Genomic DNA, 115,343 nt, shown 5'->3' with positions numbered 1-115,343 from the left:
AGTCGAGGGTTAAAACTGAGGTAGGGTAATACCAATCGGACTAATTTATTGATCACTTAGCGAGCATTAAAAGGCTTAGAAGCAAGGCATTGATTGAAGAGAATGGTTATTCCCTTGTCAAAATCAATAACGCCGCATGTAAGCCTTTTAAACTCGTCCTTCGGAAGCCCATTAGCAAACTGATAACATCACAAAATTAGTGAAATATAGAGTGACTATGTTTAACTCATTTTGCTTGTTTTAAGCTCGCTAGTGTAGCTCTAAGCTGACTAATACATTAATCCGTTTGGTATAAATCTGATAGAGAAGTGAGGAATGCTCATATGCAAAAAAAGCATTCCTAGCGTATCAATAAGTATGGCGCTTTTAGGTGAGATTAAATTTTCTCAAACAACATAACAAAGCGATCAGTTTTGCGGCGTAGTTCAGGAACAAAAACTAATTTAGAGTGATCATCTGCATTGTTTTCTAATATTTTGGAGGTTTTAACTAATTTAAAACCACGTTTTTCCAAATCAGCTTTAACGAAGGCGCTATCAATTCTATGCAGTGACTTAACATCACGAATACCACTATTTTCTGTTGCATCATGGTCGATAACTAATAATTTTCCGCCTGACTTTAATGATGTAAGTACTTGTGGCATCACTTCATCTGCCGTGAAGTTCCAACTATCTTCTTTGAAAAACATGTCATGGAAACCCAACACTAAAAAAGCACTATCATAAGTATTTTCACTCAGTTTTAAGTCATCGGCTTCACTGAGTAAATAAGTAACATTTTTTAATCTGTCATTGGCAAGCCTAACTTTTATCGATTTTTCGGCATACTTAAGGTATGCCTTAGGTATTTGTAAGGTAACTTCGCCTTTCTCACCAACAACTCGGGAGAGTAGTTCAGAATAATAGCCTCCTCCAGCTAACAGATCGAGTACCTTGTCACCCTTTTCAACACCGACAAAATCGATGATTTGTGCAGGTTTTCTGCCAGTATCTTGCTGGGTATCATCATCACTTCGACCTGATAAGTCGAGTGAACCGGCTAAAAGTGATGCACTAAAAGCGAATAAACTCATTGCAGAAAGTACCGCTAATGTAGTGGTAACTTTCCCTTTAAATGTCTTCATACTCATTGTTATGTCCTTTGCAGTTATTAAAGCACTTACTTTGCTTTTATTATTAGTATTAAGTTTAATACGTTACGAAAATTTCACCATTAAATGCATCGACAACGCCTGAAATAAGCTAACAGTCTATAACAGAGTTTTCTTTGAGCAATAAGTAACTTGTTTCAAAATATGTAACAACTCGGTAGCGCATGTTGATTTAGTGCAGATTAGGTGCAGGGAGTACTTCAATTCGATTTCGACCATTTTCCTTCGCTAGATACATAGCTTTATCAGCATCATTAATTAGTTGATCTAAGTTTTTATGTCGTTCACTGAGCATGGAAATACCAATACTTAAGGTCACGCAAACTTCTTTATCTTCTATCGCCACGCAATGCCTAGCAAGTGAATTCTGTATGCGGTTAGCTGTTTCAATACCACCAGCTATATCGCAATTTGGTAATACAATAATAAATTCTTCACCACCATATCGCGCTAGAAAGTCAATATCTCGTATTTCTTGACCACAAATATTACAAATATGAATTAACAACTCATCACCAAATAAATGACCAAATTCGTCATTCACATTCTTAAAGAAGTCACAATCTAATAGTAATAACGTCAAGTTATTTTTACTTCTCATTGCCCGTGAGAATTCCATATTTGCACGCTCAAAAAGGGCGCGACGATTGGCCACTTTAGTGAGAGGATCAGTCCTTGATAACTGCTCTAAGACATGTGTTCTTTCCTCCACTATTTTTTTCATTTCTGTTAGAGAAATAGTAGATTCACTTAATTTTTCATTCATGGTATTAAACGCATCAGCGATACTATCAAATTCTTGTGAATGATGAGAAAGCTGTATATTTTGATAGTCACCACTGTGGTTTTTTTCAAAAGCACATTTCACTTCAGTCAATGATTTTCTGACGATAGAGGTCAAGGTAAAAGCGCCAAATAGCAAAGCGAGTATGCTGACAGCAGAAATTGTAATAATAAAAACAGCTTGGTTTTGGATGGTGTTGTAAATATCTTTTTGTGCAATTTCTGACAAGTGTAAGGCCTCTGATCGAATAGCTTCTAGCTGTGTCATCAACTTTGCTTTCAAATGCGTTTTTATCACTTCGCTGGCATTTTTTAGTTTGTTTTTATTGATCAGAGTAAAAAGGTTTTTCAAACTTTCATTTTGACTTTGAAGACTGTTTTGGATGGTTAGCTGTTGCTCTGTTAATTTGGGTGATGATTTGAGTAGTGCTGTTAGTTTTACCTCTAACGATTGCCAATCATTAATACTGTAATTACTGTCATAAATATTATCATTGGCGACCAACTGCTTTAATGTATTTGTCTGGTTAGTGAGTTGTTTCGCATAATGATTTCGACTGAAAGCCAGCTCTATCGCCTGTGATGACCAGATGACACTACCAAGTAACAAGACAAATAATAAACAACAACTTAGGGTGAAAAAAAAGATACGTTGCAGCAAACTGATATTCATCGGAACCTTCCTTTATTGGGGGATATTTACCGCATTAGGCATAACTTGTAACATAGCTCTACTGTCAATAAAGTGCTCGATATTAGGGACTTCATTAAATTGAGTCATCTGGGTCGCAACAGCCCAAATGGCTTGTGATTCAACACTTAACATTAAAGACTGATTGAGCCCTAGTTTGAAAATATAATCGGACCATACCCAATCAATAAATTCAGCTGAAAGTTTAAGTTCATTCATCACTATTTGCTTAGACTCAGAAGGGTGAGAGGCTATGTAATCAATGGCAATACTCAGCCCTTGGACAACACATTTTGCCTTTTCCACCAGTAAATTATCTGCAGTGACAGAAATCAAATTAAAACTTAAGGAATTTAAACTTTTAGTGTTATGTATATTAATTTGGCCATTAAGCAATTGAGCGCTTTGAAACCCAAAAGGTTCCCAAGGCACGAAGGCATCAATATCATTATTTATAAAGCCATTCATTAACTGTTCTGGTTTATAATGATGAAGCTCTACATCTTCTATGGTTAAGCCTTCAAGCGCTAATAATGTACTCAAGAAATATTCACTTGCAGTACCTTGAGTTACGCCAATTCTCTTCCCTTTAAGATCCATAGTTGAGTTTATTTTCACAGAGGCTCTAGTGATAAGTTTGACATCATTATCAGATTGAACAAACATTGCATGGGTGACAAAGGCTTTGTTCGCCAAGCTTTGAAAAGCGATAACTGAGTCTGAACTCGTACCGAAATCAACATCACCATTCATAACTTTAGCAAATGCCCTTTGTCCACCAACAACTTCATCAAATTTGACGCTAACACAAGTTTCGTCAAAGGCTCCTATTGCCTTAGCAACATAGAAAGGCGTTGATAACGGTGTTTTAGAAACCGCAATAATTAGCGGATATTTTGGCTGCTGCCAATGAGATTCAAAATTGGAATAAAGCCAGACAGCACTGATAAATACAAGCAGCGTAATCAAAGACAAAATAAGGTTTTTATTAATCAAAATAATCAATACAAAATAAAGGTTTTTTTAAGTATAGAAAGAATTCGTGAAATAGGATCATTGTACTGCTATTTACTTGTAGATCAGTAACATCTTAATGAATGCTACGCATAACACTTAAAAAGACCTAAATCCTCGTTCGTGCCTACCTAATAATATGACATGTAAGTCATCGGTCTTTTTACACCTACTTCACTTCGATATTGATCACATGCACATCGTATAAATTACACTTTCTAACAGTTTTTCGACACTTAGATTACTGATTTACACAGTAGCATAGGTCAGAATTAATCCATACCTCATGCATCTTACACCGAGAAAAAGACAGGGAAGCTAGAAATGAAAGCAACATCCACCACTAATATGGCAAGTTCACTTTTAATGCTAATAGCGGCAATGCCTGTCACGACATTGGCAGCATCAGAAGAAAGTTCAGAAAAAAATGCCAGTAAAAACATGGTTAAAGCAACAGATAAAAAAGCAAAAGCTCAAGATATTGAAGTTATCGAAGTCACCTCAAGACGTAATCAAGCCAACAGTGAGATGACTGAACAAACTGAGCAGTTAATGAGTGTTGCCGGTATTGGCAATGACCCATTAAGCGCCGTTTATAGTTTACCCGGTATTGTTTATGCTGGTGGTGATACTGGTTCACCTGCAGTGCGCGGATCTTCACCTGAAGATAATGCCTTTTACATTGATGACATGCCCGCAGGTTACATATTCCATTTATTTGGCGACAGTATTTTTAATGAAAACCTTATTCAAGATTTCACCTTACATCCAGCGGCATTTGGCAGTGAATATGGCAATGCCACTGGCGGTGTTTTTGATGTGCAATTACGCGATCCTCGACAAAAGGATATCACCACTACCGTTGATTTAAGCATGCTCAAAAGTGGCGTTATGGTCGAAGGTGAAACCTTTGAAGACCAAGCTTTCTACGTGTCTTATCGTCGTAGTCAAATCCATTTATTTTTACCTGAAGGTGAAGAAGACGAAGGATATACGGTATTTAAAGCCCCGATAAGTGAAGATTACCAGGGTAAATATCAGTGGCTCATTGGTGATGCTCACAAACTTACCTTAAGTGCTTCAGGTGCTAGTGATACTGGTGGCATTAATATTTCTGAAAATTCAGAAGAAGGTCGAATTGACCCTGATAGTGTCGGTGATTTTAAAATAACAACCAAATTTGATAGCCAAAGTCTTTCATGGCAATACTATGGCGATGAAGAAAAAATAATGCAGTTAGTCGCAGGTCATACGGTCAATACAACTGACCAGATTTTTGGTAAAGGGCAGTTTATCAAAGTTGATGAAGAATCCTATAATGTGCGTTTTTCATCACAAATCACCTGGCTTGATAATCATAAGTTAGGTTTTGGCTTTGACTACAGTAAATCAGATGTTGATTACAGTTTCGATATGATCCCTTATTACTGTACGGAAAATGATGCCGACTGTAATGAAAACAAAGGTGATCGCATTCAAGATGTTGCCACCCTCACCGATGAAGATATAGCAGTTTATGTTCATGATATTTGGCAGTTAAGTGATGCTTGGCAGCTGACTGTTGGCCTAAGAGCTGAACGTAACGATTACACTGGCCAAAATTTTGTTCATCCTAGGTTAGCCTTAGATTGGTTCGCTACTGATGACTTAACCTTTAAGGCAAAGGCAGGTACTTATAGCCGTTTTCCTGATGTTGATACCGCGTTAAATAAACTAGGCAACCCAAAGATAAAATCACCACAAGCAACACATTACTCATTAGGTGTTGATTATGATTTAAATGGCATTTGGTTCACCTCACTTGATATCTACCATAAAGAGTTAACTAAATTGCCCCGCTCTGTTGATGAAAATACCGCTGTAGAGGATGCTGAAGTGCACTATACCAATGATACCTCAGGCGATGCACAAGGGGTTGAATGGTTAGTTAGGCACGAACGACATAATGGCTGGTTTGGCTGGGCATCATTAAGTTGGTCTCAAAGTCAACGTACGGACGACTTGACTAATGTCACTGCTGATTACTACTTAGATACGCCTCTGGTCGCCAATGTTGTTGTCAATTATGAGTTAAATGAACGTTGGGATTTCGGTTTACGTTTCACTCTGCGCAGTGGCGCAAAATACACGCCTATCGTTGGTTTACGTGAAAACCCTGACTATGAGGACCATTTTTTACCAACATATGGTGAGTTAAACGCCAAAACGTTACCGGTATATCATCGCTTAGATTTAGAAGCTAATTACAAGACAAACTATTGGGGCTACGACGCGCAATGGACTTGGGCTATTATCAATGCCATGGCACAGAAAAATGTCTCAGGTTACTACTACGATCCTAGTGATAACGACAGCCTGACTGAATACAATGTCTCAGGTGAAGAAGATATCGGCGTATTTCCCTACATTGGTTTAAAGATGACTTTTTAGTCAGACGTTAACTCACTGCAAAGTTTTTCACAGCACACTTTACAGGGTAACGGGTTTAAGTTTACTTACACTTTTTAAACAATAAAAATGAACAGCTAAGCACAAGTAACATTTACACCGTGGTAACATATGATTACTTTTTGTAAATACGCTTTGTGCTTTGCTATGTCCATTAAAAAAAATAATATCAGACTACTACAGAATCAAAGCTATTCTTGGCTATTTGCCATTAGCTTGTTGGTATTTAGCTCCTTAAGTTACGGGCAAGATACCAGTGTCAGTCAAGAGAACGATGCCAACAAACCCGTTATTAAAGATGATTTTGAATGGCAAATTATCCTAGATCTCTCTTTAATTTATGGTCCTACAATCATAGCAGGCATTGAACAGGAAAAATTATCAGAATATCTTATGCCAGGTTTGTTGGTTGATATTTCTTACAAAGGTTTTTATTTACAAAGCAATCAAAGACGTTCCCATGTACTACTTGGCGGCACTGAGCTAGGTTACCAACTGTTTATTGAGGAAAACTGGCAACTTGACCTAATACTAAAAGCTTACATGCAAGGTTACGATTCTGAATCATTGATTGAGTATGGCGGCGGCGATGCAGAGTTGCTAGCAGGATTAAAAGAGCGAGAAGTAACTATAGGTGCTGCGATACGTTACTCTCAGTATTTTGAAGATGCCTTATTTCGTATTGATTTTGCTTATGGTAGTTCAGGTGAAGATGAAAACGAAAATCATGTCGGTGGTCTCATCATTGACAGCTTCTACAGCTATTTATTACCCTACAAAAACTGGGATATCTATTTAGGCGCGGGGTTAAGTTATTTTAGCCAAGATATTATTAATTATTATATTGGTGTTAGTCCTGATGAAGTATTAGCAACGAGGCCTGAATATGATGCTGAAGCAGGCTTTAGAGCGCAAGCTGAAATTTATGCGCAATATCCTGTATCTGAAAGCTGGTCTTTTCATACCGGCATCACCCACAGCTATTTTTCAAATAATGTGAAAGAAAGTCCTTTGGTTGATACTAACCAAACCACCCAAGTTACGCTTGGAGTGATGTATGTATTTTAATGTTGGCAAAGGAATTGCCATTGTTTTGCCAACACTGCTTTATTGCTTACTGGTGTGTAAGCAAGTTAGTGCAAATGAGCTAACAGTTACGAACGATAACGAAGTAGTTTTTACTGCCCTACCCCAGCAGTGTGTAACCTTAAGGCAAGGTCGTAGTTGTTTTGCCACTGTAGAATTGCAATGGCAATCACCTTCAAAACAAAGTTTTTGTTTATATCAAGAAGGTGAAGAGAAACAATTAGGGTGTTGGAAAAACAGTAACAATGTTCAGATAAAAATAGACTTTGAATCAAACAAAAGTGTTAAGTATCAGTTACGTAAAGAAGTTAACAATAAGATTGTAGCCGAAGCTCAAGTTGAAGTGAGTTGGCAGCATAAAAATACCGCGCGTAAACGTCGCTGGCGACTGTTTTAGTAAGCAGTTGATAACCCAAAAGTATCAATAGAACGCTAGACTATATTAAATATTTATACCCGTTACCATTCAAAATGCAGATTTCAGAGTGCTCGAGCTATTTCAATTCAAAGCGCTGTGATGAAATAATGGTTGTTCAGGAGAATATGCTCCTGCATTCTCTAATAAGCTACTTCCATGTAGCGCCATTATAAGTCACAGCAACGATGTAGTGATGTTGCTCAAGCGCTTCTTTGATGGGTAATGGGTATAGATCCTTTTAAAAATGATCGTGTAGCATCATCCATTTGATGTAACACTGTAGGAATAATCAAAATGTACAATATATTATTGGTTGAAGATGACATTAGCCTTGCCGACTGGGTGTCTGAATATTTAACCGAGCAAGGCTTTAATGTTACCCATGTTGCTCGTGGTGATTTAGTCATTGATGTCATCAAAAAAAACACCACCGATATAGTGTTACTTGACGTTATGTTGCCGGGATTAAATGGTATAGAAGTATGTCGCCTTATCCGCCAGCATGAACAAAGTAAACAAGTGCCGATTATTATGTTGACCGCCCGCGCCGATGAATTTGATGAAGTAATAGGTTTAGAAGCTGGCGCTGATGATTATGTGATAAAACCGGTTCGTCCCCGCGCCTTATTAGCAAGAATAAATCGTCAGTTAAGCCATAATGATAAAGTAGAACCAGATCTCAATGCCCCACTAATTTTTGGCGAACTGACCATTAATCAAGAAGCAAAGCGTGTGCTTTATCAGGGAAAAGAGGTGGAGTTATCCACCAGTCTATTTGCTTTTCTCACTTACCTGGCACAGCATGCGGGTAATGTTGTTGATAGAGACTCTGTTTTTAAAGCCCTTAAAAAGCGTGAATATGATGGCCAAGATAGACGTTTTGATGTGATGTTATCCACCTTACGTAAGCTCTTTAATGACGATCCACAAAAGCCACAAAAATTTAAGACGATTTGGGGTAAAGGCTATTTATTTGTTAGTGATGCTTGGCAAGATAATTCTCAAGATAAGCCAGCGTGCGATATTGAAGAATAACCATGCGTAGTCTCTATATTAGTATCATTTTTACCGTCTTAGGTTCGCTATTTTTTATCGGCTGGGGATTAGATGAACTAGTAGAATACTCAACTGAAAATAAAGTAACTGAAACACAAGGCACTATTGTATACCGTCAACTGCTCGACGGTTTATCAAGTGAACTTAGCTCGCTTAGCCATTCGCAATTAAGCGAAAAAGTTAACCTGTTTCAGCAGCATTATCAATTAAAAGCCAGTCTGGCCTCAAGTAAAAACATAGCCTTACCTAGCTCATTAGTTGCAGAGTTAAACCAGCAAGGCGGGTTACTACTTGCTTCGAGTCACAACCAGTATTTAGTAAAAAACATCGCCAATCACCCTGACTATCTATTACGCTTTGAGCTACCCATTGAAACCGTCGACGATGACAATTTCAATTTTGTTCTAACCTTAATACTCTATGTAAGCATTTGCGGCATATTAATTTTATGGTTGATCCCCTTAACAAGACGCTTATACCTACTAAACAATGCCGCAGCTAAAATTGGCTCAGGACAACTTGATGCACGTATAGCTAAAAGCCGGTTCTCCTATATTAAAATGTTAGAAAAAAGCTTTAATACTATGGCGGGGAAAATAGAAAACCTGGTAGCCGATAATAAGATTCTTGCTCGCAGTTTATCCCATGACATTCGCACACCAATGTCCTGTTTACGTTTTGGTATTGAAGCAGCACTTGATAGCAAATCAATGGATAAAAAAAATAGCTATTTAACCCGTATGGATAATGAATTAACCCGAATGGAAGAGATGACTTCGCTGTTTCTCGATTATGCTTCAATGGAGCGACAAGCATTAAATTTAAAAAAACAACAAACCGATATCCAAGCGTTAATTGCCTCCGCAATCACTGATTGCCAAGTACTTGCCACACAAAAAGGCATCGAGATTAGCACCATTTCCCCAGAGAAAGCACTTAGCTATGGGCTAGATTATCACTGGTGTTATCGCGCCATAGTCAACTTAATCAGTAATGCTATTGGCTATGCTGACAGCAATATAGTCATCTTATTAGAAAGTAGTAACAACGCCATTTCCATTACTGTAGCCGATGATGGTAAAGGCATTAGTGAAGATAAGTTGGAGATTATTTTCAATCCTTTCGTAAAACTTGATGCCGATAGAACGCGAGAACAAGGGCACTTTGGCTTAGGCTTAGCGATTTGTAGTAAAGTGATGGATTGGCATCATGGGAGTATTAGCGCCGCTAACGGCACACAACTTTGTGGTGCTAACTTTACCTTATCATTCCCTGTTCATTAGCTAATTAATACAATTGTTAGCCGATTTATTGCTTTAAATATTGGCCTTTTAAACAAAGACATAAACCGATAATTGATAAGATATCCTTTAATAAATTTCTTGTTAGCGTTAACCTTGAAGCTACATTGAGCCACTAGCTAGTGAGAAAGACTCTATTGAATGCCGATATAAAAATAAGTTTTATTGATAATATTGATAAAATAAGTGCTAGTGATTGGCAGAATTTAAATAATTCACCCTGCCCTTTTCTTCGTTATAATTTTTTTAATGCCCTTGAAAAAAGCGAATCAGCAAGTGCTAAACAAGGCTGGCAAGCCCATCATTTAGTCGCCACCAATAACAATGATGTGACGGCTGTTATGCCGATGTATTTGAAAAGTCACTCTTGGGGTGAGTATGTGTTTGATTGGGATTGGGCTGATGCTTTCAAACGTAATGACATAGATTATTACCCTAAATTAGTCGCCACCATCCCTTTTACGCCCGTTAGTAGTGATAAATTACTTACTTCACAAGGTCATGTGAATGAATTATTTGAACCGTTAATTGAGCATTGCCAACAAGAAAACATTAATAGCTGGCATATTTTGTATTGCAATGAAATTAGGACAGCTTTACCTGAAGATGTTTATCAGCGTAATACCGTACAATTTCATTGGTTTAATCGTGATTATGAAACCTTCGATGATTTTTTAAATACCTTCACTTCGCGTAAAAGAAAAAATACCCGTAAGGAGAGACTGTCAATCATTGAGCAAGAGATTGACATCCGTCAGCTGAAAAATAACGAAATCAGCCAACAAGATCTCGAGTTTTTTTACTTAACCTATCAACTTACGTATTTGAAACGAGGTCATCAACCACACTTAAGTTATGAGTTTTTTAAGCAAATAGTCGCTGACATGGCAGATAATATCTTATTAATCATTGCTAGCCATGAACAAGAAGATATTGCTTGTGCGCTATTTTTTTATGATGATTCTCAGCTATATGGCCGGTATTGGGGCTGCACCAAGCACTATAATAATTTGCACTTTGAACTCTGTTATTATCGCGGTATCGAATTTTGCATTCAAAATAAATTGCAAAGTTTTAATCCTGGCACCCAAGGTGAACACAAAATTCAAAGAGGATTCGAGCCAGTATTAACCTACTCTTACCACTGGGTAAAACATGTACCTTTTAGAATGGCAATTAAAAACTTTTGTCAACAAGAGCAGCAGCATATGCTAACGTATCAAGAACAATGTCAGCAGGTATTACCCTTTAGAAAGATATGATGAATAAACCCTTTTCTCAAGCATGTGAAAATAATAAACGGCCAATTTTAAACATACTGTCAGAAGTATTTTCAGAAAATGAGCATATTTTAGAAATTGGCTCGGGAACGGGACAACATGCCGTTTTCTTTGGCCAGCACCTACCCCACTTAACTTGGCAAACCAGTGATTTACCAATCAATCATCAAGGTATTAATTTGTGGCTAGATGAAACAGCTTTATCTAACGTGCAAAAACCTATCGGGATAGATCTGAATAAAGCGTGGCCTATGCCTAAGAATAATCCGCAAGTTGATGGGCTATATACAGCCAATACATTGCATATAATAAGTTGGCCATTAGTGGTGAAATTTTTTGAGGGTATCGCGCAAAACATAGCAGCCAAAGCCATCGTTTGCATATACGGCCCCTTTAAATATAAAGAAAAATACACCAGCGAAAGTAACGCTAATTTTGATCTATGGTTAAAAGACAGAGATATCGATAGCGGCATTCGTGATATAGAAGCAATCTTGTTATTAGCAACTTCTGCGGGGCTTACGTTACTAGACGATCATGTTATGCCCGCTAATAATCAGCTATTGGTGTTTTCAAAAAGATAGTATTCAATCTACATATAGATTAAAAGTATCACACAGCTTCACATAAATAATAGATGCCAGTAAGTTTTCTAATCATCAGTTCGAAATAGGCTCCAGCTGGTAAGGCTTCCTATCTTTTGTTGCGCTTTTACTTGGTAACCTAAGTGCTGATAAAAGTTAATATTGTTATCAGACTCGGTATTGAGACCAACACCTGTTGAATGTACATCTGACTTTGATAGCTCTTGGAACTTAAGGATTAGGGCTTTTGCATAGCCCTTACCTTGATGATCGGGGTGGGTGCCAATGGAGTCGATGAAGAAGTGTGCCTTACTGGGGTGTGCAGCATCAGCCTGCTGATCGTATTGTTCAATGCGACAGCAAGCTTGAGGGCTTATTTTTTTGTAAAATTCAGTTAAGGCGTCATCGCTGCCTTTAATTATCTCTTGTTCACTGGAGTTGCAGCCAAGAGCAACAGCTACCCATTGTTCATTAACTCTCACGCCATAACAGGGCCAATTATTGGCTAAACCGAATTGATAGAATGCTAAGAAAAATTCAGTAATGTGTGCTTCATGGTCATTGCCAGAATCATTGAATAGATAACGCATTACTTCGTAGTTTTTAAAGGAAGCACTAATAATTTCAGCTGCCTCTACAAGGTCAGCTTCTTTAATTAAAAAAATGTTCATAATCAAGATAAACTTCAGAGGTTATTTGTATCGATGATAAGTTTAAATTAACTTGTTGGCAAGCGTGCTGCCCCCCTTGCCTCACTTAAGCCATTGTAATTTAAATTAATAAAAACCATCAACATCTGCTTGAGCATCCAACGGTTACCTCGCATAGTTTTCATGTGTTATTGATTAGTGAGAGATAAAAACTATACTCTTCGATATCAATAAAAGGAACGTACTACATGGAATATTTAACCCCTTTACAGAATCTGAAAAATAATATCAGCCGTCATCCTAATAAAATTTTTCTTCACCAACCAGTCAATCGACAATGGCAAGAATTCAGTTGGGCTGATGTTGATCATCAAGCTCGTTGCATTGCTGCAGCCCTGAAAAGTCAAGGTTTTGAGAGTGGTGCTAAGATCGGTATTCTTTCTAAAAACTGTGCTCAATGGGTTATTACTGACTTAGCCATCATGATGGCAGGCATGATCAGCGTGCCAATTTATCCGACTGCAGAACAAACAAACATCAGCCACATTATTAAGCATGCTGACTTAAGCGCTATTTTTATCGGCAAATTAGATAATCCAGAAGAAGTACAGAGTGCTATTAACGATGATCTATTAAGTATCGCTTTTCCCTATCCTACGCCAGCCACAACAGTACAATTCTCCGACTGGTTAACCGAGTTTGAACCTTTACTGAATGTTCACCAAAACACTATTAATGAAATAGCGACCATTGTTTATACCTCAGGTTCGACCGGTCGCCCCAAAGGCGTAGTATTAAGCTACAAAAACATGGCATCCGTCGCCCAAAACCTCGTTGAACTTTTTAAGCTCTCTAACAATTTTCGCTCAATATCTTATTTGCCATTAGCGCACATAGTAGAGCGCAGTAATGGATATGTAGCTCTTTATGCTGGATTTGAAGTGTTTTTTGTCGAATCACTCGATACTTTTATAGATGATTTGCAATACGCACAACCAACAGGGTTTATCTCCGTACCACGCTTATGGACCATTTTCCAAGGCAATGTCCTGAATAAAATATCACAAAATACAATAGCAGTATTATTAAATATTCCTTTATTAAAGCACTTATTCGCCAAAAAAATCCGCAATGCATTAGGACTAAATAATGCACAGTGGTTTGTCTCAGGTACGGCGCCAATCGCCCTGTCTTTACTCCACTGGTATGAAAAATTAAACATGCCTATTAGCGAGGGTTGGGGAATGACCGAAACATCTGGTGCTTCTTGCCTAAACTATCCCTTCACTAAACGAGGTTTAGGTACCATTGGTAAACCTTTACCTTGTGTAGAAATGACGTTGTCCGCAGAAGGTGAAATCCTCATTCGTGGCGATGCAGTCTTCACTGAATATTATTTAGCCCCTCAAGCCACCGAAGCGTCATTTTCTAATGGTTGGTTCCACACGGGCGATTGTGCAGTGGTAAATGGGCAAGGGGAATATACTATTATTGGTCGTATCAAAGACAAATTTAAAACCAGTAAAGGAAAATACGTCGCGCCGGTTCCCATTGAAAGTTTACTCTGTACTAACCTCGATATTGAGCAAGTCTGCTTGATAGGCTCTGGTATGAAACAACCTGTCGCATTAATTGTATTAACTGCCATGAAAAATAAACGTGATATTGAGCTCGTCAATCGTTTAAAAAACACATTAAGCAACGTTAATGCCGAACTAGAAAGCCATCAAAAAATTGACTATTTACTTGTCTGCGACGAAGCTTGGAGTGTAGAAAATCATTTACTGACGCCCAGCATGAAAATTAAAAGAAATATTATCGAAAAAAAATACGATGCACTTACGACTAAAGAATTTTCTGATCTTGTTATATACGAAGAAGATATGTTCTAAATAGACACCGTTATATGCGATTGTAAACAAGGTAATATTTAGTTAATTAAAATATAATAGTCTCTATGTAAAATCACCTAGCATCAGAACTCATATACAGTTATTGTCGCTTTGCTGATAAAATACTTACTAACTTTCGAAGGCATTTGTTCTCGTATATGGATACTAGCAGTTTTATTGCCCTACTCTACAATGCAGCACTCCTAATTTCTTTAGGCGTCATTTATGATGCGCTGAAGCTTGAATCAATCAAGAATAAAAAGCTACGCGACCTAATCTCTGGATTATTGGTCGGTATGCTCGGCCTTGCAGTGATGAACACTTCATGGGAAATGGCCCCTGGCATGTTCTTTGACACGCGATGGGTGCTGATCAGTCTTTGTGGTTTGTTTTTTGGCCTGGTACCAACCCTAATTGCCGGAGCTATGATGGTTAGCTTAAGGCTTCATATAGGCGGGGCAGGAATTCTAGTCGGCTCATTATGTGTCATCATCCCTGGCAGTATTGGTTGTTTATTTGCCATTATATTAAAACGAAAAAACCTGAAGCTTGATTGGTTCAAGCTATATTCTTTTGGCATGCTGATTCAAATCACGGTGTTGGGTTGTATGTTACTAATGCCCGAACATTTACGTTACAAAGTTATAGGCGCAGTTATACAGCCAGTAATCGTCGTTTTCCCTGTATGTACCATGCTAGTGGGTTTGATACTAAGGCGTCAACGTGATCGCAGAAAATCTGAATATGACTTAACTGAAAGCCAAAAATTGTTAAACAGAGAGCAAAGCTTGATGAGAGGTTTGATTGGCTCATTACCTGATTTAATATCTTTTAAAGATGTGCAAGGACGCTATCTTGGCTGCAATCATGCTTTTGAACAATTCGTTGGCCTGACAGAGCAAGAACTGAAAGGAAAAATGGATCAAGAGCTAAAGGGGAATTTTAAACCTTCTGATATCGCAGGGCTTGATGAGCAAGAAATTATTGCCAGTGGTAAAGTGTACAGTCAAGATGAATGGGTAGTTTACCCTGACGGTAGCAAAGTATTACATGAAACCATTAAGAAAACTTTTGATGGTTTTGATGGCACTCGTTATGGTTTAATGAGCGTTAGCAGAGACATCACTGAACGCAAAAATCATGAAGATCAAATTCAACGACTCGCCTTTTATGACTCATTAACACAATTACCTAATCGCAGGATGTTGCAAGACAGATTGCAACTTCTAGTGACCACTAGTGCTCGTGACGAACGATTCAACGCACTTTTTTTCATCGACCTTGATCACTTTAAAACCCTTAACGACACCCAAGGGCACAATATGGGTGATCAATTATTAATAGCGGTTGCCGCCAGAATACAAGACAGTGTTCGAGATGAAGATATTGTCGCTCGATTAGGGGGTGATGAGTTTGTTGCCTTAATTTCTAATCTTGGTGAAGATGAAGCAACTGCTGGTCATGTTGCCGAAAAAGTCGCTGAAAAAATACGTCTCTCCATTTGCCAACCTTACAAATTATCTATCAAAGAAAATGTAGATGCTAACAACGAAATGATTTTTCACTGCACGCCAAGTATTGGCATCAGTTTATTCAAATCAAACTTAACCAGCCCCGATGAAATTCTAAAACAAGCTGACGTTGCAATGTACCAAGCAAAAGCGGCGGGCAGAAATGCTATTCGTTTCTTTGATCCAGCTATGCAGATTGCGTTAGAAGAAAATGCGGCTATGTTAGCTGAACTGCACCAAGCAATTGATAATGGTGAGCTTGAATTATTTTACCAAATACAAATAGATGAAACTAAGGGCATTCAAGGTGCCGAAGTCTTATTACGATGGTTTCATCCGATACGAGGAATGGTTTCGCCACTTGATTTTATTCCTATGGCGGAAGAAAGCGGTTTAATCATACCCATAGGACGTTGGGTATTAGAGTCAGCTTGTCATCAACTTAAAGTGTGGGAAAACATCCCCAACCGAGAAAACTGGCAAATATCCGTTAATGTGAGTGCCTTACAATTTCAACAAGAAAATTTTGTTGAAATTGTGCAAGAAATCATCCTTTCAAATAATATAAATCCCCACGGTTTAAAACTGGAATTAACCGAAAGCATGGTGCTAGATAATGTAGATATTATCATTGAGAAAATGCACCAGTTAAATCAACTCGGTATTGACTTCTCGATGGATGATTTCGGTACTGGATACTCTTCTCTTTCGTGTTTGAAACGATTACCACTGAAGCAGTTAAAAATAGATCAATCATTTGTACGTGATATCACCACAGATCCCGATGATGCCGCAATCGTACAAACCATTATCAACTTATCTAACAGTCTAAAATATGACGTCATTGCAGAAGGTGTTGAAACCCAGGAGCAGCGTCAATTTTTATTTAATAATGGCTGTAGTCAATATCAAGGTTATTTGTTTAGCCGTCCTGTGCCTATTGCAGAGTTCGAGGAATTAGTAAGCTCCATGTCAGTTAACTTTGCTGCGGCGCTAGACTAAAAGGCATAAAGCTGTAGTGGCCTTTAGACCTTGAGTTAAACACCACTACTTAATTAATTTACTATTTTTCACACTTGATAAATTCTCTTAATATCTGACTGATTAAGAAAATTTAGTTAACATTGACTGACAATATTCAGTTTTCAACAATCGTGTCACTTCACTTTTTTCACTATTGATAACATCTAACATCAATTTATCTGTCGATTGGCGCATTAATCGTCTGCTTGTTTGTACTGAGTCTGCTGGTAATTTGGCAATGGTTTGTGCAACATTCAGTGCCTTTGCTATCACCTCATTAGGTTGGCAAACCTGATTAACTATGCCGTATTGATAGGCTTGTTCTGCGGTGAAAGGTGCCCCTAATACAGCCAACTCGAATGCTCTATTTAGACCAACTTTTAGTGGCAGCAATAAACTTGCTCCGGCTTCCAAACAAATGCCTAGGTGTGCAAAAGGTAGGATAAACTTACTATTATTAGCCGCAATAATCATATCGCATTGCAACAATAATGTAGTGCCAATGCCAACGGCTGGCCCAGCAACCGCAGCAACAATAGGTTTAGAGAATGTTGCCAATTGCTCTATAAATACAAACGCAGAAAGCTCTTCTTCATTGCCTGATTCTGCAAAATCATTACCAGCAGTAAAACAATTTTCATCTCCTTGAATGAGCAGACAATGTATATGTGCTGATTCATTGGCATAGGTTAAATGCTCACACAAAGATTTATACATGGCAGCATTAATCGCATTTTTTTTCATTGATCGGTTTAGCGTTATAGTCAAAACGCCTTGATGTTCTTCTGTTAAAACTAAATTGTTCATTGTTGGTTCACTTAATAAGAGAGACATTTTTATGCCAAAATAAATTGGCTTTTAAAACCTATACCCAAAGCACTTGAAGATGAATATTCATCTAGTTTGGATATATAAGAGTCAATTAACGTTAACAAAACCAGTAAAACACTCTTACTTTAATTGGGTTGTTTATCGGTTTAATGCATCAACGAAGTCATTAAATACTTGGAAATCTTTGTAAGACTATTTCACCTTCCACTTCCAATACCGTCTTTCCTTTGGCATTTTTCACATCAAACGTTAATTCTGCATTTCCTCTGTCACTACGAGTATCTACGCTTAATTTGGCAATGGTCATGTTAACCGTTAGGCAATCATCAACAAAAACAGGTAGTCGAAATTGACATTTTCTAAGCTCTCGTCCTGCTACAATATGCCAATTGGTATAGATGTTATCAAAGGTTAAACGCTGCATTATGCCTAAAGTATGGATGCCACTGGCACACAGTGCACCTATAGGTGATAACTTCGCTTTTTCTGGGTCGACATGAAACTCCATAGGATCGTAACGTTTGGCAAAATCAATGTTCTCATGCTCTGAGACTTGATAATGGCCATAAGAAAATTGCTCTCCTTCTTTAAGTTCATCCCAGTAGATCTTTTGATTTTTTTCTGTTTTGGCTGACTTTAATGCAGACTCACTGATAACGTCACTCATTGTGAATCCTCATAATCAGCCAGAATCATATCGGCAGCTTTTTCACCAATCATGATGGTAGGTGCGTTGGTATTACCACTGACCAATTTAGGCATAATAGATGCATCTACAACTCTAATTCCATTTAAACCATGTACTTTAAGCTGTTCATCAACAACAGCCATAGCATCATACTCAGTGCCCATTTTACAAGTACAAGCGGGATGATACTGAGTGTCTGAGCGATTACGAATGTCTTGCTCTAGGGCATGCTCATTGCCTTTTTCAAGGGGAAATAACAGCTTTTGACGAATACCATCGAAAGGACTACTTTCAAGAATAGCGCGCATTTTTTTCGCACCACGTTTGATCAAATCTAAATCTTTGTCATTATCAAAAAACTTAGGATCTATTGCTAACGAATCTTCTGGATTACTACTATTGAGTTTCACTTCACCTGTGCTATCAGGACGAAGCACCGTAATATGGCAACTATAACCATGACCAAAATTCACTTTACGGGCATGATCATCGACAATACCGGGTACAAAGACTAACTGTGCATCTGGCGCGACTACATTGTCCTGCGTACTAAAAAATGCCCCTGATTCTGCCAGCGTACTGGTGATTTTTCCAGAACGTTTATTCTTCCATTCAAACATCCATTTGAGCATGCTGGTACCACCTTGTAGTGATAGACCAAAAGTCTCATCACTACTGGCAACTCGATAAGTTTGTATATAATCAATGTGATCTTGTAAGTTTTGACCTACACCTGGGAGATGGTGAACAAGTGAGATGTTTTTATCTGAAAGGTGCTCTTTTGGACCAACCCCTGAGAGCATTAAGACTTGTGGTGAACCAAAAGCACCACCGCTAAGAATGACTTCTTTATCACAATGAATATCGACTGATTTTTTGTCTTTTTTATAGCGTATGCCGACTGCTTTTTTTCCCTCAAATAATACTTTTTCCGTTAATGCATGAGTTATTACCGTTAAATTTGGACGATTCAAGTGCGGTGTTAAAAAGGCTTTAGCTGCGCTACAACGTTCACCGTTTTTTACCGTGCGCTGATACATAAAACAACCTTCTTGCTCAGCACCATTGTAATCATCATTCTGTTTCAGCCCTTGTTCCTGACAAGATGCAATAAACATTTCATTGGTATTACTGGCAGCCGTTGCATTGGAGACACCTAGCGGACCATCTTGGTTGTGATATTGGTCAGAAAAATACTCATTACCTTCAGACTTTTTAAAATAAGGCAGCACTTCTTCATAGCTCCAGCCTTTGTTGCCTAGCGCTGACCAATTATCGTAATCCCATTTATTGCCTCTTACGTACAGCATGGCATTGGTAGATGAACAGCCCCCAAGGGTTTTCCCCCTAGGTTGATAACCTTTACGACCGTTTAGTCCTTTTTGAGGAATAGTTTCAAATGCCCAGTTATTTATCTTCGTAGGCAACATTGCTGCTACGCCTGCGGGAGCATGAATAAAGACACTTTTATCGGGTCCGCCCGCTTCTAATAAACAAACAGTAATATTAGGATTTTCGGTTAAACGCGCAGCTAAAACACAACCAGCGGAGCCAGCACCAACAATAATATAGTTGTACATTTTATCTTCCCCATCATCTATTACAACTCATATCGGTTGCTATTTATTAATACCAATCTCATCAAGTTTTTACCCACTTGTGTTGATTAAAATATCCCAAGGCGGCGTTGCTCTCAATCCCAATAGCCAGCTATTGGTCAATCAAGCGCCTACCCTTGAATTATTTTTCCTGCGCACAACAAGATCACAAATTTAATGACATTGGTATAAAACTCGAATGACCGAAGTCACTCGAGTCATCTTTTTTATTTTCCGTAAAGCGTTACAACTACTGCCCCACCAAGACCAACATTATGCTGTAAAGCCAGTCTAGCACCTTCAACTTGCCGTGCGCCTGCTTGACCACGTAGATGCCAAGTTAACTCAGTACATTGTGCTAGCCCTGTTGCGCCAATAGGATGACCTTTGGACATCAAGCCCCCAGATGGACCAATAACAAATTTCCCGCCATAAGTATTATCGCCCTTGTCGATAAATTCAGCCGCGCCACCTTCTGGACAAAGCCCTAAACCTTCATAGCTGATTACTTCATTCGTGGTAAAACAGTCATGTAATTCAATCACATCAATGTCTTCTGGGCTAATGCCGGCCATGTTATATACTTTTTGGGCTGCTATTTCGGTCATGCCCTTACCCGCCGCATAAATAGGATCTTGCCACGACTTCTCTGTATCTGTTGCCATGGCTTGCGCTAGAATTTTCACCCCATTAGTGATGCCATTTCTTGCGGCGAAAGCTTCACTACAGACAATAGTCGCCGCCGCGCCACAAGTAGGAGGACAGGCCATTAGACGTGTCATATAACCGTCATAGATCACTTTGTCATTGAGCACATCTTGATAGGTCAGCGGTTTAGTAAACATAGAATAAGGGTTATGCACCGCATGACTGCGAGATTTTGCAGAGACTTTGGCAAAAATGTCAGCTTCAGCACCATATAAATCCATATAATGACGCCCTGCAGCACCAAAGGCTTGCAATGCCAGAGGTCCATCGGGTGCATTAAACTTTTCTAACACTGGTTTTGCTCGATCAAAAGGACTTTCTCTATCGTCCCAACCTGAGCCCAATGCGCCTGGTTGCATTTCTTCGAAACCAAAAGCCAACGCACATTCAATTTCGCCCGAGAGCACCGCTTGTCTCGCTAAAAACAGCGCAGTGGAACCACTAGAGCAATTATTGTTGACGTTTACCACAGGAATACCACTTTGAATAACATCATAAAAGGCATGTTGGGCACAGGTACTATCACCATAAATATAAGCACCAAAGGCTTGTTGAATTTTTGTTGCATCAATGCCTGCATCAGCCAATGCGATCTTTATCGCTGTAGCAGCCATCACACGATAAGGTTCTTGTTGGCCCGGTTTACAAAACTTTGTCATACCGACGCCGGCTACGATTACTTGACTCATTTCTTTATCTCCTAAAATTATTTTCCAAAAATACCATCAGCTTTAAGCTGATTAATTTGTTGTTCACTAAAGCCAAACTCTTGTTGCAAGATTTGGTTGTGTTCACCTAAGCTACAGCCTTTGAATTGATACTTGGCAGGGCTAGCTGACATTTTGATTGCACAGCCTACTTGTTTAATACCATCAACCTCGACAATCATTTCTCGACTATTAATTTGTTCATGCTGACACGCTTCGTCCATGGTTAACACGGGTTCAACACAGGCATCGATTGAACGAAATAATGTTTTCCAATAGGCAAAATCCTGCGATTTAAAAATGTCTGTTAATTGCGCCTTAAAGGCTTGTTGATGCGCTAACTTAGGCGAAAGAGCTAACTCGACTAATGCTGGCTGCCCTATTGCTTCGCACAAGGTTTTCTTAAATTGAGGTTCTAAACCACCCACGGATAAATATCGATCATCTTTGGTTTGGTAGTAATCATAAAACTGTTGACCATTAAGTAATTCTTGCTCGGGTCCTGTTGCTACTGCTGCGCCTAGATAATTTGAGGCAGCAAAAACATTTAGACTAAAAGCGGCATCAGTAATACTGATATCGATCTGTTGTCCAATACCCGTTTCTAAGCGTTGTATAACTGCCGCCAGCAAACCTGCGACAAGGTGCATAGAGCCGCCTGCCACATCAGCTATTTGAATACCCGCAGGCACAGGCGCGGTATTTATTCTGCGGCTATAGTCTTGCGTGCCTGCGATAGCCAAGTAGTTATTATCATGACCACCTCTATCCTTATAAGGCCCTGTTTGTCCGTACCCCGTTAAAGAGCAATAAATAAGTTTAGGGTTGATCGCTGTTAACGCTTGGTAACCTAAGCCCAACTTATCCATCACGCCAGGTCTAAATTGCTCAACCACCACGTCATATTCAGCAATCAGTTGTTTGACAATCTCAATAGCCTCTGGCTTTTTAAGATCTAAACCTATGGATTTTTTCGAGCGATTTAAATAACGATGTGCATACGAGGCATCACCATCAAGCTCGCCAATGATACGTGCTAAATCAGTACGACCCGGCGCTTCAACACGTAAAATTTGGGCGCCTAAATCTGCTAAGACTAAGGTGCCAAAAGGACCCGGTAACAAGGTTGAAAAATCTAATATTTTTACATTAGCAAGTGCTGACATAACTAACCTTATAAAAATAAGGAGGGAGTTTTCTCCCTCCTTGCTCTGTTAAAAACTTAGTAAGGAATTATTCAAATAAGTAACTAAATTGCAGTGTTACCGTGCTAGGTTGACTGAAGGAAGCAAATTGCGAACCTGCAAATAGCGGTACATCATTGGCGTAATAAAAATAGCTTTCATCGGTTATATTTTTAAAGATAAGATCTGTTTTCCAAAGACCATCAGACGAAGCGATACTTACTGCGGCATTCCAAACAATATAAGCTTCTTGCACCGTAATAGGGTCTAAATCTGCAGTAGCAAAGAAATCATCAACATAGTTGCTATCAATACGGCTAGTGACCACATATTCGTTTATGGCAAACTCATGTTGTAAACTTAGCGATAACGTTATTTCAGGCACATCTTGATTGGTTTTACCTGAAAGATCATTCAGCCCCGCAGCGGCACAAGCTGAGCCCGTCAAACCTGAGTCAATCACTTGCTGTGCTGTACAACCTGCATTCTTATAATCGTCGAATTCAAAATCAATGTAACCAAGGTTAGCATCTAAGGTAAATTCGTCGTTTATTAACCATCGTAATTCAGCCTCAAGACCACGAGAGGTAGCTTTTGCTGCATTTTCAACAACAAACGTTGTTCCGCCAGTAAATAATGTGGTCTGCATATTGTCATAAGCAACATTAAATATAGCGGTATTTAACAGCACAGTACCATCGAAAAATTCAAATTTACCGCCAATTTCAGAAGAAATAGCCTCTTCATTTTCGTATTCAATTTCATCTAAATCAGGCGACATAGCAATAGCATTAAAACCGCCGCCTTTAAAACCTTTACTCACTGAGACATAAAAACTGGCCGAGTCAGAGGCAAGCCAAGTTAAACTAGCAGAAGGTGAAAATAGGTTTTCTTCTCGACTCACCGGTACTGAATGCGGGAACGCTTCCATAATGGCCTGACTCCAAATGAAAAGCTCAGTCGGGTTAGTTAATGGTAAACCGCTCTTACTGCCATCACCCGTACCGCCGTATACTTCTACTGTTTGACGACCTGTTTTTTCTTCTTTTGAATAACGCCCTGACAGTTCAAGTTTCAGCGACTCTGTTAAGCCAAAAGTAACTTGGCCAAATAATGCTAACGAATCGGTTTCTTGTTCAAGTTCATTAAAACGACTGGTTACCGCGTGCTCAATAGGAATAGGAAAGGCGCCCGCAACAGGAGTACCCGGAGCTGTGGCAAAGTCAGCAACCGCATCAACTAATAAGTCACTGTTTTGCCAAAAGACACCAAATAAATATTCAAAGTCATCGTTATCTTCTGAAACAAATCTTAACTCTACGCTGTTCTGTTGGTAGTCTTCTGATTCACTAAACTGTATGACGGGTAAAGGACCAAAATCAGCATCTTGAGAGCGAACAAAATCTAAATTAGATTGTGCTATGGTGGCGCTAATGGTGCCTTGATCTATTTTATAGTAACTTTTTAGCGCATATTCACTAAAATTAGCATCCATGAAATAAGGTGTTTCTTCGCCATTAAAGCCTAAGCCAGGGTAATTACCATTTGAAATATTGGTTTTACCATCAATATTGGCTTCTGCGCCAAACATTCTAGCGAGCCCTGTTATGGGTTGGCTGTCTTCCAAGTAGAGGATTTCATAAGGGGCTCCTTTTGTCTCAAATGTGCCATTTTCTGCACGTAAGTTAACTTTAAAGTCATCGTTTACCTGCCAATTTAAAATACCGCGTAAAGCGCTATCTTCCTTGGTCGGCATGGTTTCGCCATTGGCTTCATTTTCAACCCAACCTTCCTCGCTATTTGATCCCTTAAAAGCAAAACGCCCCGTTAAAGATCCACTCTCGTTAAGTGCCCCGGTTACATAGCCTGAATAGTCGACTTTTTCATATTCAAATTCATAAGCTGCAGTTAGTTTTGCTTCAAAATAATCTTTCGGTTGTGCTGGCAAAATGCTGATAACACCACCCACGGTATTTTTACCAAATAAACTTCCTTGAGGGCCACGTAATACTTCAATAGCATCAACATCCATAAACGAAAAACGTGATTGCACACCTCTCCCATGATAAACACCATCTAAAAATATGCCGACCGATTGCTCACCGCCCGCTTGAAGATCTGAATTAACCCCACGAATAGAAATAGTATCTTGTACCGCATTTTCAGAAATACTAACGTTAGGTAAAGACTGAGATAAGTCGTCTAACTTATTAATTTTCATTTGGCTTAATGATTCACCACTAATGACACTGACAGAAGCCGGCACTTCTCGCAGGGTTTTAACCCGTTGACCGCCTCTAACTTCAATCACCTCAACATCTTTGGTATCAACTGTTGATTCATTCAGCTCTTCTGCTGCCACGTTATTAACTAATAACGCTGAGGCAACCGACATTGCGATAATGCTTTTTGCTATAGGTAGGATATTCATAATATCTCCAATTATTCCACTTAAGTGAACAAGGCTTTTTATTATATTTTTTAGCCCAATTATTGTAATAACTTGTCATATGTTCTTATTATTATTCTTATTCTAATTAGTCTTTAATCAGCTCTCTGCCGATGATTTCTTTCATTATTTCTGAGGTACCACCGTAAATTCGTTGCACCCGTGCATCAACAAATTCTCGCGCGATTCTGTATTCGGTCATGTAGCCGTAGCCACCAAAAAATTGTAAACACTCATCTGCTACTTTCCCTTGCAACTCAGTAACATGCAATTTAGCCATTGAAGCGGTAACCGCATCGAGTTTGTTTTCAGCCAGTAGCATCACACACTGATCAACAAAGGCTTTTTGCACACGAACGCCAGTCGCAAGCTCTGCCAATTTAAAACGCGTATTTTGAAAATCAGCTATACGCTTACCAAAAGCATTGCGCTCTTTCACATAATCAATAGTGATTTCTAACATACCCTCGGCTGCGGCTTGACCTCCGACTGCTAACAATAAACGTTCGCGAGGCAATTCCTTCATCATGGCGATAAAACCAGTATTAAGTGGCCCCAACAACGCATCATCAGGTACAAACATGTCATCAAAAAACAGCTCTGAAGTATCTTGGCAATGAATACCAAGTTTTTTTAGTTTTTGTCCTTTGACAAAACCTTTGGTGTCCGCATCAACAATAAATAATGAAACACCTTTTGCGCCCGCATTGGGATCGGTTTTACAGGCGAGTACTACAATATCGCAATGTTGACCGTTGGAGATGAAAGTTTTACTACCATTAATCACATAACCGCCATCAACCTTCTTCGCCGATGTTTTCAATGCTTTCAAATCACTACCCGCACCTGGCTCGGTCATGCCAATAGCACCAACACATTCACCACAGGCCATTTTAGGTAAGTACTTTTGTTTCTGTGCTTCAGTACCCATATTTAAAATATAGTGACCAACGATGCCCGCATGAACGGCAATACCACCACCCGCTATAGCGCCAACACCGCGACGATAAAAAATATCATTTATCAGTGCTGCGAATTTAAAGTCGACACCAAAACCGCCGTATTCTTCTGGCATGTCCACACATAACAAACCGGCTTGACCTAACTTGTTCCATATCTCTCTTGGCATCCAAGCGTCGTCTTCCCATTTTTCATAATAGGGAGCAATTTCTTTATCAATAAACTTATTCACCGATTCAGAGAAAATCCGTAAATCTTCATCAATCCAAGTACAATAAAAAGGTACCATTGTTGTTCTCCTACATTCTTAAACCACCACCAACGACCACGGTTTGGCCACTGATGTAATTTGATTCTGGCGTACAAAATAAATAAATTCCGTTAGCCGCTTCTTCAGCAGTACCACTGCGACCAAGAGGTATCATTCGGGCAAAACCTGCACTCACTTTTTCAGGAATACCCACGCCAACTTCGTTGCCATCAACTACAATCGTTTTCTTTACATCGGTTATTTGTGTTAGACGAGTTTCAACCACACCAAAAGCGACACAATTAACATTTATTTTAAGGCGACCTAATTCTTTAGAAAGGGTCTTAGTCATGCCATTCAATGCCGACTTCATCGAGGAGTAATTTACCTGTCCGATATTGCCGTATTCACCGGCGATAGATGAGATGTTAATTATTTTACGGAACACTTCTATACCGGCCTCAGCTTCATTTTTTGCCGCTGGAGTTACCGCTTTAGTAAATGCTCGGTTGAGTTGAAAAGGTGCTTTAAGGTGAATATCATACATAGCATCAAATTGTTCATCTTCAGCCTTGTGAAGCAGTGAGTCCCAGGTGTATCCCGCGTTATTAACTAAAATATCTGGCGTGCCAAATGCTTCTATCGCGGCGGCAATATAGTTTTCAGCAAAACCTTTCGCCGTAACACTACCGACAAAAGAAATGGCCTCTCCACCAGCGGCTTTAATTTCAGAAACTGTTTCTTGGGCTGGTGCCTCATCTAAATCATTGATAACAATCTTTGCACCTTCACTTGCGAGTTTTAATGCCAATGCCTTACCAATGCCGCGGCCAGAGCCAGTAATTAATGCCACTTTATTTTGTAAATTCTTACTCATCATATTCTCTTTATTTCTGTCGTTAATTAAATTGCTTGGGGTAATTGGCTAAAGATCAGTTAAGCGCTATTTCAGCACTGCCAGAAATTTTAATGTCACCGTTTTGATCTTTCGCATCAATAAGTAGCAGCACTAACTTACTACCATCACGTTCAAATTTTTCTTTCACGATGGCGCTACAGGTAATTTCAGCAAACAGTTGCGTGATGGCCGTGAAACGAACATCTATTTTTTTAATCGCGGTTTGCGCAACCCAGCCAGTTAACAGTCGTCCCAAGTAGGCTGCGGATAACATGCCATGAGCAAAAACATCATTCATGCCCGCTTTTTTTGCGAAGTCGATATCGATATGCATTGGGTTGTGATCTCCCGAAGCGCCAGCAAATAACGCTAATGTCGTGCGTGAAATCACTTTGGTTTGTAATACGGGTAACTCATCACCCACTTGAACTTCATCAAATCCAATCATGTTAATAACTCTCTTTTATTAAACCTTGTGCATGGTATTAGTTACGAACAACGAGTGTCGTTGTCATATCGGCAACGTGTTGTCCTCGTTGATTAGAGACTTTCGTTTTTTCTACCAAAAACTCTAGCGCGCCAGCTTTTTTGTCATAAATGTCTGCAATATGGCTTTCAAACGTTAACGAGTCCCCGGCTACAACCGATTGATGATAAACAAAGGCTTGATTCGCATGGAGTATTTTTGCCAGTGACGCCCCTACTTTTTCATAGTTTTCAAACGGATTAGGAACGTCCATCTTTAAACTAAAAAAGAAGGTTGGTGGCATAGGTAAAGACTCATACCCTGCATCTTTTGCTGCAGCCTCATCAGTATAAATAGGATTGTTCTCACCAATCGCTTTGGCAAAAAAGCGTAAACGACCTTTTTCTACTACGGCGGTTACCGATGGAAAGACCTTACCTATGTCGCTTGTGTTTAACATGCTGTTCTCTCTTAATATTTATCGGGTCATGCATCGAAGTTACGATGTTGCAAGACCCTGAGTAGTAAATATTTTTGTTTTATGTTGTGCTAGCTGTTTTGTTATTTACTTAGTTAGCGCCTTATTAAAACTAGCAAGTTAACGCATTGTTCTTATATGACAATAAACGTCAAAATTGAAATCAATTGACGTATAAAAACAAAACGAACATGATGTCAGGCCATTTATAATTATATTGATAGACTAAATAAAGGAGAAAAAATTGAACCAAAATGATATCTCTGCCGCAACAGGTGAGTTATTTGCTACCAATATCTTTGTTAGGGATTTTTGCTTTCTTGGTGAATCAATAGGCCTTGCAAGAGAAGAGTTCGCTAAAAGAATAGGGCTATCATTAAAGTCAATTGAAGATCCCCAGGTGGTTATCTCAAAGCATTATATTATCAAGGGGTATACCATTATCCTCGAATACTCAGATGATGAGTTTCTAGGCGCAGGAACCGCAAAGCTGCCACGCGGCTCAGTAGATCTTATGGTTAAATCAGCATGTACCGAGCAAACCTTAGCTCAAGCGTTAAAAGCAATAGAGCAAGTGATAAGAATATCTCAAAGTCCGGTGAACTCCAGCACGATTATTGAGGGTTCACTTGTACGTTGGCGTTTTATCCCCAAAGTTAAAGACCCCCGATTTTCACTACTCATCAGTGCTTTATGTACATGTATGGGGCACAAAGTATTATCAACGTTGATCAAAAAAGAAATACCGTTGAAATACAGCCACTTTATGGAAGATAAACCAAAGAATATTAGTGATTATCAATTTCTTTTTGCTTGCCCAATAAAGTTTAATCAGCAACATTGTGAATTAGCTTTTGATATAAAGTGGCTCAAACAGCCAGTAAAATGTAATTATCAGGAAGTTAAATCTTACCTCGATATTCCTCTCTCATTGATCACATATTCTTTTCAAACCTTAGGTTTTATTCGACAAATTAAAGATTTGTTGTCTGCATGTCCCTATGCCAGATTTCCTAACCAACTCGAACTTGCCGAACAATTGGGGGTATCGGTGAGAACCATGCAACGTAAGCTTGATGCAGAAAATTCAAATTACATGCAAATTAAAGATGATATTCGCCAAAGAAAAGCGATTTTTTACCTGGAACATACCGACAAACGCCTTGATGAAATTGCCGAGCGTTGCGGTTTTAGTGAAATGGCCTCTTTTACGCGCGCCTTCATTCGTTGGACCGGTTGCAGCCCTTCAAAATATAAAAACTAGCCTTTATACCAAACAGGTAAATAAATCCCTCTTGTCTTTATGCGTCAATTGATTTCAATTTTGGCGCTTATTATCATGTTTCTTTAATCGCCAAACCGATAGTTTGAATAGCAAGATTGAAGCAGATTTAACGGTAACTATAATAATATCAGTTGCACTGAGCGTTCATTTTATTTTGTTCATAAAATAAAACTGCGCTTTTTCAGTTGAAAAAAGAGGTTTTTATGTACTTTTATCAGGCACTACAACGCAATGCGACAATATTTAGTAATAATATTGGCACATCTTTCGGTGATAGAGAGCGAACATGGAAGGAAGTGGAACAACGGGTTGCCAAGCTTGCCGGAGCATTAGTTGAACACGGGGTAGGACAAGAAAATCACGTGGCTATTCTCGCCATGAATTCAGATCAATATTTCGAATATTACAATGCTATTCCTTGGATCGGAGGCGTTGTTGTACCACTAAACATTCGCTGGTCCATTAAAGAAAATATCTACTCATTAGAAAATTCACAAAGTAGCGTGCTTTTTGTCGATGATGCCTTTCTAGAAATGGGTAAGGAACTAGCAAAGCAATGTGAAAAGATTCAAGTAATCATTTATATGGGCGACGGTGAAACCCCAGCAGGCATGCTTAATTATGAACAATTAATTGAGCATGCTGATGCCATTGCCCCCGTTGAAAATGACTATAGTAAACTTGCCGGCATATTTTATACCGGTGGTACCACCGGGTTCCCTAAAGGTGTGATGCTATCTCATACTAATTTATGGTCAAGCTCCATAGTGGTCACGGCAGAGATGGGCTTAAATGTCGCAGGTGAGCGTTACCTTCATGCGGCGCCTATGTTTCATCTTGCCGATGTTGGCGTAAGTTATGCCATGGTTATTGGCGGTTTATCTCAGGTCTTTGTACCTTATTTTGAAGCAACGTCTGTTATTGAAGCTATCGAACATAAACAAGTAAACCATGTTTTATTGGTGCCTACTATGGTGACTATGATGCTTGCAACACCGGCATTAGATAACGCCAATTTTAGTAGTCTCAAGCATATTATATACGGCGCGTCTCCCATGCCAGAAGGCACCTTAATTGCTGCCATGGAAAAGATGTCCTCGGTAAAGTTTATTCAAGCCTATGGGCAATCTGAATTATCTCCTGTTATATCGATTCTTCCTGCCGAGTACCACGTTTTAGAAGGTCCTAACGCGGGAAAACTTCGTTCAGCTGGTCGCCCTGCCTATTGCGTTAGTGTTGAGATGAGAGATGAAAACGGCAAGGTATTACCCACAGGTAAAGTAGGAGAAATAGCGGCATCAGGCCCAAACAGTATGTTGGGTTATTGGAATAATACCGAACAAACCGCCGCCACCCTCATTGATGGCTGGGTATTGACAGGCGATGCGGGTTACATGGACGAAGATGGTTTTATTTTCTTGGTCGACAGGCTTAAAGATATGATTGTTACCGGTGGAGAAAATGTTTTTTCTGCTGAAGTTGAAAACGCGCTGTCTCATCATCCCGCTATTCAAGAGTCCGTTGTTTTAGGTATTCCAAGTGAGCAATGGGGTGAGTCAGTGCATGCCATTCTTCGACTTAATGAAGGCCAAGAAATCACGGATGAAGAAATATTTAGTCACTGCCGTGAATATATTGCTGGTTATAAAGTACCTCAGAGCATCGAAATTAGAGTAGAAGCTTTTCCGATAACCGGTGCGGGTAAAATCATGAAAAATGAATTACGTGAACCCTATTGGATCAATGAAACCAGAGCAATCAACTAATGGATAAATTTTTACCTATGAAAAGTTACTTAACAATGAATTTCACCAAAATCATAACAACCTGTTTATTAGTCACTTCTGGAATGGCCTCAGGGACTACTGATACAGAGCGTCCAAACATACTAGCTATCTGGGGAGATGATATTGGCCAAAGTAATATTAGCGCTTATACCCACGGCATGATGGGCTATAAAACCACTAACATTGACCGTATAGCAAAAGAAGGTGTGTTATTTACTGATTATTACGGTGAAAACTCTTGTACCGCTGGTCGTGCAGCCTTTATTACTGGTCAATATCCGGTACGAACGGGATTAACCAAGGTTGGCTTACCTGGCTCTGATAAAGGTTTACGCGCAGAGGATGTCACCATTGCCGAACTATTAAAAGATAGAGGTTATGTTACTGGCCAGTTTGGTAAGAATCACTTAGGGGATAAAGATGAATTTTTACCAACCAATCACGGTTTTGATGAGTTTTTGGGAAATTTGTATCACTTAAATGCAGAAGAAGAACCAGAACATCCCGACTACCCAAAAGATCAAGCTTATAAAAAACGTTTTGGCCCAAGAGGTGTTATTCATTCCTTTGCTGATGGAAAAATAGAGGATTCGGGACCATTAACTAAAAAACGCATGGAAACAATCGATGATGAGTTTTTAGCGGCAACGACTAAATTTATCGATAAAGCGCATAAAAACAACAAACCATTTTTTGTCTGGTTTAATGCGACTCGCATGCACATCTGGACACATTTAAAAGAAGAGTCTAAAGGTTTATCAAAGCGTGGCGGCATATACGGTGATGGCATGATGGAACATGATTATCAGGTCGGCGTATTACTTGATCAATTAGACCGTTTAGCTATTGCTGACAACACCATTGTTTTATACACAACCGATAATGGTGCTGAAGTCTTTTCTTGGCCTGATGGTGGCACCATTCCGTTTAAAGGTGAAAAAAATACGACTTGGGAAGGCGGATTCCGTGTACCGGCTATGGTGAGATGGCCAGGTAAAATAACAGCTGGCGACGCTAAAATAGAAATGGTGTCACATATGGATTGGGCACCAACATTGTTGGCTGCTGCAGGTGTCACTGATATTAAAGAAAAGCTAAAACAAGGGACTACCGTTAATGGCAAAAAGTATAAAGTACATTTAGATGGTTATAACCTGTTGCCTTATCTTACGGGAGCAACCGATGAAGCGCCAAGACCGAGTTACCTGTATTTTACCGATGGTGGTGATTTATCAGCGGTTCGTTTTGGCGATATGAAACTGCAATACAGTATTCAAGAATGTGAAGGATTAAATGTTTGGATATGTCCATTAACCCCGTTAAGAGCACCGCTGTTAACCAATTTACGTCAAGACCCTTATGAACGTGCTCGAGACGAATCAGGTAGTTATGAAAGGTGGTATGTGGATCATATTTTTGAATTTTCTCGCGGCATTACCATGACAGCACAGCAAATGAAGACCTTTGTTGAATTCCCTCCTCGCCAAAAGCCGGCCAGTTGGAGCGTGGATGCCATGGTTAAAAAAATAATGGGGATGTCAGTACCACAATACTAGTGCATCCTTTTCCATCAATAAATTTCAATTAGAATGAAGCAGCAGGGTAATATATTCCTGCTGCTTTTATTTTAAACGGTATTCACATTCAATCGTTATTTTCTTTCCTGCTCCTATTCTTCATACTCTTGAACTCCCTGTCCTAACTTTTGAAACATCTACAGTTTAGCCTTTCGATAAATAGCGGGTGCCATTCCTATATTCTTTTTAAACAAGCGCGAGAAGTAATAGGTATCGTGGTAACCCAACTCTGATGCAACATGCTTAACAGAGCGTGGCGTGCTATCCAACAAATAACAAGCGCGTTGCATTTTCATATTAATAAAGTAACTAATAGGCGACTCGCCAGTGACTTGTTTAAATTTCTTTGAAAAATGGTATTTAGATAACTTAGCGGCTTCTGCTAATGAATCAAGATCCAGTTTGCTATGAATATGCTCTTGCATCATGGCACGTAAATTCTCTGTATCAAAAGTATTGATTGCGCTGGGTTTTCGCTGCTGCACTAATAAGGCAATATAACTTAACAACGCTTGAACCTGATGACCACCTTGAATAAACTCAGCCAGATTATGACTACTGTGGCGAAGGTGTGAGATGCCATCAAACACTCGAATGACTCTGGGCTGTACGCCAATAGTAAACTTACGTTCAACAATATTTATGTGTTGGCAAAAATCATTTGCTAACGTGCCATCAAAATGAAGCCAATATAATGTCCAAGGCAACTCTTTACTCGCTTGATAGCTATGCTGTGAACCTGCTGGTAAATAAAAAATATCACCACTGTTAATCTCAGTTGTTTTACCTGCCATAGTTAGAAAGCCGCTACCTGCAGTACAGTAAATAAGAATATGGTCAGGATGACCTTTGCGTTCCATAGCATGACCACTTGCTGTTGGGTAATAGCCCATTGCAGTAACAAAAAGCCCTTTAGCTAAGGCATGGTTTTGCAAACGCTTAACCAGTACATGTGGCGTAATAAAACGAATACCGTCTGCGGTAAGTGGCCAACGTGAAGGTTTACTCATCTATCAGTTCTCATTTTCCACTCCTCCACTAAAAATATGCATTGGCCACACCATTAACAGCAATATAGTCCATCAAAAGAATAATATAGTTAATTCACGCCCCTATTTCAATGTGTTTATATAGTCACAGTAGTTTTATCAAAGCAATAAAGTTCATGTTATTGTTTCATTAGAATATAAAAATAATACAATCAGGCCATACCAGTTATCTTGGTAATGACTCGAATTAAGGGCATTTATGAATTTTTTACTGAACGAAGATCAATTAGCCTTTCAAGATGCGGCACGAAGCTTTGCAGCCGGAGAAATGAAGCCGTTTGCCAGTGAATGGGATGAGAAGAAAATTTTTCCCAAAGCCATGTTTAAAAAAGCTGGTGAATTAGGATTTATGGGTATGTACTGCCCAGAAGACGTAGGTGGTATGAATTTGCCGCGTTTAGATACCTCCATCATTCTTGAAGAATTAGCCGTAGGTTGTACCTCAACGGCAGCCTTTATTTCAATTCATAACATGGCCAGTTGGATGATATCCACTTGGGGTACTGAATCAACCAAACAGCAATGGTGTGATGATTTGGTCATGGGTCAAAAACTCGCCTCATATTGTTTAACCGAACCTGGCGCCGGCAGTGACGCTGGATCTTTGCGTACCACAGCTAAAAAAGACGGTGATTATTACCTGCTTAACGGCAGTAAAATGTTTATCAGTGGTGCAGGTGAAACCGATGTATTAGTTGTAATGGCACGTACAGGGTCACAAGAAGAAGGCGCAAAAGGTATTTCAGCCTTTGCAGTTCCTGCAGATCTTGCTGGCGTTAGTTATGGCAAAAATGAAGACAAGATGGGTTGGAATTCTCAACCAACACGCGCCATTAGTTTTGAGAACGCTAAACTACCTGCCGATTGTCTATTAGGCGCTGAAGGTGAAGGTTTTAAAATTGCCATGAAAGGCTTAGACGGTGGTCGCATTAACATCGCTAGTTGTTCAATTGGTGCTGCGCAAGCCTGTATTGATTTGTCACAAGCTTATATGCAAGAGCGTAAACAATTTGGTAAACCACTGGCAGCTTTTCAAGCCTTGCAATTTAAATTGGCTGACATGGTGACAGAATTAGTGGCAGCACGACAAATGATTCGATTAGCGGCGAGTAAAATAGATATAAACGACCCTGATAAATCAACTTATTGTGCCATGGCAAAACGTTTTGCAACCGATGTTGGTTTTAATGTTTGTAACGATGCCCTGCAATTACACGGTGGTTACGGATATATCAAAGAATATCCTATCGAGCGATATATGCGCGATGCACGCGTTCATCAAATTCTTGAAGGGACTAATGAAATTATGCGGGTAATAACCGCACGACGTATCTTAGAAGAAGGTGCCACTAACATTATTCGTTAGTGCAGCATGAGAATTTTTTTAAACCCTATTTTTAAACAATGTTTTGGAGTTATCGATGAGTGATTTATTAAAGGTAGAAAAACGCGGCCATGTCGCTATTGTGACTTTTAACAACCCTCCGGCAAATACTTGGACACCTGAGAGCTTAAATTATTTAAAACAGTTAATTGGTGTACTTAATGAAGACAAAGATAACTACTCACTTATTTTAACGAGTGACAGTGAAAAATTCTTTAGTGCAGGAGCAGACCTAAATCAATTCAATCATGATGACAAAGGTTTGTCCTTTGACTTTTCAGCCGCTTTTGGCGGTGCGTTTGAAGCACTATCAAACTATCAAGGGGTTTCCATCGCTGCTATCACTGGTTTTGCTATGGGAGGCGGGTTAGAAGTCGCTTTATCTTGCGATGTCAGAATATGTGAAGAACAAGCACAAATGGCACTACCTGAAGCTGCTGTTGGCTTATTGCCTTGTGGTTTAGGCTCACAACAATTGTCATGGTTAATCGGTGAAGGTTGGGCTAAACGCATGATTTTATTAGGTGAGCGTATTAAAGCGCCACAAGCTGAAAAAATAGGCTTAGTCTCTGAAGTAGTCCCTACTGGCACCTCATTATCGCGAGCTTTAGCACTCGCTGAGAAAGCTGAAAGTCAATCACCAACCTCTGTAGCTTATTGTAAGTCGTTAATTATGGAAGCCCGTAATGGTGATATTAATTCTGCTTACACTAAAGAACGAGAACTTTTTGTAAAATTATGGGATACCGAAGATCAAAAAGAAGGTGTTAGTGCTTTTATTGAAAAACGTAAACCTCAGTGGAAGAATAACTAATGACCAGTCCCGTAACAGTTGAAGAATTAGCGATTAAAAATGGCCAATGTATCGGTGTTTTAACACTAAACAGTGAAAAAACGTTAAACGCATTAACACTGGAAATGATTGATCTGATGTCAGCTCAATTACAGCAATGGCAAACAAATGATAAAATTGCCGCCGTTTTTATTCAAGGTGCAGGTGAAAAAGCATTCTGTGCGGGGGGGGATGTACAAGCCTTGTACAAGTCATCAATTGAACAGCCGGGAGGCCCATGTGAGTATGCAGAAACATTTTTTGAGCGTGAATATCGCCTAGATTATTTACTGCATAATTACCCTAAACCGACCATCGCTTGGGGCCATGGTATTGTGATGGGTGGTGGCTTGGGTGTTTTTGCTGGCTGCTCTTATCGTATTGCCACAGAAAGAACACGTATAGCGATGCCAGAAGTAACCATTGCCTTATTTCCCGATGTCGGTGGTAGTTACTTTTTAAATACTATGCCAGGTTATTGTGGTCGATTTTTAGCCTTAACAAGTTCCTCCATCAATGCTGCTGACGGTCTTTATGCTGGTATTGCTAATTACGCAATTACTCATACAAGCAAGCAAGCCGTTATCGATGAATTGACCTCTTTAGAATGTCCTGCGTTTGAAATCAACAACAACTTAGATAACATTTTTAACCATTATCAAAGTCAGTGTATTGCCGATATTCCAGCAGGAAATTTAGCAACTAATCAAACATTAATTAACGATTTGTGTCGCAGTGATAATGTAGAAAAAATAGCGGCTAATTTCTCATCACTCAAGACTGATGACAAGTGGCTTCAACGAGCAAAAAATGGTTTAGCCAGTGGTTCACCTTTGGCAATTAAGTGGATATTCCATCAACTCGAACTTTGTAAAGGGTTAGGTTTAAAAACTGTTTTTGAAAAAGAAGTATTACTTGCCACAACCATTATTCGTCACACTGAATTTGCTGAAGGCGTGCGGGCTTTATTAATTGATAAAGACCAAAGCCCTGACTGGCAATATAAACAGTTGAGCGAAGTAACAAACGAGGTGATAGCACCATTTTTCGAGGCTCCTTGGCAACAAAATCCGTTGGCCGATTTATAGATTAACGATACGCCCGTTACCAATCAAGATGCACATTTCAGCATGTACTTTGAACGGTAATGGGCTCATACCCATCACTAATGTCTATTTGGCATTCAGCTTTAAAAAGGTAAAAGTTACTAATACTTAAGATAATTACCTTAATTAATCCCCTATGATCACCACCAAGTCAATGAGAAAGTTACTGCACTATTTGACAAAAAAGAGTAACATCTTGCGCTAATTTGTTAACAATTGAATTGTTACAGATTAATGTATTAGCATAGGCTCGCTGGTAAGTACTTACTAGAATAATCACATTGCTAACAAGATAATCACTAAAACATAAGTATTAAAAGCAATGGATAACAGATCAGCTTCGCTCCACTCAGATATAGATACCGTTCTAAATAACTATGATTATGACTTTGCTGAAGTTGAAATAGCTGTTTTAGGTAATGGTCATATCAATAATACTTATAAATTGACTACCCCTGAAGTTGAGTTTGTCTTGCAGCAAATCAACCATGATGTTTTTCCCAAAACCGCAGAGTTAAGTAGTAACGCACAAAAAATAAACCTACATTTGCAACGACAAAAAAATATCGGCAACTACCCACTATCAATTCCCCAACAAATATTGAGCAAAACAGGCGAGACTTATAGCAAAGTTGGTACTAATTATTGGCGTTTGATGGAATTTATCAGCAACTCTTACACACTAGAGGAAGTTGAGTCACCTGAACAAGCCGCGCTTGTTGCCAATGCGTTTGCAGAATTTAGCTGTACGCTAAGTGACTTTCCCGTTGAAGAACTCGCTGTTATCATTGAAGACTTTCATGATATAAGTTTTCGCATGAGACAACTTAACGAAGCCGTTGAAAATGATCTTCAAGATCGTTTGTCGAGCTGCCAAACGTTAGTCAACTTTTGCTTAGACCAACAAGATTTTATCAATCATGTTATCGATATTAGCAAAAAGTTACCCCTGCATGTTACGCACAACGATACCAAGATAAACAATTTATTATTTACTGAAGGTGACACTCCTTGTGCAGTAATTGATCTTGATACCTGTATGCCTGGTTTACTAATGCATGACTTTGGTGACATGGTAAGAACATGTTGCAGTAATCTCGCAGAAGATGACACCAATATTGATGCAATGATAATTAAATTAGATATTTTTTCAGCACTTATTCAAAGTTATCAAAATGCTTTTGGCACTAAGATGTCTGCTCTTGAAAAAGACAGCTTAATTGTTGGTACTAAATCAGTACCTTTTAGTCTTGGTACGCGTTTTTTAACAGACTACTTAAATGGTGATAGCTATTTCCAAGTAAGCCGTGAAAAACATAATTTAGATCGCGCTTTCAACCAAATTCAGTTATTTATTTTACTTTGTGAAGCTGAGCCTGAGTTAATAAAACTGGCTATGCAAGCATAGTTAATAGCAAATCCTCTAGTGTAAAAATATCTACCATCAAAGCGATTAACAGGTCTCCCCTAGATGCACGAGGCCTACAACTGAGTTACGTTGTATAACAATCATTCTACTGTTACCATAATATAGTTCATTAATTTAAAAGGATTTTTCATGAAATTTTGGTGTTTTTTTGTATTCGTTTTTATGCTCTCTGCATGCGGTGAAGGAGGGGGTTCATCTGATAATAAAATATCGTCCCAGCATTCAGAAATAATTTACCTTAAGAGTCACTCTATAAACGACTTAATAAAGTTAGCAGATGGCACGCTATGGAGTATTGTCGGTCTATCACTCGGTGATGGAACGCATAGTGCTGGAGAAGTAGACGTCATCATTTATGATAACCCAAATGATTTTGGTGAGCCTAACCAAGGTGTTAAAGGGCAATATTACGTATTTATTAACAATAGCGCAGCTAGCTTTTACATTGACCCGATCCAAACCCCTACTATTTTACAACAAGGAAATATAGAGTTAGCGCCATTATCCGTCGGTAGCGTAATGTTATTAGATGATAACTCAATATGGAGAGTTAACGGTATTGACTATTCAGACATTAACACTGGGGGTATTTTTGATTACACACTCTATAATGTAAGAAGTAATTTTCCTGATCTAACATCCCAAACAGCTGAAAAACTGGGTGAATTTAGTGCGTGGTATTTATATAATGAATACGCACCTTTTGGCTATTATCTTAAGCCTTTAACGAAAGCAAAAATCATATGGCAAGGCCTTCACACTTTTTACTCTGAAGGTGAAAATGATTCAATACTGTTAAGTGATGGTTCTTTATGGGTGATTACTGGTGCATTAGCGCCAGCAACCACTGCATCAGGAGAATATTCAATAACATTGATTCACAATGTAAGTTCGCTAGATGAGCCTATATTTGGGGAAAAATCAGAAACAGTTATGTACATACAGGGGCATGAAACGGCTTTTTACGTTAAAAAAATATAATCGAAATCCCCCTATAATTAGAGGTGTTTGACAATACCTCTAATTATATAATGCCACTGAAATCCTACAGCCATTGCATAAAACGCCCTTCTCTCTATCACCTTACTTGTGAATTTGTAGACTCTTAAAGCCTTTCAATACGATTTAAAACACTACACATTCAACACGATTTTATTGTCTTTTTGTTTACAGAATAATTACCCCTTCCTTGCTGTGATACTTCTGTGATTAATTCTCCAACAAAAAGTGATAAATGCGTGATCTCCAAGCGATAACTCCCCCCCATACTTTACTACAACAAAACCATACCAAACAGATTGGTATAATCTAACTGCAAAGGAAAGTATCATGAAAGTAATCAAGAAATCGCCAATCACATCAACATTAAGTGTTTTAGCACTCGCACTTGCGAGCTCAACCACTATGGCACAAGAATTATCCATTACTGTCACAAACTTAACGCAAGGTTTGTATTTCACTCCTGTTATTACAGCTGCACACACCAGTGAAAACCACATTTTTATGTCGGGTACAATGGCTAGCGATGAGCTTCAAGCAATGGCTGAGGGTGGTAGCATCTCAGGTTTATCAAGTATCTTAACCAACGCCGATGCTAATCTTAATGAAAACCCTGCTGGTGGATTATTAGCACCTGCAATGTCAGCAAGCTTTGATTTATCGAATGACAGCGCCAATACTCATTTATCACTTGCTGCGATGGTTTTGCCTTCTAATGATGGTTTTGTTGGTTTAGATAGTTGGAAAATACCCGAAGAAGCAGGTACTTATACCGTATTTTTAAATGCCTATGATGCGGGTACTGAAGCCAATGATGAACTTCGCGGCAGTGGTGCACCTGGAGAAGCTGGCATGCCGGTGCCACCACCTCTTGACCCTCTATTAGGTATGAACGGTACTGGTGTAACAGATATGGAGTCTAACGATAAAGTACATATTCACCGTGGTAGCTTAGGCGATAGTGATATGTCTGCGGGCATGAGTGATATTAATAATAGCGTGCAACGTTGGTTAAACCCTGTCGCTAAACTTACCATTACCGTGAAATAAGGGGGCAACATGTTAACCTTTAACACTCAAAAAAAGAGTACAAACAAACTAGCTAAGCCATTACTTATTGCGAGCTTACTCACTTTAGGTCTATCTGCTTGTAATGATAATGACAACGACGCGCCTCCTCCAGTCGAAACGCCTATGGAATATAGCTATTCATTAACGCTTACTAATCTAACCTACGCTCAGCCTTTATCACCTGTTGCGGTTTCACTTCACGGCGATGCTAAAATGTGGCAAGTTGGTCAAGCAGCTTCTGTTGCTTTGGAGAAACTTGCCGAAGGTGGAGATAATGCTGACTTTATTGCACTAGAGAATAATCTAGCCACGGCAACGGCTGAAGGCCCTACTTTACCGGGCACTAGCGTTACTGTGAACATCAGTACAATGGATCGTGCAGCAACTTATTTGACTGTTGCCACTATGTTGGTGAATACAAATGATGCTTTCTCGGGTCTTACTGGTGTAGATATATCAACATTGACCTTAAACCAAGAAAAATCATGGCGATTAAATGTCTATGATTCAGGCACCGAGCAAAACAACGAAGCCGCAGGTACTATTCCAGGCCCAGCTGATGGTGGGGTTGGCTATGATTCAACGCGTGATGATATCGATTTAGTCGGTTATCATTCTGGTGTGGTTAGTAAAGATGATGGTTTACCAAGCTCAGTACTAACTCAGGCTCATCGTTTTGATAATCCTGCAGTTAAATTAACTATAACTCGAACTAAGTAGTGTTCTTGGCCAATGAGCGGCTCAGTTCACTCATTGGCCAAAATATGAAAGATAATATTCTAATAATTGAAGACGAAATTGATATTGCCAAACTTATTAAGGTGCATTTATCTGAATTAGATTTGAATTGCGATATTTGTACACAAGGAAACGAAGCATTACAACAAGCGTTAACAAAAGACTATCAGCTTATTTTGCTTGATGTGATGTTGCCTGGTATTAGCGGCTTAGATATTTGTCGACAAGTTAGACAAGAAAAGCCGTTACAGTCCATTATTATGCTTACTTCTAAAACATCAGAAATAGACCGTATATTGGGCCTTGAGTTGGGGGCTGATGACTATATGACTAAACCTTTCAGTGTTCGTGAATTACAAGCCCGCGTTAGAAGCCAATTACGCAGAGTCCATGCAATTACCGCTAAAAACGCCTCTGAAATTAATAGCTTGGTACATGAAGAAAAACCAGTTCAAGAATCGGCTCAGTTAGATAAGACAAGTACATCGATAGGACAACTATTGGTTGATCATAGATTTCATCAAGTCACTTATAAAAATAAAGCAATTAACTTAACGGTTACAGAATTTGAATTGATTGATTTTTTCTGTCAACACCCTGATCAGGTATTCTCACGCGCTCAATTACTCGATGGTGTTTGGGGTTACCATCATAATGGTTATGAACACACGGTTAACTCTCATATTAATCGCCTTAGAAGTAAGCTTGAGGAAGACTGTACTGAACCAAAAATAATTCAGACCGTCTGGGGAGTTGGTTATAAACTTAATTCAGCGGGCGTAATGCCATCAACGGTATGTAAGGACTGATCTTCGATGAAAACATCACTTTATCAACGCTTAGCATTAACACTCTGCGCTACCTTCATGGTCATGGCCTCACTACTCGTTGCTTGGAGTAACTCTCTGGTACAGCAATCAAAGTACCAGGCAGAGCAAAAGTTGCACGTAAATCTCGCGGAACATCTAGCCCACGATAATCCGTTATTACAAGATGGTGTTTACGATAAAGCGGCTCTAGAAAATCTTTTTCATACACTAATGCTTTTAGGTCCTTCCTTTGAATTTTACTTTTTAGATACCCAAGGTAATATTTTAACGTATTCCGCTGATCCCGCTAAAATAAAACGAAAATCTGTTTCACTAATACCGTTAAAAAAGCTTATTGATAAACCACAGCAAGTGCCTGTTTTTGGAGATGATCCTCGCGATATAAATAATAAAAAAATATTTTCAGCTTCTCCGGTTTATCAAGGTGAGCTGCTGCAGGGTTATTTATATATTATTATTGGCGGCGAAATTTATGATTCAATTTTTAGCCAAGTACAATCAGATAAAGACTTACAGAAATATGGCGCATTTGTTGTCGCCGGTTTGTTCCTATTTTTACTTGTTTTATTAGCCGTATTTCGCTATTTCACTCGTCCTGTAAGAGAGCTAGCAACACAAATGCAGGCGCTTAAAGCCGTGAAATTTGATCAAACAAAGGTTGAATTAAAGCAATGGGGCTCTGAGTCAAGCCAGAACATTGATAGTAATGAAGTGCATTTCCTTGGTGCTACCTTTAACGATATGGTTGTGCAAATCAATCAGCAGTTTTCTTTATTGACTGAAAACGATCGTATACGTCGAGAGTTATTAGCTCATTTATCTCATGATCTGCGAACACCACTAGCGACAATGCAAGGGTATATTGAAATCTTAGCGATCAAAGGAGACAATTTATCCAGCATTGAAAAACAAGATTATTTAGCGACTGTTCAGCGCAACGTTAGTCAACTTAAGCGTCTTATTGACCAAATTTTTGAGCTCGCGCATCTAGAAAATGGTCAAGTGACTGTCAATCTAGAAACCTTCCCTATTGGTGAGTTGTTACACGACATTCTGGCTAAGTTTACCTTAAAAGCTGCCGAGAAAAATATTGCTCTAACCTTGCAACCTCAGCCTTGCCAATTCATTGTTTACTCTGATATTGCTAAGTTAGAGCGAATAATGACAAATTTATTAGAAAATGCCATTAGACATACCGACAACGGTGGTGACATTGTCATGACGGTTACTCAACTATCCACACAAGTAAAAGTTAGCGTAACGGATAATGGTAGTGGTATAAGTAAAGAAGATATCGCCTATATATTTGATGCAAGATATAGAGCGAGTAATGCCATAGAAGATAGTACTCAACATGCCGGATTAGGATTGGCGATTAGCCAAAAATTATCGCAAGTGATAAATTCTGAACTCATGGTTAAGAGCGAACTAGGTAATGGCAGCAGCTTTTCATTATCTCTACCCATGTTGCCTTGATAATGAATCACCTCTTTGAAGTAGAAACGCTTTTTAAGCAAGGGGTTGATTAAAGGCAATTATTAGCCTTATTTTCACCTCGTTATTAACACTGGGTTTGCGCTGTTAACGCCAAGATATTTTGTTGTGCATCAATGAGCTGTTTGCTTACTACTTTTTTGTGCTTAATTGCCTCATCCAGCGTAATAAAATTCATCGCATTATTTTGCTCTGCCACCATAATATTGGATTCACCGTCTATAAGTGCTTGCACAGCAGCTACGCCCATTTTTGTCGCGAGTATTCTATCTTTAGCAATGGGTGAGCCACCTCGCTGTATATGGCCTAATATACAGGGCGTGCACTCAATATCAGCTTGTAGGTGCAATTGTCTCGCTAATTCTACAGCGCCACCTGGCCACAGGTTTTCTGCGATAACAATAATATAACTTGAATGACGATTTTTCTTTGCTGTGGTAATTTCTGTCGCAAGTTGCTGTAATTTTGACGACTGCTCATTCGCGTTAAAATTTTCAAAAGATAATACCTGCTCTGCCGCACAAGCAATACCAACATTGAACGTTATATGGCCACAATGTCGCCCCATCAACTCAACAATAAATATCCGTTCAAAAGCATCTGCGGTATCACGAATTTTGTCAATTGCTTCTATGCCAGTGTTTACTGCTGTGGCAAAGCCAATAGTGTAATCAGTCCCATCAAGATCATTATCTATCGTTCCCGGAATTCCAATCATCTGACCTGACCAATACGCTTGAAGCGCCAGCAATCCAGAAAAAGATCCATCACCACCTATAACAACAAGTGCATCGATATTTTTATCATTTAAGGTATCCGCGGCTAACTGTAAGCCTTTTGCTTCATGCATTAACTGACAACGAGCACTCTTCAATATCGTACCACCGAGGTGAATAATGCTATTTACTTTTAACAAGGTTAACGGTTCAGCCATGGCGATATGCTCTTCACATACCAAGCCGTTATAACCATGATAAAAACCAATGACTTCAATATGATAATGATGAGCTGCTAATACAACTGAACGTATCGCTGCATTCATCCCTGGAGCATCACCGCCACTGGTTAATAGTGCAATGCGCTTAATTGACGTTGTTTTTTTATTATTCATATTTTCACTCTATTACCCGATAGAAATCACACTGGGGTATATACCCGTTACTATTCAAAGTACAAGGTTTCAGTGAGAATTAATACCCATCGCATTAATTTATTGGTCAGCTTAGAGCTACATTAGCGAGCTTAAAACAAGTAAAATAATTTAACCATAGTTAGTCTATATTTCATTTATTTTGTGATGTTATCAGTTTGCTAATGAGCTCCCAAAGGGCGAGTCTAAAAGGCTTACATCCGGCGTTATTGATTTTGACAAGGACGCTACAGGGATGAAGCTTCTTAGAGAATGCAGGAGCATATTCTCCTGAATAACCATTCTCTTCAATCAATGCCTTGCCTCTAAACCTTTTAATTCTCGCTAAGTGATTAATCAATTATTACGATTGGTATAATATGACTTTGGTTAAGGAAAACGATTTGAATAGTGGCGTTTGGGATATTGTGAGAGTAACAATGAAGGTAGTAATTAAGGTGACATAGCTAACAACAACGAGGATTGTTAGCTATGACGAATGAGGTAAATTGAAATGGGACTTGTTGGGCAAACTATTCAGATAGAGTTAAACCCATATTAAGCGAAATTACATAGTTATTAGCTGTAACTGACCCTTACAGGAATAGTTAATACCTTTTTACCTTTATGTTTAAGCCAAAAGTAAATCAAAACAAAGGTTAATAAAGCGAGAGCAATAGTAATACTAGAACTTAATGGTGATGCCAAGAAATTACCAATTTGATAACATAACGTTGATACCAAATAAGCAAAAACAAAGCTCCATATCCCAGCAAATCCAGCCCAACGACTACCTACTTCATTTTTAATTGCTCCCATAGCAGCAACGCAAGGGGTATAAAGTAAGATAAATAATAAATAGCTAAAAGCGCCTAACTGGCTAACAAAAGCTAACTGCATTCGTTGGTAAGTAGTTAATTCAACACCTTGCTCTTGTGCAGCAATATTCAAATCACTGATATCACCGACACTAATACCCAAAGGGTCATCAGGAGAAATACCAAATAAATTTTCTTTAATGCTATCAGTCGCGTCCTGCCAACTTTGCACCAATGATGGTGCGCCCTCACCCTCTGAGGCATGTGGTGAATATAAATTATTAAACGTGGCAACCAATACTTCTTTGGCAAATATTCCGGTAATTATTCCTACGCCGGCTTGCCAATTGTCTTCTTGAACACCCATAGGTGCCAATAGCGGCATAACCACTTTTGCCCCTTGGCTCAATACCGAGTTCTCACTGTCTTGACTGCCAAACTTACCGTCAATGCCAATAGAGTTAAAAAAGTTAAGTAAACACACCACGATCACAATGGTTTTACCTGCACCTGTGACAAAACTACTGGTACGCTGCCATACTCGCTTACTAAGAGCACCAATTCTCGGCATCTCATACTGCGGTAATTCCATAATGTTTAATGAAGTCGTGCCTGATAAAACGGTTTTCTTTAATAAGAATCCGGTAAATATAGCAGCGGCAATACCGACTAAATACAATAAAAACACTAAGTTTTGACCGTTATCAGGGAAAAATGCGGCGGCAAATAGTGCATAAACAGGTAACCTTGCCCCACATGACATAAAGGGTGACATCATTACTGTGGTAATACGTTCTCGTTCACTATCAAGTATTCTTGCTGACATTACCGCAGGTACCGTACAGCCAAAGCCAACAATCAAAGGAACAAAAGCTTTACCGGGCAAGCCAATTTTTTGCATCAAACTGTCTACAACAAAAGCAGCGCGAGCTAAGTAGCCTGAACTCTCAAGCAGTGATAAGCCAATAAATAAACAGGCTATAATAGGAATAAAAGTCGCGACCGTTTGCATACCACTGCCCAAGCCTTCCACAATAGTAAGTATCCACTGTGGTAAATCTAAAGGTGCAAGGAAGTGCAGAGGATATTCAACGAATAAGGTACCACTAATAATATCGAAAAAATCGATAAAGGCACTACCGACATTAATGGCAAACATAAAGAGCAAGTACATCACACCAAGAAAAACGGGTATGCCCGTTATAGGGTGTAAGACTAGGCTATCAATTTTTTCTGAAAAGGGCTTGTTGCTAGATGTTGGATTAGCAAAAGCAGCGTTTGTTGCTTCAACACTGCTTACACGCGCCAGCATATCCGTAATGTAGTCATAACGAGCGTGCATTACTTTGACGTTTGGCTCTGGCTTATCTTTTGACTCGGTGTGAGCATTATCAATAATTTTTTGGTGAACGGCAGATAGGTCACCGTTTAATTGACCAAGTGCTTGTTGCACCTTTTTTAGGGCATCATCACGTTGTGCGCTAATCGCAACAATAGGACAACCTAATTCGGCTGCTAATTGCGAAATATCAATGTCTAAATGTTTTTGTCGATCGATTTTATTAAGCACCACGATCATTGGTACTCCAAGCTCTAATAACTGGCTAGTTAAATAAAGTTGACGACTAAGCTGATTAATATCAACAACATTGACTAAAAAATCAATATCATTTCCTTGCAAAAATGATTGAGAAATAGTGAGATCTTTACCCTGTTCGGCATGACGTTCTAATGAACTTAAACCAGGAAGATCAGATAAATAGGCAGCGTTATTATTTAGGGTAATGCTTGTTTTTTTAGCTGCAACTGTCACACCTGACCAATTGCCTACATTTTGTTTACTCTGCTTTTTATTACTTTCGCTATCAGATAATAACAGGTTAAATAAAGTGCTTTTGCCCGAGTTGGCAAAACCAACCAGTGCGAAATGTTTTGATTGTTTCACGGAAAGATTCTTTTTGGTTGCTTGTTATGAATGAATAGCTCATTCATTGATTAAAAATTAACGCCAATTTGCTTTGCGATATCTCGCTGAATGCTAATTTTAGTATTGTGTAAGCGAAAAGCCATTGGGCCATTAAAAGGAGCCTTATGCGCTAATGATACATGTGACCTAAGCGTGAAGCCCTGTTCAATCAATTGAGCAGCGATAGCTTCATCTTTCGGTAGCGCGCTAATTTTGGCTGGTTTATTAAGGGGAAGTTCAGCTAGAGTCATAATATAAATCCAAAAAACAAATTCATCTTACTCAAAAGGGTAACCTAAGAGCTAATGATAATTACTATTATTTAGATAATAGCATTTAGTCTGTCAATACAACAGTAAAAGCTGCTCTTCTGGCTTGATTTTGATCAAGTTAGCGTTGATAAAAAACCTAAGTGACACTAAAGGTAAATAATAGTGAACACACTCGCCCAACCATCAATGGTTAATTTGAGAGTTAAGTCAACGCAAACTCACTAGCAGCTATTTAACCGTTAGTGCTTTATCAAATTACTGAAGCTAACCTCTTTAACTAAATGTTTTTTAGCGCCATAAGCAATACGGTGTGTGCCATGACAACGAGCACATGCTAATACGGCTAACGTACCAAGATCGCGTCCTTGTTGTTTAGCGGTACCTGATTCTATGGATGTCTTTAAACTACTGAGTGTTTTTTTCATCATTTCACTTGGGTAAGGCTTACGATCTTTTTTATGACAATCTACGCAGGTTTCTCCCAACGTTGCCATTTCATCATTAAGGTCTGCTAAAGATGATAGCGCTAAAGACTTATTACCATCCTGTGCTGAAATTTTTATCTGGTTCACTTGCCTTGTTAACATATCCATATGTTCAACAAAACTGAGCTCAGGGGTTATTTGAATGTTTGAGAAGTCTGGCGTTCTATAGGTCAGAGCCGTAATGGCTTGATAATCGTCATGACAAGAGTCACAACTTTTTTGCAACGTTTTATGCTGAACTAATACCGAAGTAAAATCCTGTTGCTCACTAGCGAACTTCAATTCTTCCATCGTGTTTATCGATAATTTTTTTTGCCAAGCGGGTACCATGTCGGCAATTTTAAGGTAGTGTTCAGTCAGCTGCTCTGTCCACACTTGCAAATGTTCAGCATCTTGCTGTTGCGCATAAAATTCTACCGCCTGCATTTCACGGCGAAGTTTAAACATATTATGTAGCCAAACTTGACGCTTATTGTCAGGTTTGTACCACTTTGCCAATTCAATAGGCGGAGTTTTAATTAACTTAGCTTTATCTTGATGTTTATAAACGAGCCCTGCTGCAATCAGCAAGATAATAGCTTGTAAAATAATAAAATAACGCCAACGCATAATTAAGTACTCTGTTCAATTTATTGGCTCAGTGTAAACAAATTGAGAATTATGGTTATTGATCTATACCCATGTTATCTCTAAATGCAGGATTCAGCAGGAATTAAAAGCGCCTTGAGGCGCTTTTTTTATGGTAGATTATTCACTTATGTAATTATCCGCTAAAATGAAAAACGTACACCAACAGCACCATCAACGCTAAACTTAAAGCCATCATCAAAATTTGCTACTGGCTGCACCTGTCCATATAAGTCCCAACCCTTAGCAAAGTACCAAGAAATACCTACGGGAGCACGAACACCAAAGCCATCATCCCACTCAGTCCAACCACCACCTGCAAAATACCAAGACAATGGCGTTTTATTATCAAATTGACCTGTTTTAATTAAGTAATCGACCGCAAAGCCTCTATCACCCAGTACGATATTATAACGATCTATTTGCGCGACAAGGCTTAAATCCATATCGAGCGCGACACCCAACTTCATGTCGGCTTGAGCAAAGCTAGACAAAGACGAAAGCAGCATAAAAATACTCACCAACAATAGTTTTCTCACATTTTTTCCTTAAACTTATAAGCGTATTTACAACGCGGTTGGCGCTATTCTAATGTCTTTCGATACCAAAGCAAGCGAACTCTCAAAGCACTAATTAAGCTGGTGACCATAGCAGGCTTACTGCGAAGTATTTCTTATAAATAATCAAGGTATTACCAGCCTAATTTCCCTAAAAAAAGTAACCTTAATATTTAAAGCTAAGTTACTAAAGTGTAACGGCTACTTGTTAACACCAATCACAGTCTTTACTATGAGCTACAAATTCGAACCATTAACTGCAAACTTAGGTTGTCCATGTTTACACAAATAACAAAGAAAAATACCAGAAAGATATTCGCCCTTGTCGGCATAGCCACTGCGACTTTAGGTATTGCAAACACAGCTACTGCCACCATAGTTGCAATTAAAACATCATTAAGCCCTGACAGTATTGAAATCAACTTATTTGATAAAACAACACCTGAAACAGTAAAGAACTTTCTTAACTATATTGATAATGGGCATTACACCAACTCGGTTGTTCATAGAGTTTCTCCTGGTTTTGTTGTGCAAGCGGGCGGTTTTGAATTTAGCGGTACTTGGCCATTAACACCTCTAGAGCCTAACGCTCCCGTAGTAAACGAACCGGTTTATTCTAATGTCAAAGGCACCATTGCCATGGCTAAAAAAGGCAATGATGTTAATAGTGCTACGAACCAATGGTTTTTTAATTTAAAAGATAACAATGACACCTCGGACGCTAATAACTTAGACCGACAAAACGGTGGTTTCACCGTTTTTGGTCAAGTTATTAAAGGCTTTGATATCATAGAAAAAATATCCCTGATTCAAAATCTTTGTACGAATGGCGCTTTACAGGGCATTCCTATGATAATTGAAAGTAATAAAACATGTACTGATATGGTCGTGCCAGGTCCGGAAAACTTTGTTGTGATTGAACAAGTAACAATCATCGATAGTTCAGGAGTTACTGATGACGGTTTGAATCCTCTACTATCAAAATACCCTGATAGTGATGGTGATGGCGTAAAGGATATCGATGATGCTTTCCCAAGTGATCCAAATAAAAGTGTGCCTGACGTGGAAGACAGTGGCGGCTCAATGACTTGGTTTACCATTGCAATGTTAGGATTATTAGCAACCAGAAAACGTTTTATCGAAAGTTAAACCCTTGTTCTCTAGTAAACTACTATCTATTAGCTATCAGTTGATTTAGTAAAACAGAAGAGAGTCAATAAAAAAGCAGCGTATCATCTAGTGATGTCGCTGCTTTTTTGTTTGACTCTTAGTATTCTAGACTTGAATATTACTAACTTCTGGAGCTCTAACCTCTAGTGAACTCAGGGTAAGCTTCCATACCACAGTCAGAGATATCAACACCTTCGTATTCTTCTTCAGCACTTACACGAATACCAATAACTTTTTTCAGAGCAAACCACACAATGAAACTAGTAACAAATACCCAAACAAAGATAGTTGCTGCACCAATAAGCTGACCACTGAAGCTAGACGACGAGTTAGTGATTGGAACAATCATTAAACCAAAGAAACCAACAACACCGTGAACTGAGATAGCACCTACTGGGTCATCAATCTTCACTTTATCTAAAGCTAAAATTGACATCACCACAATAACGCCCGCAATTGCACCAAAGATTGTTGCTTGCAATGGTGAAGGTGTTGAAGGTTCAGCCGTAATAGCCACTAAGCCTGCTAATGCACCGTTTAATGTCATGGTTAAATCCGCTTTTTTAAACAATATTTTAGCAAAGATAAGCGCTGATATTGCACCCGCAGCAGCGGCAGCATTGGTATTTAAAAACACCATAGCTACTGAGTTAGCACTATTAATGTCAGCTAGTTTTAATACTGAGCCACCATTAAAACCAAACCAACCCATCCATAAAATAAAGGTACCTAATGTCGCCATGGGTAAGTTAGCACCAGGAATGGCGTTAACTTTACCGTCTTTACTGTATTTTCCTTTACGAGCACCAAGTAATAACACACCAGCTAATGCTGCAGAAGCACCTGCCATGTGAACAATACCTGAACCAGCAAAATCAGAGAAACCTAAGTCACCTAAGGTATATAAGCCAAAGACAGCATCACCGTTCCAAGTCCAGCTACCTTCCATAGGATAGATAAAGCCAGTTAATACAACGGTAAATGCTAAGAAAGCCCATAACTTCATACGCTCAGCAACAGCACCTGATACAATCGACATTGCCGTAGCAACAAACACTACTTGAAAGAAGAAATCAGAAGCGTTTGAGTAAACCGCGCCACCATCAAAACCAGCTTCAGCCGATTCAGCAAGTACAGCACCAACAAGTGCTTCTGCATCGCTAGCACCGTCAAGCGCAATACCATTTAAGAAAACACCACCGCCATACATAATATCGTAACCTACAACAAGGTACATAATACAAGCAATTGCATATAGCGCGACGTTTTTAGTCAAAATTTCGGTAGTGTTTTTAGCACGTACTAAGCCAGCTTCAAGCATTGAAAAACCAGCGGCCATCCACATTACTAAGGCACCACAAATAAGAAAATAAAAGGTGTCTAAGGCGTATTGTAATTGAAATATATTTTGTTCCATTATTATTCTCCTTTAAAGTGCTTCAGAATCTTGCTCGCCCGTACGGATACGGATAGCTTGTTCTAAGTTATAAACAAAAATCTTACCGTCACCAATTTTTCCGGTGTAAGCAGATTTAGTGATGGCTTCAACTAAACGTTCAACAAGTTCTTCATTCACCGCAATTTCTATTTTTACTTTTGGCAAGAAATCAACTTGGTATTCAGCGCCTCGGTATAGTTCGGTATGCCCTTTTTGACGACCAAAGCCTTTGACTTCACTTACCGTGATACCTTCGACGCCTACTTCAGAAATAGCCTCTCTAACATCATCTAATTTAAATGGCTTTATGATTGCGCTAATTATTTTCATGGTTAACCTCTAGTTATCGTTTTTATATCGCTAACAACTGATAATACAATTCATGTGCCAACATAAATTAATATTAAAAATCAATTGGTTATTTGATAATTGAGTTTTAAAAAGGTTCTATTCGCACCAAGAGCGTGCAGAAAACAACTCCACTGAGATCATCTGGTGCAATGTGTGTGGGGGAATTAAAATAATGTAGAAGAAAGCAGTATAAGGGGTCTTTAATTTTGTATTTTCAAACAAGGTAGTCAAGGAAAACACTAACGGAGAATAAATTAATCTACTGAGTATTATGTAAACTTAGTTTTTATACAGTTCAGTAAACGCTTGAACTGAAAAACCGTTAAGTAGCTGGTCACCTACCTTCAGCACAGGTACCCCCCTAAAGCCGGTGGCTGAAAACTCTTTCTGTCCTTTTGCCGTTTTAATATTACATAACCTAAAAGCAATACCTTGCTGTTCAAGGTAACGTTTTGCCGTTTGGCAATGAGGACACTTTTCCATGGTATATAAGACAACTCTTTTCATTTTTTTACCTTAGTTAGGTCGACCTAGCTATATTAAAAATTTGGGCTACTCTGTTAACGTGATAAGCCAGGGCATGATGTTTGCCATTTTATCCTAAGCAGCGCTTAACTGGGTAACACTTTCTTGAGTACAATTGTGCTTGTATCAAATCTTTAAGCCAGAAGAGTACCAACAATAGGAATCTACATTTAAGTTGAAGCTAACCTTGATTTAAATCAAGTTAGTAAACCTATTAAAATACATATATTAACAACTTGATTTAAATCAAACTATTCAATCTGATGCAGTGCAAAACTCCCCCCATCAGTTACTTAGAACAATAATAATAACAAAGTTAACGACCCCTCTTAAAAACATGAAATTAGGATATTATTATGAAAACAGTAGTAAATAAGTTTACCTTAACATTAATCAGTGCAGCAATTTTAGCAGCTCCTACCGCCTTTGCTGGTGAAACAGAACACGGCAACAGCATTACTGAAGCGTTAAGTGAGAGCACAGTTAAAGTTAATTTACGCGCTCGTTACGAAGGCGTAGATCAAGACGGTATAGACAAAAAGGCTGCAGCGTTAACGCTAAAAAGTCGTATCACAATTGACACAGGCAGTTACAGTAACTTCTCGCTTGGTTTAGAAGTTGATAAAGTAGATGCTCTAGTAGATGACTATAATAGTACTCAAAATGGTAACACTGAATATCCAGTAGTTGTTGATCCACAAAGTACTGACGTAAACCAAGCTTTTATCAAGTACGCAAACAATGGCTTTAGTGCCGTAGTTGGTCGCCAACGTGTTTTACACAACAATCAGCGTTTTGTTGGTGGTGTAGGCTGGCGTCAAAATGAACAAACATATGATGGAGTTCGCGCACAATATAAAGCGGATGCTTTCTTAGCTGACTATAGCTACATCCAGAACATCAATGATATTAAAGGCGGAAACGTTAAAGGTGATTTCCACTTAGTTAATGCGAAGTACAACATTAACAAAAGTCATAAATTAGCGGGTTTTGCTTACCTTCTAGACTATGATGCTGTCGCTAACTATAAAAACTCTAGCAGCACAGTAGGTGCTCTATATAATGGCAAGTTTGGTAAGTTTTTAGTAAATGCTAGCCTCGCGACTCAAAGCGACAATGGTGATAACCCAATGAGCTATTCAGCAATGTATATTAATGCTGAAGCAGGTTATAACTTTGGTCAAGTAACTGTTTTAGGTGGTTATGAATTATTGGGTAGTGATGATGGTAAAGTTGCATTTAACACGCCATTAGCAACTAAGCATAAATTCAACGGTTGGGCTGATAAATTCTTAGGTACTCCAAAAGAAGGTCTACAAGATATTTATTTAACTGCCAAAGGTAAAGTGTCAGGCGTTAAATGGGCAGCAACTTACCATGATTTCTCATCGGATGAAGGTAGCATTGATTTTGGTAACGAGTTAGATTTAGTTGCCACTTACCAAATTAACAAAAACTATGGTGTTTTAGTTAAAGCTGCTAACTATAGCGAAGGTGATTCAGGCATAGCTCCAACTGATACCAATAAACTTTGGGTTCAAATGACAGCTAAGTTCTAAGTAAAACTATAAGCTATACAATAAGAGCTAGCAACTTGCTAGCTTATACCCAAACCACCTGAAGATGCAGGTGGCTTGGGTATATCGTTTTTATCCCTTCATTTCATTGCTCCATTCCAATAAAAGCATTAGAATAGCCGCGAATTTTATTAGCTGCGAGGCGACTTTTTTGTTATTAATGATCGACAATTACGACTCATTTACTTTTAATTTAGTGCATTATTTTCAAGCGCTAGGTCAAGAGGTTGTTGTCTATAGAAATAATGAAATTAGCCTTAAAGAAATTGAGCAATTAACGCCTCAATATATTGTTATATCGCCTGGTCCTTGTGATCCTGATTCGGCTGGCATCTCCCTTGACGTGGTAAAAGAATTCGCCGGTAAAATACCTTTATTAGGTGTCTGTTTAGGCCATCAATGTATTGCACAGCATTTTGGTGCTAGTGTGGTAAAAGCAAAAAAAGTTATGCATGGTAAAACCTCCAAGATTTCACACAATCAACAAGGTTTATTCGCTGAATTAAATCATCCATTACAAGTAACACGTTATCATTCTCTGATAGTTGACAAACAATCATTACCAGCAGAACTCACCATGACGGCATGGAGCCAAAATGAACAAGGTGAGGTAGATGAAATTATGGCGCTAGAACATAAAACGCTTCCGATTAGCAGTGTACAATTCCATCCAGAATCAATACTTACGGAGCAAGGACAATGTTTATTAGCAAATTTTATCAAGCAATTTAAAAATTACCCGATAAGCTAATAACAAGAGCTTTTTAGAGTAAAGCCAGATAAAGTAGTACCCTTAAAGCGATAGATTTCACACATTCGATGCTCAATTTTATATTTTAGGTAAGCAATAAAACCTCTATGCAGATTTTTGAAAACAATCAAACTGTTGCCACAGTTTATCAACGTGCTATTAGCCTCTCTATCTGTAAAGATTTTGCGGAAAAGCAAAGTGGTAAAGTCTCTATGGTTGATCATCAAGGTAGCGAACAAGAAAACCGCCGCCGAGAATTGTTATCTGTTGAAGTGCAAGCTCAACAAGAGAAGATTATTGCCGAGCATGGCGAAGAACATTTTCGAAAACAAACGAAACAAAATTTCTTTAGTCGTCTGCGTACGCAAATTAATAGTGACTTTGATAATAAAGAACACCTCTATCATTATGTATTAGGCATTGAAGATGCCTGTCCTGCTATCCTTGATATTTTATCTGCTCGTGCGGCTTCAGTGAATCAAATCAAAGATCTTGCTGCTTCATTATCTTGGTTAACCATTGATTTAATTAGCTTAGTGAATAAACCACAATATAGAAAACGTGCTGATGTACAAGTTACTGATGCCAAACTAGCGTTAAGTTATATTGGTTTAGATAATTTAAAATTAGTGATGCCAACTTTTACGTTAAAACATTGGTTGCCAACTAGTACAGCTCCTTACGGTTTAATGAAACGTAAACTTTGGAATGATAGTTTATCCATTGCACTGGCTTCACGCGTATTAGCCAAAGAGCAAGGCCTTGATGAATTTACTGCTTTTACCACAGGTATGTTGTCAAACATTGGCAGACTTGCTGTCACTCGCTGCTATTTAACAAAGTTTAGTGAGATGCATAAAAAAGAAGTACGGGAAGCCTTTGAGAAAAAAGACAAACGTTTGCACAATGTTTTATCAAAAATTGAGACTAGTGAAGAGTTGCTCCTTGAGCAGCTAATTATGCGAAGTTCGCAACTTTCTGCTGATTTAATTGAGAAAATGCATTTTAAACGACTTGCTATCACCGAGCCCATCTTTGATTTAGCTTACGCTGATAATATTGAGAAAATGCACCCTATTGCACAACTTGTTGCCAAAGCTAAAGCCTATGTCGCTTTTAGAGCGCTAGCGAAAGAAGAATTAATTGATAGTGATGAAAGTAAAAAGTTACTCAGTACGGTTAATTTAACACCTGCCGAAATAACACTATTGAAAAAAAGCGATATTGATCACATCAAGCTTAACTTCAATTAAGCACTGTAAAACCGTCGTAAAAAACAAACTTCCTCTATTTTGTTGCTCATTTGCTACAAAATTTAGTTTTTTACGTGATTTTTTTATGATTAATTATTAAAAAATCACGCTGATGGCTTTCATCAAGCAAGCGCCTACTCCCTCCCTTATCTCCTTATTTCCACAAAACAATCCGAATCAATAAATATTCATCTTTTATGAATAAAGTTAGCTAAGCCTTTGTTTCTTCTGGGCTACAGGCTAGCACCGCAAGACAAGCAGACTATTTCCTGTCATACTATTGCTCTATTTTTTAACTCGCTGTTATTATTTTTTACAATAATTAGATATTCATTAAGCTTTATCTAGATTATGCAGTGATACCAAGTGAATTAATTAATTACTCAATTAGCGAGAGTTAAAAGGATTACAGGCAAGGCATTGATTGAAGAGAATGGTTATTCCCTTGTCAAAACCAATAACGATGTATGTAAACCTTTTAAACTAGCCCTTTGGGAAGTCATTAGCGAACTGATAACGTGCAAAATTAATCAAATATAGAATAACTATGTTTAAATAATTTTTGTTTGTTCTAAGCTCGCTAATGAAATTCTAATTTGATTAATAAATTAGCTCAATTGGTATAAGCTATTAAAAAAACTACCCACTTATAAATGAGGATTTTAAAAATGTCAGAACATTTTTCAGTTGAACGCGGCTTATTTGATGATGTAATGGTGCCAAACTATGCACCTTCAGCGGTTATTCCAGTTCGCGGTCAAGGCTCTAGAGTGTGGGATCAACAAGACAAAGAATATATAGATTTCGCCGGCGGTATTGCCGTTAGCGCTTTGGGTCACTGTCACCCAGCTTTAGTAGGTGCTTTAAAAGAGCAAGGCGAGAAAATCTGGCATTTATCTAATGTTCAAACAAATGAGCCAGCATTACGCTTAGCAAAAAAATTAGTTGATAGTACTTTTGCTGAAAAAGTTTATTTTTGTAATTCAGGCGCTGAGTCAAATGAAGCGGCACTTAAATTAGCTCGTCGTTGGGCATTAGACGTACATGGTGCAGATAAATCACAAATCATTGCTTTTAAGCAAGGTTTCCATGGCCGTACTTTCTTTACTGTAACGGTTGGTGGTCAAGCTGCTTATTCTGATGGCTTTGGTCCAAAACCAGGTGATATCGATCATGCAGAATATAATAACCTTGATAGTTTAAAAGCACTAATCTCTGATAAAACGTGTGCCGTAATGATTGAACCATTACAAGGTGAAGGCGGTATTGTTTCACCAACAGATGAATTCATTAAAGGTGTTCGCGCTTTATGTGATCAACACAATGCCTTGTTAATTTTTGATGAAGTACAAACAGGTGTTGGCCGTTTAGGTGAGTTATACGCCTATATGGATCTAGGTGTTACTCCTGATATTTTAACTTCGGCTAAAGGTTTAGGTGGTGGTTTCCCTATCGGCGCTATGCTTACTACTACAGAGATTGCTAAGCACCTTAAAATTGGTACTCATGGCAGTACTTACGGTGGTAACCCATTAGCTTGTGCTGTTTCTGAAGCAGTATTAGATACAGTAAATACAACAGAAGTTTTAGCTGGTATCAAAGCTAAAGCTAAACTTTACGTTGATGGCTTAAACGCAATTAATGCAAAATATAATGTTTTCTCTGAAATTCGTGGTAAAGGTTTATTAATCGGTGCGGTATTAACCGAAAAATACCAAGGCCAAGCTAAAACCTTTTTAAATGCGGCAATGGATGAAGGCGTTATGGTATTAGTTGCTGGCGCAAGTATTATTCGCTTTGCACCATCACTTGTAATTCCTGATGAAGATATTGCTCTTGGTTTAGCACGCTTTGAAAAAGCTATCGTTAGCTTAGTTTAACTTAACCGAAACTAGCCTAGTCAATGCTAATAGTTACCTGTTCTTGCCGCTAGGGTTTGAGCAGGTTACCACTTCTTTTCATCGAGAGCATTTATGATCATTGTACGTCCTATTAAAACAAGTGACTTGAAAGCCTTATACCAAATCGCGATAGATTCTGGCCACGGTTTTACGTCACTACCAGTAAATGAACAATTACTTCAACAACGCATTAGCCTTGCTGAAGAATCCTTTTCAAAAGAAGTGAGCCAAGCGGGAAAAGAAGGTTATCTTTTTGTTATGGAAGATACCGAAACAGGTGACGTTGTTGGTACCAGTGGTATTGAAGCTGCTGTTGGTTTAGATGATGCTTTTTATCATTATCATTTAGGTAAAGTTGTCCATAGCTCACGAGAACTGAATATTTACAATACCGTAGAAACCTTGTCACTATGTAATGATTACACCGGTGCGAGTGAAATTTGTACGTTATTTTTAAGTAATAGTCATCGTAAAAATAACAATGGTCGTTTTTTATCACGTTTCCGCTTTCTTTTTATCGCGGAACATAAAGAACGCTTTTCTGACACCATTATTGCAGAAATGCGTGGTGTTTCAGACAATGAAGGTCGCTCACCATTTTGGAATTGGCTTGAAGAACATTTTTTCTCAATGGACTTCCCTACTGCTGATTACTTAACTGGTATAGGTAAAAAAGAATTTATTGCTGAGTTAATGCCGAAGTATCCAATTTACGTCAATTTGCTAAGTAAAGAAGCACAAGACGTAATTGACAAGGTGCATCCGCAAACAGTACCAGCACTTCGCTTATTAGAAGCGGAAGGTTTTGCAAGACGTGGCTATGTTGATATTTTTGATGCGGGTCCTACGGTGGAATCGAATGTTAACAATATTAGATCGGTTAACCAAAGTAAGCGTTGCCAAGTGATCATTGATGAAGTGCAATCAACTGATAATTACATTATTTGTAATAGTAAAGTTGAAGACTTTAGAGCCACTCAAGCGCCACTTTCATTACGCGACACAGCTAACCAAGTTGTGATTAGTCAAGCCGTTGCCGATGCATTGATGGTCAGTGCTGGTGATTGGGTTCGTATAATATCTAATTAGTCCCTGCCACTTTGTCTTAGCACAACAACTTACAAATTTAGCGTGGCTAATACTAGTCACTCGTCAAATTACTAATGGTGATAGCAGAACGCCTCTATCACCACTATCAATGAGAAGGAAATACCATGTCTCACGCAAATCCAGTTCAATTTATTAATGGTCAATGGCAAGCAGGCTTAGGTCATGATGTTAGCTCATCTAACCCTGCTCGTAATGAAGTCATTTGGCAAGGTAAAACTGCCAGTAAAGATCAAGTAAACGATGCCGTTTTAAGTGCTCGTCAAGCATTTGAAAGCTGGGCAAATATCAGCTTAGAAGCACGTGTTGCCGTGGTAACAAAATTTGCTGAATTATTAGCTGAGAACAAAGATGCATTAGCAACAACTATTGCCTTAGAAACTGGTAAGCCAAAGTGGGAAACTACCGGTGAAGCTGGCGCGATGGTAGCTAAAGTCGCTATTTCACTGAAAGCTTACAACGAGCGTACTGGCACAGTTGAAAACCCTATGCCTGGCGCTAAAGCCTTTATCCGTCATAAGCCTCATGGTGTAGTTGCTATTTTTGGTCCTTATAACTTCCCTGGTCACTTGCCAAATGGCCACATAGTACCAGCATTAATTGCTGGTAATACTATCGTATTTAAGCCAAGTGAATTAACGCCTCGCGTTGCACAAGAAATGTTAAAACTTTGGGAACAGGCTGGTTTACCTAACGGTGTTATCAACCTAGTTCAAGGTGAAGTAGAAACAGGTAAAGCCCTTGCTAGCCATAAACTTATTGATGGTTTATTTTTCACAGGTAGCTCTAATACTGGTCATATATTACATGAACAATTTGCCGGTCAACCGGGTAAGATACTTGCGCTAGAAATGGGTGGTAATAACCCGCTTGTTGTTAAAGATGTTAGCGACATTGATGCGGTTGTACATGACATTGTTCAATCTGCATTCGTTACTACTGGCCAACGTTGTACTTGTGCGCGTCGTTTATTCATTGAAGCCAATGAACAAGGTGATGCTATTTTAGCCCGTCTTATCGAAGTAACCAAAAACTTAACTATTGGTTACTACGATGACGAAGCGCAACCATTCATGGGCTCTATGATTTCAGAAAAAGCGGCTTTAAGCTTAGTAGATGCACAAGCTAAATTACTCGCTTTAGGCGCAAAGTCTGTTTTAGATCTTAAACATCTAGAAGTAGGTACTGGTTTTGTTTCTCCTGGTATTATCGATGTTAGTGACATTATTGCCGACATACCTGATGAAGAATATTTCGGTCCACTAGTTAAGTTATACCGTTACAACGATTTCGATAAAGCGATTGATGAAGCTAATAATACTGGTTTTGGTCTTTCTGCCGGTTTGTTATCTGATAGTGAAGCGTCATACAATCACTTCTTTACTCGCATTCGTGCTGGTATCGTTAACTGGAACAAACCAATTACAGGTGCAAGCAGCGCTGCACCGTTTGGTGGTATTGGTGCTAGTGGTAATCACAGAGCCAGCGCATTTTATGCCGCTGATTATTGTGCCTACCCTATTGCTTCAGTAGAAGCTGAGAAAGTAAGTTTACCTGAAACGTTAACACCTGGTATGAAATTCTAAATGCAAAACAACAATACTCTTACCGCAGCAAACCTTACCGATATTACCAGTGATAACTTTACCCAAGCTTATCGCCACTTTGTTGAGCAAGGTGACTTTATCGCGTTAACACGTCAATTTGAGCAAGGCTTTGTCCAAACTGGCGCAGATAACCAATTAAGTTTTAAGGTCAAGCAAGCAAAAGTTAGCTTACTCGACACCGGTGTACTGTTAATTGAACCGGAAAATGTTGAGCCTGAACTGATTAAAGAAAAGTCGGCAACACCAAGTAAGAGTATTGTTATTTCATCGGGCATTCATGGAAATGAAACTGCCCCGATTGAAATAGTACAACAGTTGATTAGTGACATTATTGCCCAAAAAATTCAAGTAAAGCACCGTACCCTATTAATTATGGGTAACCCTGTTTCAATGAATATCGCAAAACGTTTTCAAACAGAAAATTTAAATCGCTTATTTTGTGGCAAGTACCAAGATATCGATCCTTGTTTTGAAAAGTATCGTGCAGAAAAATTAGAAGGTTACGTTAGTGATTTCTTTAACGCTGGCACTGCTACAAACGCGACTGATAATACCAGCGGCAATACCCGCGAAAGCCAAGTAACTAATTCATCCAAAATGACTAACTATCACTACGATTTGCATACCGCTATTCGAAACTCTAAATATGAAAAGTTTGCAATTTACCCATACCAAGCAGGTAAACCATGGGATAAAGAGCAGTTAAGCTTCATGGCTAGCTGTGGTGTTAACACTATTTTATTCGGTCATGGCCCCAGTGGTACATTCTCCTATTTCAGTAGTGCCAACTTTTCCGCACATGCTTTTACTATTGAGCTGGGTAAAGTAAGACCCTTTGGCGAAAACAATATGGCAAACTTTCAAGCCATGACAAACAACCTAAGCGCTCTTATTAGCGATGAAGCAATACCGCTAAAAAGTTTTGATAACAACGATTTCAATTTATTTGAAGCGCTAGGTGATATCACTAAAGTGAGTGATAAATTTGAACTTTATGTTGCCGATGAAGCGAGTAATTTTACTGATTACCCAGTAGGTACACTTTTGTCTACTGATATGAATCAAGAATACCGTACTACCCTTCTAGGTGAGAGCATTGTATTCCCTAATGCCAATGTAGGTAATGGTCAGCGTGCAGTATTAATGGTTGTCCCTACCACACTGCAGTAAACTAGTAGCCTTATCTTTTAAAGCCCTTTCTCATCAATCTTTTTATAGAAGCTTTTGTACAAAAGCGTCTATAAAAAATAAAGGGCTATTGATTCACACTCATTAAAAACACTAAACTTCCTGCTATACTCAAACAAAAGTACTACTAATTTACACAGGTAAGCCAAAATATTATGGTTACAGACACTGACGGTTACATTCAAATAATTGAATACCTTACCGAACATCTCAGTTTATTTGAAAACTCAACAGCACCAGCACAAGCTAGTGAAACCGTAATGTCAGCTATTGAAGTAGAACTGTGTGACCAAATCATTAGTGTCTGTAGTCAAAACCAAGACCTGACCTTTAATCAACGCAATGCCATTATTCGAGAAGTAGATGCTATCGTTTACGATCTTGAAGAAATCCTATCAGGTGTTATCAATAATCCAGTTAATGCTGCACAACAAGCCTTCATAAAAGAATTTGCAGGTTTAATCAAAAACCTCTTTGATACCGTTATTCATAAAGAATAGCTTCTTATTAAAGCAAGCTAGTATCTCTTATACCCATTCCGCTTGACGCCGTTTCAAACTCCAGCTGAACCCAGCATATTCAAGTAGAATAGGTATAATTAGCATTGTCATTACAGCGCTAACTTCAATAAGAAACTCTATTACACATAACGACTGGTGATGGGGCTTCAACTTCGATAGAATCCCTATATATTAATTGTAAATCGAGTCGATTATGGAAGCACAAGTAAAGTGGTTAGGCGAAGAGTTATTCATGGGCACCTCAGAAAGTGGCCACACCATGGTTTTAGATGCAAATGGTGGTAACTTAGCCCCTAGCCCTATGGAAGCCGTACTCATCTCTCTGGGTGGATGTTCTTCGGTAGATGTAGTTAGCATATTGCAAAAGGCGAGACAGAGCATAATCGGCTGTCATGTCGATATCTCTGGTACTCGTGTCGATAGCGTACCCGCATTGTTTGAAAAAATTCATCTGCATTTTGTAATTACTGGAGCTGATGTTGCAGCTAAGCACGTTGAGCGCGCAGTGAACTTATCAGCAGACAAATATTGTTCTGTCGCCTTAATGTTAAACGCTAAAGTTGACATTACTCACGACTTTGAAATTGTTGCTTCGTAACCCTACTACTTTATGAATACTGATAACAAAATCCCCCTGTATGGCTTTAATAATTTAACAAAAAGTTTAAGCTTTTCGTTATATAGGGTATATTATTTACCTTCAATTCAGTCCGTTGAGAGTTATAACACCTACATCAATCGAACCTATAACAGCGCACTGCTTGAAGTTCTGCTGACTAAAGTTTGTCACGCCATCGGTGGTAATGTATTAAATATAGCGAGCCAAGATTACACCCCACAAGGAGCGAGTGTAACTTTAATGATTTCTGAAGAAGCAAAACCAGAATCTTTAGTGGCTCATCTAGATAAAAGCCATTTATGCATTCATACCTACCCAGAAGAAACTGCACAAAGTGGCATAGCTATTTTTAGAGCTGATATAGAATTATCAACCTGTGGCATTATCTCGCCCTTAAAAGTATTAGATTATGTGATCGAGGCTTTTTCAGCGGATGTTATCGATATAGATTATCGTATTAGAGGTATGACGCGCGATCAATACGGTAAAAAGCACTTCAATGATCATGAGATTAGTCAAATCAGTGAGCATTTAACCACAGATACACTCGCAAAATACCAGGTTAAAGACAGTGTTATGACAACACATAACTTGTTTCACTGTAAGCTAGCAAGACAGTCTATTGAATTGAGACAACATATTTTCAATCTTGACTCTAACCTCGGTGAGCATCAACTATCAGCTCAGGATGAAATACAAATAAAAACACAACTAGCGATAGAATTAGATGAACTTTTTATCGGTAAATAATTTACATACCCCTAAGAGGTCGTAAATAGAATGCCTACATTTAAGCAGAAAGAGCTCTAAGGACTTATTTTCATAATCTCGTCAGTTTTAAGTAATCACACACCACTCGCAATGACACGCTCCATATATGAACCGCATTTCTGAGACCTTACAGGATAAACCGCACAGTTTAACTTCTATGATGGTATAGTGCGTTAATCATTATGCTTCAGGGGTATTTATTGTTCATTAAGCAATGTCTTGTCACTTTTTTAATTATTGCGAGTTACATTAGTAGTATTTTTTTCTGTTTATCGGTTAACGCTAACGAAAATAAACGCGCTGATGTCATAATCGCGTTGTTTAAAACTAATAAACCAGCATCCCCCGAACAAGCAGATAGCTTACTTCAAGAATTGAAAAGTACAATTGCTTCCAATGATTTTCTACGTCAAAAAGAATATATACGGGCAAAGTGTTGGAATCAAAAAGCCGAAACAAATGAACAAATAATATCAGCTATATCATACGCAAATGAACAACTCGATATATTTAGCCAGTATACCCCATCAAAAATCACAATTGATTTAACGTTATGTAAAACCAGCTATCAACGATTACTAGGTCAAGTTGAGACTACACTTAAAGATTTAACTACCGCAATTAACCAAGCATACACCATTGAAGCACAGCTACTGGTTGCCCATGGACATAGTCAACGAGGCACTCTGCACTCTTATCAAGGCAATTACTCCGCATCCCTTGAGGATTTACTTACAGCACAAAATCACTATGAGTCACTTAAATTAACCTATTGGGCCAATATAAATTTAGGCGAACTAGCGACTAGCTATCGACGATTTGGTGATGCAAGAACAGCTTTGAAATATCAATTACAGTTAGAAGAGATTTACATCAAAGAAGGGAAAATATTTGAAGCCAATGGCATAAACATTCAAATAGCCTCTTCTTTGGAGCAATTAAATAAATTAGATGAAGCCAACACCCGTTATCAAGTAAGCCAACAGTTTCTTCTCAACAAACAACCAGTCATTGCAGCTGACATGTCGATAAATATCGCCAACAACCTAATAACATTAGGGCAATACGACAAAGCGCTGACTATATTACAACAAGCAGAAAGTACAATTACACCTGAATTTAATGCTCCGTATAGTTTTTTACAATTATATTTAGCTAATGCTCAGCTGAAACTTAACAATTACCCCGCTAGCTTACACGCTTTACAAAACGCTGAAGCAGCCTTCTTAATCGATAAAAATCAACGTGGACTTAGTAAAGTCCATTTACTCAGAAGCAATATTCACGAGGCTAATAAAAGCTGGAAAAGTGCTTACTTTGCGTTAAGAAATCATCTGCACGTTCATTTAGCACAAGATAAAAGTGTGCTTACAAAGCTAAATGCTGAATTACAAACTCGCTTTGATACTGATAGAATTAAGCATGAAAATACTTTATTAGTTCAGCACGCTAAAGATAAAGAAATACAATTGAACATGTTGCAACGGAATAAATCGATGCAATTCATCATAATTACCTTAGTCGGAATTATATTAATATTGGTGTCAATATTTGCTTATAAACAAATGCATCATAAACACCAATTTAAAAAACTCGCCTTTACTGATGAATTAACAAAGATAGCTAATCGCCGAGAAACCTATTTTCAGGCTGAAAAGTGTCTTACCTACAGTAAGAAAAACCAAACACCGTTCTCGCTAATTTTCTTTGATGCTGACTACTTTAAGTTAGTGAATGATGAATTAGGCCATAATATTGGTGACCAAGTGTTAATTTGCCTTGCCAATATCGCATCTAATGTCATTCGAAAAGGTGATGTTGTAGGTCGTGTTGGAGGCGAGGAATTTATAATTTTACTGCCTGATACCGACATAGATACAGCATTATCTATTGCTAATAGGTTGTTAACTAACATTGAGCAGTATGAGTGGTCAATCATTTCAAACGATTTAACACAAACAGTCAGTGCTGGTGTCGTGAGTTACCAAGGAGAGAACGATTTATCAGAACTATTATTTAAAGCTGATAAAGCGCTTTATGAAGCAAAGGCAGCAGGTCGAAATCATATAAAGACCTTTTGATGTCACTGACTCCAATGAAATAGCAAATAAAGTAATTTTCACTTTTAATAAGAGTCTTTACCCTCACGTGCAATTATAGAGAATTTGTTTACACAAATGATCGTATTATTCCTCTCCAAAACCTTAATACTAATTTTGGTACTGCGAATAACTCTACCACTTTGGCTTTAAGAGTTATTCGCTGAAAAATTAAGACTTCTAATAGACCCAAATATTAAAGTATTCAGAATACCATAAAACACAATAGCAGAAAGCAATGCATATAAAGCCAACAACAGTAATTAGATACTTTAGAGGTGTATTTATATAAATCAATAATTTTTATAAACGATCGTTATAAATCGCTCATCCAGTCTAGTTGTTTGTTTGCTTGGTTTTTACGATCCATTAAATCCCGTATTAGCGGTGTTAAAATTAACTCCATCGCTAGACCCATTTTTCCACCAGGAACGACAAGGGTATTAATTCGCGACATAAATGATCCATCAATCATACGAAGATAATACTGAAAATCTACATTTTTGACTTCACGAAAGCGAATAACCACAAAACTTTCATCTAAGCTAGGGATTGCCTTAGCACTGAATGGATTAGAGGTATCTACCGTAGGTACTCGCTGGAAATTGATATGAGTGCGAGAAAACTGGGGGGTGATGAAAGAGATATAATCTTCCATACTGCGAACGATACTTGCGGTCACCGCTTCTCTAGAATGCCCACGTTTATTAGTATCGCGAATAATCTTTTGAATCCACTCTAAATTAACAATAGGTACCATGCCGATAAGCAAATCGACATGCTTTGCTACATCATTATCCTTAGTTACAACACCGCCATGAAGCCCCTCGTAATATAACAAGTCAGTACCTTCACCAAATTCTTCCCAAGGAGTAAAAGTACCTGGCATTTGATTGTACGGAACGGCCTCATCAAACGTATGTAAATAGCGCCTAATTTGTCCTCTACCTGTTTCGCTATAATCACGAAATTGTTTCTCTAAAGCGCTAAAGTCATTAGCAAGATCACCAAAGTAACTAATGTTTTTCCGTGCTTCTTTCGCTTTACGTTTTTCCATATCCATTTCTTGTCGTGAGAAGCGATGAAAGCTATCACCTTCTACATTGACAGAGGATATACCGAGTGTTCTAAAGATATGCTCAAAGGAAGCAGTCGTTGTTGATGTACCCGCTCCTGATGAGCCAGTGACTGCTATGATTGGATTGCGTGAAGACATAAAGGCTCAAAGGATAAACTAAAGTACGATAGATATTTTATACGGTGAATTTACGTTTAGGTCAAGGAAGAAAGCGACAAGTTTAACGATGAAGGCTACATAGTCACTATATGCATGGTTAATAGTTTTATCAAATTTCAGATAATAAAAAACCGAGCCTAAGCTCGGTTTTTTAATTGAAGTATAAACTTTCGTTTATGCTTCTGCTGATTCTTCAACTACTTCAGGAGCGTCTTCTACTACTGGGCGGTCTACTAATTCAATATATGCCATAGGCGCTTTATCACCAGTACGGAAACCACATTTTAAAATGCGAGTATAACCACCTGGACGTTCTTGGTAACGAGCACCAAGTTCGTTGAATAAAATACCTACTACTTCTTTATCTTGTGTACGAGCAAACGCTAAACGGCGATTTGCAACACTGTCGGTCTTAGCCAATGTAATCAGTGGCTCAAGAACACGACGTAGTTCTTTAGCTTTAGCAACAGTCGTTTTAATAACGCCGTGCTTAACTAAAGAGCTTGCCATATTGCGGAACATCGCTTGACGATGACTGCTATTACGGTTTAACTGGCGACCGCTTTGACGATGACGCATAAGTTAATCCTTCTCTCTAACTATTAAAAAAATGATGATCGAACTAGTCGTTGTCAACAATGCTTTCAGGTGGCCAGTTTTCTAGGCGCATGCCTAGAGACAAACCACGCGACGCTAACACGTCTTTGATTTCAGTTAGAGACTTCTTACCTAAATTAGGCGTTTTAAGAAGCTCCACTTCAGCACGTTGTACTAAATCACCAATGTATTGAATTGCTTCTGCTTTTAGACAGTTAGCTGAACGAACAGTTAATTCTAGATCATCAACAGGACGAAGCAAGATTGGGTCGAACAATGGTTTTTCTTCCACTTGCTCTACTTCTTTGATATCACGAAGTTCAACAAACGCATCAAGCTGTTCAGCAAGAATAGTTGAAGCACGACGGATAGCTTCTTCCGGATCCAATGTACCATTGGTTTCCATATCTAAAACTAATTTGTCTAAATCTGTACGTTGTTCAACACGTGCAGAATCAACATCATAAGCAATTCTAACTACTGGGCTGAATGAGGCGTCAACCAACAAACGACCAATAGCACGATCTTCTTCCTCGGCATCACGGCGCGCAGAAGCGGGAACATAACCACGTCCCATTTCAACTTTAATGCGCATGCTGATAGAACCTTCACCTGTTAAGGTGCAGATAACATGATCAGGATTTGCAATTGTTACATCTCCGTCATGTTGTATATCAGCTGCCGTTACAGGGCCTTCACCAGACTTAGTTACGGTAAGAACGGCTTCATTCTTGCCTTCTAAAATAACTGCAAGCCCTTTAAGGTTTAACAATATTTCGATGATGTCCTCTTGAACACCTTCTTTACTACTGTACTCATGTAAAACACCGTCAATTTCAACTTCAGTTACGGCACAACCCGGCATTGAAGATAAAAGAATACGACGTAACGCATTACCTAAAGTGTGACCAAAACCACGTTCTAGTGGTTCCAAAGTTACCTTAGCACGACGAGGGCTAACGGTTTCAATGCCAACTAAGCGTGGTCTAAGGAATTCGGTTACAGAACCCTGCATATATGTCCTCTCTTAAAGTGCAACTCTACTTAGAGTAAAGTTCAACAATCAACTGTTCATTAATTTCGGCAGATAAGTCAGCACGATCTGGAACACGTTTGAAAACGCCTTCAAGCTTCTTAGTATCTACTTCAACCCAAAGTGGTTTCTCACGTTGATCAGCTAATTCTAAAGCAGCGATAATACGCGCTTGAGTTTTAGACTTCTCACGAACAGAAACAGTATCTTCAGCTTTAACAGTGAAAGATGGAATATTAACTACAACGCCGTTTACCACGATAGCCTTATGGCTAACTAATTGACGGGCTTCAGCACGAGTGCTTGCATAACCCATACGGTAAACTACGTTATCTAAACGAGTCTCTAAAAGCTGTAACAAGTTTTCACCTGTGTTGCCTTTTTGACGTGCCGCTTCTTTGTAGTAATTACTGAATTGTTTTTCTAGCACGCCAAAAATACGACGAACTTTTTGTTTTTCACGAAGTTGAACACCATAGTCTGACAAACGACCGCGACGGGCGCCGTGCTGACCTGGTATTGTTTCGATTTTACATTTAGTGTCAATTGCTCTAACACCGCTTTTAAGGAACAAATCTGTACCTTCGCGGCGACTAAGTTTTAACTTAGGACCTAAATATCTAGCCATTTTCTTTCTCCAACTATCCTAAAAAAAAGCGCTTAAACGCGACGTTTCTTCGGAGGACGACAACCATTATGAGGAATAGGTGTTACGTCAGTAATGTTGGTGATTTTAAAACCAGCAGCATTTAAGGCACGGATAGCAGATTCACGACCTGGACCTGGACCTTTTACGAACACTTCAATATTCTTCAAGCCAAACTCTTTTGCAACAGCGCCTGCGCGGTCTGCAGCTACTTGCGCAGCGAACGGAGTTGATTTACGTGAACCACGGAAACCTGAACCACCGGCAGTCGCCCAAGATAACGCATTACCTTGACGGTCTGTAAGAGTCACGATTGTGTTGTTGAAAGAAGCATGGATATGAGCCATGCCATCAGCAACTTGTTTTTTTACGCGTTTACGCGTACGAACTGGTGTTTTAGCCATTGTCTAGTTCCTCTTACTTCTTAATTGGCTTACGAGGACCTTTACGGGTACGCGCATTTGTTTTAGTGCGTTGACCACGTAGAGGAAGACTGCGACGATGGCGAATGCCACGGTAACAACCTAAATCCATAAGACGTTTAATGTTCATTGAAACTTCACGGCGTAAATCACCTTCAACGGTAAATTTATCCACTTCAGCGCGTAGCAAATCTATTTTTGCTTCGTCTAATTCACTGATCTTCGTTGATTCAGCGATACCAGTAGCTGCACAAATTGCTTTCGCACGTGTAGCTCCGATACCGTAAATCGCAGTAATGGCGATTACTGCATGCTTACGATCAGGGATGTTAATGCCAGCGATACGGGCCACTAATCACATCTCCTATTTATAATTAAAATTACTTTGGTTGGAAAGCCCGTTAGGATACCCAACCATTCTCTTTTTCTGCAAATCGAAGCGGCATTATACAGATAAATCTACATAATGCCACTTCTAAAAGATATTAGGTTAAAAGCTAAGCTTAACCTTGTCTTTGTTTGTGCTTTGGTTCAACACAAAGAACGCGAATTACGCCTTTACGCTTTACCACTTTACAATTACGACAAATCTTTTTTACGGATGCACGTACTTTCATTTTATACTCCGTTAACTAAATCAACTCGGTCTAACGACCATAGCCTTTCAAGTTCGCTTTTTTAAGTACATTGTCATATTGATGAGACATCATATGCGTTTGTACTTGTGCCATAAAGTCCATAATCACTACTACGATAATCAATAAAGATGTCCCGCCGAAATAGAACTGTACGTCCCATGCCATGATCATAAACTGTGGAACCAAACAGACAAAGGTAATATACGCCGCACCACAAAGGGTTAAACGTGTCATGACTTTATCAATATATTTGGATGTTTGTTCACCCGGACGAATCCCTGGAATGAACGCACCAGACTTTTTCAAGTTATCTGCAGTTTCACGCGGATTGAAAACAAGAGCCGTGTAAAAGAAACAGAAAAATATAATTGCTGCTGCTAACATCATTACATACAAAGGTTGTCCTGGAGACATAGCTCCTGAAACACCTTGTAAGAAGTCAGCAACGGGGCCGTCACCTTGACCAAACCAGCTCGCAAGCGTGCCTGGAAACAAGATTAAACTTGAGGCAAAGATTGGCGGTATAACACCAGCCATATTCACTTTCAAAGGTAAATGGGTACTTTGCGCAGCAAACACCTTACGGCCTTGCTGACGTTTAGCGTAGTTAACAACAATACGTCGTTGACCACGTTCCACAAATACTACTAAGAAAGTTACTGCAAATACCACAACGCCTATAAGCAATAATACTAATAAGTGCAATTCACCTTGACGCGCCATTTCAGCTGTTTGACCAACCGCGGATGGCATGCCAGCAACAATACCTGCAAAAATAATAATCGAAATACCATTACCGATACCGCGTTCAGTAATTTGTTCACCTAACCACATTAAAAACATGGTACCAGTGATCAAACTAATTACTGCGGTGAAATAGAAACTAAAGCCTGCATTAATAACAAGCCCTTGCATCATTTCCGGTAAACTTCTGGCAATCGCTATTGATTGTACTGTTGCTAGAACTAAAGTGCCGTAGCGTGTGTATTGACTGATTTTACGACGTCCAGCTTCACCTTCTTTTTTAAGCTCTGCCATTGCGGGATGAACCACAGTAAGCAATTGCATAATAATCGAAGCTGAGATGTACGGCATAATACCAAGTGCCAACACTGAGGCTCGCTCAAGTGCACCACCGGAGAACATGTTAAACATCTCTACGATAGTGCCCTTTTGTTGTTCAAAGAACTGAGCTAATACAGCGGCGTCAATACCAGGGATTGGCACAAAAGACCCTAAACGAAGCACAACTAAGGCAACGAATACGAACCATAATCTTTGTTTAAGCTCAGACAAACCGCCTGCGCCCTTACTACCTTGTGAGGTAGCCGTTCCTGGTGTAGCCATTGTGTATTATTCCTCTACTTTGCCACCAGCAGCTTCAATAGCTGCTTGTGCGCCTTTAGTTACTGCAATACCACGTAATGTAATTGGACGAGTAATTTCGCCAGATAACATAACTTTAACAGCTACGATATTACGTGTAATTAGGCCAGCGTCTTTAAGTGCATGAATATCAACAACATCACCAGTGATAAGGTTTAATTCGTGTAAACGAACTTCAGCGCGAACTAAAGATTTACGTGAAGTAAAACCAAATTTAGGTAAACGTTGTTTCAATGGCATTTGACCACCTTCAAAACCTGGACGTACACTACCGCCAGAACGAGATTTCTGACCTTTATGACCACGACCACCAGTTTTACCGATGCCTGAACCAATACCACGACCACAGCGTTTTCTAGCTTTGTGAGATCCCGGTGCAGGGGATAAAGTATTTAAATGCATAATTAATCCTCCACCTTAACCATATAGTAAACCTTGTTAATCATACCACGTACAGATGGAGTGTCTTCTAACTCAACTGTATGATTGATACGACGTAGACCAAGGCCTTTTAATGTAGCTCTATGCTTCGGTAAACGACCGATAGAACTTTTTAGTTGAGTTACTTTAACTGTTTTAGACATTCTCAATTACCCCAAAATTTCGTCAACGCGTTTGCCACGTTTAGCTGCCATGCCTTCTGGTGAATGCATATTCACTAGGGCAGAAACAGTAGCGCGAACTACGTTGATTGGGTTAGTAGAACCGTATGCTTTTGACAATACGTTCTGAACGCCTGCAACTTCAAGTACTGCACGCATCGCGCCACCGGCGATGATACCTGTACCTTCAGAAGCTGGTTTCATGAAGACTTTAGAACCAGAATGTTTGCCCGTAATAACATGTTGAAGAGTAGTACCCTTCAAGTCAATCGTTACTATGTTACGGTGCGCTTTTTCCATTGCTTTTTGGATTGCAGCAGGCACTTCACGTGCTTTACCGTAACCAAAACCAACGCGACCATTACCGTCACCAACTACTGTTAGTGCAGTAAAACTGAATATGCGACCACCTTTAACCACTTTTGAAACGCGGTTAACGGCAATTAGCTTTTCAGCCATATCACTTTGCTGTGAGTTTTCTTGATTATGATTAGCCATTATCAACCCCTAGAATTGAAGACCAGCTTCACGAGCTGCTTCTGCTAACGCTTTTACGCGACCGTGGTAAAGGAAACCAGAGCGATCAAAAGCTATCTTAGTGATACCTTTTGCTACAGCACGTTCAGCGATTGCTTTACCTACTGCAGTTGCTGCTGCAACATTACCTGTTTTTTCAATTTGAGCACTAACTTCTTTGTCTAAAGTAGACGCAGATGCGATTACTTCAGAACCAGTTGGAGCGATCAATTGAGCGTAAATGTGACGAGGAGTACGGAATATAACTAAACGATTCGCACCCAACTCGCTAATTTTTGCACGAGCGCGTTTAGCGCGGCGCAAACGAGATGATCTCTTATCCATAGTATTACCCTACTTCTTCTTAGCTTCTTTACGACGAACGTATTCATCAACATAACGAACACCTTTACCTTTATAAGGCTCAGGTTTACGGTATGCACGAATGTTCGCAGCGGTTTGACCAACTAAATGCTTATCACAACCTTTCAGTGTAACTTCAGTTTGGCTAGGAGTTTCACAAGTAATTCCTTCAGGAATCGCATGTTTGATTGGGTGTGAAAAACCTAAAGATAAGTCTAAAGACTTACCAGCAGCTTTGGCACGGTAACCAACACCTTGTAAAACTAATTTCTTTTCAAAACCTTTACTAACACCTTCAACCATATTATTGATTAAAGCACGTGTAGTACCGGCTTGAGCCCAAGCGCCTTTAACATCAGCAACGATATTAGTAATAATGTTGTTTTCTTCTTGAGAAACAACAACGTCACTGTGGATCGTGCGAGATAATTCGCCTATTGGACCTTTAACTGTAATGTCTTGACCTGATAACGTAATGGTAACGCCAGCAGGAACAACGACAGGTGCTTTTGCAACACGAGACATATTATTCTCCTTACTCTACGAAACCAAGAACTTCACCGCCAATACCCGCAGAGCGAGCGGCACGATCCGTCATCAAACCTTTAGAAGTTGAAATGATCGCAATACCCATACCTGCAAGAACTTTAGGAAGTTCATCACAGCTTTTGTATATACGAAGACCAGGACGTGAAACACGTTTGATCTTTTCAATTACTTCTTTACCTTCAAAATACTTCAATGTTACAGCTAGTTCAGGTTTAACTTCACCTGATACTGAAAACTCTGAAATATAACCTTCTTCTTTAAGCAAAGTAGCAATTGCAACTTTAACTTTAGAAGATGGCATTTGTACTGCAACTTTTGCTGCAGATTGACCGTTGCGGATGCGTGTAAACATGTCCGCGATAGGATCAGTCATCATAACCATTTACTCCCGTGAATTACCAACTAGCTTTCTTAAGACCTGGAACTTCACCACGCATCATAGTTTCGCGTAATTTAATACGGCTCAAACCAAATTTGCGTAAGAAACCATGTGGACGTCCAGTAATGTTACAACGGTTACGTTGACGACTACTGCTCGAATCACGAGGTAAACTTTGAAGTTTCAATACAGCATCCCAGCGTTCTTCATCCGAAGAATCAGTACCTGAGATGATTGCTTTTAACGCAGCACGCTTTTCAGCATATTGTGCTACTAACTTGGTTCTTTTAGCTTCACGAGCTTTCATTGACGTTTTAGCCATAACTCTACACCTTCTTCTTGAACGGGAAATCAAAGGCAGACAATAAAGCTAGTCCTTCTTCGTTATCTTTCGCGCTAGTAGTAATAGTGATATCTAATCCACGAATCTTATCGATTTTATCGTATTCGATTTCAGGGAAGATAATTTGCTCACGAACGCCCATGCTGTAGTTACCACGACCATCAAATGACTTAGGATTTAAGCCACGGAAGTCACGGATACGAGGAATAGAAATAGAGATTAAACGCTCTAAAAATTCCCACATACGCTCGCCGCGTAGAGTTACTTTCGTACCAATAGGGTAGCCTTCACGAATTTTGAAGCCCGCAACTGATTTGCGTGCTACTGTCGTGATCGGCTTTTGCCCTGAGATTGCAGTAAGATCATTTGTGGCGTGTTCTAAAACTTTCTTATCAGAAATAGCTTCACCAACACCCATGTTAAGGGTGATCTTTTCAATCCGAGGGACTTGCATGACACTTTTATAACCAAATTGCTTTTGCAACTCAGCTACAACTGTATCTTTATATAAATCATGCAGTTTCGCCATCGTTTACTCCAATTAAATTAATTCGTTATTAGATTTGAAAAAACGTACTTTTTTGCCGTCTTCAATTCTAAAACCAACACGATCTGCTTTACCCGTTGCTGAGTTAACGATCGCTACGTTGGAAACTTGTAAAGGTGCTTCTTTTTCAACAATCCCACCAGGCTGCTGTAACTGAGGTACAGGCTTAGTGTGTTTCTTGATTAGGTTAATACCTTCTACGAATACTTTGCCGTCTTCAACAAGAACTTTGGTAACTTTACCAGTTTTGCCCTTGTCTTTACCTGCAAGTATAATTACTTCATCATCACGACGAATTTTAGATGCCATTATCGTGACTCCTTATAGTACTTCTGGTGCTAATGATACGATCTTCATAAATTTTTCATTACGAAGTTCACGTGTCACAGGCCCGAAAATACGAGTACCAATTGGTTGTAAGTTAGCATTTAACATTACAGCCGCGTTTTCGTCAAAACGGATAGCAGAACCATCTGTACGACGAACACCTTTCTTAGTGCGCACCACTACCGCAGTGTGAACATCACCTTTTTTTACTTTACCGCGAGGACTTGCTTCCTTTACGGCAACTTTGATGATATCACCAATGCGTGCATAGCGACGGTGCGAGCCACCAAGAACCTTTATACATTGAACACGCTTAGCGCCACTGTTATCAGCAACATTCAGCTGTGATTGCATTTGGATCATTGATTTTGCTCCATTGTTATCTTTTTTCTAAACCTTGCTAAATGCAAGATAAACAATAAGATAATATAAAATTTAAGGCCGAAAATTGACCCGTCACTGCCTTTTGAAAGACCCCCGTCTTGTATAGAATTTAGGCATTAAAGCCATAACTCAAACTTAACGGGCGCGAGATTATAACACCACTTACTATAAAGTGATAGTTTAATTAGTTAAAAAATAAGCAGTGCTGTGGCTGGTAAGGTTTATAACACTAAGGGAGGTTAAATGGTCAGTGTGAAAGTGACCGGTCCATCATTTATTAAGGCTACTTTCATGTCGGCAGCAAACTCCCCAGTAGGAACATCAAAACCTTTATCTCTAAGTTGGGTAACAAAGAACTGATATAGATGATTACTAAACTCTGGCTTTGCTGCTGTAGTGAAACTTGGTCTCATGCCACTAGAGGTATCTGCCGCTAAGGTAAATTGGGATACCACTAAGATATTCCCCTCTGCTTGTTTAACATTAAGATTCATCTTGTCATTTTCATCATTAAAAACACGATAACCTGCAACCCGCTCAGCTAATCGTTTTGCCTTTTGCTCATTATCTAACGGTTCAATGGCAAGGAAAACTAATAAACCCTTTTCTATCTCCCCTATGATTTCACCATTAACTGTGACACTTGCCTGACTTACCCGTTGTATTAACGCTATCATGATATTTCCTCATCCTTTACTTGTGCTCTATCGCTTTCTTTTACTTTTTTCTCTTTTAATATTTCATATTCTTGTAAAGAAACAGTGATTAATGCCCCTGTTAGTACAATAATCCAAGAGACATAAACCCACAGGAATATAATAGGGATAGTAGCTAAAGCACCATAAATTACTTGGTAAGAAGGAAATGCAGTTATATACAAAGCAAACGCTTTTTTCGCCAATTCAAATAGAACACCCGCAACAATGGCACCCGATAAAGCAAATCTGAAAGGTACGGCTTTATTAGGTACCGCTATGTAGAGGATGATAAAGGCGATTATGGAAGAAAGCAGTGGTAACATGCGTAAAAACATATCAGACAGGCCTAATACATCGTATTCATCAACAGCGACAATTGAAACTAAGTAAGAGGATAACGCAATACTTGCGCCAACCAATATTGGACCTAAGGTTAATACCATCCAATACATAGCAAATGAGGTAATAGTGCGCCGCTTATCAGTGACCCGCCAAATTTTATTAAAAGTATTATCGATTGATGAAATCAATAATAGTGCCGCTAAAAACAAAAAAGAGATTGCGACAGCCGACATTTTTGAAGCATTTGCCACAAAGCCAGTTAAGTACTGTTGCACCACATCTCCAGCAGCAGGTACAAAATTTTGATAAACAAATTGTTCAATACTTTGTTGTAACTCAGCAAAAAGTGGAAATGCAGTCATTACCGATAACATGACAACAATTAGTGGAACCAATGACATTAAACAAACATAAGATAAATAACCGGCAACAACTTGTATCTGCTCACGTCGAACTCGGCGAGTAAAATAAAAAAGTAACTCTTTATTGTCATGCCAAAAACTAATTAGCTTTTTTTCGTTGAATAAACTCATATTTGTTAACAATTTACTGATTTGCCCTAAGTAGTATATATATTAAGATAGAGACAATTAATTAGCTAGCCTCACGCTAGTTTCACTATAGAATAATTTGGAGTGACTGATGGCGAGTCAAGGTTCTGCAGGTAATGTAATTTCTGCTATATGTAATGTTTTTTTCCCTGGATTAGGGCAACTAGTGCAAGGCAGGTTAATGGCTGCATTGATTTTTGCAATTGTATGTGTGGGTGGCTATGCACTTTGGTGGATGGTCATTCCAGCAATTATAGCTGGAGTATTTCATGTGTGGTCGATAATAGATGCGGCAACTTATAAAGATTACGGCTAGTAAGGATAAGCGCTAAGCTGCCCTTGCCCGCTTCAGATAAATAGCTATTCACTATCATCCAAAGTGAGGAGTATCAATAAAGTTAACTTGCTCACTTTCTTCCGCTCTATTTTCTTCACCGTAACAATTAATTTGAGCCAGTAAAGCTGAAAGCTGCTGCATTTGTTGAGGGCTAGCTTTACCTTGACTAAAAATATGGCTTAGCTCTTGGAGTTCTTTTAGCTGTGCTGGGGTCATAATACAATTCCTTTTGTGTGGACAGAGCAGTTTATAACTTACTGCTTGATACCTATAAGGGTAGTTATAAAATATATTATCTGCTGAGTTATTTCTAAAGTAGAAGTAACAAGATATTTATATATTGAAATATTATTCCCCTTTACTATGTATAAACAGTCACTTACTAGGAAATATTATCGCTATTGTTGATAAAACTGGCAGTAATTGCAGAGATATCTTACAAAGACAGTTAGTTATTTACCTAAGAAGTTCTGACATAAAAAAAGCGCCTATTACTTATGTAATAGGCGCTTTTTATTTAAAACTCACAAAAGTGAGTTAATAATTATTTAACACCGCGACCTTCACGTTTACGATCATTCTCTTTCAAGAATTTTTTACGTATACGAATGCTTTCTGGTGTAACTTCTACCAATTCATCGTTATCGATAAATTCTAATGCTTGCTCTAAAGACATAACAATAGGTGGCGTTAATGTTTGTGCTTCATCAGTACCTGATGAACGAACGTTAGTTAACTGCTTACCTTTAAGGGCATTTACTGTTAAATCGTTATCGCGGCTATGAATACCAATAACTTGACCTTCATAAATATCAACACCGTGTCCGATTAACATACGACCACGAGATTGTAAGTTAAAGATAGCGTTAGTTAATGCTTTACCTGTTGCATTACCGATCATTACACCATTTTTACGTTGGCCGATTTCGCCACCCTTGTGAGGTCCGTATTCAAAGAATGTATGATAAATCAAACCAGAGCCTGACGTTAATGTCATGAATTCAGTTTGGAAACCAATCAAACCACGACTTGGCATGATGAAATCCATACGAATACGGCCAGTACCATCTGGTGCCATATCTGTTAATTCAGCTTTACGAACACCCATCTTCTCCATGATAGGTCCTTGATGTTGTTCTTCAACATCAATCGTTACTGTTTCATATGGTTCTTGTAACTGACCATCAATTTCACGAATAATAACTTCTGGACGTGATACAGCTAATTCAAAACCTTCACGACGCATGTTTTCAATTAAAATGCCTAAGTGAAGTTCACCACGACCTGATACTTTAAATTTATCAGCATCTTCTAATTGCTCAACACGTAAAGCTACGTTATGAATCAATTCTTTGTCTAAACGATCTTTGATGTTACGTGAAGTAACGTACTTACCTTCTTTACCACAAAATGGTGAAGTGTTTACTTGGAACGTCATGTTGATAGTTGGTTCATCAACAGATAATGCAGGTAAACCTTCAACTTCTGTTGGACAACAAACAGTATCAGAAATCTTTAATTCGCCTAAACCAGTAATTGCAATAATATCACCGGCAAAACCTTCAGCGATATCAAGGCGCTCTAGTCCTAAATAACCAAATACTTTACCTACTTTAGCGTTATGAACGCCGCCGTTTGCTAATTGTATAGTTACTTGTTGGTTCGGCTTAACAGAACCACGAGTAATACGACCAACGCCAATTACACCTAAGTACGAGTTGTAATCAAGTTGAGAGATTTGCATTTGAAATGCACCCTCTGGATCAGCGATTGGCTGTGGAACTTCTTTAATAATAGTATCAAATAAAGGAGTCATGTCAGTGCCAGTAACGCCTTCTTCTAACGAAGCCCAACCATTGATTGCTGAAGCGTAAACAACTTTAAAGTCAAGCTGTTCATCTGTAGCGCCAAGGTTATCAAACAATTCAAAAACTTGGTCCATAACCCAATCAGGACGAGAACCAGGCTTATCAACTTTGTTAATAACAAGAATTGGTTTTAAACCTTGAGCAAACGCTTTTTTCGTTACGAAACGCGTTTGTGGCATAGGGCCTTCTTGTGCATCAACAATAAGTAAAACTGAATCTACCATTGACATTACACGCTCAACTTCACCACCAAAATCAGCATGGCCAGGAGTATCTACGATGTTTACACGGTAGCCATTCCAGTTAACAGCCGTATTTTTAGCTAAGATTGTGATACCACGTTCTTTTTCGATATCATTCGAATCCATCGTACGTTCTTCTAGACCGCCACGCGTATCTAGGGTACCAGACTGCTCTAATAATTTATCAACTAAAGTGGTTTTTCCGTGGTCAACGTGAGCAATAATTGCCACATTTCTTAATTTATCTAACACAGGCTTTACTCGCTGTTACTGTCGTTGACCGCTACTTTAAGCAGACAAACGAATTGGACTATAATTGGGCGCGCATTATACAGCTGTTTAGGCTAAAAAGAAATCAATAAAGCCATAAGCATTGTTATTAGTATCTCATACTACATTAGCTTTACATTTTACAATTAGTATTGGCGTCTCAGGAACTTAGTAAAAATAGGTGATACAGACACTTTTAACGTATCTATTACTACCAACAATTACTATTTATAAAAAGCGCCATAGTCTTACTTTTTTTGCGCTTAATATCGATTATCTTCTCTCAATTGCCATATTGTTAATTGAGGTTGAACGACCTCAAAGTGACGCGTATTGGTCTTAATTATTTGAGTGACTTCTTGCTCAATTACCAAGGTGAATTTTTTAGACAATAAAGCAGTTAATGCCTCAAAGCCGGTCAAGTTTTCACCATTGATTTTCTGTCCACCTAACCATTTAGTTTTATCTGTTACTTCTTCAGTAAATTGATAATCTGAAATAATAACCAATATACCCTGTGCATTAAGTCGTTGGTGAACGTGCGCTAAAAACAACGCGGGATCATAACTTTTCTCTAAAACATTTTGGGCAACAATGACATCATAGCCCGTAAATATGTTTTTTAAATTACCAATATCCCCTTGGCTAAAGTGAATTTTTTTTGATTCTTCCTGTAATTGGGTTGGTAAGCTAAACTCATGAAAATCAATCAGCTCACCTTCTCGATGCATTACATATCGTATCGATTCCCCTTGTTGGAGCTTTACACCGTATTGAATATATCTAGCAGAAAAATCAACCGCATCGATCGAAGCATAATACTTAGCCAAGATAAAACTTAAACCGCCAACATTACAGCCTAAATCTAGACATTTGGACATTGGTTTTACGTTATATTTATCAACTACTCTAATAATGGTGTCAGCGAGTTTTTCTAAGTAATTATTCGCTAGATGCGGTTCATTGATAGCTAGATTCAGATCTTTTCTAGCTTGTTGCTCTTTATTATATAACGAAGCACTCAATGAATTTAGCTGTTCAAAGTGATTATGAAGTTGCTGGCACACTTTAGTATCGGTTTCATAGTGATTATCAGCTAAATTCGGTACATTCTCATTTTTACTTACTACATACCTGAAGCCCGCATGCTGAAAAAAGTGCCGACGAAAAGCATAACGAGAATTTTGCATCGCCTCATTACCTGTCGAGATCCAAGACCCTCCTTTAATTAGGTTGTGTTTACCATCAAAGGTAGGCGTAGAGAAATCATCATATAAAGGATGAACTGAGAAACCATTGAAACCATCAATGGCTGATTCTGTCCATTGCCAGACATTACCGACAATGTCATAAAAATCACCTTGCGAGAATAAATTTATCGGGCAAGAAGAAGCAAAGTATTCACTATTAATATTACCTGGCGCTTTGTGCCATGACAGTAAATCACCTTCAACTTGCTCTCGTAAAGACAGCCATTCGGCTTCAGAAGGCAATCTGTAATGACCTTGTTTGCCTTCAATAGTTAATACTTTGTCACCTAAGCTATTTTTCCAATTACAAAAAGCTTTAGCTTCTAGATAGTTTACTTCTACTGGCCAATCAAGCGGCAAAGGCATTTCATTTAACAAGTTTCGCTGCCAATATTCACCCGATTTATTTAACCAAAATCGTGGCATCGTCGCTTCGCTATATGCCAACCACTTTTGTCCCTCTTGGGTCCATAAAAAATTATTTTGATAACCACCTGACTCGACAAAGCTCAAAAATTCTTCATTAGACACTAAGTATTTTGCAGCATGAAAATCATCTAAGGCTAAGGTTGCACATCCGTATTCGTTGTCCCAACCAAAGCTATCATCTGAAGTAGGCTTGCCAAAATCAATCACACTTCCCTTTACTGGCATCAATACATTATTTGGCGGACTATCGGTTTGCAAGCAAGTAGGCCAACATTCATTCGGTGTTAATGAAGCTAATGGCAACATCCGCATAATTACTGAAGATGTTTCAATGTGAATACGCTCATGTTCACAGCCCATTAAAATAATCCATGCTAATGAATTTTGCTTAATAGGTAATACTAGCGACATAGTATCAATGATATGATCTACTACATTGAAGACTTGTTGTCGGTACACTCTTACTTCATCGACTGCTGGCCAATCGTAATGTTCACTATTCAGATCATCCCAACTCATTTCATCTACACCAACGGCGCAAATTGCTTCGATTCGAGGGTTAATGCGCTCATCAATATATTTACCTAATATAAGTTTATTTATATAAAAACAGGCGGTATGTCCAAAGTAAAAAATCAATGGATGTCTCAACGGCTCTGGTCTCTGATAATACGCCTCATCATTATTGACCAATGAGAACAAAGAATCATAACGTTGCCACGTTGCTTTAAAATAGCGTTTTAATTCAGCACGTTTTCCATTTATGGAATCCCCGGTTAACGTTGGTGACTTGGGCTCGTTTACTTCGTTGTCTTTGTAAGTGTCCATAAAACGCCGCCTATAGTGTGTAATTAAAGTTAATAGGTAATGCTATTTTTTTAGCTTGATATTTAGCGAGAATTTGTTGCTTAATTAAATCACCTAAATAAGCAGGTTGGTGACTGTCATTGTTTATTGAAATCATAAACTGCTGTACCTTATTGATACGTTCACTAAACCAAGGACAACGAGTAAATAGTTCAATAGCACCAAGAGAGTCTTTAGCGCCACCGGCCGCTTTTTGGTATTGGTTATATAGTGACTTGGGTAATTCGATGGCTGGTATTGAAGAAGATAAATCAGATAGGCAACTTTCTTGCAGATATACCTCAAGGGCATCAACAACATTCATTAAAGAAAATAAAACATTAACATGGGGATTATAAGACGTACTTGAAGCGCCTAGCCGGTGTTCTATACGTGCTGTTTTTTGCCAATTTTGCTCGGTAACTAGTATTTTATTATGTTGATCAAATAATAAGGTCTCTTCACCCATTTGTTGATTATGCTTACCTAACTCTTTATACAGCGCAATACTACCTTGATGCCCACCGGAAATATCACAAGGAGAACAAAGCTCTTCTGCCAAGCCATAGTATGATTTTAATTTTAAACGTTCGAATGCTTCTTCTTCGGGCAAATATAAAAGACTACATGCTTTACTCGTTTGCAAAAAACATTGCTGTAAGTATTCACCAAAACCATCATGGGAAATAATATTAACTCCCTGCTCATTGATAACACTGACATTGATTTGAATTGCATTGGGTATATGAACAGCCCGAGTATCCGTGGTAAAAATATCGCGAGAGCCTAGCGCTAACTTTCCTTGATCACCCGACCAAACTACCGGTTGAATTAATGTTTCCGTAATGCCATGTTGAGCAAATATTATGGGAAGGTGATGTATAGCTCGAACTAAGTTATCAGCTTCTTTTAGCGGAGACTGACCATTAAATAAGGACACATATTCCCATTGGTTTTTCCAATATTCATTAACGACTTCACCATCAATATCCAACATAGATAAGCTGTGGTTGACTGCAGTAAGGTCAATATCATTAATATGGTCAGGGATTTTATAGCAACCTTCTAACTCAAAGTGAATTTGAGCTTTAAAGCCTAAGTGATTTAGGTAATCTTGGAGCAAGACCAGTGCTTTTTTTAACATCCTATTCGGTTACCTTAAGTGTTTACATTATTAATGTGCACCTAAATTAACTGTTAATTTAATGACCAATTTAACGGTTAAATATAGTGCCTAGCTCAACGCTAACTATCACTTACTGTTTACGGTAATTTAATCGATAAAGATCACATTTCACTTTCTTTATTTGCAATATAGTCACCGTACATTTGATCTATATATTTCAGCAGATGCAAAAATTAATAGGTGTAACCTACTAAAATAAACGCTAACGTTAAAAACATAGCACAATGAATCACTTTAACAATAAATTCTTATAATTCAACGGGACTATCACTTAATTACCCATATCAGTTCTCTATCAAGCATTATTAGACATAAAAAAAGCTTACTATTTACAAGTAAGCTTTTTAGTTATCAGTCTACTTTGACGTAATCATGTTTTAGTATTTGGCTGCTTGTCCTTTCGCCGGCAAACTTTTCTTAATAAACTCACGAATGTCTTGATTAGCATCTCGTAGGTCTTCATGACGTAAATACATCATATGACCACTCTCATACCCTTTAAATGACAACCTATCTTTCATCAAACCACTTGGATCTAATTGCCACATGGTATATTTAGCATCGAAATAATTTGTTGCACCATCAAAATACCCTGATTGAATCATCACTTGTAAATACGGGTTTTGTGCCATGGCAGAGCGAAGTCCCTCACCGGTTTTATTGCCAGTACGGTCCCACGGACGGACGTTGCCAAACATATTGTATTTAATATCTGTTTTATAATTTAATTCTTCACGTAAATAATAATTAATTGCTGGGGTAAAGCTGTGTAACCATGAGCTTAATTCAGCATTATAATCAGGACTAGAGCCAGCAACTTTTTTATCAATTCCCAAGTAGCGAGAATCTAAACGGCCAATAGTTTGCTTTCTATCTCGTAATAATTCTTTCCAGAAAAATGAATTATCGATATCTAAATTATTATTAATAACGGCTGTTACTGATAAACCGGCATAATTTGCAACTTGCTCAGCAATAACTTGCTTTTCTTGTGCGGTAATAAAGCCGCCTTTAGCCAAAGCTGGTAAATATTCACTAAGTGTAAAGGTTTCAACTTCTGCAAGTAGTTCTGCTAAAGGCTTTTGTTGAAGCGCAGGAGTTAAGGCTTTGTGGTACCAAGCGGCAGCAGTAAAGTAAGGCAGTCTATTTGCCGCTTTTACCGGTCCATCTCGTTTGATACCAATATCGGTTGGTGAAACTAAAATCACGCCATTAACATACATCCATTGACGTTCTTGTAGCTCTTTGGCCAAACCGGCAACACGTGTAGTGCCATAGCTTTCACCAATTAAATATTTAGGTGAGCGCCAGCGATTATTTCGCGTTACAAAGGTATTAAGCCACTCGGCTAAATAGTTAATATCAGCATTAACGCCAAAGAACATTTTTTTCTGCTGCTCTTTACTTGGCATTTCTCCGTCTTTACCAGCCAACACACGTGAGTAGCCCGTATTTACCGGGTTAACAAAAACAATATCCGCAACATCTAAAATTGAATAGGGATTAGTCTTTACGCCATAAGGCTGTAATGGATAACCTTCATCGTCCACATTGAGCACTCTGGGGCCAGTATAAGCCACATGCATCCAGACTGAAGCAGAGCCTGGCCCGCCATTAAAGGAAATTACCAATGGACGTTTAGCGCTATCTTTTACATCACTTCGTTGGTAGTAGGTATAAAACAAACTCGCGATTGGATTACCTTCTTCGTCCCAAACAGGCTGCGTTCCTGTAGTCGCAGTATATTTAAACTTCTGTCCATTGACCTTAGTGCTGTGCTTTGTGATGTTTTTCTCATCGATAGCCAGTTTGCGTTCATGTTTATTTTGCCGTTGCTCAGACTCTTGAGCAGCTAAAACAGGGCTGGATGATAAACTTAGCATCACCATAAAAGGGACGAGAAAGCTTAAGCCTTTCTGCCTATGTTGGAATATTTGAGCGGTTGAAGCAGAGATAATGAAATCCTCATCAGATTAAGTTGGCTGAAATTAACATTAGTTAATTATAGGGTGACGCAAAGTAACAGCTACTAAAGATAGGATAAAACGATTTTCGGTAAAGTGAAGATAAAATAGGATGAATAATACCAATTCCATTAAGTTTGTGATCTTGTTGTGCATAGGAAAAATAAATCAGGGCAAGGCGCTCGATTGAGCAATAGCTGGCTATTGGGATTGAGAGCAACGCCGCCTTGGAGTATTTTAACCAGCACAAGTGGGCAATAATTTAATGGGATTGGTATAATATAAATGCAAAAAAAAAGCCGCGACAGTGTCACGGCTTTTTGTCAGTCAACAAGACATATTTACATTATGCTTGAGCTTTTTTTTCTGTAATGAAGAAACTAGTGATGTAAGAAATCAAACCTAGAAGGAAGATAACACCAGAAATTTCACGTAACCAGTAGAAGATAGCAAGTTTATCTTGAGTTGCCATAAAGCTTAAAGCTTCACCAGACTCAGGTAAACGTTGTAACCATACTTGTAAGATACCAGCACCTGTTAAGAACAAGGTGATAAATACCATAGCCACTGTCATTAACCAGAAGCCCCACATTTCAACTACTTGCGCTTTGTTACAGTTAGCTTCACCAATACCACGTAACTTAGGCATAGCGTAAGAGATAATTGTCATAACAATCATTGCATATGCGCCGTAGAAAGCCATGTGACCGTGAGCTGCAGTAATTTGCGAACCATGCGTGTAGTAGTTTACAAATGATAATGTATGTAAGAAACCCCATACACCAGCACCTAAGAATGCCATTACCGCTGTACCTAATGCCCATAATGTAGCAGCTTTGTTAGGATGTTCACGACGACGACGGTTAACCATATTAAATGCATACAGTACCATAGCGAAGAAAGGTAGTGGTTCAAGAGCTGAGAAGATAGAACCAACCCACTGCCAATATTCAGGTGTCATTAACCAGTAGAAGTGATGACCAGTACCTAAGATACCTGAGATAAGTGCCATCGCAATGATTACGTATAACCATTTTTCAATTACTTCACGGTCAACACCAGTCACTTTGATTAATACATAAGCCAAGATTGCGCCCATGATTAATTCCCAAACACCTTCTACCCATAAATGAACTACAAACCACCAGAAGTATTTATCTAATGCTAAGTTAGTTGGGTTATAGAAAGCGAATAAGAAGAATACTGCTAAACCTATTAAACCAGTCATCATCACCATGTTAATGGCAGTTTTACGACCTTTTAAGATAGTCATACCTAAGTTGAATAAGAAACCTAAACAAACAATAACAATACCAAATTTAGTAATCGTTGGTTGTTCTAGGAATTCACGACCCATAGTTGGCCATAATTCATTAAAGGTAATATCAGCTAACGTTGAGTAAGGTACTAGTAAGTAGCCTAAAATAGTTAATACGCCAGCTGCAGCAAATACCCAAAACAATATAATTGCTAATTTAGGACTGTACAGCTCAGTTTCGGCTTCTTCGGGCACCAAATAATAAGCAGCCCCCATAAAACCAAAGAGTAACCAAACAATCAATAGGTTGGTATGCACCATACGAGCTACGTTAAATGGAATTATTCCACCTAAAAAGTCGCCAACTACATATTGCAAACCCATGATCAGACCGAATAATATTTGGCCTACAAACAAGATCATAGCAAAAATAAAATAAGGTTTTGCTACAGCTTGTGATTGATATTTTAAAGTATTCACGCCCTACCCCTCAATGTTTGGTGGCCAGTTATTGGCGTCTAGCTTTGATGTCCATATAAGGAACTCAGCTAAATCATCAATTTCTTGGTCATTTAAGTGGAAGTTAGGCATTTGACGACGACCTGGAATGTTTAATGGCTGAGCATTCATCCAACCATTTAAGAAAGCTTTAAAAGCTACTTCATTACCACCGCCGCGACGGTCATATACGTTCATTAGTTCTGGAGCAAAATATGCGCCTTCACCAATAAGTGTATGACAACCAATACAGTTGTTTTTTTCCCATAAGTGTTTACCGCGTTCAACCGCTTCGGTAATATTTTCTCGATTATCCCGTTTGGGCATCTCTTTTACTGTGTGAAAAGTCAAAGCTAAGAATATTAAGAAGAAGAATATACTTCCACCGTAATAAATATTCCTTGCCATGCCTTTAGTAAAGCTCTCTGACATGGTGTTTCCTTAATGAAATAGTTCATGCGTAAGTTTTATAAAGCAAGTAGATGATAGCGAGGAAGCTTAGTAAGCAACTTGATGGAAATCAAGTTTTCGAGGGGTTGTAATAAATAGTTACATAATTAGGAGTAATTTTGCGCTATATCAAAAAATTTGCTTTTTTATCACCTTATTTCTCAACAAAAAACAGCTATAACCTCAGTTAAATTAAGGTTATAGCTGTTAAATAGTCCACTTTATATCAACAACATTTTTAAGGTTATTGCTGAGATTTTTTAACGATAACCTTACCTTTCATCTTAGGATGAGGGCCACATTCATAGGCAAATGTACCTAACTGATCAAATTGTCGCTGATAGCTTTCATCAGGAAAAAAGTAATCTGGCTCTTCTTCACCAGAGCCTTTAAACCAAACATTGTGGTATTGACGTTTTTCAATGTTTTTCCAAATCACTCTATCGCCAGCTTCAATGGTTACTTCGCTGGGAATAAACTGCTTTTTATATATTTCAACAATGACATCTTTAGCTTGTACTTGGCTTGTACCTATAAACAGACTCATCGTCATAAAGAGCCATACTCTTTTATCTATCATCATTCATCCTTATTTAATGCATATTTAACCTAAGGGTACAGTGTTTTAATTTATACCCATTTATTCTAGATCACTCTTCATGTGTTTCATAATGTTGCATAAACTTACACTTTTTATACAGCTATCTTCTTGCTATATACTGTTAACAAGATAAGCTACTAATATGCTGAATATTCCTTCCAAAATCTCGATAATCCTACTACTTTCACTCGCACTAAGTGCTTGTGCAGGCACTTCATTTAGTGATTTATTTAGTAACTATAATAAACAGATGCAAGGGGCAAAAAATGCTCAACAGCAAGGTAACTTCGAACAAGCAGTATCATTGTTACCAGAGCGCAGTGAAAGCAATGGCAGTTATGGTTTAAGTTTATTAGAAAAAGCCCGTTTAGAGTTTCTCGCCAATAATCACACACAAAGTCAGCAAGACTTTGCCCTAGTATATCGACAGGTTCAGCAAGCGGAACAAGCAGCTAAAATTCAACTAAGCCGTGGTATAGAAAACATTCAAGCCGTTGTTAGTAACGACAACGCAACTCGATACGACATTCACTACTATGAACAAAGTATGCTGCATTGTTACCAAGCACTTAATTACTTAAACCAAAATGATCTCTCTGGTGCTTTAGTTGAAATACGACGCGCGAATTTAGTTCAGCAAAAAGCCTTACAAGCCAATCAACAAGCACTTTTTGATAGCCAAGAAGAAATGTCAAAAAAAGGCGTGAGTTCTGAAAGCTTAGCAAGTAAATATCCATCAATGAGTACCGCCATTGGCAAGGTAAAAAATGGTTTTCAAAATGCCTACACCTTTTACTTATCTGGCGTACTTTACGAAGCCGCAGGACAAGCCAATGATGCTTATATAGACTATAAAAAAGCATTAGAAATTTACCCTCACAACGTAACCGTGCAAAAAGATGTCTGGCGCTTGGCTACTAAGCTTGGCATGACTAATGACATTCAATTATTCGGTAACCGTTTTTCTAGCGATATTACCCGAGGTAATCACCAAACCGTTGATAACCGAAAAAGTTTAACTAAAAGTGGCCAACTTGTTGTGCTTGTTGAACAAGGTATCATCCCGAGTAAACAGGAAGTATCCATCCACCTACCCATTTTCACTAGCCATAACGATATGCGCTTTTACAGTTTAGCTTTACCTAGTTACCAAAATCGCTTACGCCAATACTCTGGACTCTCATTAAATTATCAAGGCAATACCTATCAGTCTCAAGAGATTGTCCGCTTACAATCTCTTGCCGCTAAGCAATTACAAGATGAGATGCCAGCGATTGTCACCAGACAAGTTGTGCGTCTTGTTGCTAAAGAAGAACTGAGACAACAAATGAGCCGCAAAGGTGGTGATGTCGGTAACATTTTAGCCGGACTTTACAATATAGCGTCTGAAAAAGCAGATACTCGCAGTTGGAGTACACTACCCGATAGTATTCATATACTTCGATTAGACTTGGCGCCTGGCCAACAAGAAGTAGAATTGAACATTAACGGCAGCAGTCGCACCATCACGGTTGAAATTAACGAAGACAGACAAACCTTAGTAAAATTAACCTCAATCGGAAGTTATACTAATTATCAAAGTATCAATCTTTAAATTAAAGTACACAGTGAAGTATCACCTAAAATATTAGTTAAGCATAGCGCCCTGTTAAACATGGAGTACTAAACAATGAAAAAAGTTAAAATGATGACATCGACTACAACAAGACGTTCCGCACTGTTAATCGCAGCGTTGACGGCGACGTTACTGATCAGTGGTTGTAAAAATGTTCCGCCTGTTACCTCTGGTATGGGCAGTGATCAAATAGCCCCAGGGCAAAAATTCAGTAAGCATTTACAGGTGCATAACCCAGAGTTAGGCAAGAAGCTTCATATAAGTGACATCAGATCTCGAACAAATAATGAGCTGCTTGAAATTAATTTATCACTCACTAGTACCTATGAAAAAACACTCAAACTGCAATATCAATTTACTTGGTTTGATAAAGATGGTTTTGTGATTGAAGCCGGTAAAGCCCCTTGGAAACCACTTGATTTACATGGTATGCAAACCGAGACAGTACCTGGGTTAGCACCAACGAATCAAGTTGCATCGTTTAGCCTCTATGTACGAGATGTACCGGAAAAATTCTTTAAATTTTAGCGAATAAATAAGTAACAAACTCAACAAAGAATATTACGTCATACCCGAGGTGTTTTAATCGGGTATCCAGCTTTAAACTCAATGGGTTCCCGCTCCGATACTGCGGGAATGACGATATAAAAGATTTAGTACTACAAATTAACATTACCAAGCAAAGGGAAAACCAAATGAAAAAACTTATTATGATTACCAGTGTTGCATTAACACTTACTCTTGTTGCCGGTTGTACCAACAAATCCGTTGTACGTTATGGAGACGCAACAGAAGTTGAAACAACCGACATTAGTTTTGGCTCTACTGACCTACAAAAAGTAGCTGGTGATATGACTGACTCATTACTAGTATCTCCTGTCGTAGGTACACTAACAGCAAACACTCGCCCTATTATGTTTGTTGAAAGTATTAAAAATAAAACCAGTGAACACATTGATACCGAATCAATTACTGACTCTATTTCAACCAAATTACTTCGTTCTGGTAAATTTAGATTTGTTGATATGGGCCGAGTAGCAGCTGCACGTAAACAGCTTGATTACCAACAAAGCAGCGGTATGGTTGATCCAAACAAAGCGATGCAATTTGGTAAGCAAGTTGGTGCGCAATATATGCTGTATGGCAACTTAGCTAGCATAGTTAAGTCTAATAAAGATCAGTCAGATGTTTATTACAAATTTACCCTTCGTTTAATGGATTTAGAAAGTGGCTTAGTTGAATGGGCTGATGAAACTGAAATCCGTAAAACCAAAGGTAAAGAATTTGTTAGCTGGTAGCTGATAGCTGATACTCGTTAGGAACACTGATGAAATCATTAGTTAGAAAGAATTTAAATAAGGAAAAGTATGAAATCGTTATTATTAACAAGTTTAACCCTATTCACATTCTTCTTTAGTAATTTAGCTAATGCAGACTATGATAGAAACAAAGCAGTACCTGTTGAACAGGTACTCTTTGGCACAGTAATTTCTGCCAGAAACGTTAGCCAAGAAGAATTGATTCAAGATAAAAATAGCGGTTGGAAAACCTTTGGTGGCGCACTCATAGGTGGCGCCATTGGTAATCAATTTGGTGGTGGTAGCGGCCGAGATATAGCGACTGTATTGGGTGCTGTTATTGGTGGTAAAATGGCCAATAATCGTAGCCAAGATAAAACAGTCGTTATTCATCTTGTCGAGTTAATGATAGAAGTTGACTGCGCTGAACAACAATGCCAGCAATATATGGTGATTCAAGATTATGATTCACAAATGGTCTTTCATCACCAAGATGCGGTAAGAATGGTTTATCTTGCCAACGGTAATGTAAGAATTGACAAACAATTTTAGGGATTGAATTCCCGATTGATACACCACGGGAATGACGATGGATACGCATAAATTACACAACTAATTCACGTCATTCCGGTTATCACTCAGGCCAACCAGTTTGGCACTACTCAACCAACGTCATTCCCGCGTTTTCTTGGCGGGAATCCATTAACTTTATCCTAGATTCAAGCTAAGTGGCAACCTTCAGTTCAATAATATCAGCCGTATATTGCTGTAAAGTACTTTTCTGCTGCCAGACTAAATCACAAATTCCATCCGTAGGATTAAAACCTGTTGGCGCCTTGAGTAAGATTTCACGAATTAATTCATGATCAAACGCATGACAAGCATCGTCAAGCCTCGATATCAATGCCTCTAACTCATCCCAATCAAGCATCACTTCTTGTGCAGTCATAATACGCTCATGTGAAGTCCCTGAAACGTTATCACCTATAAGAAGTTCCTCATAGAGTTTCTCGCCTGGTCTCAAACCCGTACATTTAATCTCTATATCTCCATCAGGTAATTCAGCGCTTTTAACGGAGAAACCACTTAAGTGAATAATGTTACTGGCTAAGTCATATATTTTTACCGCATCCCCCATATCAAGCACAAAGACATCGCCACCTTTACCCATAGCGCCAGCCTGAATAACTAGTTGCGAAGCTTCAGGAATAGTCATGAAATAACGAGTGATGTCAGGGTGAGTTAGCGTTACCGGACCACCATTTTTAATTTGTTTTCTAAACAGCGGTACTACTGAACCAGAGGAACCCAATACATTCCCAAAACGCACCATACAAAAGCGCGTAGAATGTTGTGTTTTAGCTAACGCCTGTAGTACTAACTCAGCCATACGCTTAGTGGTACCCATGATATTAGTAGGTCTAACAGCTTTATCGGTGGAGATTAAAACAAAGGTCTCAACATTGGCATTTATCGCAGCACGCGCTGCGTAATAAGTACCAAAAACATTGTTTCTAACTCCTTCAACAACATTATGCTCAACCAATGGCACATGCTTGTATGCTGCTGCATGGTAAACCGTTTGTACGGCAAAACTTTTCATTACTGTTTCAATGCGATTAACCCTTTGTACTGACCCCAAAAGTGGCAATACTTCAACAGCTAAATCATGTTGCTGCTTATATTCATTAAGTTCTTTATCAATGGTATACAAGCCGAATTCTGATAACTCAAACAACACAAGCTTAGTAGGTTTTAATCGAATTATCTGACGGCATAATTCAGAGCCAATAGAGCCACCGGCCCCAGTAACCATAACTACTTTATCGGCTATATCGGCATTCATCAATTCTGGTTTTGGCTCTACAGAATCACGCCCTAATAAATCTTCAACACCAACATCTTTAAACTCTTCAAGTTTAGCCTTGCCTTCAACAATATCAGCCATACCTGGAATGGTTAATACCTGAATACCTAAACAATCAATTTTAGCCAACACTTGTTTCCTCCTTGCTCTTGAGGCGCTTGGTATAGCTAATAATATTTTTTGAACGGTTTTTCTTTCAACTACGTGGGAAATTTCTTCTGGAGAATAAACAGGAATGCCTTGAATAATCTGTCCTTGAAGCGCTTTATAATCATCAATAAAAGCCACCGCATGATATTCAGGACCTTGTGATAAAGCCGTCGCTAATTGACGGCCTGAAGAACCTGCGCCATATATCAATACAGAGGCTTTTTTATGCCAGCGTTGATGACTAATTACCGCTCTTACTGAAACTCTTGAGCCGCCAATCAATATCAAACATAAGCTAATGAAAATAAAAGGAACAGTTCGAGGAATGCCTGCGGTATACAAAAAAGAAAACCCAATAACGAACATGGCAGAAAAAATACTGCCCAATGCTATAGCCCAAACCGCTTGCATATTCATATAACGTAATACAGCACGATAAAGGCCCAGCTTTACAAAAACTAATAAACTTAGCGGTAAAGAGCAGGAAAACACTAGCCAGTAACCTTGGTCGAATAGTGGGGAGAAGCTATCAAGGCGCATAAATAATGCTAACCAAAAAGCACAAAATAAAAAGATAGAATCTATCAACAACGAGATGGCACGTTTATAAGCACGCGGCAAACTCAAAACAGACTGAATTAAAGACACTTAGGGTTCCTTTTCATAGGTAACTTTATATTTCATTATGAAGATGCGCAGTATATACAAATTTTATTACAGAGTCAGAAGGGATTTCACATTAATACTTCAATGATTCGTTACTTGGCTATTTCTATTTGATAAGACAACTCAGGAATGACAATTGCTAGAGCAGTCACCTCGAACTAAACAGCCTTCAGCTGCAAATTCACCAACCGTCATCTTCGAAGTTTCTAATCGAAGATCCACCTGCACAAATTGTACTCATGATTAATACACCTAGGAAATAGTTATGAGTTCTTAACTGTTTCCTGTAAATAAGCTTTAAAATCATCACCTAATTCTGCATGACGTAAGCCATATTCAACATTAGCCTTCATATAACCTAACTTAGAGCCACAATCATGTGACTTGCCTGTCATATGAAAAGCCTCAACAGTTTCAATTTTCATTAAACTAGCAATGGCATCTGTAAGCTGAATTTCATCGCCTGCTCCAGGGGGAGTAAATTCAAGCATATCCCAAATTTTCTCTGATAAAACATAACGACCAACAACGGCTAAGTTTGATGGAGCTTCATCAACAGGTGGTTTCTCAACAACGGCAGTCATAGCTTTAGATTCGCCAGCCGTAAGTTCATCACCATTACAATCAGCCACACCATAGTTACTAACCATATCCATAGGCACAGGCTCAACCATAATTTGGCTATGTCCAACCTCATGATAACGAGTTAACATTGCTGATAAGTTTTCAGTTTTTAAATCGGCTGAAGCTTCATCCAAAATAACATCAGGTAATACTACAACAAATGGAGAATCTCCAATTATCGGGCGTGCTTTTAAAACTGCATGACCTAAGCCTTTAGCCTCTCCTTGACGTACATGCAAGATAGTAACGCCTTTAGGGCAAATAGCTTGTATTTCATCTAATAATTGGCGCTTTACTCGACTCTCTAAAGTTGTTTCGAGCTCAAAAGATTTATCAAAATGATTTTCAATCGCATTTTTCGAAGAGTGAGTAACTAAAACAATTTCTCTAATACCAGCCGCAACACATTCATTAACAATGTATTGAATCATAGGCTTGTCTACAATTGGGAGCATTTCTTTTGGTATTGCTTTTGTAGCGGGTAACATACGTGTACCTAGACCTGCTACGGGGATTACTGCTTTCATTTTTAAAACGTCCTTTGTTATTTATATTTTGTGTTTAAGTTTAAGTTTAAGTTTAAGTTTAAGTTTATATTTTATAGAAGTCTTTAAACCAAACCACAAGCTCGGCGACACCTTCTTTAACAGATATCTTAGGCACATAATTTGTCGCCTTAAATAAATCTTGGGTATCTGCATAGGTTTGATATACATCACCAGGTTGCATTTCACGAAAGTTCTTTTTCGCTTCAATACCTAACTCATCTTCAATGGCTTTAACAAAGTCCATTAAGCTGATTGGTGAGCCATGGCCAATATTATAGACTGAATAGGGTGCTGAGCTAGTAGCAGGGCTGCCACTTTCAACTTTCCACTCTGCATCACGTTCAGGAATCACATCAGCAATGCGGATAACACCCTCAACAATATCGTCAACATGAGTAAAATCACGCCACATATCACCATTATTGTTTATGTCGATAGTATCGCCATTCAATATTTTTTTAGTGAAAATATAAGGGGCCATATCAGGACGCCCCCATGAACCATAAACAGTAAAAAATCGTAAACCTGTAGTAGGAATATTATATAAATGGGAATAGCTGTGTGCCATTAATTCATTAGACTTTTTAGTTGCGGCGTACAATGACACAGGATGATCAACAGTGTCTTTAGTTGAAAAGGGTACCTTATTATTTAAGCCATAAACAGAGCTCGAAGAGGCATAAATCAAATGTTTTACCTGATTATTTCGGCAACCTTCTAATACATTTAAGTGACCAATCAAGTTACTGTCAGCATAAGCCATTGGATTTTCAATTGAATAACGCACACCGGCTTGAGCTGCCAAATGCACTACTTTATCAAACTGCTGAGCTGTGAATAACTCGGCCATAACATTGCGATCAGCAATATCCATCTTGATAAAGCTAAACGATGCATGTTCTATTCGTGCTAAACGTGCTTGCTTTAATGCAATATCATAATAGTCATTAATATTATCGATACCAACGACGTCATGTCCTGCTGCACACAAGCGTTCAACAACAGCACTACCAATAAAACCAGCAGCGCCAGTTACTAAATATTTCATTTTATTTACCTTTCCTAATATCGACCAAAACAGACTTCCATCTAGAAAAAGTCTGCTTCTATGTACCCTTTTCCCGCGCGATTAAAATCCCGCCTACATATCATCAACCCCATCACGATTAAAATTCCGCCTACATATCCCCCGTAGGCGGGAATTTATTCGCGCTTTGAGCTAATCACTACCGAATAAATCACGTGTATAAACTTTATCAACTACATCAATTAACTCATCAACCATTCGGTTAGAAACAATCACATTAGACATAGCTTTAAATTCCGACAAACTTTTAATCACTTTTGAATGATAAAATTCATCTTCTTCCATTACCGGTTCATATATTACAACATCGATACCCTTAGCTTTAATTCGTTTCATAATACCTTGAATAGATGATGCTCTAAAATTATCGGATCCCGCTTTCATAATTAATCGATAAATACCGACAACTTTAGGACTTCTTGCAATAATTGAGTCGGCAACAAAATCTTTACGTGTGCTATTAGCATCGACAATCGCGCTAATAATATTATTAGGCACATCTTTATAATTCGCGCGTAATTGCTTGGTATCTTTTGGCAAGCAATAGCCACCATAGCCAAATGAAGGGTTGTTGTAATGATTTCCTATACGGGGATCTAAGCTTACACCCTCAATAATATGGCGAGAATCTAAATCATGAACCTCAGCATAAGTATCAAGTTCATTAAAGTAAGAGACTCGCATCGCTAAATAGGTATTAGAGAATAGTTTAACCGCTTCGGCTTCCGTAGAACGGATAAACAAAACATCAATATTTTCTTTCCAAGCACCTTCAGTTAACAGCCCTGCAAACTTACGTGCTCGGTCAGAATCCTCACCAACAATAACACGTGAAGGATAAAGGTTATCATGCAGTGCTTTGCCTTCACGTAAAAATTCAGGGGAAAAAATAAGCCCTTCACAACCTAACTCTTCTCGTATCCGTGCAGTATAACCAACAGGTACGGTTGATTTAATCACCATACAAGCAGAGGGGTTGATAGCCATAACATCTTTAATAACCGACTCAACTGAAGCGGTATTAAAGTAATTAGTTTCTGGGTCGTAATCAGTAGGTGTTGCAATAATAACATAATCAGCACCCGCATAAGCCGCTTCTTTATCTAAGGTAGCGGTAAAGTTAAGCTCACGATTTGCTAAAAAGTCGGAAATCTCAGTATCTTCAATGGGAGATTTACCTGAATTGAGTAATTCTATTTTTTCAGCAATAATGTCAACGGCAATAACCTCATTGTGTTGCGCTAACAACATAGCATTTGATAAACCTACGTAACCTGTACCTGCAATAGCAATTTTCATAAAATCCGTCTCTACTTAATCTTTAGTAACTCTATCACCACTACCTGAACCGGTAACAGTTTGGAGTATATATTTAAAATAATAACTTATAGTCAAAGTTAAAATCATTTGTTCATCAGTCTTAGCCAATAATATCGGCGTAGACATATCTATTTCATTGACTTGAGAAAGTCCCGTAACACCAGGGCGTACATTATAAACGCCGCGTGATTCACGCTCAAGAACTAACTCTGTTTGGTTAAACAAGTTAGGTCGAGGACCCACCAAACTCATCTCACCTTTTAATACATTCCAAAGCTGTGGTAACTCATCAAGCTTAGTTTTACGAAGAAAGCTACCAAAGTTAGTGATAGAAGCGCTTGAAGCTAAGTGACTTGCTACAGAGGCAGTACCAACAGTCATAGTTCTAAATTTGATCAAATTAAAAGGTTTCTTATTTCGCCCTACTCTTTCTTGAATAAAAATAGGAGAACCAGTATCAAAATAACCAATTATGGTTAAAATAATTAAAAATGGGCAAGCGAATAGCAACCCAAAGAAGGAGAATATAAAATCTAAAATACGAATAAGTAAAAGGGTCATGAAGTATCTCTAATAATAACTTAGTTTTAAAGTGTAATATAGGTTTGAGTAAACATAGGATTAGTTCGAACGCTGGTCTTTAAAATATCTAGCTGTAGCAGCAAAACCTTCTACGACTGAATATGGCGGTTGCCAACTTAGTGTATCTTTCGTGTGGTTTATATCAACTTGTAAAGAGCCACATAATCTATCAATAACAGCTGATTTACCTAGCACTTTTCCAGCAATAGAAAAAAGAGCATTAGGAACGGGTAACATCAAACCAGACTTACCTAATCCAGCACTTAAACCATTAACGAATTCTTTAGTGGATAAATCATTATCATCAGACACTAAAAAGGTATTATTCGCGGCATTTGGATTATCAATGCACTCTACAATTAAACTAATTAAGTTTTCTACATAGACCATTGAGCGTTTATTATGACTTATGCAGCCAAATGGTAAGGGAATTCCAGTGGATGCAAATTTTAACATTGCGGCGAAATTTGCTTTAACTCCAGGACCATAAACCAGTGGAGGTCTAATTATCACAACTTCCATTCCTGTTTCATCAGCAATTAATTTTAAACCGGCTTCAGCTTCAGACTTAGAAATACCATAAGGGTCTTTCGGAGAGGGCTCATCAGAATTTTTATAGGGTTTTTTGCTAGTTGTACTTTCACCATTAACTTTAATTGAGCTCACAAAAATAAAACGTTTGACACCTGATTTCGCAGCGGCTTTAGCAAATACTAAAGTACCACGTACATTAACCTCTCTAAAAGCATCTAAAGGATCTTCGTTCTTTTCATTCATTACGTGTACACGTGCAGCGCAATGAATAACACAACCAATATCTTCGAGTTTGTTAGACCAGTCTGTCATAGGGCCAATATCACCAACGACTATGCAATTAACGTTATTAAATTCTTGAGATAAATTACGTAAAATGGGTGCAATAGAATCATCACAAAATCTTTCACTTAATTCTTTAGTTAAAGGCTTGCCTAAAAACCCTGTTGCTCCAGTTATGGCTATTTTCATTTTTGTAAAAGCTCATTATAAATATCTAAGTGTTTAGTAACTACAGCGCGCACATCAAACTCCTGCTCTGCAAAGCTCCTGCCTTTCTTACCCATAGAAATACGTAGAGCAGGATCATCTAGCAGCTTAATTATCGCTAAAGCAAGCGATTGTGCATCACGAACGGGAACAGCAATGCCTGTTACCTCATTTATTATTGCGTCCTTACACCCGGGGTTATCGGTAGTAACAATAGCTCGACCACAAGCTGCAGCTTCAATAAGCACCTTAGGCACACCTTCACCATAAAATGATGGTAAGCAAACTATATTGGAATTAGCAAAGATGCTAGGTATATCATTTCGATGACCCAAGTACTTTATCGTCCCATCACTAACCCACTGGTCAATTTCAACTTGTTTAACAGTATTAGGGTTCTCTAAGTCTGGCGTGCCCACCAGTAAGAATTCAGCTTCAGGAAAGTGCTCTTTTACAAGCTTTGCAGCATCAACATATACATATACACCTTTTTCCCTTAAAAGGCGGCACGCCATTACAATGGATGTGCGGTTATCAAGGTTTTCAGGTGAAAAATTATAAACTGATAAATCAGCACCCGAGCCTTTTATCAAAAATTTATCGCTAGACTCAAGTTTTGCTACCTTTGTTAAAATATTTTCATCCGATGTATTTTGAAATATCACCATTTTATACTTTTGCGATAACGCGACCTTATAAAAGGCTGATGCAATAAAACGAGTTAATTTTGCTCTTAATGTACTTGCAGTAAAAACATAGCCTAAACCAGAAATAGCAGCTACAAATGGAATATTACGATTGATACTTTTCAAAACCAAACCAGTATATAAAACAGGCTTTATGGTTACTGCGTGTATAAGTGAAGGATTAACATCATTAATTACCTTTCTAATACACTTAAGCGTATTTAACTCACTGAGAATACCAGCGCCGCTGCGACTAAAAGGAATCTCAAGTACGTTGAACCCCATGTCAATAAGCTCTTGTTTATGAGAGGTAAAATGACATGCAATTGTAACTGTATAACCTTTTTTAAGGGCATCTATTGCTATAGGTAAGCGATGAGAGATAAAAAACCAATCAACATTTACAATAAATAATAATTTTTTCAATTTAATACCAGTCAAATTTATCAGCTACATGCCCATCTACAACAGCAAGCTTATTTCTATTTCTCCAAGAGGCAAATACCAATAAAATATAAGCTTTGCAAGCTGAAGTATAATTCACCTTCTGTACATCTAAGTGTTTAGCAAAAAAACGGTTTGAATAATCTTGTTCTAAGAGGTCGCATTCAATAATTTCTTTTTTTATTTTTTCTTTGTTGATAGTAATAAATTCAGGCATATTGTATCTAAAGCCTGATTTCACCTTAAAGAAATCATCTACTTCAACATATTCATTAAGCATGCTACGTAATAATGTTTTATTGCAGCTGTTAGCTTTATCATAGCGCTCTTCTATTGGTAAATTAAAATAATAATCCACTAACTCTTTGTTTGAAAAAGGGAAGTAAACTTCATTCCCAAAGCTGTTAGTGGTTAGCTCTGCTTTCATCTGGAACATTGTACTATCACAAAAACGAGCTCTTATTGCGGCTCTAAAGTCATCTTTATCTAAATTGTTATACTGCTTTGAGAAGTATATAGCATCATCATCAATAAATTTATTATCAGTGAAATTCTCTATTTCACTAGAACTCAACCTAGTCCCAGGAAATAAACGTTCATATGGCTTCATAAATATACTAGATATTGCATAGTTTATAACTTCATTTGAAGTAAATTTTGAAGGTTCAAGGTAGCTAAAATTACCTAATGAGCATTTCATAATACTTCGCTCGAGTTTATTACTAACATAACCCATATAGAGATCGTTACCTAAACCATCTATAACTAGAGAGTCTGATTTAAAAACAGATTTATTTGCAGCTATATAAGGTAGCATAGAGAAATCTCCAGTAATACTCACAGCATTCTCTTGATACTCTAATAATGCATCGAATTCAGCTTCATAATTTGGAAACAAAATCGTATGTTCAAAACCTAAAGATTCTGCAATTTTTTTAGCTGCATCACTCTCTGTATCTCTAAAATTAGCTTCATAAGTTACACAATGAACATTTTGAATACCTTGCTCATGTAATCCTAACAGCATCGCAGTTGAATCTTTGCCAGCACTTTGCATCATATAGATGGGTTTAACTTCTTTTTTCAAGTGAGCAAATGAATTGGCAATTAATGTTTTTAATTTAGAGGTTGAAGGTTTACTATCTTGTTTAGAGTGTCGGTCCAAAAAACAAAAATTATTTTCCCATTTAAAAATATCATTCTTAATATCAATAGTTAATTTAGTGCCAATTGGTAGCATTAATACATTTGAATAAATTGTATATGGGGGATAAACACAACCATTTCTTAAAAAAATCTGAATTGAACTTTTAGATATTTTCAGTTCACTTTTATACTCTTTAACTTGACTCCAGTGATTAAACTCTATTACCTCACCATTATCTCTAAATAACAAAAAAGCGAACTTTTCACCTGTAATAGGTCCGTAGAACTCCATACTCAAAACATCTCCATTTCCAAAAAAGTGTGTAATTACAATTAAATATATATAGGATATAAAAAATCAAGTTAAACCGTTAGGTATAACATTCATATTTTATTATCAAACGAGAGAATAATCTTTTCTATTGCAAATTCCATTCTGCTATTTAGTTAGTGACAGTGAATTAAGTAGCCCAACTTAAAACCTATTATAAAGTCATTTTCACAAGCATTTGCCTCCCAAAACGATATAATCATTAATTTTGAGGCTCATTAATACCATATTCCAAACTAGTTTAGCCTGGACATACAGGCAATGAACACATTCGAAATAGCAAACAACATGTGATTTTTTTATTAAGAATGCTTATTTAAAGTTAAGTAATATTCTTGAGATATTTTGTCAAAAGCTAAAGAGTCAATAAATTCGCGACTTTCACTATTAAACCCCTCTCTTAATTCTACATAATTTTCAAATACATAAAGTATTGCCTTAGATGCGCCAAGCATATCGCCAACAGGAAATAACACCCCTCTTTTTTGGACCGAAAATTCAGACTTTATGCTAGAATAATCTTTATAATTATCACATAAAATTTCTTTAGGACCAGTTTTACAGTCACTGTGTATAGGAATTGCATTACATATCATCGACTCAATCAGAGCATTTGGGAAGCCTTCAGACTCAGATAGAGAAAGATACACCCCCATTTTTCTCACGTACTTAAATGGGTTTTTTATCATGCCATGCACTGTAACATTATTGATTTTTCTATTTTTAACTTCCTTTAACAGGTCTTCTTTTAAAGGTCCATCACCGAAAAAGTGGTAATGTGCAATATCGGATGTACCTAAAGCTAATTCAATTACATCAAAAGAACGCTTAGAGATATTTAACCTGCCTACAATTGCTACATTTAGTTTGTTATTTTTTAAATCACATTGATTGACGACTTCATTAGATAATCTAGTAATATTTTCAATATCATAAGGGTTATAAATTACAGAATAACGTTCAGGCCTCCACCCGAAGGTTTCTACAAAATCATCGACCATTTCCCTTGATTTAAATGTGTGGAAGTCAGCTTTTTTTAAAAGTTTAGAAAATATAAACTTATGGCTTTTTCCCAAAAAACCCCTCCTATTATAAAAACTACTGTACGCAAAACAGTGAACTGTTTTTAAATTAAATTTTGCCCCAAATAATTTAGCACACGTTGATAGTAATATAGGTAGATTAAGGTGAGCTTGAACTAACTTAGTATCATCGAGCTTCAACAATTTAATCAATGCATTAATATAAGTAAGTAATTTATATTTTTTACTTAAAATAACTTTCTTTTTTGCTGTGCAATCGTAAAAGAAGTTATCATTGAATACCCACAGAGTTGCTATATCATTTATATCTCTATTTTGAAATAATCGGGAAACCACTCGTTCAGCTCCACCAAGCCCTAAATTATTAATAAATATAATTGTTGACATCTTTTCTAAATCCATTTCTTGTTTCTTTTAAAGTCCGATTAATACTACAGCTGAATATTAACAACAGTAGATACATAAATATAGAGATATAAGATACAACACCTCTATACATTAAATAAAAGTTAATTATTGATACAGAGTAGTTTTAAATTTATACCTAAACAACCTTAGATAGCTATAAATATAGCCTTAAAACCTACAATCACTTATTAACAAAATCTTTAATCAACAACAAGCTTTCCTTTTAGCATGTGAAGAGAAAATAAAAACACCAACCCAGAAATACCAAAATAATGGATGCATAAGAGTATAAAACTGGAACGAAATGAATAAGAAAAACAAATAAGTCTTTATGGTTACATTATTAGAATGAGCTAGAGTTATAAAAAGTAAGAAAATAATTATTGAGCCAACAATACCAAATGTAACCAAAACATAAGGTATCGTAGGTAAGTGGATTTGAACGTAATCATGGCCCAATCCAACTCCAAATAGCTGCATAGTAATTGAAAATGAGGTTATTGCTTCAAACGCCATAACTCTTACATTTGTCGAATTATCATTTGAAATATTACCAACTCTCTCACTCAGATAATTAATTATCAGCTCATTGAATATATATGCGAATGCTATAAGGGATAAAATTGAAATGATCATATACTTAAGTTCAATCTTCTTATTAAGTTTAAGAACGATATAAACCAAGACCCCTGCCATACCCGTTAATGAAAAAGATAGTACAACCGAAGCTAAAGCACACTTCTCAACTATGGGGTTAATTTCATCAGCTAGGTAAGCCAACCACAATAAAGTTAATATATGGATTGAATAATTACCTGGTTCAGTAAACAACCCTACAGGCCTAAACATTGAAGTTCCTGATCCCTCTACATTCGCAAAGCCATTAAACCTTTGTGCCTCCCCTGTAATTGACAATAAGTAATCTATTTTGTCACCAAAAACATGAAACATAAAAAACTGAAAAAAGAAAAAACACAAATGAAAAATAATAAGGTAATTTAATCCTTTTTTACATTCAACGAAAACATCTTTCAGTAGGTATATACTAAAAAAGAAAGATAAATTGAGAAAAACACCAAAAATTGAATTTACATTAATATTGGCATTTCTATAATAAAAATTTAGTGATATAGAGAAGCATATATACATTATAAAAAATGCAATAAAAAGCACAATATTACTATCAAGCTTAGCTGTCCTCAGCCTCTGCCTATTTAAATAGCATAAAAAGAACACTAGAAAAATAGAAATTAGTGGTAATGGCGCTAATGATATTGAGTATATGTAAAATGAACGAAGGGTAACCCCCAAACCAATAAGAAAAAAAATAACACTATTCAATTTAACGATATTCAACGTTTATCACCTATATCTAGTAATATAAAATTAGCTAGTTGAAAAATATACACTAAAGGTTCAACCTCTAGTGTCTCACAAGAGAGGGAAGCAGGCCCCCATACCATAATATAATAAACACTGAGTCAGCCACACTTTAGAGTAAGTAAAATATTAACCAGGTCAGATTAACGAGTACAAAGTATTACTTGTTACTCGTATGAACCTGCTGCCATTATTAGTAAAGAGAACGAGAGTCAAACTCTCAAAGAATATTAAAATTAATATTCTGATATAAAGCAACAGAAAGACTTTACTTACACTTCATTATAACGAGTCTACATCAACGTTATTATTGATAGAAATAGGGTATTTGAATAAAAAGGATATAACTATTTCCTTAAATAGTTTCTAGCTAAAGAATATAACATACCATAGCAGCTGCCCTTCGCTGTATTGTAATAATCAGAATATTTATAAGGAATTTCTTCTGCTAGGTTTAGAGATTGGTTGTTATTAATAAAAGTATTTAGTGACGCAATCCACGAAACAACTTCATCTAACCTATTATTACTTGCACCTTTCGCTATTCCCCAGCTTGAGACTAATGCATCTAGGCTATACTCGTTAAATATACCTAGTTCCCTTATAGACTTACTATTCATAGCATTCAGCATTTCATCTTTAAGTTCTGTTTTTAACCATAAGCCATATTGATGGTAGCTCTTATCAAACTCATCAGCGGTACCTTCCGGTAAGTGATACAATATCCCAGTTCTAGCCCATGGGATTTGCAATAACTGTCCCGGTAATATATTCAATAATTCTACATACCAATCATTATTCCTGATATTTGGTTCCAAGCCCCACATCAAGCCAAAGACAGAGGGAGCAGTAAACATCTGATAAAAAGGGATCTTTTCAGCAACCACATGCATGCATGACTGTAACATTCGCCGCATATAATGGCACTCTTGTTCTATTTCATACTTTCTTAAGTTATTATCACCAGCGTTATGAAATGCAGGCAGTTGAGCATCATTTCTAATACTTTCTAGGGCACTTTGGAATAACTCGTCTTTAATCAGACCTAAATTATTTATTCTACTTGGTAGTACGCTACTTAACTTTGTAACATGTTTACCGGAAAACTCTGCTCTGCCGACGCTATCACCATAACTACCCGCAAGAATAACATCAACACCTTTCAAGTCTGCTACATCACTCATGGCATGAAAGTGAAGCGCGGACACTTCCGCCCCCATTTTTGCAGATAGCTGGATGTTCTTATGTAATGTCTCAGCTGTGATTGGAAAATGTACAAATTCCCAGCCAAACTGTTGACAAATTCTTTGTGAATATATTACATCCCTGCTATTCGCATTTCCCCATGTTATTCCTACAACACTAATACTTCTATTATTTTTCTGTAAATCTCTCACTACTCCAGCAACAACTCTGCTATCCATGCCTCCACTTAACAGAATCCCTACTGTATTAGCTTTACCTATGTAGCCAATTGCTTCATTCGACAATGAGGTTTTCAAATCACAGACAAAGGTTTCTTTATTCGGTTTGCTTTTCCCATGATAAGGTAATGATTCATTAATCCATCGCTGATTAGAATATGAGTGCATCCATGGTGCACGCTCAACATCAGTTATGAGAGTCCTATTTCCTAAAAGATATGGTAGGCAAGCTTTCTCTACTAAAGCTACCTTGTCCAATTCAATGTTCAGATTGTTTTTTGTTCTAAAATTGATGATATCTTCCATATTAAAAAAAAAGTCTGAAGGTGACTCTTTTGAGAAAAGGGGATATATAGTTCCTAGGTGAGATCCATTACCTATATAGTTTTTATTATAATTTCCATTCATGCACTTATCCCGAGCAGTTAAGTTTCTTCCAATACTAAATATTTCTTTCATTGTTTTTCTTATAAAAAACAAATGAAATCGTCCCTAACAAAAACTGGCTAGTACATACAGTTAATGCAGCTCCCGTCAAACCAAAAAGGTGAATGAACGGGTATGATAATGAAAAACCAATTAGAGAAGTAATTACCGTTATTTTCATAACTAGTTTATCTTTTTTATGTATTATAAGGTAGTTTGTGGCAAAAACACTATAGATACCAATGTTGAATATACCAATTATAAGTATTAAAAATACCTTATTCACAATTTCATCATTTATCTCTAGGAGTAGAAACACATACTGCCCAACAAAAATAAAAAGTAATGATACTGTAAAAAGTAAAAGCAAATAATATTTACAATACAGGTTAAATTTATCTTTATTCCTATTCAAGTATGGAAATATAACCGCTGTAATTACTGAGTTAAAAACATTCAACAATGAAGCAACTTGTTTAATCGCCCCGAACAAACCAACAGCATGATTGCCAAGCATCATACCCACGAGAAATGTTGTAGTATTATTATATAAATTTGGGAAAAATTGATTGATAAAAAGTGGAAAAGTATTTTTCAATGTTCTGTAGATAACCATAAATTTTACAAGTTTTAAAGAGACATTAAATTTATAATAAATAAGTAAATGTGACAAAATCGAAACGGTAATATAGGCACTTCCAAGCAATAATGGATATAACCAACCATCACCTTCATTGTTAATAAAAACAAAAACCCCAATAGTAAAAAGTAACTTAATACATAAATCTAAAAGAGTAATGTACCTCATTTGTTCCATGCCTCTAAAAAACCATTCAGGGAACATAGAGTGCCCTATAAGAATCAAACCTGTTAGTAAAAAGGTTGTTTTAGACTCAAAAAGCTTTGGTGTAAAAAAAACAACGACGACTAAAACTAGCAGACTAATAATTAAAAGTAACAACTTACACCAGACAACCTTACTATAGATAAACTCTAAACGAGCCGCACTACTCCTATTTTTTGCTATTTCTCTCGTAGCAGACAAATTAAAGCCGTATTCAGTTATAGTCTGAAAATACATAATTAATGAAAGCGCAAGAACTATAACGCCATAATTATTTAGTTCTAGAGTTTTCAATAAGTAGGGCAAGGTAACCAAGGGTAATAATAGGTTAAATATCTTAAGAACAGCCAATGAACAAAAATTATCCACTAGCCTTTTTATATCAATATTCATTCAGTTTTTCACCAAGTCCAACTGCTGATATTAAACCACTGTAATATAGACAAAACACACCTGTTTGTAGGTGTTTTAAAGGAGAGGTCATTGCTTTCTTTACTTCATTATACATATAAATTAATTGATATCACGGTGGGATTTATACTTTTTAAATCCTTAACCAATACAGTTGAGGTGCCCTATGTTACTTCCTAATTCTCGGATTTATACTCAGGAATATTTTTTTATGCCTGCAAATTGGTGTTACTTTTACTTATCCGATTTATATTCATAGTTATAATAACCATAATAACCATAGGCATTACTTGCTTTTTTCACTACGCCATTAAATACCACACCTTTTACATCAATGCCATTTTGTTCAAAGCGCTGACGGGCATAGTCAATTTCTTTAATCGCATTTTGACCAAAGCGTGTAACCAATAACATGGTGCCAGCATGACCACCGACAATAGCGGGGTCTGTCACGGCTAGTATAGGTGGAGTATCTATAAGAATAATATCGTATTTAGCTTTTATTTCTGTAATTAAGTCACTAAAATTACTGTGCATTAATAATTCGGAAGGATTTGGTGGTACTTGACCACGTGTAATAACACTTAGCCCTTCAACATTGGTTGCTTTGGTCACTTGCTCCAGCGTTTGTTGTCCTGATAAGTAATCTGACAAACCGTTTTCCCACACTATACCAAACTGTTTTTGTAAATAGCCTTTTCTCATATCAGCATCAATGACTAGAACCTTCTGACCACTTTGAGCCAATACTGCACCAAGATTAGCTGAGATAAATGATTTACCTACACCTGGAGAAGGGCCTGATATGGCAATAACATTATTTTTTGCTTCCATCATTGCAAAGTGCAAACTGGTACGTAGGCTACGAAGTGCCTCTATTGATAAGTCAGCAGGATTATCAACAGCCAATACATTACTCTTATCATTATGGCTTTGATTTGCTTTACGTTTACGGCCTTTGGTTAAAGCCTTAGTTAAGCCTGTTAATTTATCTTGATGCATAGAGAATGGTACACTGGCATAAACAGGCATGCCAATAGCTTCTATCTCGCTAGGGTCTTCAACGCCTTTATGTAATGCCTTTTGCACTAGCACAATAGCAATAGCTAACATACCACCTACCAGAGTGGCCATTACCACTATCAAGGCTTTTTTCGGTTTTACTGGTTTAATAGTATTCACTTCTGCCACATCAATAATACGTACATTACCGACAGTGCCTGCACGTACAATATCTAACTCTTGCACTTTACCCAGCAGCATCATATAAATTTCATTACCAACTTCAACATCACGCGTTAAACGCAATAATTTTTGCTGCATTTCAGGTAAGTTTGAAATTTTACCCGCTAAGCCATCACGTTGTTTTTGTACCGCTTCTATTTGCTCAACAATGCCTTGATAATTAGGATGGTTACGTTTGAACATGCGAGACATAGCTAAACGTTTAAGGTCTAATTCTTGTAACTTGGTATCCAGTTCAACAATTTGTTCTAGAACGCCTTGTGTTTCTAAGGTAATGTTGACTGATTGTTGATCTCGTTGATAGTCATTAAATAATGCTTCTGAACTTTCTAGCTGTTTTTTAATTTCGGGTAACTGAACCTCTAAAAAATCGAGTGACTTTTTAGCTTCGGCTGAGTTTCTGTCAACATTTCTCAGTACATAAATTTCAGCAGTTTTGTTCAAAACACCTTCAGCATATTCTGGTGTTTCATGTTGAAAGCTTAAGTTCACGATGCCAGAATCTTTACCTTTTTCACTGGCACCAATAGCCGTTTGTAGATCAACAATAGTATTTAAGCGATCTTTACGGGTAACAATAAATTCTGTGCCAGCTCTTGCTACTAGGGTTTTTAATGTTATTGAAAAACGGTCATTTGATAACTCTTCACCTACTTTACCATGTAAAATAACTTTGCCGTCTTCAGAGAGCAATTTGAAGCTCTGATTATCACTTGCTTGTATTATGTATTCTTTATCAATTCCATATTGTGGTACGTCAAACCGGAATACTTCAATTTGTTCACCGCCCCACGCATAACTTGTTGCACCAAAACTTGCTGCAGCAAGATCACCTTCTTTGATTGGGTTAAATTTTCTAAAACTTCGGCCACCAATGACAGGGAATAATTTAGGTACCGCAACTATATCTAATTTTAAGGTATCAACCGCTTCACCAATAACTGAGCGAGATTTTAATAGCTCTATTTCTGTTATTGACTTAGAACTACTTTCAAACATACCCGCCATGTCATCTAAACCTGGCACTGAACCGCCACTTTCTTCTACCTGGATCATGGCTGTGGCTTTATAAATCGGTGTAGAAAATATGGCTATAGCAATACCAATCACAGCAAATAGCGTGGTTATTGACACAATAAATATTTTACGATCAATAAGCGCACCAAAAAGCGCCATCAAATCAATTTCATTAGCAGGGGCGTTATTTGAAGTATTATTACCCTGCTGATTACGAACGGTAGGTTTAACTATATTTTCATCGATTGACATATTTTGTGTACTTTTTATTTAAGGGGTACTGGTTTATCTAGCCTGCTTTACTTAACATCACTGGGCTACAGATATTTTTCCCAAGCGCTACATGCTCTATCAATTAATTGATAGACATGTTCGAACGCTTCGTGGCTTTGGCGATAAGGATCTGGGATTTCGGTATCATCAATCCATTTACCGAGTAAAAAGGTTTTGCCTCGTGCTTCTGGGTATTGTCCCAACAAATCACTTAAATGACGCTCTTCCATCACTAGAATCAAGTCATTTTCAGCAATCAATTTTGAATTGAGTTGACGGCCTTTGTGTGGGCTCATATCAATATTATTGCTTAAGGCAATTTTTGTTGCTGTTGCCTCTGCACCTTTACCGACTAACGCGGTTAATCCTGCTGAAGAAACTTTGATTTGGTTTTCTACCGAGTTATCAGCCGACTTATCTTTCAGCTTATCTTTAAGGAGGTATTCACCGGTAGGGCTTCTACAAATATTACCTGCACATACGACTAATATTGAGTTAAACATACCCATTAGAAAAAGTTTCCTTGAGTTTTAATCGTTGAAATACTTTCCAGTGCTTGCACTGTTGGTACTAATTGGCTAATCAAACGATTCCAACGTGCAATAGGTGCAGTGGTCACATAAACGATATCACGCGGTTGCAATTTAAATTGATCAGCTAACACCAGTGCCACTACATTTTGTGCATACAATTGATACACATCGGCAATAATGCCTTCTTCATTATCTGGGCGTTTACGCAACACAAATACCCCGTTAGCATTGGCGGTTCTTTCATTTAAACCGCCTACGTCGCTTAACGCTTCCGCAAGGCTTAAGCCATAACGGTTAATTTCAATACTGCCAGCTTTGCTTACATCACCCAATACAAATACTTTTTGATTATCAGTACGATTAACATGAATAATATCACCATGTTTTAATAAGCGGTTTTGAGAAATATCACCCTTGGTATAAAAATCATCTAACTTGATGGTTTGTACTTGATTATCTCGAGTAAAACTAACCGTGCGCCAATCAGCTCTTTCACTTAAACCACCCGCGAGGTTGAGTGCATCGATTAACGTTAAAGGTATTTCACTGATAGCGAAAACACCAGGTCTTTTCACCTCGCCAGTAACATACGTTCGCTGACTCTTAAAGCCAACCACTTTAAGGTCTAATTGTGGTTTTTCAATAACCTCACTGAGCTTTGCTACTAAAACATTGTGTAATTCTCTGATTGTTTTACCCGCTGCAGGTACATTGGCAGCATACGCATAGGTGATAGTGCCATCGGCTTGAATTCTAAAACCATCAAATTCTGCGGTACGTTGTACTGCGGCAGGAATAGTTAATTCTGGATGGTCCCAAACACCAATAGATAAAACATCACCAACACCCAGCACGTAATCATACGTATCTGTAACTACTGGTGTATATTTTTTAGCTTGAGAATAAGTTTGTTGGCTGTCTTTTAATCGAGATATTAATGAAGAGTCTATAACAGAGATATTTATATTTGAGAGGTCTTGTTCAAGTGTAGATGTCTCAGGTTCTACATCAACGCCTTCCATATGACTGCCAGGGATAATATTACAGCCGCTCAATAACAATAAGGCTAGTGAGACAATTACTTTTTTAGAGGATATTAACATTGTGTAAGTTTTTTCATTCCTTCGCTAATTTAACCAACTACCCTGTTGCTTCCAATGTTTTCTGCATAAAAACATCTTAAAACTCATGCAGTTGTCGCTTTATTCTTATCTGTTCTATCTATTTTATTTAGTAGCAATTCTACTCTCAGCTACTATATAGCTGATATATACTGATATATACTGATAACAATATATTTCGCCTCATTGATTTATATAAGCGTCGTGCTTAATCAATTAGATAGATCCATAGCATATTATGCGCGGAATCATACGCAAGTTACCTATCATTGTCTATATAGATAATTAGATTTGAAAATTGTAAATTTTTAATTAGGTACGACAGAAATAGTTGTAAAATTTCAGTGCTTGTTCTCACCTACTGATGAAGCGCATCTTCTAAGAATTTAATTGGAGTTAATTGAAGCTAGGCTGGTAACAAACAATGGATTCAGGATAATTGCTCCTGCATTATCTAATAAGTGGTATCCATGCCACGTCCGATTAAGTTACCACGGGAATGACGGGAATAGACTAGTTAACATTGTGTGGTAAATACACGTCTACTTGTAAGCCGCCTTTAGGATGGTTGTTTAAGGTGATTTGACCTTGATGACCATCACTAATTTCTCGGCAAATACTCAAGCCAATACCGCTACCATCTGCTTTTGTTGAATAGTAAGGTAAAAATGCTTTTTGTAATACCTCTACTGGCATACCTGTACCAAAATCTCTTACGGTAATAACTAACTTATCCTGCTGACTACTTACACTAACAACACAAGATTTTTCAGCATTAACTTTGTCTGGACATGCTTGTTGAGCATTTTTCAGTAAGTTTATTAAGAGCTGTTCAATTTGACTCTCATCACCTGTAAACATCAAACTATTACCCTGACAACTTAAGGTAAACAGATACAACTCTTGTAACTGTTTCAAGGTTTTTATTAAATCAAATTCCTGCTTTTTCGGTTGAGAAAGCCGCGCCAACTGACTATAACTCTGAATGAATTCTGCTAATTTATTTATCCGCTTAGAGATAGTAGCAAACACTCGAATGAGTTGTGGTTCATTTAAACGTTCTGCAAGTATATTACCGCTATGACACATAGAGCTAATAGGTGCGATAGAATTATTCAACTCATGGTTAATAACCCGTATAACCTTTTTCCATGTTTGTAACTCTTGTTGATGCATGGCTTTAGTTATCGGTTTGAGTAACGTTAACTGATGACGACTTCCATGTAATTTCAAATGATGACGAGACAAGTGCCAGCTATGCTCTGTTTTAGTTTCAGCTAACAGTAATTGAATGATGGCATTATCTTTATCATTATGTGGGATTAGCTCAGGTAACTTCTCATCGAGTAGCGTAGTCCAAGACATGCCCAACATGCTCTTTTGATTAAAAAAGTATTCTGCGGCTCGATTAGCAAAAATAATGGTATCTCTGTGATTAACAAGCACAGTGACAACATCTGAGGCATTAACAACCTTATCTAACAAGAGCTCCCTTTGATAAAGCGATTGTTTCTCTTGTCTTAGCTTATCAGTCACTTGATTAAAGAGCGCTAACACTTCAGATTGGCTTTGACTTTTATTGGTCTTTTTATCCGCTAAGGTAATAGAGAAGTCACCATCTTGTAAGTTACGTAGACCATGTAATAACGTCTGTAGGATCTGATGAGTTTGTCGATGGTAATGCTGATAACGCATAGCGGCTAAAGTAATTAACAGTATTGAACTTATAGAAAATAACCAAGGTGAGCTCGGCAATAAAAGAGAGAAGCTAACGATAAAAGCAATATTGATAAGAATGAGTTGTACGATTAACATATGGATTCAACTAACATAATGAGCCTACATCTATTTGATATTTTTCTATACGGCGGTATAAAGCTTGTCGACTTAACCCTAACTCGAGTGCCGTATGTTTGATCACGCCCTTATGCTTAATCAGTACCTGCTCAATATTTCCCTTTTCACCTAACGCGGCTTCTTTTTGACTCGAAGCCAATTGAAAGTCACTTGCCGTTAAGGTACTACTATTAGCAAAAACTAACGCGCGCTTACAGGCATTCTCTAATTCACGTACATTACCCGGCCAAGTATAATCCGTTAACGTTTGTGCTGCTTCATCACTCAGTGAACAATCATTGCCGATAAAGTATTGTGCTAGCGGAACAATGTCAGCTTTTCTGTACGCTAAATCAGGTAAATTTAACTCTATAACATTTAACCGATAATATAAGTCTTCCCGAAAAGTACCTTGCTGAACAGCTAAACGTAAATCGGCATTAGTGGCACTAAGTACTCTCACATCCACTTTCAATGTTGCGTTAGCCCCTAAGCGTTCAAATTCACCGGTTTGCAATACTCTGAGTAATTTCATTTGACCTGCTAAGGTCAGATTAGCGATTTCATCTAAAAACAATGTGCCGCCATCCGCGGCTTCAAAACGACCAATCCTCGCTTGATTGGCTCCCGTGAATGCACCTTTTTCCGCACCAAAAAGTTCTGCTTCCATTAAGTCATGAGGTAAAGCCCCCATATTTACTTTAATAAAAGCACTGTTATAACGCGGAGATTGTTGGTGAATATAATCGGCAAGCTTCTCTTTGCCTGCACCATTAGCTCCGGTAATTAATACATTTACGTTTGCACCCGCTACTT

The 115,343-nt window shown here is 38.1% G+C and carries 106 protein-coding genes (1 of these 106 only partly in view); 38 read left to right on the top strand and 68 right to left on the bottom strand.

The window, feature by feature from the left end:
• Positions 1–376 precede the first annotated feature (376 nt).
• From CPS_RS03075 to CPS_RS03065, 3 genes are all read right to left on the bottom strand, one after another.
• On the bottom strand, positions 377–1,132 hold the full coding sequence (locus tag CPS_RS03075) for a class I SAM-dependent methyltransferase (RefSeq protein WP_238383583.1): 756 nt from the start codon (positions 1,130–1,132) through the stop codon (positions 377–379).
• Positions 1,133–1,325: 193 nt separating this feature from the next.
• Positions 1,326–2,609, bottom strand: coding sequence for a sensor domain-containing diguanylate cyclase (locus tag CPS_RS03070; protein WP_011041536.1), 1,284 nt, complete (start codon positions 2,607–2,609; stop codon positions 1,326–1,328).
• A 12-nt stretch (positions 2,610–2,621) separates the two neighbouring features.
• On the bottom strand, positions 2,622–3,623 hold the full coding sequence (locus CPS_RS03065) for an ABC transporter substrate-binding protein (protein ID WP_238383582.1): 1,002 nt from the start codon (positions 3,621–3,623) through the stop codon (positions 2,622–2,624).
• Between the two features lie 342 nt (positions 3,624–3,965).
• Here CPS_RS03065 and CPS_RS03060 point away from each other — a divergent pair, with 342 nt between their 5' ends.
• From CPS_RS03060 to CPS_RS03030, 7 genes are all read left to right on the top strand, one after another.
• Positions 3,966–6,071 (top strand): TonB-dependent receptor, encoded by a 2,106-nt coding sequence (locus CPS_RS03060; RefSeq protein WP_011041534.1) that lies wholly within the window; start codon positions 3,966–3,968, stop codon positions 6,069–6,071.
• A 129-nt stretch (positions 6,072–6,200) separates the two neighbouring features.
• Positions 6,201–7,157 carry a MipA/OmpV family protein gene (locus CPS_RS03055; RefSeq protein ID WP_011041533.1) on the top strand — a complete coding sequence of 319 codons (957 nt, stop codon included), beginning with the start codon at positions 6,201–6,203 and terminating at the stop codon, positions 7,155–7,157.
• A complete protein-coding gene (locus tag CPS_RS03050; protein WP_011041532.1) occupies positions 7,147–7,572 on the top strand; it encodes a DUF3019 domain-containing protein in 426 nt (141 codons plus the stop codon). The genes CPS_RS03055 and CPS_RS03050 overlap by 11 nt, the downstream gene beginning before the upstream one ends.
• A gap of 315 nt (positions 7,573–7,887) precedes the next feature.
• Complete coding sequence (locus CPS_RS03045) at positions 7,888–8,628, top strand: response regulator (protein ID WP_011041531.1); 741 nt, start codon at positions 7,888–7,890, stop codon at positions 8,626–8,628.
• 2 nt (positions 8,629–8,630) lie between these two features.
• Positions 8,631–9,932, top strand: coding sequence for a sensor histidine kinase (locus tag CPS_RS03040; RefSeq protein ID WP_011041530.1), 1,302 nt, complete (start codon positions 8,631–8,633; stop codon positions 9,930–9,932).
• A 140-nt stretch (positions 9,933–10,072) separates the two neighbouring features.
• Positions 10,073–11,212 carry a GNAT family N-acetyltransferase gene (locus tag CPS_RS03035; protein ID WP_138140228.1) on the top strand — a complete coding sequence of 380 codons (1,140 nt, stop codon included), beginning with the start codon at positions 10,073–10,075 and terminating at the stop codon, positions 11,210–11,212.
• On the top strand, positions 11,212–11,814 hold the full coding sequence (locus CPS_RS03030; RefSeq protein ID WP_011041528.1) for a DUF938 domain-containing protein: 603 nt from the start codon (positions 11,212–11,214) through the stop codon (positions 11,812–11,814). Before CPS_RS03035 ends, CPS_RS03030 begins: the two co-directional genes overlap by 1 nt.
• A 68-nt stretch (positions 11,815–11,882) precedes the next feature.
• On the opposite strand, the gene CPS_RS03025 is transcribed toward CPS_RS03030, so the two are convergent.
• Positions 11,883–12,485, bottom strand: a complete 603-nt coding sequence (locus CPS_RS03025) for a GNAT family N-acetyltransferase (protein WP_041736605.1) — start codon at positions 12,483–12,485, stop codon at positions 11,883–11,885.
• A 227-nt stretch (positions 12,486–12,712) separates the two neighbouring features.
• Between CPS_RS03025 and CPS_RS03020 the strand changes: the two genes are divergently transcribed.
• Complete coding sequence (locus CPS_RS03020) at positions 12,713–14,356, top strand: AMP-binding protein (RefSeq protein ID WP_011041525.1); 1,644 nt, start codon at positions 12,713–12,715, stop codon at positions 14,354–14,356.
• A gap of 158 nt (positions 14,357–14,514) precedes the next feature.
• A complete protein-coding gene (locus CPS_RS03015) occupies positions 14,515–16,869 on the top strand; it encodes an EAL domain-containing protein (RefSeq protein ID WP_049757723.1) in 2,355 nt (784 codons plus the stop codon).
• Positions 16,870–16,971: 102 nt separating this feature from the next.
• On the opposite strand, the gene CPS_RS03010 is transcribed toward CPS_RS03015, so the two are convergent.
• From CPS_RS03010 to CPS_RS02965, 10 genes are all read right to left on the bottom strand, one after another.
• Positions 16,972–17,697 carry an enoyl-CoA hydratase-related protein gene (locus tag CPS_RS03010; protein WP_011041523.1) on the bottom strand — a complete coding sequence of 242 codons (726 nt, stop codon included), beginning with the start codon at positions 17,695–17,697 and terminating at the stop codon, positions 16,972–16,974.
• Between the two features lie 190 nt (positions 17,698–17,887).
• A complete protein-coding gene (locus CPS_RS03005; protein ID WP_011041521.1) occupies positions 17,888–18,388 on the bottom strand; it encodes a MaoC family dehydratase in 501 nt (166 codons plus the stop codon).
• Entirely contained in the window at positions 18,385–19,989 is a 1,605-nt protein-coding gene (locus tag CPS_RS03000; protein WP_011041520.1) for a GMC family oxidoreductase, read from the bottom strand. Before CPS_RS03000 ends, CPS_RS03005 begins: the two co-directional genes overlap by 4 nt.
• A gap of 245 nt (positions 19,990–20,234) precedes the next feature.
• Complete coding sequence (locus CPS_RS02995) at positions 20,235–21,404, bottom strand: lipid-transfer protein (RefSeq protein WP_011041519.1); 1,170 nt, start codon at positions 21,402–21,404, stop codon at positions 20,235–20,237.
• 17 nt (positions 21,405–21,421) lie between these two features.
• Complete coding sequence (locus CPS_RS02990; RefSeq protein ID WP_011041518.1) at positions 21,422–22,588, bottom strand: CaiB/BaiF CoA transferase family protein; 1,167 nt, start codon at positions 22,586–22,588, stop codon at positions 21,422–21,424.
• A 67-nt stretch (positions 22,589–22,655) separates the two neighbouring features.
• Positions 22,656–25,037: a TonB-dependent receptor gene (locus CPS_RS02985; protein WP_011041517.1), complete on the bottom strand. Its 2,382-nt coding sequence runs from the start codon at positions 25,035–25,037 to the stop codon at positions 22,656–22,658.
• A 106-nt stretch (positions 25,038–25,143) separates the two neighbouring features.
• On the bottom strand, positions 25,144–26,304 hold the full coding sequence (locus CPS_RS02980) for an acyl-CoA dehydrogenase family protein (protein ID WP_011041516.1): 1,161 nt from the start codon (positions 26,302–26,304) through the stop codon (positions 25,144–25,146).
• 10 nt (positions 26,305–26,314) lie between these two features.
• Entirely contained in the window at positions 26,315–27,142 is an 828-nt protein-coding gene (locus CPS_RS02975; RefSeq protein ID WP_011041515.1) for an SDR family NAD(P)-dependent oxidoreductase, read from the bottom strand.
• A gap of 55 nt (positions 27,143–27,197) precedes the next feature.
• A complete protein-coding gene (locus CPS_RS02970; protein WP_011041514.1) occupies positions 27,198–27,611 on the bottom strand; it encodes a MaoC family dehydratase in 414 nt (137 codons plus the stop codon).
• Between the two features lie 37 nt (positions 27,612–27,648).
• Positions 27,649–28,089 (bottom strand): MaoC family dehydratase N-terminal domain-containing protein, encoded by a 441-nt coding sequence (locus CPS_RS02965; RefSeq protein ID WP_011041513.1) that lies wholly within the window; start codon positions 28,087–28,089, stop codon positions 27,649–27,651.
• Between the two features lie 262 nt (positions 28,090–28,351).
• Between CPS_RS02965 and CPS_RS02960 the strand changes: the two genes are divergently transcribed.
• From CPS_RS02960 to CPS_RS02950, 3 genes are all read left to right on the top strand, one after another.
• Positions 28,352–29,371, top strand: coding sequence for an AraC family transcriptional regulator (locus CPS_RS02960; RefSeq protein ID WP_011041512.1), 1,020 nt, complete (start codon positions 28,352–28,354; stop codon positions 29,369–29,371).
• Between the two features lie 224 nt (positions 29,372–29,595).
• On the top strand, positions 29,596–31,158 hold the full coding sequence (locus CPS_RS02955) for a long-chain-fatty-acid--CoA ligase (RefSeq protein WP_011041511.1): 1,563 nt from the start codon (positions 29,596–29,598) through the stop codon (positions 31,156–31,158).
• Entirely contained in the window at positions 31,158–32,735 is a 1,578-nt protein-coding gene (locus CPS_RS02950) for an arylsulfatase (RefSeq protein ID WP_011041510.1), read from the top strand. Before CPS_RS02955 ends, CPS_RS02950 begins: the two co-directional genes overlap by 1 nt.
• A 158-nt stretch (positions 32,736–32,893) precedes the next feature.
• Here CPS_RS02950 and CPS_RS02945 read toward each other — a convergent pair whose 3' ends face one another.
• Positions 32,894–33,766 carry an AraC family transcriptional regulator gene (locus CPS_RS02945; protein WP_011041509.1) on the bottom strand — a complete coding sequence of 291 codons (873 nt, stop codon included), beginning with the start codon at positions 33,764–33,766 and terminating at the stop codon, positions 32,894–32,896.
• Positions 33,767–34,004: 238 nt separating this feature from the next.
• Between CPS_RS02945 and CPS_RS02940 the strand changes: the two genes are divergently transcribed.
• The 9 genes from CPS_RS02940 to CPS_RS02900 all read left to right on the top strand — a co-directional run bounded on the left by CPS_RS02940 (position 34,005) and on the right by CPS_RS02900 (position 43,670).
• Positions 34,005–35,171, top strand: coding sequence for an acyl-CoA dehydrogenase family protein (locus tag CPS_RS02940; RefSeq protein ID WP_011041508.1), 1,167 nt, complete (start codon positions 34,005–34,007; stop codon positions 35,169–35,171).
• Positions 35,172–35,226: 55 nt separating this feature from the next.
• Positions 35,227–36,003, top strand: coding sequence for an enoyl-CoA hydratase (locus CPS_RS02935; RefSeq protein WP_011041507.1), 777 nt, complete (start codon positions 35,227–35,229; stop codon positions 36,001–36,003).
• Positions 36,003–37,109, top strand: coding sequence for an enoyl-CoA hydratase/isomerase family protein (locus CPS_RS02930; RefSeq protein WP_011041506.1), 1,107 nt, complete (start codon positions 36,003–36,005; stop codon positions 37,107–37,109). Before CPS_RS02935 ends, CPS_RS02930 begins: the two co-directional genes overlap by 1 nt.
• A gap of 340 nt (positions 37,110–37,449) precedes the next feature.
• Positions 37,450–38,535: a phosphotransferase enzyme family protein gene (locus CPS_RS02925; protein WP_011041505.1), complete on the top strand. Its 1,086-nt coding sequence runs from the start codon at positions 37,450–37,452 to the stop codon at positions 38,533–38,535.
• Between the two features lie 150 nt (positions 38,536–38,685).
• Positions 38,686–39,537 (top strand): hypothetical protein, encoded by an 852-nt coding sequence (locus CPS_RS02920; protein ID WP_011041504.1) that lies wholly within the window; start codon positions 38,686–38,688, stop codon positions 39,535–39,537.
• Between the two features lie 348 nt (positions 39,538–39,885).
• On the top strand, positions 39,886–40,605 hold the full coding sequence (locus tag CPS_RS02915; RefSeq protein ID WP_011041503.1) for a spondin domain-containing protein: 720 nt from the start codon (positions 39,886–39,888) through the stop codon (positions 40,603–40,605).
• Positions 40,606–40,614: 9 nt separating this feature from the next.
• Positions 40,615–41,346 (top strand): spondin domain-containing protein, encoded by a 732-nt coding sequence (locus CPS_RS02910; protein WP_011041502.1) that lies wholly within the window; start codon positions 40,615–40,617, stop codon positions 41,344–41,346.
• Positions 41,347–41,390: 44 nt separating this feature from the next.
• On the top strand, positions 41,391–42,173 hold the full coding sequence (locus tag CPS_RS02905; protein WP_011041501.1) for a response regulator transcription factor: 783 nt from the start codon (positions 41,391–41,393) through the stop codon (positions 42,171–42,173).
• A 6-nt stretch (positions 42,174–42,179) separates the two neighbouring features.
• Positions 42,180–43,670 carry a sensor histidine kinase gene (locus CPS_RS02900; protein ID WP_011041500.1) on the top strand — a complete coding sequence of 497 codons (1,491 nt, stop codon included), beginning with the start codon at positions 42,180–42,182 and terminating at the stop codon, positions 43,668–43,670.
• Positions 43,671–43,755: 85 nt separating this feature from the next.
• Here the strand turns inward: CPS_RS02900 and CPS_RS02895 are convergent, their stop codons facing one another.
• The 5 genes from CPS_RS02895 to CPS_RS02875 form a co-directional block, all read right to left on the bottom strand.
• Positions 43,756–44,799: a 6-phosphofructokinase gene (locus CPS_RS02895; protein WP_011041499.1), complete on the bottom strand. Its 1,044-nt coding sequence runs from the start codon at positions 44,797–44,799 to the stop codon at positions 43,756–43,758.
• Positions 44,800–45,396: 597 nt separating this feature from the next.
• Positions 45,397–47,580, bottom strand: a complete 2,184-nt coding sequence (feoB, locus tag CPS_RS02890; protein ID WP_011041498.1) for a ferrous iron transport protein B — start codon at positions 47,578–47,580, stop codon at positions 45,397–45,399.
• Positions 47,581–47,630: 50 nt separating this feature from the next.
• Positions 47,631–47,852 (bottom strand): FeoA family protein, encoded by a 222-nt coding sequence (locus CPS_RS02885; protein WP_011041497.1) that lies wholly within the window; start codon positions 47,850–47,852, stop codon positions 47,631–47,633.
• A 260-nt stretch (positions 47,853–48,112) separates the two neighbouring features.
• Entirely contained in the window at positions 48,113–48,967 is an 855-nt protein-coding gene (locus CPS_RS02880; protein ID WP_011041495.1) for a multiheme c-type cytochrome, read from the bottom strand.
• A gap of 161 nt (positions 48,968–49,128) precedes the next feature.
• Positions 49,129–49,524 (bottom strand): hypothetical protein, encoded by a 396-nt coding sequence (locus CPS_RS02875; protein ID WP_011041494.1) that lies wholly within the window; start codon positions 49,522–49,524, stop codon positions 49,129–49,131.
• A gap of 294 nt (positions 49,525–49,818) precedes the next feature.
• Here CPS_RS02875 and CPS_RS02870 point away from each other — a divergent pair, with 294 nt between their 5' ends.
• Positions 49,819–50,691, top strand: a complete 873-nt coding sequence (locus CPS_RS02870; protein WP_011041493.1) for a peptidylprolyl isomerase — start codon at positions 49,819–49,821, stop codon at positions 50,689–50,691.
• A 157-nt stretch (positions 50,692–50,848) separates the two neighbouring features.
• On the opposite strand, the gene CPS_RS02865 is transcribed toward CPS_RS02870, so the two are convergent.
• From CPS_RS02865 to CPS_RS02855, 3 genes are all read right to left on the bottom strand, one after another.
• The gene (locus CPS_RS02865; RefSeq protein ID WP_011041492.1) at positions 50,849–52,129 is read right to left on the bottom strand and encodes an ammonium transporter; all 1,281 of its coding nucleotides are present in this window, start codon (positions 52,127–52,129) and stop codon (positions 50,849–50,851) included.
• Positions 52,130–52,141: 12 nt separating this feature from the next.
• Positions 52,142–52,480, bottom strand: a complete 339-nt coding sequence (gene glnK / locus CPS_RS02860; protein WP_011041491.1) for a P-II family nitrogen regulator — start codon at positions 52,478–52,480, stop codon at positions 52,142–52,144.
• A 300-nt stretch (positions 52,481–52,780) separates the two neighbouring features.
• A complete protein-coding gene (locus CPS_RS02855) occupies positions 52,781–53,008 on the bottom strand; it encodes a glutaredoxin family protein (protein ID WP_011041490.1) in 228 nt (75 codons plus the stop codon).
• Positions 53,009–53,382: 374 nt separating this feature from the next.
• Here CPS_RS02855 and CPS_RS02850 point away from each other — a divergent pair, with 374 nt between their 5' ends.
• From CPS_RS02850 to CPS_RS02800, 11 genes are all read left to right on the top strand, one after another.
• Positions 53,383–54,585, top strand: coding sequence for an alginate export family protein (locus CPS_RS02850; protein WP_011041489.1), 1,203 nt, complete (start codon positions 53,383–53,385; stop codon positions 54,583–54,585).
• A 169-nt stretch (positions 54,586–54,754) separates the two neighbouring features.
• Entirely contained in the window at positions 54,755–55,354 is a 600-nt protein-coding gene (locus CPS_RS02845) for an anthranilate synthase component II (RefSeq protein ID WP_011041488.1), read from the top strand.
• 107 nt (positions 55,355–55,461) lie between these two features.
• On the top strand, positions 55,462–56,607 hold the full coding sequence (locus CPS_RS02840; RefSeq protein WP_041736601.1) for an HDOD domain-containing protein: 1,146 nt from the start codon (positions 55,462–55,464) through the stop codon (positions 56,605–56,607).
• 668 nt (positions 56,608–57,275) lie between these two features.
• Complete coding sequence (locus CPS_RS02835) at positions 57,276–58,487, top strand: aspartate aminotransferase family protein (protein ID WP_011041486.1); 1,212 nt, start codon at positions 57,276–57,278, stop codon at positions 58,485–58,487.
• Positions 58,488–58,580: 93 nt separating this feature from the next.
• Complete coding sequence (gene astA / locus CPS_RS02830) at positions 58,581–59,597, top strand: arginine N-succinyltransferase (protein ID WP_011041485.1); 1,017 nt, start codon at positions 58,581–58,583, stop codon at positions 59,595–59,597.
• 125 nt (positions 59,598–59,722) lie between these two features.
• Complete coding sequence (gene astD / locus CPS_RS02825) at positions 59,723–61,201, top strand: succinylglutamate-semialdehyde dehydrogenase (RefSeq protein WP_011041484.1); 1,479 nt, start codon at positions 59,723–59,725, stop codon at positions 61,199–61,201.
• Complete coding sequence (astE, locus tag CPS_RS02820) at positions 61,202–62,392, top strand: succinylglutamate desuccinylase (RefSeq protein WP_011041483.1); 1,191 nt, start codon at positions 61,202–61,204, stop codon at positions 62,390–62,392.
• Positions 62,393–62,565: 173 nt separating this feature from the next.
• Complete coding sequence (locus CPS_RS02815; RefSeq protein ID WP_011041482.1) at positions 62,566–62,910, top strand: DUF3802 family protein; 345 nt, start codon at positions 62,566–62,568, stop codon at positions 62,908–62,910.
• A gap of 214 nt (positions 62,911–63,124) precedes the next feature.
• On the top strand, positions 63,125–63,529 hold the full coding sequence (locus CPS_RS02810; protein ID WP_011041481.1) for an OsmC family protein: 405 nt from the start codon (positions 63,125–63,127) through the stop codon (positions 63,527–63,529).
• A gap of 12 nt (positions 63,530–63,541) precedes the next feature.
• Positions 63,542–64,300, top strand: coding sequence for an adenosylmethionine decarboxylase (speD, locus tag CPS_RS02805; protein WP_011041480.1), 759 nt, complete (start codon positions 63,542–63,544; stop codon positions 64,298–64,300).
• A 221-nt stretch (positions 64,301–64,521) separates the two neighbouring features.
• Entirely contained in the window at positions 64,522–66,402 is a 1,881-nt protein-coding gene (locus CPS_RS02800; protein WP_011041479.1) for a tetratricopeptide repeat-containing diguanylate cyclase, read from the top strand.
• A gap of 334 nt (positions 66,403–66,736) precedes the next feature.
• Here CPS_RS02800 and CPS_RS02795 read toward each other — a convergent pair whose 3' ends face one another.
• From CPS_RS02795 to CPS_RS02705, 20 genes are all read right to left on the bottom strand, one after another.
• On the bottom strand, positions 66,737–67,636 hold the full coding sequence (locus tag CPS_RS02795) for a phosphoribulokinase (RefSeq protein ID WP_011041478.1): 900 nt from the start codon (positions 67,634–67,636) through the stop codon (positions 66,737–66,739).
• Between the two features lie 195 nt (positions 67,637–67,831).
• Positions 67,832–68,236 (bottom strand): 50S ribosomal protein L17, encoded by a 405-nt coding sequence (gene rplQ / locus CPS_RS02790; RefSeq protein ID WP_011041477.1) that lies wholly within the window; start codon positions 68,234–68,236, stop codon positions 67,832–67,834.
• A 43-nt stretch (positions 68,237–68,279) separates the two neighbouring features.
• Positions 68,280–69,269 carry a DNA-directed RNA polymerase subunit alpha gene (locus CPS_RS02785; RefSeq protein ID WP_011041476.1) on the bottom strand — a complete coding sequence of 330 codons (990 nt, stop codon included), beginning with the start codon at positions 69,267–69,269 and terminating at the stop codon, positions 68,280–68,282.
• Between the two features lie 25 nt (positions 69,270–69,294).
• Complete coding sequence (gene rpsD / locus CPS_RS02780) at positions 69,295–69,915, bottom strand: 30S ribosomal protein S4 (RefSeq protein ID WP_011041475.1); 621 nt, start codon at positions 69,913–69,915, stop codon at positions 69,295–69,297.
• A 32-nt stretch (positions 69,916–69,947) separates the two neighbouring features.
• A complete protein-coding gene (rpsK, locus tag CPS_RS02775; RefSeq protein WP_011041474.1) occupies positions 69,948–70,337 on the bottom strand; it encodes a 30S ribosomal protein S11 in 390 nt (129 codons plus the stop codon).
• Between the two features lie 13 nt (positions 70,338–70,350).
• Complete coding sequence (gene rpsM, locus CPS_RS02770; RefSeq protein WP_011041473.1) at positions 70,351–70,707, bottom strand: 30S ribosomal protein S13; 357 nt, start codon at positions 70,705–70,707, stop codon at positions 70,351–70,353.
• Between the two features lie 151 nt (positions 70,708–70,858).
• On the bottom strand, positions 70,859–70,972 hold the full coding sequence (gene rpmJ / locus CPS_RS23125) for a 50S ribosomal protein L36 (RefSeq protein WP_011041472.1): 114 nt from the start codon (positions 70,970–70,972) through the stop codon (positions 70,859–70,861).
• Between the two features lie 30 nt (positions 70,973–71,002).
• Complete coding sequence (gene secY / locus CPS_RS02765) at positions 71,003–72,340, bottom strand: preprotein translocase subunit SecY (RefSeq protein WP_011041471.1); 1,338 nt, start codon at positions 72,338–72,340, stop codon at positions 71,003–71,005.
• Positions 72,341–72,346: 6 nt separating this feature from the next.
• Positions 72,347–72,781 (bottom strand): 50S ribosomal protein L15, encoded by a 435-nt coding sequence (gene rplO, locus CPS_RS02760; protein ID WP_011041470.1) that lies wholly within the window; start codon positions 72,779–72,781, stop codon positions 72,347–72,349.
• 2 nt (positions 72,782–72,783) lie between these two features.
• Entirely contained in the window at positions 72,784–72,963 is a 180-nt protein-coding gene (rpmD, locus tag CPS_RS02755; RefSeq protein ID WP_041736596.1) for a 50S ribosomal protein L30, read from the bottom strand.
• Between the two features lie 6 nt (positions 72,964–72,969).
• Positions 72,970–73,479: a 30S ribosomal protein S5 gene (rpsE, locus tag CPS_RS02750; protein ID WP_011041468.1), complete on the bottom strand. Its 510-nt coding sequence runs from the start codon at positions 73,477–73,479 to the stop codon at positions 72,970–72,972.
• A 9-nt stretch (positions 73,480–73,488) separates the two neighbouring features.
• A complete protein-coding gene (gene rplR / locus CPS_RS02745; RefSeq protein ID WP_011041467.1) occupies positions 73,489–73,842 on the bottom strand; it encodes a 50S ribosomal protein L18 in 354 nt (117 codons plus the stop codon).
• A gap of 9 nt (positions 73,843–73,851) precedes the next feature.
• A complete protein-coding gene (gene rplF, locus CPS_RS02740) occupies positions 73,852–74,385 on the bottom strand; it encodes a 50S ribosomal protein L6 (RefSeq protein ID WP_011041466.1) in 534 nt (177 codons plus the stop codon).
• 10 nt (positions 74,386–74,395) lie between these two features.
• Positions 74,396–74,785: a 30S ribosomal protein S8 gene (rpsH, locus tag CPS_RS02735; protein ID WP_011041465.1), complete on the bottom strand. Its 390-nt coding sequence runs from the start codon at positions 74,783–74,785 to the stop codon at positions 74,396–74,398.
• Between the two features lie 19 nt (positions 74,786–74,804).
• A complete protein-coding gene (rpsN, locus tag CPS_RS02730) occupies positions 74,805–75,110 on the bottom strand; it encodes a 30S ribosomal protein S14 (RefSeq protein WP_011041464.1) in 306 nt (101 codons plus the stop codon).
• A gap of 4 nt (positions 75,111–75,114) precedes the next feature.
• Entirely contained in the window at positions 75,115–75,660 is a 546-nt protein-coding gene (gene rplE, locus CPS_RS02725) for a 50S ribosomal protein L5 (RefSeq protein ID WP_011041463.1), read from the bottom strand.
• Positions 75,661–75,672: 12 nt separating this feature from the next.
• Positions 75,673–75,987: a 50S ribosomal protein L24 gene (gene rplX, locus CPS_RS02720; RefSeq protein WP_011041462.1), complete on the bottom strand. Its 315-nt coding sequence runs from the start codon at positions 75,985–75,987 to the stop codon at positions 75,673–75,675.
• 12 nt (positions 75,988–75,999) lie between these two features.
• Entirely contained in the window at positions 76,000–76,368 is a 369-nt protein-coding gene (gene rplN / locus CPS_RS02715; protein WP_011041461.1) for a 50S ribosomal protein L14, read from the bottom strand.
• Between the two features lie 260 nt (positions 76,369–76,628).
• Positions 76,629–77,066, bottom strand: a complete 438-nt coding sequence (dtd, locus tag CPS_RS02710; protein ID WP_011041460.1) for a D-aminoacyl-tRNA deacylase — start codon at positions 77,064–77,066, stop codon at positions 76,629–76,631.
• Positions 77,063–77,974: a virulence factor BrkB family protein gene (locus CPS_RS02705; protein ID WP_011041459.1), complete on the bottom strand. Its 912-nt coding sequence runs from the start codon at positions 77,972–77,974 to the stop codon at positions 77,063–77,065. Before CPS_RS02705 ends, dtd begins: the two co-directional genes overlap by 4 nt.
• Before the next feature lie 97 nt (positions 77,975–78,071).
• Here CPS_RS02705 and CPS_RS02700 point away from each other — a divergent pair, with 97 nt between their 5' ends.
• Positions 78,072–78,296 carry a hypothetical protein gene (locus tag CPS_RS02700; protein WP_011041458.1) on the top strand — a complete coding sequence of 75 codons (225 nt, stop codon included), beginning with the start codon at positions 78,072–78,074 and terminating at the stop codon, positions 78,294–78,296.
• A gap of 54 nt (positions 78,297–78,350) precedes the next feature.
• On the opposite strand, the gene CPS_RS02695 is transcribed toward CPS_RS02700, so the two are convergent.
• The 8 genes from CPS_RS02695 to CPS_RS02660 all read right to left on the bottom strand — a co-directional run bounded on the left by CPS_RS02695 (position 78,351) and on the right by CPS_RS02660 (position 89,158).
• On the bottom strand, positions 78,351–78,533 hold the full coding sequence (locus CPS_RS02695; protein WP_011041457.1) for a hypothetical protein: 183 nt from the start codon (positions 78,531–78,533) through the stop codon (positions 78,351–78,353).
• Between the two features lie 328 nt (positions 78,534–78,861).
• Entirely contained in the window at positions 78,862–80,679 is a 1,818-nt protein-coding gene (typA, locus tag CPS_RS02690; protein WP_011041456.1) for a translational GTPase TypA, read from the bottom strand.
• A 281-nt stretch (positions 80,680–80,960) separates the two neighbouring features.
• Entirely contained in the window at positions 80,961–83,204 is a 2,244-nt protein-coding gene (gene ovoA / locus CPS_RS02685) for a 5-histidylcysteine sulfoxide synthase (RefSeq protein ID WP_011041455.1), read from the bottom strand.
• Between the two features lie 10 nt (positions 83,205–83,214).
• Entirely contained in the window at positions 83,215–84,366 is a 1,152-nt protein-coding gene (locus CPS_RS02680; protein ID WP_011041454.1) for a hypothetical protein, read from the bottom strand.
• 419 nt (positions 84,367–84,785) lie between these two features.
• Positions 84,786–86,297, bottom strand: coding sequence for a S10 family peptidase (locus tag CPS_RS02675; protein ID WP_011041453.1), 1,512 nt, complete (start codon positions 86,295–86,297; stop codon positions 84,786–84,788).
• A gap of 421 nt (positions 86,298–86,718) precedes the next feature.
• Positions 86,719–88,110 (bottom strand): cbb3-type cytochrome c oxidase subunit I, encoded by a 1,392-nt coding sequence (locus CPS_RS02670; protein ID WP_011041451.1) that lies wholly within the window; start codon positions 88,108–88,110, stop codon positions 86,719–86,721.
• A gap of 3 nt (positions 88,111–88,113) precedes the next feature.
• A complete protein-coding gene (locus CPS_RS02665; protein WP_011041450.1) occupies positions 88,114–88,560 on the bottom strand; it encodes a c-type cytochrome in 447 nt (148 codons plus the stop codon).
• 262 nt (positions 88,561–88,822) lie between these two features.
• Positions 88,823–89,158 (bottom strand): cupredoxin domain-containing protein, encoded by a 336-nt coding sequence (locus tag CPS_RS02660; protein ID WP_011041449.1) that lies wholly within the window; start codon positions 89,156–89,158, stop codon positions 88,823–88,825.
• A 163-nt stretch (positions 89,159–89,321) separates the two neighbouring features.
• On the opposite strand from CPS_RS02660, the gene CPS_RS02655 reads away from it, so the two are divergent.
• The 4 genes from CPS_RS02655 (at position 89,322) to CPS_RS02640 (ending at position 92,644) form a co-directional block, all read left to right on the top strand.
• Positions 89,322–90,773 carry a COG3014 family protein gene (locus CPS_RS02655; RefSeq protein ID WP_011041448.1) on the top strand — a complete coding sequence of 484 codons (1,452 nt, stop codon included), beginning with the start codon at positions 89,322–89,324 and terminating at the stop codon, positions 90,771–90,773.
• Positions 90,774–90,848: 75 nt separating this feature from the next.
• Entirely contained in the window at positions 90,849–91,322 is a 474-nt protein-coding gene (locus tag CPS_RS02650; RefSeq protein WP_011041447.1) for a YcfL family protein, read from the top strand.
• A gap of 167 nt (positions 91,323–91,489) precedes the next feature.
• On the top strand, positions 91,490–92,092 hold the full coding sequence (lpoB, locus tag CPS_RS02645) for a penicillin-binding protein activator LpoB (protein ID WP_011041446.1): 603 nt from the start codon (positions 91,490–91,492) through the stop codon (positions 92,090–92,092).
• A gap of 69 nt (positions 92,093–92,161) precedes the next feature.
• Positions 92,162–92,644 (top strand): glycine zipper 2TM domain-containing protein, encoded by a 483-nt coding sequence (locus CPS_RS02640; RefSeq protein ID WP_011041445.1) that lies wholly within the window; start codon positions 92,162–92,164, stop codon positions 92,642–92,644.
• 172 nt (positions 92,645–92,816) lie between these two features.
• Here the strand turns inward: CPS_RS02640 and CPS_RS02635 are convergent, their stop codons facing one another.
• The 17 genes from CPS_RS02635 to CPS_RS02555 form a co-directional block, all read right to left on the bottom strand.
• A complete protein-coding gene (locus CPS_RS02635) occupies positions 92,817–94,757 on the bottom strand; it encodes a polysaccharide biosynthesis protein (protein WP_011041444.1) in 1,941 nt (646 codons plus the stop codon).
• Positions 94,758–95,038: 281 nt separating this feature from the next.
• Complete coding sequence (gene galU / locus CPS_RS02630; RefSeq protein ID WP_011041443.1) at positions 95,039–95,926, bottom strand: UTP--glucose-1-phosphate uridylyltransferase GalU; 888 nt, start codon at positions 95,924–95,926, stop codon at positions 95,039–95,041.
• A 64-nt stretch (positions 95,927–95,990) separates the two neighbouring features.
• Positions 95,991–96,995, bottom strand: coding sequence for an NAD-dependent epimerase (locus CPS_RS02625; RefSeq protein WP_011041442.1), 1,005 nt, complete (start codon positions 96,993–96,995; stop codon positions 95,991–95,993).
• A 171-nt stretch (positions 96,996–97,166) separates the two neighbouring features.
• Positions 97,167–98,333, bottom strand: a complete 1,167-nt coding sequence (locus tag CPS_RS02620) for a nucleotide sugar dehydrogenase (RefSeq protein WP_011041441.1) — start codon at positions 98,331–98,333, stop codon at positions 97,167–97,169.
• Between the two features lie 15 nt (positions 98,334–98,348).
• A complete protein-coding gene (locus tag CPS_RS02615; RefSeq protein ID WP_011041440.1) occupies positions 98,349–98,915 on the bottom strand; it encodes a sugar transferase in 567 nt (188 codons plus the stop codon).
• Between the two features lie 60 nt (positions 98,916–98,975).
• Positions 98,976–99,941, bottom strand: a complete 966-nt coding sequence (locus tag CPS_RS02610) for a UDP-glucose 4-epimerase family protein (RefSeq protein WP_011041439.1) — start codon at positions 99,939–99,941, stop codon at positions 98,976–98,978.
• On the bottom strand, positions 99,938–101,071 hold the full coding sequence (locus CPS_RS02605; protein ID WP_011041438.1) for a glycosyltransferase family 4 protein: 1,134 nt from the start codon (positions 101,069–101,071) through the stop codon (positions 99,938–99,940). The genes CPS_RS02610 and CPS_RS02605 overlap by 4 nt, the downstream gene beginning before the upstream one ends.
• Position 101,072: 1 nt before the next feature.
• A complete protein-coding gene (locus tag CPS_RS02600; RefSeq protein ID WP_011041437.1) occupies positions 101,073–102,527 on the bottom strand; it encodes an asparagine synthase-related protein in 1,455 nt (484 codons plus the stop codon).
• Positions 102,528–102,868: 341 nt separating this feature from the next.
• A complete protein-coding gene (locus CPS_RS02595) occupies positions 102,869–104,011 on the bottom strand; it encodes a glycosyltransferase (RefSeq protein ID WP_011041436.1) in 1,143 nt (380 codons plus the stop codon).
• A 210-nt stretch (positions 104,012–104,221) separates the two neighbouring features.
• On the bottom strand, positions 104,222–105,373 hold the full coding sequence (locus CPS_RS02590) for a hypothetical protein (RefSeq protein ID WP_011041435.1): 1,152 nt from the start codon (positions 105,371–105,373) through the stop codon (positions 104,222–104,224).
• A gap of 371 nt (positions 105,374–105,744) precedes the next feature.
• The gene (locus tag CPS_RS02585) at positions 105,745–107,280 is read right to left on the bottom strand and encodes an asparagine synthase-related protein (RefSeq protein ID WP_011041433.1); all 1,536 of its coding nucleotides are present in this window, start codon (positions 107,278–107,280) and stop codon (positions 105,745–105,747) included.
• Complete coding sequence (locus tag CPS_RS02580; protein WP_011041432.1) at positions 107,264–108,484, bottom strand: oligosaccharide flippase family protein; 1,221 nt, start codon at positions 108,482–108,484, stop codon at positions 107,264–107,266. Before CPS_RS02580 ends, CPS_RS02585 begins: the two co-directional genes overlap by 17 nt.
• A 252-nt stretch (positions 108,485–108,736) precedes the next feature.
• The gene (locus CPS_RS02575) at positions 108,737–111,016 is read right to left on the bottom strand and encodes a polysaccharide biosynthesis tyrosine autokinase (RefSeq protein WP_011041430.1); all 2,280 of its coding nucleotides are present in this window, start codon (positions 111,014–111,016) and stop codon (positions 108,737–108,739) included.
• A 65-nt stretch (positions 111,017–111,081) separates the two neighbouring features.
• On the bottom strand, positions 111,082–111,540 hold the full coding sequence (locus CPS_RS02570) for a low molecular weight protein-tyrosine-phosphatase (RefSeq protein WP_041737257.1): 459 nt from the start codon (positions 111,538–111,540) through the stop codon (positions 111,082–111,084).
• Positions 111,541–111,545: 5 nt separating this feature from the next.
• Positions 111,546–112,673 (bottom strand): polysaccharide export protein, encoded by a 1,128-nt coding sequence (locus CPS_RS02565; RefSeq protein WP_011041428.1) that lies wholly within the window; start codon positions 112,671–112,673, stop codon positions 111,546–111,548.
• A gap of 531 nt (positions 112,674–113,204) precedes the next feature.
• Positions 113,205–114,506 carry a sensor histidine kinase gene (locus CPS_RS02560; protein WP_011041427.1) on the bottom strand — a complete coding sequence of 434 codons (1,302 nt, stop codon included), beginning with the start codon at positions 114,504–114,506 and terminating at the stop codon, positions 113,205–113,207.
• Between the two features lie 10 nt (positions 114,507–114,516).
• Positions 114,517–115,343 carry the 3' portion of a sigma-54-dependent transcriptional regulator gene (locus CPS_RS02555; protein WP_011041426.1) on the bottom strand. Its footprint extends 481 nt past the window's final position, so 827 of the gene's 1,308 nt are visible here — the last part of the coding sequence; the start codon falls outside the window, past its right edge — the gene reads right to left on this strand; its stop codon occupies positions 114,517–114,519.

Origin of the sequence: Colwellia psychrerythraea 34H, assembly GCF_000012325.1 — a bacterium.
Classification (GTDB): domain Bacteria; phylum Pseudomonadota; class Gammaproteobacteria; order Enterobacterales; family Alteromonadaceae; genus Colwellia; species Colwellia psychrerythraea_A.
Note: the sequence above shows the minus strand (reverse complement) of the source record. Positions and strands in the feature narration are given on the sequence as shown.

Coding starts and splice junctions, on each gene's coding strand:
- CPS_RS03075 (WP_238383583.1), bottom strand. CDS start 1,132: ATGAGTATGAAGACATTTAAAGGGAAAGTTACCACTACATTAGCGGTA.
- CPS_RS03070 (WP_011041536.1), bottom strand. CDS start 2,609: ATGAATATCAGTTTGCTGCAACGTATCTTTTTTTTCACCCTAAGTTGT.
- CPS_RS03060 (WP_011041534.1), top strand. CDS start 3,966: ATGAAAGCAACATCCACCACTAATATGGCAAGTTCACTTTTAATGCTA.
- CPS_RS03055 (WP_011041533.1), top strand. CDS start 6,201: ATGATTACTTTTTGTAAATACGCTTTGTGCTTTGCTATGTCCATTAAA.
- CPS_RS03050 (WP_011041532.1), top strand. CDS start 7,147: ATGTATTTTAATGTTGGCAAAGGAATTGCCATTGTTTTGCCAACACTG.
- CPS_RS03045 (WP_011041531.1), top strand. CDS start 7,888: ATGTACAATATATTATTGGTTGAAGATGACATTAGCCTTGCCGACTGG.
- CPS_RS03040 (WP_011041530.1), top strand. CDS start 8,631: ATGCGTAGTCTCTATATTAGTATCATTTTTACCGTCTTAGGTTCGCTA.
- CPS_RS03030 (WP_011041528.1), top strand. CDS start 11,212: ATGAATAAACCCTTTTCTCAAGCATGTGAAAATAATAAACGGCCAATT.
- CPS_RS03025 (WP_041736605.1), bottom strand. CDS start 12,485: ATGAACATTTTTTTAATTAAAGAAGCTGACCTTGTAGAGGCAGCTGAA.
- CPS_RS03020 (WP_011041525.1), top strand. CDS start 12,713: ATGGAATATTTAACCCCTTTACAGAATCTGAAAAATAATATCAGCCGT.
- CPS_RS03015 (WP_049757723.1), top strand. CDS start 14,515: ATGGATACTAGCAGTTTTATTGCCCTACTCTACAATGCAGCACTCCTA.
- CPS_RS03010 (WP_011041523.1), bottom strand. CDS start 17,697: ATGAACAATTTAGTTTTAACAGAAGAACATCAAGGCGTTTTGACTATA.
- CPS_RS03005 (WP_011041521.1), bottom strand. CDS start 18,388: ATGAGTGACGTTATCAGTGAGTCTGCATTAAAGTCAGCCAAAACAGAA.
- CPS_RS03000 (WP_011041520.1), bottom strand. CDS start 19,989: ATGTACAACTATATTATTGTTGGTGCTGGCTCCGCTGGTTGTGTTTTA.
- CPS_RS02995 (WP_011041519.1), bottom strand. CDS start 21,404: ATGAGTCAAGTAATCGTAGCCGGCGTCGGTATGACAAAGTTTTGTAAA.
- CPS_RS02990 (WP_011041518.1), bottom strand. CDS start 22,588: ATGTCAGCACTTGCTAATGTAAAAATATTAGATTTTTCAACCTTGTTA.
- CPS_RS02985 (WP_011041517.1), bottom strand. CDS start 25,037: ATGAATATCCTACCTATAGCAAAAAGCATTATCGCAATGTCGGTTGCC.
- CPS_RS02980 (WP_011041516.1), bottom strand. CDS start 26,304: ATGGTACCTTTTTATTGTACTTGGATTGATGAAGATTTACGGATTTTC.
- CPS_RS02975 (WP_011041515.1), bottom strand. CDS start 27,142: ATGAGTAAGAATTTACAAAATAAAGTGGCATTAATTACTGGCTCTGGC.
- CPS_RS02970 (WP_011041514.1), bottom strand. CDS start 27,611: ATGATTGGATTTGATGAAGTTCAAGTGGGTGATGAGTTACCCGTATTA.
- CPS_RS02965 (WP_011041513.1), bottom strand. CDS start 28,089: ATGTTAAACACAAGCGACATAGGTAAGGTCTTTCCATCGGTAACCGCC.
- CPS_RS02955 (WP_011041511.1), top strand. CDS start 29,596: ATGTACTTTTATCAGGCACTACAACGCAATGCGACAATATTTAGTAAT.
- CPS_RS02950 (WP_011041510.1), top strand. CDS start 31,158: ATGGATAAATTTTTACCTATGAAAAGTTACTTAACAATGAATTTCACC.
- CPS_RS02945 (WP_011041509.1), bottom strand. CDS start 33,766: ATGAGTAAACCTTCACGTTGGCCACTTACCGCAGACGGTATTCGTTTT.
- CPS_RS02940 (WP_011041508.1), top strand. CDS start 34,005: ATGAATTTTTTACTGAACGAAGATCAATTAGCCTTTCAAGATGCGGCA.
- CPS_RS02935 (WP_011041507.1), top strand. CDS start 35,227: ATGAGTGATTTATTAAAGGTAGAAAAACGCGGCCATGTCGCTATTGTG.
- CPS_RS02930 (WP_011041506.1), top strand. CDS start 36,003: ATGACCAGTCCCGTAACAGTTGAAGAATTAGCGATTAAAAATGGCCAA.
- CPS_RS02925 (WP_011041505.1), top strand. CDS start 37,450: ATGGATAACAGATCAGCTTCGCTCCACTCAGATATAGATACCGTTCTA.
- CPS_RS02920 (WP_011041504.1), top strand. CDS start 38,686: ATGAAATTTTGGTGTTTTTTTGTATTCGTTTTTATGCTCTCTGCATGC.
- CPS_RS02915 (WP_011041503.1), top strand. CDS start 39,886: ATGAAAGTAATCAAGAAATCGCCAATCACATCAACATTAAGTGTTTTA.
- CPS_RS02910 (WP_011041502.1), top strand. CDS start 40,615: ATGTTAACCTTTAACACTCAAAAAAAGAGTACAAACAAACTAGCTAAG.
- CPS_RS02905 (WP_011041501.1), top strand. CDS start 41,391: ATGAAAGATAATATTCTAATAATTGAAGACGAAATTGATATTGCCAAA.
- CPS_RS02900 (WP_011041500.1), top strand. CDS start 42,180: ATGAAAACATCACTTTATCAACGCTTAGCATTAACACTCTGCGCTACC.
- CPS_RS02895 (WP_011041499.1), bottom strand. CDS start 44,799: ATGAATAATAAAAAAACAACGTCAATTAAGCGCATTGCACTATTAACC.
- CPS_RS02885 (WP_011041497.1), bottom strand. CDS start 47,852: ATGACTCTAGCTGAACTTCCCCTTAATAAACCAGCCAAAATTAGCGCG.
- CPS_RS02880 (WP_011041495.1), bottom strand. CDS start 48,967: ATGCGTTGGCGTTATTTTATTATTTTACAAGCTATTATCTTGCTGATT.
- CPS_RS02870 (WP_011041493.1), top strand. CDS start 49,819: ATGTTTACACAAATAACAAAGAAAAATACCAGAAAGATATTCGCCCTT.
- CPS_RS02865 (WP_011041492.1), bottom strand. CDS start 52,129: ATGGAACAAAATATATTTCAATTACAATACGCCTTAGACACCTTTTAT.
- glnK (WP_011041491.1), bottom strand. CDS start 52,480: ATGAAAATAATTAGCGCAATCATAAAGCCATTTAAATTAGATGATGTT.
- CPS_RS02855 (WP_011041490.1), bottom strand. CDS start 53,008: ATGAAAAGAGTTGTCTTATATACCATGGAAAAGTGTCCTCATTGCCAA.
- CPS_RS02850 (WP_011041489.1), top strand. CDS start 53,383: ATGAAAACAGTAGTAAATAAGTTTACCTTAACATTAATCAGTGCAGCA.
- CPS_RS02840 (WP_041736601.1), top strand. CDS start 55,462: ATGCAGATTTTTGAAAACAATCAAACTGTTGCCACAGTTTATCAACGT.
- CPS_RS02835 (WP_011041486.1), top strand. CDS start 57,276: ATGTCAGAACATTTTTCAGTTGAACGCGGCTTATTTGATGATGTAATG.
- astA (WP_011041485.1), top strand. CDS start 58,581: ATGATCATTGTACGTCCTATTAAAACAAGTGACTTGAAAGCCTTATAC.
- astD (WP_011041484.1), top strand. CDS start 59,723: ATGTCTCACGCAAATCCAGTTCAATTTATTAATGGTCAATGGCAAGCA.
- astE (WP_011041483.1), top strand. CDS start 61,202: ATGCAAAACAACAATACTCTTACCGCAGCAAACCTTACCGATATTACC.
- CPS_RS02815 (WP_011041482.1), top strand. CDS start 62,566: ATGGTTACAGACACTGACGGTTACATTCAAATAATTGAATACCTTACC.
- CPS_RS02810 (WP_011041481.1), top strand. CDS start 63,125: ATGGAAGCACAAGTAAAGTGGTTAGGCGAAGAGTTATTCATGGGCACC.
- speD (WP_011041480.1), top strand. CDS start 63,542: ATGAATACTGATAACAAAATCCCCCTGTATGGCTTTAATAATTTAACA.
- CPS_RS02795 (WP_011041478.1), bottom strand. CDS start 67,636: ATGTCTTCACGCAATCCAATCATAGCAGTCACTGGCTCATCAGGAGCG.
- rplQ (WP_011041477.1), bottom strand. CDS start 68,236: ATGCGTCATCGTCAAAGCGGTCGCCAGTTAAACCGTAATAGCAGTCAT.
- CPS_RS02785 (WP_011041476.1), bottom strand. CDS start 69,269: ATGCAGGGTTCTGTAACCGAATTCCTTAGACCACGCTTAGTTGGCATT.
- rpsD (WP_011041475.1), bottom strand. CDS start 69,915: ATGGCTAGATATTTAGGTCCTAAGTTAAAACTTAGTCGCCGCGAAGGT.
- rpsK (WP_011041474.1), bottom strand. CDS start 70,337: ATGGCTAAAACACCAGTTCGTACGCGTAAACGCGTAAAAAAACAAGTT.
- rpmJ (WP_011041472.1), bottom strand. CDS start 70,972: ATGAAAGTACGTGCATCCGTAAAAAAGATTTGTCGTAATTGTAAAGTG.
- secY (WP_011041471.1), bottom strand. CDS start 72,340: ATGGCTACACCAGGAACGGCTACCTCACAAGGTAGTAAGGGCGCAGGC.
- rplO (WP_011041470.1), bottom strand. CDS start 72,781: ATGCATTTAAATACTTTATCCCCTGCACCGGGATCTCACAAAGCTAGA.
- rpmD (WP_041736596.1), bottom strand. CDS start 72,963: ATGTCTAAAACAGTTAAAGTAACTCAACTAAAAAGTTCTATCGGTCGT.
- rpsE (WP_011041468.1), bottom strand. CDS start 73,479: ATGGCTAATCATAATCAAGAAAACTCACAGCAAAGTGATATGGCTGAA.
- rplR (WP_011041467.1), bottom strand. CDS start 73,842: ATGGATAAGAGATCATCTCGTTTGCGCCGCGCTAAACGCGCTCGTGCA.
- rplF (WP_011041466.1), bottom strand. CDS start 74,385: ATGTCTCGTGTTGCAAAAGCACCTGTCGTTGTTCCTGCTGGCGTTACC.
- rpsH (WP_011041465.1), bottom strand. CDS start 74,785: ATGATGACTGATCCTATCGCGGACATGTTTACACGCATCCGCAACGGT.
- rpsN (WP_011041464.1), bottom strand. CDS start 75,110: ATGGCTAAAACGTCAATGAAAGCTCGTGAAGCTAAAAGAACCAAGTTA.
- rplE (WP_011041463.1), bottom strand. CDS start 75,660: ATGGCGAAACTGCATGATTTATATAAAGATACAGTTGTAGCTGAGTTG.
- rplX (WP_011041462.1), bottom strand. CDS start 75,987: ATGGCATCTAAAATTCGTCGTGATGATGAAGTAATTATACTTGCAGGT.
- rplN (WP_011041461.1), bottom strand. CDS start 76,368: ATGATCCAAATGCAATCACAGCTGAATGTTGCTGATAACAGTGGCGCT.
- dtd (WP_011041460.1), bottom strand. CDS start 77,066: ATGATAGCGTTAATACAACGGGTAAGTCAGGCAAGTGTCACAGTTAAT.
- CPS_RS02700 (WP_011041458.1), top strand. CDS start 78,072: ATGGCGAGTCAAGGTTCTGCAGGTAATGTAATTTCTGCTATATGTAAT.
- CPS_RS02695 (WP_011041457.1), bottom strand. CDS start 78,533: ATGACCCCAGCACAGCTAAAAGAACTCCAAGAGCTAAGCCATATTTTT.
- ovoA (WP_011041455.1), bottom strand. CDS start 83,204: ATGGACACTTACAAAGACAACGAAGTAAACGAGCCCAAGTCACCAACG.
- CPS_RS02680 (WP_011041454.1), bottom strand. CDS start 84,366: ATGTTAAAAAAAGCACTGGTCTTGCTCCAAGATTACCTAAATCACTTA.
- CPS_RS02675 (WP_011041453.1), bottom strand. CDS start 86,297: ATGGTGATGCTAAGTTTATCATCCAGCCCTGTTTTAGCTGCTCAAGAG.
- CPS_RS02665 (WP_011041450.1), bottom strand. CDS start 88,560: ATGTCAGAGAGCTTTACTAAAGGCATGGCAAGGAATATTTATTACGGT.
- CPS_RS02660 (WP_011041449.1), bottom strand. CDS start 89,158: ATGATAGATAAAAGAGTATGGCTCTTTATGACGATGAGTCTGTTTATA.
- CPS_RS02655 (WP_011041448.1), top strand. CDS start 89,322: ATGCTGAATATTCCTTCCAAAATCTCGATAATCCTACTACTTTCACTC.
- CPS_RS02650 (WP_011041447.1), top strand. CDS start 90,849: ATGAAAAAAGTTAAAATGATGACATCGACTACAACAAGACGTTCCGCA.
- lpoB (WP_011041446.1), top strand. CDS start 91,490: ATGAAAAAACTTATTATGATTACCAGTGTTGCATTAACACTTACTCTT.
- CPS_RS02640 (WP_011041445.1), top strand. CDS start 92,162: ATGAAATCGTTATTATTAACAAGTTTAACCCTATTCACATTCTTCTTT.
- galU (WP_011041443.1), bottom strand. CDS start 95,926: ATGAAAGCAGTAATCCCCGTAGCAGGTCTAGGTACACGTATGTTACCC.
- CPS_RS02625 (WP_011041442.1), bottom strand. CDS start 96,995: ATGAAATATTTAGTAACTGGCGCTGCTGGTTTTATTGGTAGTGCTGTT.
- CPS_RS02620 (WP_011041441.1), bottom strand. CDS start 98,333: ATGAAAATTGCTATTGCAGGTACAGGTTACGTAGGTTTATCAAATGCT.
- CPS_RS02615 (WP_011041440.1), bottom strand. CDS start 98,915: ATGACCCTTTTACTTATTCGTATTTTAGATTTTATATTCTCCTTCTTT.
- CPS_RS02610 (WP_011041439.1), bottom strand. CDS start 99,941: ATGAAAATAGCCATAACTGGAGCAACAGGGTTTTTAGGCAAGCCTTTA.
- CPS_RS02600 (WP_011041437.1), bottom strand. CDS start 102,527: ATGGAGTTCTACGGACCTATTACAGGTGAAAAGTTCGCTTTTTTGTTA.
- CPS_RS02595 (WP_011041436.1), bottom strand. CDS start 104,011: ATGGATTTAGAAAAGATGTCAACAATTATATTTATTAATAATTTAGGG.
- CPS_RS02585 (WP_011041433.1), bottom strand. CDS start 107,280: ATGAAAGAAATATTTAGTATTGGAAGAAACTTAACTGCTCGGGATAAG.
- CPS_RS02580 (WP_011041432.1), bottom strand. CDS start 108,484: ATGAATATTGATATAAAAAGGCTAGTGGATAATTTTTGTTCATTGGCT.
- CPS_RS02575 (WP_011041430.1), bottom strand. CDS start 111,016: ATGTCAATCGATGAAAATATAGTTAAACCTACCGTTCGTAATCAGCAG.
- CPS_RS02570 (WP_041737257.1), bottom strand. CDS start 111,540: ATGTTTAACTCAATATTAGTCGTATGTGCAGGTAATATTTGTAGAAGC.
- CPS_RS02565 (WP_011041428.1), bottom strand. CDS start 112,673: ATGTTAATATCCTCTAAAAAAGTAATTGTCTCACTAGCCTTATTGTTA.
- CPS_RS02560 (WP_011041427.1), bottom strand. CDS start 114,506: ATGTTAATCGTACAACTCATTCTTATCAATATTGCTTTTATCGTTAGC.